Source organism: Pimelobacter sp. 30-1 (assembly GCF_018831735.1).
GTDB lineage: Bacteria > Actinomycetota > Actinomycetes > Propionibacteriales > Nocardioidaceae > Nocardioides.
In genome coordinates this window covers 1-110,477 of sequence record NZ_NHTS01000007.1, presented here as the reverse complement: position 1 = coordinate 110,477, position 110,477 = coordinate 1, and the positions used below count along the sequence as shown (strand labels likewise).

General features: G+C 72.0%; 117 protein-coding genes and 2 pseudogenes (1 of these 119 running past the window's edge). 31 read left to right on the top strand and 88 right to left on the bottom strand.

Annotation, left to right across the window (positions count from 1 at the left end):
* The 3 genes from CCO04_RS29885 to CCO04_RS29880 all read right to left on the bottom strand — a co-directional run.
* Nucleotides 1-122 carry the beginning of a cell wall metabolism sensor histidine kinase WalK gene (locus tag CCO04_RS29885; RefSeq protein ID WP_215815781.1) on the bottom strand. 1,210 nt of this gene lie to the left of the window's left edge, so 122 of the gene's 1,332 nt are visible here — the first part of the coding sequence; the start codon lies at nt 120-122; its stop codon lies beyond the left edge, outside the window.
* Nucleotide 123: 1 nt separating this feature from the next.
* Nucleotides 124-801, bottom strand: a complete 678-nt coding sequence (locus CCO04_RS19245) for a response regulator transcription factor (RefSeq protein WP_215815780.1) — start codon at nt 799-801, stop codon at nt 124-126.
* Between the two features lie 81 nt (nt 802-882).
* A complete protein-coding gene (locus CCO04_RS29880; protein ID WP_215815779.1) occupies nt 883-2,118 on the bottom strand; it encodes a cytochrome P450 in 1,236 nt (411 codons plus the stop codon).
* A 155-nt stretch (nt 2,119-2,273) separates the two neighbouring features.
* Between CCO04_RS29880 and CCO04_RS19235 the strand changes: the two genes are divergently transcribed.
* Nucleotides 2,274-3,437 (top strand): steroid 3-ketoacyl-CoA thiolase, encoded by a 1,164-nt coding sequence (locus CCO04_RS19235; RefSeq protein WP_215815778.1) that lies wholly within the window; start codon nt 2,274-2,276, stop codon nt 3,435-3,437.
* Between the two features lie 87 nt (nt 3,438-3,524).
* Here CCO04_RS19235 and CCO04_RS19230 read toward each other — a convergent pair whose 3' ends face one another.
* Nucleotides 3,525-4,409 (bottom strand): SDR family oxidoreductase, encoded by an 885-nt coding sequence (locus CCO04_RS19230; protein ID WP_215815777.1) that lies wholly within the window; start codon nt 4,407-4,409, stop codon nt 3,525-3,527.
* The gene (locus CCO04_RS19225; RefSeq protein WP_215815776.1) at nt 4,406-5,176 is read right to left on the bottom strand and encodes an SDR family oxidoreductase; all 771 of its coding nucleotides are present in this window, start codon (nt 5,174-5,176) and stop codon (nt 4,406-4,408) included. The genes CCO04_RS19230 and CCO04_RS19225 overlap by 4 nt, the downstream gene beginning before the upstream one ends.
* Nucleotides 5,177-5,216: 40 nt before the next feature.
* Between CCO04_RS19225 and CCO04_RS19220 the strand changes: the two genes are divergently transcribed.
* The 5 genes from CCO04_RS19220 (at nt 5,217) to CCO04_RS19200 (ending at nt 9,656) form a co-directional block, all read left to right on the top strand.
* The gene (locus tag CCO04_RS19220) at nt 5,217-5,975 is read left to right on the top strand and encodes an enoyl-CoA hydratase family protein (protein WP_215815775.1); all 759 of its coding nucleotides are present in this window, start codon (nt 5,217-5,219) and stop codon (nt 5,973-5,975) included.
* On the top strand, nt 5,975-6,874 hold the full coding sequence (locus CCO04_RS19215) for a CoA transferase subunit A (RefSeq protein WP_215815774.1): 900 nt from the start codon (nt 5,975-5,977) through the stop codon (nt 6,872-6,874). Before CCO04_RS19220 ends, CCO04_RS19215 begins: the two co-directional genes overlap by 1 nt.
* Nucleotides 6,871-7,626, top strand: coding sequence for a CoA-transferase subunit beta (locus tag CCO04_RS19210; RefSeq protein WP_215815773.1), 756 nt, complete (start codon nt 6,871-6,873; stop codon nt 7,624-7,626). The genes CCO04_RS19215 and CCO04_RS19210 overlap by 4 nt, the downstream gene beginning before the upstream one ends.
* The gene (locus CCO04_RS19205; protein WP_215815772.1) at nt 7,623-8,690 is read left to right on the top strand and encodes a nitronate monooxygenase family protein; all 1,068 of its coding nucleotides are present in this window, start codon (nt 7,623-7,625) and stop codon (nt 8,688-8,690) included. Before CCO04_RS19210 ends, CCO04_RS19205 begins: the two co-directional genes overlap by 4 nt.
* Nucleotides 8,691-8,777: 87 nt before the next feature.
* Nucleotides 8,778-9,656 carry a hypothetical protein gene (locus CCO04_RS19200; protein ID WP_215815771.1) on the top strand — a complete coding sequence of 293 codons (879 nt, stop codon included), beginning with the start codon at nt 8,778-8,780 and terminating at the stop codon, nt 9,654-9,656.
* Here CCO04_RS19200 and CCO04_RS19195 read toward each other — a convergent pair.
* Nucleotides 9,653-9,967 (bottom strand): hypothetical protein, encoded by a 315-nt coding sequence (locus tag CCO04_RS19195; RefSeq protein ID WP_215815770.1) that lies wholly within the window; start codon nt 9,965-9,967, stop codon nt 9,653-9,655. The two genes, CCO04_RS19200 and CCO04_RS19195, sit on opposite strands and share 4 nt — an antisense overlap.
* 89 nt (nt 9,968-10,056) lie before the next feature.
* Between CCO04_RS19195 and CCO04_RS19190 the strand changes: the two genes are divergently transcribed.
* Nucleotides 10,057-10,332, top strand: coding sequence for a hypothetical protein (locus CCO04_RS19190; RefSeq protein WP_215815769.1), 276 nt, complete (start codon nt 10,057-10,059; stop codon nt 10,330-10,332).
* On the opposite strand, the gene CCO04_RS19185 is transcribed toward CCO04_RS19190, so the two are convergent.
* Complete coding sequence (locus CCO04_RS19185; RefSeq protein WP_215815768.1) at nt 10,329-11,315, bottom strand: GNAT family N-acetyltransferase; 987 nt, start codon at nt 11,313-11,315, stop codon at nt 10,329-10,331. The genes CCO04_RS19190 and CCO04_RS19185 overlap by 4 nt on opposite strands.
* A gap of 52 nt (nt 11,316-11,367) precedes the next feature.
* Here CCO04_RS19185 and CCO04_RS19180 point away from each other — a divergent pair, with 52 nt between their 5' ends.
* Nucleotides 11,368-11,748, top strand: coding sequence for a hypothetical protein (locus tag CCO04_RS19180; protein WP_215815767.1), 381 nt, complete (start codon nt 11,368-11,370; stop codon nt 11,746-11,748).
* A 3-nt stretch (nt 11,749-11,751) separates the two neighbouring features.
* Here the strand turns inward: CCO04_RS19180 and CCO04_RS19175 are convergent, their stop codons facing one another.
* Nucleotides 11,752-12,192 (bottom strand): VOC family protein, encoded by a 441-nt coding sequence (locus tag CCO04_RS19175; protein ID WP_308281357.1) that lies wholly within the window; start codon nt 12,190-12,192, stop codon nt 11,752-11,754.
* A 50-nt stretch (nt 12,193-12,242) separates the two neighbouring features.
* Here CCO04_RS19175 and CCO04_RS19170 point away from each other — a divergent pair, with 50 nt between their 5' ends.
* The 5 genes from CCO04_RS19170 to CCO04_RS19150 all read left to right on the top strand — a co-directional run bounded on the left by CCO04_RS19170 (nt 12,243) and on the right by CCO04_RS19150 (nt 16,500).
* Entirely contained in the window at nt 12,243-12,932 is a 690-nt protein-coding gene (locus tag CCO04_RS19170) for a PilZ domain-containing protein (protein ID WP_215815766.1), read from the top strand.
* Between the two features lie 103 nt (nt 12,933-13,035).
* Entirely contained in the window at nt 13,036-13,986 is a 951-nt protein-coding gene (locus CCO04_RS19165; protein WP_215815765.1) for an ABC transporter ATP-binding protein, read from the top strand.
* A complete protein-coding gene (locus tag CCO04_RS19160; protein WP_215815764.1) occupies nt 13,983-14,759 on the top strand; it encodes an ABC transporter permease in 777 nt (258 codons plus the stop codon). The genes CCO04_RS19165 and CCO04_RS19160 overlap by 4 nt, the downstream gene beginning before the upstream one ends.
* A gap of 20 nt (nt 14,760-14,779) precedes the next feature.
* Nucleotides 14,780-15,889: a sensor histidine kinase gene (locus CCO04_RS19155; protein WP_215815763.1), complete on the top strand. Its 1,110-nt coding sequence runs from the start codon at nt 14,780-14,782 to the stop codon at nt 15,887-15,889.
* The gene (locus tag CCO04_RS19150; protein WP_215815762.1) at nt 15,886-16,500 is read left to right on the top strand and encodes a response regulator transcription factor; all 615 of its coding nucleotides are present in this window, start codon (nt 15,886-15,888) and stop codon (nt 16,498-16,500) included. Before CCO04_RS19155 ends, CCO04_RS19150 begins: the two co-directional genes overlap by 4 nt.
* Before the next feature lie 3 nt (nt 16,501-16,503).
* Here the strand turns inward: CCO04_RS19150 and CCO04_RS19145 are convergent, their stop codons facing one another.
* From CCO04_RS19145 to CCO04_RS19135, 3 genes are all read right to left on the bottom strand, one after another.
* A complete protein-coding gene (locus CCO04_RS19145) occupies nt 16,504-17,670 on the bottom strand; it encodes an acetyl-CoA C-acetyltransferase (RefSeq protein WP_215815761.1) in 1,167 nt (388 codons plus the stop codon).
* A gap of 31 nt (nt 17,671-17,701) precedes the next feature.
* Nucleotides 17,702-18,505 (bottom strand): SDR family oxidoreductase, encoded by an 804-nt coding sequence (locus CCO04_RS19140; RefSeq protein ID WP_252373562.1) that lies wholly within the window; start codon nt 18,503-18,505, stop codon nt 17,702-17,704.
* Nucleotides 18,506-18,659: 154 nt separating this feature from the next.
* The gene (locus tag CCO04_RS19135; protein ID WP_215815760.1) at nt 18,660-19,877 is read right to left on the bottom strand and encodes an acyl-CoA dehydrogenase family protein; all 1,218 of its coding nucleotides are present in this window, start codon (nt 19,875-19,877) and stop codon (nt 18,660-18,662) included.
* Between the two features lie 95 nt (nt 19,878-19,972).
* On the opposite strand from CCO04_RS19135, the gene CCO04_RS19130 reads away from it, so the two are divergent.
* The 3 genes from CCO04_RS19130 to CCO04_RS19120 are packed head-to-tail and all read left to right on the top strand — an operon-like array spanning nt 19,973 to nt 23,033.
* Complete coding sequence (locus CCO04_RS19130; RefSeq protein ID WP_215815759.1) at nt 19,973-21,133, top strand: acyl-CoA dehydrogenase family protein; 1,161 nt, start codon at nt 19,973-19,975, stop codon at nt 21,131-21,133.
* Complete coding sequence (locus tag CCO04_RS19125; protein WP_215815758.1) at nt 21,130-22,032, top strand: acyl-CoA dehydrogenase family protein; 903 nt, start codon at nt 21,130-21,132, stop codon at nt 22,030-22,032. The genes CCO04_RS19130 and CCO04_RS19125 overlap by 4 nt, the downstream gene beginning before the upstream one ends.
* Nucleotides 22,032-23,033, top strand: a complete 1,002-nt coding sequence (locus CCO04_RS19120) for an acyl-CoA dehydrogenase family protein (protein WP_215815757.1) — start codon at nt 22,032-22,034, stop codon at nt 23,031-23,033. Before CCO04_RS19125 ends, CCO04_RS19120 begins: the two co-directional genes overlap by 1 nt.
* A gap of 10 nt (nt 23,034-23,043) precedes the next feature.
* Here the strand turns inward: CCO04_RS19120 and CCO04_RS19115 are convergent, their stop codons facing one another.
* The 8 genes from CCO04_RS19115 to CCO04_RS28710 all read right to left on the bottom strand — a co-directional run bounded on the left by CCO04_RS19115 (nt 23,044) and on the right by CCO04_RS28710 (nt 30,962).
* Complete coding sequence (locus tag CCO04_RS19115) at nt 23,044-24,360, bottom strand: serine protease (RefSeq protein WP_215815756.1); 1,317 nt, start codon at nt 24,358-24,360, stop codon at nt 23,044-23,046.
* A gap of 85 nt (nt 24,361-24,445) precedes the next feature.
* The gene (locus CCO04_RS19110; protein ID WP_257751001.1) at nt 24,446-25,081 is read right to left on the bottom strand and encodes a flavin reductase family protein; all 636 of its coding nucleotides are present in this window, start codon (nt 25,079-25,081) and stop codon (nt 24,446-24,448) included.
* Between the two features lie 20 nt (nt 25,082-25,101).
* Nucleotides 25,102-25,998, bottom strand: coding sequence for an iron-dependent extradiol dioxygenase HsaC (gene hsaC / locus CCO04_RS19105; RefSeq protein ID WP_252373561.1), 897 nt, complete (start codon nt 25,996-25,998; stop codon nt 25,102-25,104).
* The gene (gene hsaD, locus CCO04_RS19100; protein WP_215815755.1) at nt 25,998-26,885 is read right to left on the bottom strand and encodes a 4,5:9,10-diseco-3-hydroxy-5,9,17-trioxoandrosta-1(10),2-diene-4-oate hydrolase; all 888 of its coding nucleotides are present in this window, start codon (nt 26,883-26,885) and stop codon (nt 25,998-26,000) included. The genes hsaC and hsaD overlap by 1 nt, the downstream gene beginning before the upstream one ends.
* Nucleotides 26,885-28,072, bottom strand: coding sequence for a 3-hydroxy-9,10-secoandrosta-1,3,5(10)-triene-9,17-dione monooxygenase oxygenase subunit (hsaA, locus tag CCO04_RS19095; RefSeq protein WP_215815754.1), 1,188 nt, complete (start codon nt 28,070-28,072; stop codon nt 26,885-26,887). Before hsaA ends, hsaD begins: the two co-directional genes overlap by 1 nt.
* A gap of 94 nt (nt 28,073-28,166) precedes the next feature.
* Entirely contained in the window at nt 28,167-29,249 is a 1,083-nt protein-coding gene (gene dmpG, locus CCO04_RS19090) for a 4-hydroxy-2-oxovalerate aldolase (protein ID WP_215815753.1), read from the bottom strand.
* A gap of 1 nt (nt 29,250) precedes the next feature.
* Nucleotides 29,251-30,153: an acetaldehyde dehydrogenase (acetylating) gene (locus CCO04_RS19085; RefSeq protein WP_215815752.1), complete on the bottom strand. Its 903-nt coding sequence runs from the start codon at nt 30,151-30,153 to the stop codon at nt 29,251-29,253.
* A gap of 2 nt (nt 30,154-30,155) precedes the next feature.
* The gene (locus tag CCO04_RS28710; protein WP_308281356.1) at nt 30,156-30,962 is read right to left on the bottom strand and encodes a fumarylacetoacetate hydrolase family protein; all 807 of its coding nucleotides are present in this window, start codon (nt 30,960-30,962) and stop codon (nt 30,156-30,158) included.
* Nucleotides 30,963-30,995: 33 nt separating this feature from the next.
* Between CCO04_RS28710 and kstD the strand changes: the two genes are divergently transcribed.
* Genes kstD through CCO04_RS19065 form a run of 3 tightly spaced genes read left to right on the top strand, consistent with a single transcriptional unit; the run spans nt 30,996 to nt 34,031 of the window.
* Nucleotides 30,996-32,657, top strand: coding sequence for a 3-oxosteroid 1-dehydrogenase (gene kstD / locus CCO04_RS19075; RefSeq protein ID WP_215815750.1), 1,662 nt, complete (start codon nt 30,996-30,998; stop codon nt 32,655-32,657).
* Nucleotides 32,657-33,544, top strand: a complete 888-nt coding sequence (locus tag CCO04_RS19070) for a MaoC/PaaZ C-terminal domain-containing protein (RefSeq protein WP_215815749.1) — start codon at nt 32,657-32,659, stop codon at nt 33,542-33,544. Before kstD ends, CCO04_RS19070 begins: the two co-directional genes overlap by 1 nt.
* A 46-nt stretch (nt 33,545-33,590) precedes the next feature.
* The gene (locus CCO04_RS19065; protein WP_215815748.1) at nt 33,591-34,031 is read left to right on the top strand and encodes an OsmC family peroxiredoxin; all 441 of its coding nucleotides are present in this window, start codon (nt 33,591-33,593) and stop codon (nt 34,029-34,031) included.
* Here CCO04_RS19065 and CCO04_RS19060 read toward each other — a convergent pair.
* Nucleotides 34,003-34,473 (bottom strand): MOSC domain-containing protein, encoded by a 471-nt coding sequence (locus tag CCO04_RS19060; RefSeq protein WP_215815747.1) that lies wholly within the window; start codon nt 34,471-34,473, stop codon nt 34,003-34,005. The genes CCO04_RS19065 and CCO04_RS19060 overlap by 29 nt on opposite strands.
* On the opposite strand from CCO04_RS19060, the gene CCO04_RS19055 reads away from it, so the two are divergent.
* On the top strand, nt 34,457-35,047 hold the full coding sequence (locus CCO04_RS19055) for a hypothetical protein (protein WP_215815746.1): 591 nt from the start codon (nt 34,457-34,459) through the stop codon (nt 35,045-35,047). The genes CCO04_RS19060 and CCO04_RS19055 overlap by 17 nt on opposite strands.
* Nucleotides 35,048-35,060: 13 nt before the next feature.
* Here CCO04_RS19055 and rpe read toward each other — a convergent pair whose 3' ends face one another.
* Together rpe and CCO04_RS19045 are read right to left on the bottom strand one after the other, a co-directional pair.
* Nucleotides 35,061-35,753: a ribulose-phosphate 3-epimerase gene (gene rpe, locus CCO04_RS19050; RefSeq protein WP_215815745.1), complete on the bottom strand. Its 693-nt coding sequence runs from the start codon at nt 35,751-35,753 to the stop codon at nt 35,061-35,063.
* Nucleotides 35,754-35,980: 227 nt separating this feature from the next.
* Entirely contained in the window at nt 35,981-36,439 is a 459-nt protein-coding gene (locus CCO04_RS19045; protein ID WP_215815744.1) for a hypothetical protein, read from the bottom strand.
* Nucleotides 36,440-36,657: 218 nt separating this feature from the next.
* Here CCO04_RS19045 and CCO04_RS19040 point away from each other — a divergent pair, with 218 nt between their 5' ends.
* The 4 genes from CCO04_RS19040 to CCO04_RS19025 all read left to right on the top strand — a co-directional run bounded on the left by CCO04_RS19040 (nt 36,658) and on the right by CCO04_RS19025 (nt 39,138).
* The gene (locus tag CCO04_RS19040) at nt 36,658-37,101 is read left to right on the top strand and encodes a DUF4440 domain-containing protein (protein WP_252373560.1); all 444 of its coding nucleotides are present in this window, start codon (nt 36,658-36,660) and stop codon (nt 37,099-37,101) included.
* 87 nt (nt 37,102-37,188) lie between these two features.
* Nucleotides 37,189-37,395, top strand: a complete 207-nt coding sequence (locus CCO04_RS19035) for a hypothetical protein (RefSeq protein ID WP_215815742.1) — start codon at nt 37,189-37,191, stop codon at nt 37,393-37,395.
* An 82-nt stretch (nt 37,396-37,477) separates the two neighbouring features.
* Nucleotides 37,478-37,987, top strand: coding sequence for a SigE family RNA polymerase sigma factor (locus tag CCO04_RS19030; protein ID WP_215815741.1), 510 nt, complete (start codon nt 37,478-37,480; stop codon nt 37,985-37,987).
* Nucleotides 37,984-39,138, top strand: coding sequence for a hypothetical protein (locus tag CCO04_RS19025; protein ID WP_215815740.1), 1,155 nt, complete (start codon nt 37,984-37,986; stop codon nt 39,136-39,138). Before CCO04_RS19030 ends, CCO04_RS19025 begins: the two co-directional genes overlap by 4 nt.
* Nucleotides 39,139-39,153: 15 nt before the next feature.
* Here CCO04_RS19025 and CCO04_RS19020 read toward each other — a convergent pair whose 3' ends face one another.
* Together CCO04_RS19020 and CCO04_RS19015 are read right to left on the bottom strand one after the other, a co-directional pair.
* Nucleotides 39,154-40,377: an aminotransferase class V-fold PLP-dependent enzyme gene (locus CCO04_RS19020; RefSeq protein WP_215815739.1), complete on the bottom strand. Its 1,224-nt coding sequence runs from the start codon at nt 40,375-40,377 to the stop codon at nt 39,154-39,156.
* Nucleotides 40,378-40,387: 10 nt separating this feature from the next.
* Nucleotides 40,388-40,648: a hypothetical protein gene (locus CCO04_RS19015; RefSeq protein ID WP_308281354.1), complete on the bottom strand. Its 261-nt coding sequence runs from the start codon at nt 40,646-40,648 to the stop codon at nt 40,388-40,390.
* A gap of 135 nt (nt 40,649-40,783) precedes the next feature.
* On the opposite strand from CCO04_RS19015, the gene CCO04_RS19010 reads away from it, so the two are divergent.
* A complete protein-coding gene (locus tag CCO04_RS19010; protein WP_215815738.1) occupies nt 40,784-42,043 on the top strand; it encodes a DUF262 domain-containing protein in 1,260 nt (419 codons plus the stop codon).
* Nucleotides 42,044-42,786: 743 nt separating this feature from the next.
* On the opposite strand, the gene ligD is transcribed toward CCO04_RS19010, so the two are convergent.
* From ligD to CCO04_RS30105, 3 genes and pseudogenes are all read right to left on the bottom strand, one after another.
* On the bottom strand, nt 42,787-43,716 hold the full coding sequence (ligD, locus tag CCO04_RS19005) for a non-homologous end-joining DNA ligase (RefSeq protein WP_215815737.1): 930 nt from the start codon (nt 43,714-43,716) through the stop codon (nt 42,787-42,789).
* Nucleotides 43,717-43,737: 21 nt separating this feature from the next.
* Nucleotides 43,738-43,887, bottom strand: coding sequence for a hypothetical protein (locus CCO04_RS28705; RefSeq protein ID WP_252373559.1), 150 nt, complete (start codon nt 43,885-43,887; stop codon nt 43,738-43,740).
* A 6-nt stretch (nt 43,888-43,893) separates the two neighbouring features.
* A pseudogene (locus CCO04_RS30105) lies at nt 43,894-44,010 on the bottom strand (NUDIX domain-containing protein); the annotation flags it as partial.
* A gap of 46 nt (nt 44,011-44,056) precedes the next feature.
* Between CCO04_RS30105 and CCO04_RS18995 the strand changes: the two are divergent.
* The 3 genes from CCO04_RS18995 (at nt 44,057) to CCO04_RS18985 (ending at nt 45,971) form a co-directional block, all read left to right on the top strand.
* Nucleotides 44,057-44,734 (top strand): AAA family ATPase, encoded by a 678-nt coding sequence (locus tag CCO04_RS18995; RefSeq protein ID WP_308281352.1) that lies wholly within the window; start codon nt 44,057-44,059, stop codon nt 44,732-44,734.
* Between the two features lie 110 nt (nt 44,735-44,844).
* Nucleotides 44,845-45,360 carry a SigE family RNA polymerase sigma factor gene (locus CCO04_RS18990; RefSeq protein ID WP_215815736.1) on the top strand — a complete coding sequence of 172 codons (516 nt, stop codon included), beginning with the start codon at nt 44,845-44,847 and terminating at the stop codon, nt 45,358-45,360.
* A complete protein-coding gene (locus CCO04_RS18985) occupies nt 45,357-45,971 on the top strand; it encodes a hypothetical protein (protein WP_215815735.1) in 615 nt (204 codons plus the stop codon). Before CCO04_RS18990 ends, CCO04_RS18985 begins: the two co-directional genes overlap by 4 nt.
* On the opposite strand, the gene CCO04_RS18980 is transcribed toward CCO04_RS18985, so the two are convergent.
* Nucleotides 45,928-47,109, bottom strand: coding sequence for an MFS transporter (locus tag CCO04_RS18980; RefSeq protein ID WP_215815734.1), 1,182 nt, complete (start codon nt 47,107-47,109; stop codon nt 45,928-45,930). The two genes, CCO04_RS18985 and CCO04_RS18980, sit on opposite strands and share 44 nt — an antisense overlap.
* A gap of 69 nt (nt 47,110-47,178) precedes the next feature.
* On the opposite strand from CCO04_RS18980, the gene CCO04_RS18975 reads away from it, so the two are divergent.
* Complete coding sequence (locus CCO04_RS18975) at nt 47,179-47,547, top strand: MerR family transcriptional regulator (protein WP_215815733.1); 369 nt, start codon at nt 47,179-47,181, stop codon at nt 47,545-47,547.
* Between the two features lie 59 nt (nt 47,548-47,606).
* Here CCO04_RS18975 and CCO04_RS18970 read toward each other — a convergent pair whose 3' ends face one another.
* From CCO04_RS18970 to CCO04_RS18875, 20 genes are all read right to left on the bottom strand, one after another.
* Nucleotides 47,607-48,626 (bottom strand): LLM class flavin-dependent oxidoreductase, encoded by a 1,020-nt coding sequence (locus CCO04_RS18970; RefSeq protein WP_215815732.1) that lies wholly within the window; start codon nt 48,624-48,626, stop codon nt 47,607-47,609.
* A gap of 27 nt (nt 48,627-48,653) precedes the next feature.
* Nucleotides 48,654-50,009 carry an RsmB/NOP family class I SAM-dependent RNA methyltransferase gene (locus CCO04_RS18965; protein ID WP_215815731.1) on the bottom strand — a complete coding sequence of 452 codons (1,356 nt, stop codon included), beginning with the start codon at nt 50,007-50,009 and terminating at the stop codon, nt 48,654-48,656.
* The gene (gene fmt, locus CCO04_RS18960; RefSeq protein WP_215815730.1) at nt 50,006-50,932 is read right to left on the bottom strand and encodes a methionyl-tRNA formyltransferase; all 927 of its coding nucleotides are present in this window, start codon (nt 50,930-50,932) and stop codon (nt 50,006-50,008) included. The genes CCO04_RS18965 and fmt overlap by 4 nt, the downstream gene beginning before the upstream one ends.
* Nucleotides 50,929-51,474, bottom strand: coding sequence for a peptide deformylase (def, locus tag CCO04_RS18955; RefSeq protein ID WP_215815729.1), 546 nt, complete (start codon nt 51,472-51,474; stop codon nt 50,929-50,931). The genes fmt and def overlap by 4 nt, the downstream gene beginning before the upstream one ends.
* Before the next feature lie 48 nt (nt 51,475-51,522).
* Nucleotides 51,523-53,571 (bottom strand): primosomal protein N', encoded by a 2,049-nt coding sequence (locus CCO04_RS18950; protein WP_215815728.1) that lies wholly within the window; start codon nt 53,569-53,571, stop codon nt 51,523-51,525.
* Between the two features lie 87 nt (nt 53,572-53,658).
* Entirely contained in the window at nt 53,659-54,858 is a 1,200-nt protein-coding gene (gene metK / locus CCO04_RS18945) for a methionine adenosyltransferase (RefSeq protein WP_215815727.1), read from the bottom strand.
* A 79-nt stretch (nt 54,859-54,937) separates the two neighbouring features.
* The gene (coaBC, locus tag CCO04_RS18940) at nt 54,938-56,173 is read right to left on the bottom strand and encodes a bifunctional phosphopantothenoylcysteine decarboxylase/phosphopantothenate--cysteine ligase CoaBC (RefSeq protein WP_215815726.1); all 1,236 of its coding nucleotides are present in this window, start codon (nt 56,171-56,173) and stop codon (nt 54,938-54,940) included.
* Between the two features lie 13 nt (nt 56,174-56,186).
* Nucleotides 56,187-56,510: a DNA-directed RNA polymerase subunit omega gene (rpoZ, locus tag CCO04_RS18935; protein ID WP_257751028.1), complete on the bottom strand. Its 324-nt coding sequence runs from the start codon at nt 56,508-56,510 to the stop codon at nt 56,187-56,189.
* Between the two features lie 8 nt (nt 56,511-56,518).
* Complete coding sequence (gene gmk / locus CCO04_RS18930) at nt 56,519-57,085, bottom strand: guanylate kinase (RefSeq protein ID WP_215815724.1); 567 nt, start codon at nt 57,083-57,085, stop codon at nt 56,519-56,521.
* Nucleotides 57,078-57,398, bottom strand: coding sequence for an integration host factor, actinobacterial type (gene mihF / locus CCO04_RS18925; protein ID WP_215815723.1), 321 nt, complete (start codon nt 57,396-57,398; stop codon nt 57,078-57,080). Before mihF ends, gmk begins: the two co-directional genes overlap by 8 nt.
* 106 nt (nt 57,399-57,504) lie before the next feature.
* Entirely contained in the window at nt 57,505-57,978 is a 474-nt protein-coding gene (locus CCO04_RS18920) for a hypothetical protein (protein WP_215815722.1), read from the bottom strand.
* Nucleotides 57,975-58,799 carry an orotidine-5'-phosphate decarboxylase gene (gene pyrF, locus CCO04_RS18915; protein WP_215815721.1) on the bottom strand — a complete coding sequence of 275 codons (825 nt, stop codon included), beginning with the start codon at nt 58,797-58,799 and terminating at the stop codon, nt 57,975-57,977. The genes CCO04_RS18920 and pyrF overlap by 4 nt, the downstream gene beginning before the upstream one ends.
* Entirely contained in the window at nt 58,799-59,956 is a 1,158-nt protein-coding gene (locus tag CCO04_RS18910; RefSeq protein ID WP_215815720.1) for an alpha-hydroxy-acid oxidizing protein, read from the bottom strand. The genes pyrF and CCO04_RS18910 overlap by 1 nt, the downstream gene beginning before the upstream one ends.
* A gap of 1 nt (nt 59,957) precedes the next feature.
* Entirely contained in the window at nt 59,958-60,977 is a 1,020-nt protein-coding gene (locus CCO04_RS18905) for a quinone-dependent dihydroorotate dehydrogenase (protein ID WP_308281349.1), read from the bottom strand.
* Nucleotides 60,974-64,279, bottom strand: coding sequence for a carbamoyl-phosphate synthase large subunit (carB, locus tag CCO04_RS18900; protein ID WP_215815719.1), 3,306 nt, complete (start codon nt 64,277-64,279; stop codon nt 60,974-60,976). Before carB ends, CCO04_RS18905 begins: the two co-directional genes overlap by 4 nt.
* Nucleotides 64,279-65,403: a glutamine-hydrolyzing carbamoyl-phosphate synthase small subunit gene (carA, locus tag CCO04_RS18895; protein ID WP_215815718.1), complete on the bottom strand. Its 1,125-nt coding sequence runs from the start codon at nt 65,401-65,403 to the stop codon at nt 64,279-64,281. Before carA ends, carB begins: the two co-directional genes overlap by 1 nt.
* Nucleotides 65,400-66,692, bottom strand: a complete 1,293-nt coding sequence (locus CCO04_RS18890; RefSeq protein ID WP_215815717.1) for a dihydroorotase — start codon at nt 66,690-66,692, stop codon at nt 65,400-65,402. The genes carA and CCO04_RS18890 overlap by 4 nt, the downstream gene beginning before the upstream one ends.
* Nucleotides 66,689-67,621, bottom strand: a complete 933-nt coding sequence (locus CCO04_RS18885) for an aspartate carbamoyltransferase catalytic subunit (RefSeq protein WP_215815716.1) — start codon at nt 67,619-67,621, stop codon at nt 66,689-66,691. Before CCO04_RS18885 ends, CCO04_RS18890 begins: the two co-directional genes overlap by 4 nt.
* Nucleotides 67,618-68,178 carry a bifunctional pyr operon transcriptional regulator/uracil phosphoribosyltransferase PyrR gene (gene pyrR, locus CCO04_RS18880; RefSeq protein WP_215815715.1) on the bottom strand — a complete coding sequence of 187 codons (561 nt, stop codon included), beginning with the start codon at nt 68,176-68,178 and terminating at the stop codon, nt 67,618-67,620. The genes CCO04_RS18885 and pyrR overlap by 4 nt, the downstream gene beginning before the upstream one ends.
* 144 nt (nt 68,179-68,322) lie before the next feature.
* The gene (locus tag CCO04_RS18875) at nt 68,323-68,493 is read right to left on the bottom strand and encodes a CsbD family protein (protein WP_215815714.1); all 171 of its coding nucleotides are present in this window, start codon (nt 68,491-68,493) and stop codon (nt 68,323-68,325) included.
* 144 nt (nt 68,494-68,637) lie between these two features.
* Between CCO04_RS18875 and CCO04_RS18870 the strand changes: the two genes are divergently transcribed.
* Complete coding sequence (locus tag CCO04_RS18870; protein WP_215815713.1) at nt 68,638-69,597, top strand: phosphatase PAP2 family protein; 960 nt, start codon at nt 68,638-68,640, stop codon at nt 69,595-69,597.
* Here the strand turns inward: CCO04_RS18870 and CCO04_RS18865 are convergent.
* The 23 genes from CCO04_RS18865 to CCO04_RS18755 all read right to left on the bottom strand — a co-directional run bounded on the left by CCO04_RS18865 (nt 69,590) and on the right by CCO04_RS18755 (nt 94,151).
* On the bottom strand, nt 69,590-70,975 hold the full coding sequence (locus tag CCO04_RS18865; RefSeq protein ID WP_215815712.1) for an NAD(P)/FAD-dependent oxidoreductase: 1,386 nt from the start codon (nt 70,973-70,975) through the stop codon (nt 69,590-69,592). The two genes, CCO04_RS18870 and CCO04_RS18865, sit on opposite strands and share 8 nt — an antisense overlap.
* Nucleotides 70,976-71,003: 28 nt before the next feature.
* Nucleotides 71,004-71,411, bottom strand: coding sequence for a transcription antitermination factor NusB (nusB, locus tag CCO04_RS18860; RefSeq protein WP_215815711.1), 408 nt, complete (start codon nt 71,409-71,411; stop codon nt 71,004-71,006).
* Between the two features lie 165 nt (nt 71,412-71,576).
* The gene (gene efp, locus CCO04_RS18855; RefSeq protein ID WP_141799056.1) at nt 71,577-72,143 is read right to left on the bottom strand and encodes an elongation factor P; all 567 of its coding nucleotides are present in this window, start codon (nt 72,141-72,143) and stop codon (nt 71,577-71,579) included.
* 62 nt (nt 72,144-72,205) lie between these two features.
* On the bottom strand, nt 72,206-72,658 hold the full coding sequence (locus CCO04_RS18850) for a type II 3-dehydroquinate dehydratase (RefSeq protein WP_215815710.1): 453 nt from the start codon (nt 72,656-72,658) through the stop codon (nt 72,206-72,208).
* Nucleotides 72,655-73,755: a 3-dehydroquinate synthase gene (aroB, locus tag CCO04_RS18845; protein ID WP_215815709.1), complete on the bottom strand. Its 1,101-nt coding sequence runs from the start codon at nt 73,753-73,755 to the stop codon at nt 72,655-72,657. Before aroB ends, CCO04_RS18850 begins: the two co-directional genes overlap by 4 nt.
* On the bottom strand, nt 73,752-74,240 hold the full coding sequence (locus CCO04_RS18840) for a shikimate kinase (protein ID WP_215816076.1): 489 nt from the start codon (nt 74,238-74,240) through the stop codon (nt 73,752-73,754). Before CCO04_RS18840 ends, aroB begins: the two co-directional genes overlap by 4 nt.
* Before the next feature lie 44 nt (nt 74,241-74,284).
* Entirely contained in the window at nt 74,285-75,463 is a 1,179-nt protein-coding gene (gene aroC / locus CCO04_RS18835) for a chorismate synthase (protein WP_215815708.1), read from the bottom strand.
* A 24-nt stretch (nt 75,464-75,487) separates the two neighbouring features.
* Nucleotides 75,488-76,186, bottom strand: a complete 699-nt coding sequence (locus CCO04_RS18830) for a prepilin peptidase (RefSeq protein ID WP_215815707.1) — start codon at nt 76,184-76,186, stop codon at nt 75,488-75,490.
* Nucleotides 76,187-76,195: 9 nt separating this feature from the next.
* Nucleotides 76,196-76,999 (bottom strand): shikimate dehydrogenase, encoded by an 804-nt coding sequence (locus CCO04_RS18825; RefSeq protein ID WP_215815706.1) that lies wholly within the window; start codon nt 76,997-76,999, stop codon nt 76,196-76,198.
* Nucleotides 76,999-78,144: an endolytic transglycosylase MltG gene (gene mltG / locus CCO04_RS18820; RefSeq protein ID WP_215815705.1), complete on the bottom strand. Its 1,146-nt coding sequence runs from the start codon at nt 78,142-78,144 to the stop codon at nt 76,999-77,001. Before mltG ends, CCO04_RS18825 begins: the two co-directional genes overlap by 1 nt.
* Nucleotides 78,137-78,607, bottom strand: coding sequence for a Holliday junction resolvase RuvX (gene ruvX / locus CCO04_RS18815; RefSeq protein WP_215815704.1), 471 nt, complete (start codon nt 78,605-78,607; stop codon nt 78,137-78,139). Before ruvX ends, mltG begins: the two co-directional genes overlap by 8 nt.
* A complete protein-coding gene (alaS, locus tag CCO04_RS18810) occupies nt 78,604-81,300 on the bottom strand; it encodes an alanine--tRNA ligase (protein ID WP_252373558.1) in 2,697 nt (898 codons plus the stop codon). The genes ruvX and alaS overlap by 4 nt, the downstream gene beginning before the upstream one ends.
* On the bottom strand, nt 81,297-81,617 hold the full coding sequence (locus CCO04_RS18805) for a DUF6167 family protein (protein ID WP_215815703.1): 321 nt from the start codon (nt 81,615-81,617) through the stop codon (nt 81,297-81,299). The genes alaS and CCO04_RS18805 overlap by 4 nt, the downstream gene beginning before the upstream one ends.
* A complete protein-coding gene (locus CCO04_RS18800; protein WP_215815702.1) occupies nt 81,614-82,156 on the bottom strand; it encodes a hypothetical protein in 543 nt (180 codons plus the stop codon). The genes CCO04_RS18805 and CCO04_RS18800 overlap by 4 nt, the downstream gene beginning before the upstream one ends.
* A 180-nt stretch (nt 82,157-82,336) precedes the next feature.
* Nucleotides 82,337-83,704 (bottom strand): replication-associated recombination protein A, encoded by a 1,368-nt coding sequence (locus CCO04_RS18795; RefSeq protein ID WP_308281346.1) that lies wholly within the window; start codon nt 83,702-83,704, stop codon nt 82,337-82,339.
* A 75-nt stretch (nt 83,705-83,779) separates the two neighbouring features.
* Nucleotides 83,780-85,021, bottom strand: a complete 1,242-nt coding sequence (locus tag CCO04_RS18790) for a dipeptide ABC transporter ATP-binding protein (RefSeq protein ID WP_215815701.1) — start codon at nt 85,019-85,021, stop codon at nt 83,780-83,782.
* Entirely contained in the window at nt 85,021-86,079 is a 1,059-nt protein-coding gene (locus tag CCO04_RS18785) for an ABC transporter ATP-binding protein (RefSeq protein ID WP_215815700.1), read from the bottom strand. Before CCO04_RS18785 ends, CCO04_RS18790 begins: the two co-directional genes overlap by 1 nt.
* Nucleotides 86,080-86,091: 12 nt before the next feature.
* The gene (locus tag CCO04_RS18780; RefSeq protein WP_215815699.1) at nt 86,092-87,141 is read right to left on the bottom strand and encodes an ABC transporter permease; all 1,050 of its coding nucleotides are present in this window, start codon (nt 87,139-87,141) and stop codon (nt 86,092-86,094) included.
* A 161-nt stretch (nt 87,142-87,302) separates the two neighbouring features.
* Entirely contained in the window at nt 87,303-89,033 is a 1,731-nt protein-coding gene (locus CCO04_RS18775; RefSeq protein ID WP_215815698.1) for an ABC transporter substrate-binding protein, read from the bottom strand.
* Between the two features lie 71 nt (nt 89,034-89,104).
* Nucleotides 89,105-90,115 (bottom strand): ABC transporter permease, encoded by a 1,011-nt coding sequence (locus tag CCO04_RS18770; protein ID WP_215815697.1) that lies wholly within the window; start codon nt 90,113-90,115, stop codon nt 89,105-89,107.
* A gap of 172 nt (nt 90,116-90,287) precedes the next feature.
* Entirely contained in the window at nt 90,288-92,054 is a 1,767-nt protein-coding gene (gene aspS, locus CCO04_RS18765) for an aspartate--tRNA ligase (RefSeq protein ID WP_215815696.1), read from the bottom strand.
* Nucleotides 92,051-93,418 (bottom strand): histidine--tRNA ligase, encoded by a 1,368-nt coding sequence (hisS, locus tag CCO04_RS18760; protein ID WP_215815695.1) that lies wholly within the window; start codon nt 93,416-93,418, stop codon nt 92,051-92,053. Before hisS ends, aspS begins: the two co-directional genes overlap by 4 nt.
* A gap of 7 nt (nt 93,419-93,425) precedes the next feature.
* The gene (locus CCO04_RS18755) at nt 93,426-94,151 is read right to left on the bottom strand and encodes an MBL fold metallo-hydrolase (RefSeq protein ID WP_215815694.1); all 726 of its coding nucleotides are present in this window, start codon (nt 94,149-94,151) and stop codon (nt 93,426-93,428) included.
* A gap of 46 nt (nt 94,152-94,197) precedes the next feature.
* On the opposite strand from CCO04_RS18755, the gene CCO04_RS18750 reads away from it, so the two are divergent.
* Nucleotides 94,198-95,436 carry a DUF349 domain-containing protein gene (locus CCO04_RS18750; RefSeq protein WP_257751051.1) on the top strand — a complete coding sequence of 413 codons (1,239 nt, stop codon included), beginning with the start codon at nt 94,198-94,200 and terminating at the stop codon, nt 95,434-95,436.
* 99 nt (nt 95,437-95,535) lie between these two features.
* On the opposite strand, the gene CCO04_RS18745 is transcribed toward CCO04_RS18750, so the two are convergent.
* The 17 genes and pseudogenes from CCO04_RS18745 to CCO04_RS18665 all read right to left on the bottom strand — a co-directional run.
* A complete protein-coding gene (locus CCO04_RS18745; RefSeq protein ID WP_215815693.1) occupies nt 95,536-97,851 on the bottom strand; it encodes a bifunctional (p)ppGpp synthetase/guanosine-3',5'-bis(diphosphate) 3'-pyrophosphohydrolase in 2,316 nt (771 codons plus the stop codon).
* A gap of 79 nt (nt 97,852-97,930) precedes the next feature.
* Nucleotides 97,931-98,413: a hypothetical protein gene (locus tag CCO04_RS18740; RefSeq protein ID WP_215815692.1), complete on the bottom strand. Its 483-nt coding sequence runs from the start codon at nt 98,411-98,413 to the stop codon at nt 97,931-97,933.
* Nucleotides 98,414-98,489: 76 nt separating this feature from the next.
* On the bottom strand, nt 98,490-99,047 hold the full coding sequence (locus CCO04_RS18735; protein ID WP_257751053.1) for an adenine phosphoribosyltransferase: 558 nt from the start codon (nt 99,045-99,047) through the stop codon (nt 98,490-98,492).
* A 4-nt stretch (nt 99,048-99,051) separates the two neighbouring features.
* Entirely contained in the window at nt 99,052-100,338 is a 1,287-nt protein-coding gene (gene secF, locus CCO04_RS18730; protein ID WP_215815691.1) for a protein translocase subunit SecF, read from the bottom strand.
* Nucleotides 100,338-102,119: a protein translocase subunit SecD gene (gene secD, locus CCO04_RS18725; RefSeq protein ID WP_215815690.1), complete on the bottom strand. Its 1,782-nt coding sequence runs from the start codon at nt 102,117-102,119 to the stop codon at nt 100,338-100,340. The genes secF and secD overlap by 1 nt, the downstream gene beginning before the upstream one ends.
* A 2-nt stretch (nt 102,120-102,121) precedes the next feature.
* Nucleotides 102,122-102,463 (bottom strand): preprotein translocase subunit YajC, encoded by a 342-nt coding sequence (yajC, locus tag CCO04_RS18720; RefSeq protein WP_215815689.1) that lies wholly within the window; start codon nt 102,461-102,463, stop codon nt 102,122-102,124.
* A 176-nt stretch (nt 102,464-102,639) separates the two neighbouring features.
* Nucleotides 102,640-103,719 (bottom strand): Holliday junction branch migration DNA helicase RuvB, encoded by a 1,080-nt coding sequence (gene ruvB, locus CCO04_RS18715; protein WP_215815688.1) that lies wholly within the window; start codon nt 103,717-103,719, stop codon nt 102,640-102,642.
* 11 nt (nt 103,720-103,730) lie between these two features.
* Entirely contained in the window at nt 103,731-104,327 is a 597-nt protein-coding gene (gene ruvA, locus CCO04_RS18710; protein ID WP_215815687.1) for a Holliday junction branch migration protein RuvA, read from the bottom strand.
* The gene (gene ruvC / locus CCO04_RS18705; RefSeq protein ID WP_215815686.1) at nt 104,324-104,869 is read right to left on the bottom strand and encodes a crossover junction endodeoxyribonuclease RuvC; all 546 of its coding nucleotides are present in this window, start codon (nt 104,867-104,869) and stop codon (nt 104,324-104,326) included. Before ruvC ends, ruvA begins: the two co-directional genes overlap by 4 nt.
* 89 nt (nt 104,870-104,958) lie before the next feature.
* On the bottom strand, nt 104,959-105,726 hold the full coding sequence (locus CCO04_RS18700; RefSeq protein WP_215815685.1) for a YebC/PmpR family DNA-binding transcriptional regulator: 768 nt from the start codon (nt 105,724-105,726) through the stop codon (nt 104,959-104,961).
* A gap of 53 nt (nt 105,727-105,779) precedes the next feature.
* On the bottom strand, nt 105,780-106,376 hold the full coding sequence (pdxT, locus tag CCO04_RS18695; protein WP_215815684.1) for a pyridoxal 5'-phosphate synthase glutaminase subunit PdxT: 597 nt from the start codon (nt 106,374-106,376) through the stop codon (nt 105,780-105,782).
* A gap of 11 nt (nt 106,377-106,387) precedes the next feature.
* Complete coding sequence (locus CCO04_RS18690; RefSeq protein ID WP_215815683.1) at nt 106,388-107,353, bottom strand: signal peptidase I; 966 nt, start codon at nt 107,351-107,353, stop codon at nt 106,388-106,390.
* Nucleotides 107,353-107,928, bottom strand: a complete 576-nt coding sequence (locus tag CCO04_RS18685; protein WP_215815682.1) for a SipW-dependent-type signal peptide-containing protein — start codon at nt 107,926-107,928, stop codon at nt 107,353-107,355. Before CCO04_RS18685 ends, CCO04_RS18690 begins: the two co-directional genes overlap by 1 nt.
* Nucleotides 107,925-108,590, bottom strand: coding sequence for a hypothetical protein (locus CCO04_RS18680; RefSeq protein WP_215815681.1), 666 nt, complete (start codon nt 108,588-108,590; stop codon nt 107,925-107,927). The genes CCO04_RS18685 and CCO04_RS18680 overlap by 4 nt, the downstream gene beginning before the upstream one ends.
* Nucleotides 108,587-109,288, bottom strand: a complete 702-nt coding sequence (locus CCO04_RS18675) for a signal peptidase I (protein ID WP_215815680.1) — start codon at nt 109,286-109,288, stop codon at nt 108,587-108,589. Before CCO04_RS18675 ends, CCO04_RS18680 begins: the two co-directional genes overlap by 4 nt.
* Before the next feature lie 15 nt (nt 109,289-109,303).
* Entirely contained in the window at nt 109,304-109,882 is a 579-nt protein-coding gene (locus CCO04_RS18670; protein WP_215815679.1) for an alternate-type signal peptide domain-containing protein, read from the bottom strand.
* A 172-nt stretch (nt 109,883-110,054) separates the two neighbouring features.
* Nucleotides 110,055-110,477: pseudogene (locus tag CCO04_RS18665) on the bottom strand (pyridoxal 5'-phosphate synthase lyase subunit PdxS); the annotation flags it as partial.

Genomic DNA, 110,477 nt, shown 5'->3' with positions numbered 1-110,477 from the left:
GTGGCCTCGGCCGCGTCGTGCAGCGAGCCGCGGACCACCAGCACGAGCGCCGCGGCGCCGATCAGCAGGGCCAGGGCCACCACGACGACGGCGCCGAGCGTGGTGCGGGTGCGCACGGCCACGTCAGCCTCCGTCGCTCGCGAGCCGGTAGCCCGCGCCGCGGACCGTCTGGATGGCGTCGCGCCCGAAGGGCCGGTCGACCTTGTTGCGCAGGTGCCGGACGTAGACCTCGACGATATTGGGGTCGCCCTCGAAGTCGCCGTCCCAGACGGCGTCGAGCACCTGGCGCTTCGAGACGACCTCGCCCGGGTGCCGGGCCAGGAAGGCGAGCACCGAGAACTCCCGCGCGGTCAGGCTGATCTCGGTGCCGCCCCGGTGCACCCGGCGGGCGGCGGGGTCGACGACGAGGTCGCCGAGCTCGAGCGCGGTCGGCCGCTCCCGGGCGCCGCGCCGGGCGACGGCACGCAGCCGGGCGACGAGGACCGGGAACGAGAACGGCTTGGTGAGGTAGTCGTCGGCCCCGGTGTCGAGGCCCTCGACCTGGTCCCACTCGCCGTCCTTGGCGGTGAGCATCAGGATCGGCGTCCAGTTCTTCTCCGCGCGCAGGGTCTCGCAGACCTTGTAGCCGTTGATGCCGGGCAGCATGAGGTCGAGCACGATCGCGTCGTACTCGTTCTCCCGAGCGAGCCACAGCCCGTCGGTGCCGTCGTGGGCCACGTCGACCGCGAAGCCCTCGGCCTCGAGCCCCAGGCGCAGCGAGCGCGCCAGCCGTCGCTCGTCGTCGACCACCAGCACCCGCACTCCGCACCTCCGGCGACAGACAGACAAAAGGACTCAGGGTGGCCCCATTCTCACGGAGCCACCCTGAACCTGCGCTGAAGGTCAGTGGTACTGGACCTGCATCTCCTTGATGGCGTTGAGCCAGCCGGAGCGGAGCCGGCGCGGCTCGCCCACGAGCTCGATGTCCGGAGCCAGGTCGGCGATCGCGTTGAAGATCAGGTTGATCTGCAGGCGGGCCAGGTTGGCGCCGAGGCAGTAGTGCGCGCCGTGGCCGCCGAAGGCAACGTGCGGGTTGTTCTCGCGCAGGATGTTGAAGGAGAACGGGTCGTCGAAGACGGTCTCGTCGAAGTTCGCGGAGGCGTAGAACATCGCCACCCGGTCGCCCTTCTTGATCGCCTGGCCGGCCAGCTCGGTGTCCTTCTTGGCGGTGCGCTGGAAGACCGTGACGGGCGTCGCCCAGCGGACGATCTCGTCGATGGCGGTCTCCGGGCGGTCCTTCTTCCACAGCTCCCACTGGTCGGGGTGCTCGAAGAAGGCGTGCATGCCGTGGGACGTCGCGTTGCGGGTCGTCTCGTTGCCCGCGACGGTCAGCAGGATCACGAAGAAGCCGAACTCGTCGTTGGTGAGCGCGCCGTGGTCGTCGTCGGCACCGACGCTGATCAGCTTGGTGACGATGTCGTCCTGCGGGTTGGCCCGGCGCTCGTTGGCGAGCTGGTCGAAGTAGACCAGGATCTCCATCGAGGCCACGGCCGGGTCGGCGCCGATGTCCGGGTCGTCGTAGCCCATCATCTGGTTGGACCACTCGAAGAGCTTCTTGCGGTCCTCCTGCGGGACGCCGAGGAAGTCGGCGATCGCCTGGAGCGGGAGCTCGGCGGCGATGTCCTCGACGAAGTCACCCGAGCCCTTGGCCACGGCGCCGGCGACGATCTCGCGCGCCCGCTCCTCGAGGACCGTCTTGAGGGCCGCGATCACGCGCGGGGTGAAGCCGCGGGACACGATGCCGCGCATCTGGGTGTGGTCCGGCGGGTCGTGGTGGATCAGCATCGCGCGCTGGACCTCGACCTGGTCGCGCGTCATGTCGGGCGCGAACCGGATGATGACGCCGTTCTCCATCGCGGACCAGTTCTCGTTGTCCTTGGAGACCTGGCGGACCTCGGCGTGCCGGGTCAGCGCCCAGTAGCCGGTGTCGAGGAAGCCGGCGCGCGCCTCGGGGATCTGCTCGATCCAGCGGATCGGCTCGCTCTCGCGCAGCGCGCGGAACTGCTCGTGCGGCACGGCCACTTCGTTGATGTCCGGATCGGTGGGATCCCAATCCGTCGGGATGAGGAGCTCGGTCACGCGCTGCGCCTTTCACTGCGGCCAATGGGGGTGGAACACGTTCTATGGACCTACCGTACAAAGCATCGCGGGATTACGAAAGGGTTTCGTGAACTCTTCTCCGCCAGCCGGGAGCACTCATAGAACGTGTTCTAGTTTGCTGCTACCGTGGCGCTATGGGCAACCCTGTGATCGTTGACGCCGTCCGTACCCCGCTGGGCAAGCGCAAGGGCTGGCTGGCCGGCCTCCACCCCGCGCAGACGCTCGGCTTCGTCCAGGCCGAGGTGCTCCGCCGGGCCGGGGTCGACCCGGCCCTGGTCGAGCAGGTCATCGGCGGCTGCGTGACCCAGGCGGGCGAGCAGTCCAACGACGCCGTGCGCCGCGCCTGGCTGTACGCCGGACTCCCCCAGGCCACCGCCGGCACGGCCCTCGACGCCCAGTGCGGCTCGGGCCAGCAGGCCACCCACCTGGTCAACGACATGGTCGCCGCCGGCACCATCGACGTCGGCATCGCCTGCGGCGTCGAGATGATGTCGCGCATCCCCCTGGGCGCGAACGTGCCCCCGGGCATGGGCGACCCGCGTCCGGCCGACTGGTCGATCGACATGCCCAACCAGTTCGAGGCCGCCGACCGGATCGCCAAGAACCGCGGCCTGACCCGGGCCGACCTCGAGGCGCTCGGCCTGGCCTCGCAGGCCAAGGCGAAGGTCGCCGTCGAGGAGGGCCGGTTCAAGCGCGAGATCGCGCCGATCGAGGCCCCGGTGCTCGACGACGAGGGCAACCCGACCGGCGAGACCCGCGTGGTCGACGCCGACCAGGGCCTGCGCGCGACCACCGCCGAGGGCCTCTCGGGCCTGCGCACCGTGCTCGAGGGCGGCCTGCACACGGCCGGCACCTCGTCGCAGATCTCCGACGGCGCCGCGGCGCTGCTCATCATGGACGAGGACAAGGCGCGCGCCCTCGGCCTCACCCCGCGGGCCCGGATCAAGGCCCAGTGCCTGGTCGGCTCCGACCCGTACTACCACCTCGACGGCCCCATCGACGCCACCCAGCGGCTGCTCGACAAGACCGGCATGGCGATCAGCGACTTCGACCTGTTCGAGGTCAACGAGGCGTTCGCCTCGGTCGTGCTGTCGTGGGCCGGCGTGCACGGCGTCGACATGGACAAGGTCAACGTCAACGGCGGTGCCATCGCGCTGGGCCACCCGGTCGGCGCCACCGGCGTCCGCCTCATCACGACCGCGCTGCACGAGCTGGAGCGCCGCGACGCCTCCACCGCGCTGATCTCCATGTGCGCCGGCGGCGCGATGGCGACCGGCACGATCATCGAGCGGATCTGACGCACCTCTCCCTCCGTACGACGAGAGGGGCTCACCGGTGATCCGGTGAGCCCCTCTCGTGCGTGACGGGGTCGATCGGCCCGCGGGTCAGGCCGTGCCGTAGACCGGCTCGGGGGCCGGGCCCTCGGCGAGCATGTCGCGTAGCGCGCCACCGACCTTCTCGGCCTCCCAGCGGGCACCCGCGTCGCGCGAGGCGCCGTGGCTCCAGCCGTTCTCGATCGTGATCACCGAGCCGTCGATCTCGATCACGCGACCGGTCACGTCGCCGGCCTCCTCGGAGGCGAGCCAGGCGACGATCGGCGAGTTGTCCTCGGGCAGCGCCATGGCGGAGGTGTCGAACGCGCCCTCGGTCATCCGGGTCTTGGCGACCGGCGCGATCGCGTTGACGGTGACGCCGTAGCGGCCCATCTCGGCGGCGGCGACCAGCGTCAGCCCGGCGATGCCGGCCTTGGCCGCGGAGTACGTCGCCTGGCCGATCGAGCCCTGCATGCCGGCGCCCGAGGAGGTGTTGATGACCCGGGCGGCGAGCTGACGGCCCTCCTTGGCCTCGGCCCGCCAGTAGGCACCCGCATGGCGCAGCGGAGCGAAGTGACCCTTGAGGTGCACCCGGATGACGGCGTCCCACTCGTCCTCGGCGGTGTTGACCAGCATCCGGTCGCGCAGGAAGCCCGCGTTGTTGACCAGGATGTCGAGCCCGCCGAAGGTGTCGATCGCCTGGCGGATCATCGCCTCGGCGGCCGCGAAGTCCGCGACGTCAGCGCCGTTGACGACCGCCCGGCCGCCCATCGCCTCGATCTCGGCGACGACCTCGTGGGCCGGCGACTCGTCGGTGCCCTCGCCGGCCGCCGAGACGCCGTAGTCGTTGACGACGACCGCGGCACCGTGGCGGGCGAGTTCGAGGGCGTGGGCGCGGCCGATACCGCGGCCGGCTCCGGTGACGATGGCCACGCGGCCGTCGAGCAGCTGGGTCACGAGTTCTCTCCTGAGTTCTGGAAGATGTGCAGGAAGACCGGCATCTCGCCGCCGCCGTGACAGGCGAGGCTCGCACCGGAGACATAGGCCGCCAGGTCGCTGGCGAGGAAGGCGGCGACATTGCCGATCTCGTCGAAGCGCGCCATCCGGCGCAGCGGGATCGTCCGCTCGATCGCGGCGACGGTCTCGTCGCCGCCGTAGTGGTCGGCGGTGTCGGCGGTGCGCACCAGGCCGACGTCGATGCAGTTGACCCGCACCTTCGGGCCCCACTCCATCGCCAGCGAGGTGGTCAGCGAGTCGACGCCCGCCTTGGCCGCGCCGTACGCCGCCGTGCCGGGCGAGGGCCGCAGCGCGGAGACGGACGAGATGTTGATGATCGCGCCGCCGTTCTCCTGGTCCTGCATGACCCGGTTGGCGGCCTGGCTGACGTGGAGCGCGGCCATCAGGTTGAGCCCGACGACCTTCTCGCTCAGCCGCGGCGAGGCGTCGGCGGCCATCACGAACGGGCCGCCGCCGGCGTTGTTGACCACGATGTCGAGCCGGCCGTGCCGGGCGACGATCGCGTCGACGAGCGCCGCGACCGAGTCGGGGTCGCGCACGTCGCAGGTCAGGTGGCTGGCGCCCGCGGGCGGCTCGGCCTCGGAGCGGCCGCAGGTGACCACGGTCGCGCCGGCGGCGATCAGCACCTCGGAGATACCGCGGCCGATGCCGCGCGCTCCGCCGGTGACGAGGGCGACCCGGCCGCCAAGGTCCACGCTGAGTGTCATGACTCCACAATACCAAGCAAATGCTTGGTAGCATGCATCTATGACAGTCACCAGCGAGTTGCGTCCGGACGGCATCCGCGTCGTCACGATGAACGCTCCCCCGGTCAACGCCCTCACCGTGCAGGGCTGGTTCGACGTGGCCGCGGCCCTCGACGAGGCCAGCGCCGACCTGGACACGAAGGTCGTCGTCCTCCGCGCGGAGGGCAAGGGCTTCAACGCCGGCGTCGACATCAAGGAGATGCAGAACACCACCGGTTTCGAGGCACTCCTGGGCGCCAACCGGGGCTGCTTCGCCGCCTTCAAGGCTGTCTACGAGTGCTCGGTTCCCGTCGTCGCCGCGGTCAACGGCTTCTGCGTCGGCGGCGGCGTCGGCCTGGTCGGCAACGCCGACGTCGTGGTCGCCAGCGACGACGCCTACTTCGGCGTCCCCGAGGTCAACCAGGGCGCCCTCGGCGCGGCCACCCACATGGCCCGCCTGGTCCCCCAGCACATGATGCGCACGCTCTACTTCACCGCGCGCACCATCAAGGCCGCCGAGCTCGTGCAGTTCGGCTCGGTGCTCGAGGTGGTCCCCCGCGACGAGCTCGACGCCGCCGCACTCAAGGTCGCCGGCGAGATCGCCGCCAAGGACACGCGCGTCATCCGCGCGGCCAAGGAGGCGCTCAACGGCATCGACCCGATCGACGTCAACAAGTCCTACCGCTGGGAGCAGGGCTTCACCTTCGAGCTCAACCTGATGGGCGTCAGCGACGAGCTGCGCGACGACTTCGCCGGCACGGCCAAGGCCAAGGGGGCCTGATGAGCACCAACCGCAAGCCCCGCGACAAGCGCATGTCGATCGACGAGGTGATCGGCAGCCTGGAGAGCGGGATGACCATCGGCATCGGCGGCTGGGGCCCGCGGCGCAAGCCGATGGCGCTGGTCCGTGCGCTCTACAACTCCGACCTCACCGACCTGACGATCGTCAGCTGGGGCGGCGCCGACGTGGGCCTGCTCGCCCGCGCCGGCAAGATCCGCCGGCTCGTCTACGCGTTCGTCTCGCTCGACACGGTCCCGCTGGAGCCGAACTTCCAGCGCGCCCGCCAGGCCGCCTCGATCCCCGAGGTCGTCGAGCTCGACGAGGGCATGTTCCAGACCGGCCTCAAGGCCGCGGCCGAGCGGCTGCCCTTCCTGCCGATGCGCGCCGGGCTCGGCTCCGACGTGCTGGTCAACAACCCGTGGATCAAGACCGTCGCCAGCCCGTACGACGAGGGCCACGGCCACGAGGAGCTCGTCGCGGTCCCCGCGCTGCGCCTCGACGCCGCGCTCGTCCACCTCAACCGTGCCGACCAGCACGGCAATGCGACGTACCTGGGGCCGGACCCGTACTTCGACGACCTCTTCGCGATGGCCGCCGACAAGACCTACGTCAGCGTCGAGCAGGTCGTCGACACCGCCGGCCTGACCGTCGACACCCCCGTGCAGCGGCTGCTGCTCAACCGGATGATGGTCAGCGGCGTCGTCGAGACCCCGCGCGGCGCGCACTTCACCACCTGCACGCCCGACTACGAGCGCGACGAGAAGTTCCAGCGTGCCTACGCCGCCGCGGCCGGCGGCACCGACGAGGAGTGGCAGGCCTTCCACGACCGCTTCCTCGCCGGCGACGAGGCGGCCTACCAGGCAGCCGTCCAGGCCTTCACCGAGGAGAACGCCCGATGAGCGACTACACCCGCGCCGACGTCTGCGCCGCCGCGATCGCGGACGCCTTCAGCGAGGACGGCGAGATCTTCGCCAGCCCGATGGGCCTGCTGCCGACCCTCGGGGTCCGGCTCGCCAAGCTGACCTCGAACCCCGACCTGGTGATCAGCGACGGCGAGTCGCTCTTCCTCGGCGGTACGCCGCCGCTGGGCGGCAAGGACGTCGTCGAGGGCTGGATCCCGTTCCGCCGCGTCTTCGACGTCGTCGCCTACGGCAAGCGCCACGTGATGATGGGCGCCACCCAGGTCGACCGGCACGGCAACCAGAACATCTCCGCGATCGGCCCGTTCGCCCAGCCCAAGCGCCAGCTCCTCGGCTCGCGCGGCGCCCCGGGCAACACGGTCAACAACCGGACGTCGTACTGGGTGCCGAAGCACTCGACCCGGGTCTTCGTCGAGGAGGTCGACATCGTCTCCGGCGTCGGCCCCGCCCGCGCGGCCGCGGCCGGCCCGGGCGCCTCGCGCTTCAACGACATCCATCGCGTCGTCAGCAACCTCGGCGTCTTCGACCTCGGCGGCGCCGGCTCGACCGTGCGTCTGGTCTCGGTGCACCCGGGTGTCACCGTCGACGAGGTCGTCGCCGCGACCGGCTTCGCGCTGGAGGTGCCGGCCGAGGTGCCGGAGACCCGCGCGCCGTCGTACGAGGAGCTGGTGATCATCCGCGAGGTCCTCGACCCCAAGGGCCTGCGCTTCAAGGAGGTGCCCGCCGAATGATCGCCCAGCAGATCCGCACGCCCTTCACCGACCTGGTCGGCGTCCCCCACCCGGTCGTGCAGACCGGCATGGGCTGGGTCTCCGGCCCGCGCCTGGTCTCCGGCACCGCCGAGGCCGGCGGCCTGGGCATCCTCGCCTCGGCGACGATGACCTTCGCCGAGCTGGAGCAGGCGATCATCGAGGTCAAGAGCCGCACCGACAAGCCGTTCGGCGTCAACCTGCGCGCCGACGCCGCCGACGCCCCCGACCGCTGCCGGCTGCTCATCGACCACGGCGTCAAGGTGGCCTCGTTCGCGCTGGCCCCCAAGCCCGAGCTGATCACCCAGCTCAAGGAGCACGGCATCGTCGTGATGCCCTCGATCGGCGCCGCCAAGCACGCAGTCAAGGTCGCCTCCTGGGGCGCCGACGCCGTGATGATCCAGGGCGGCGAGGGCGGCGGCCACACCGGCGCCGTCCCCACCACGCTGCTGCTGCCGACCGTCCTCGACGCCGTCGACATCCCGGTCATCGCCGCGGGCGGCTTCTTCGACGGACGCGGCCTCGCCGCCGCCCTGTCCTACGGCGCCGCCGGCGTCGGCATGGGCACCCGCTTCCTGCTGACCCGCGACTCCGCGGTCCCGGACGCGGTCAAGGAGCTCTACCTCTCCAAGGGCCTGGCCGACACCGTGGTCACCACCAAGGTCGACGGGATGCCCCACCGGATGCTCCGCACCGACCTCGTCGACTCGCTCGAGGAGACCTCCGCCGTACGCCGCTTCGGCCCGACGATGCGCCGCACCCTGGAGTTCAAGAAGTCCTCCGGCATGTCCTGGTCCGGCCTGCTCAAGGACGGCCGCGCCATGAAGAAGGCCCAGGGCCGCACCCTCGGCCAGATGGCCCTCGCCGCCAACACCCCGACCATGCTGCGCGCCGGCCTGGTCGAGGGCGACACCTCCGCGGGCGTGCTGGCCAGCGGCCAGGTGGTCGGCGTGATCGACGACCTGCCCTCGTGCGAGGAGCTGGTGGAGCGGATCGTCGTGCAGGCGGCTGCGGAGCTGAAGCGGGCGTCGTCGTACGTCGTGTGAGGTGAGTGGACGGAGCCCGGCTCTGTAGCGGATTACGTTGCGCTACAAAGCCGGGTTCTGTAGCATCTCGGCATGGATCTCGGTGGCATGGAAGTAGGCAGGGACGAGCTGGGCCTCCTGGGCGCGGTGACCGTCGTGGCCGTCGCGCTCTTCGGCTGCGCCCCTCGCTTCGCGGGGTACGTGGGACGGGAGTTCGCCCGGACCCACCAGGCCCACATCGACGCCGAGTTCGTCGCCGCCTTCGATCACGAGACCGTGCGCCGGACCCGGGTCCTGATCGTCCTGCTCTACCCCGCGGTCGCCTGGTTCGTCCTGCTGCCCGTCGACGTCGACACCACCACGCTCGCGCTGACGCTGAGCCCGGGCGCGCTGGCCCTCGCCGCGTCCTCCGAGGGACTGTGGCGGGTGACCCGCGCCGGACGTGAGTTCCCGGTCGCCCCCGGCCGGCCCGGCGTCGCCCGGGGCCGGCAGCCCGAGGTGCGCGACTACGTCGGTCCGGCCACCCTGGCGATGCTCGCGCTCCAGGCGCTGCTCGGCGTGGTCATGGCGGGCGGCGCTCTCCGCTGGGCCGCGGACGACGGCTGGAGCGGCGCGGCCGCCGGCCTGCTCGTCAGCGGCGTGGTGATCCTCGGCCTCTCACTCGCCGCTCCCCTGGCCTGGCGCGTCGTCGTCCGCCGGCCGCAACGGGCCGTCGATGCGGCGCACCTCTACTTCCAGGACGCGTGGCGGGCCGACGCCCTGCGCAACACCGGGATCCTCACCGTCCTCGTGCCCCTGTCCGCGGCCTACGTCTGGCCCGAGAGCAGCGACCCGGCCCGCGTCGCCCTCGTCGTGCTCGCGCTGGGGATCGGCGCGCTGGGACTGACCGACCTGGCCCCGCCGCTGCGCTTCCGCACCCGGCTGTGGCCCACCCTCGGGCCCCGGCAGGTGCTGCTCCCCGGCGAACCCGTACCGCCCGCCGCCTAGGACTCCTGCAGGCGCTGCTGGCGCCGCTCGTGCAGCCGCTGCTCCGCCTCCGCGAGGAACTCCAGGCACGGCGCCTGCTCCCCCGGGTGCTTCTCCTTCAGGTGGAAGGTCCAGCGGTCCATGGCGGCCATGAAGCCGTTGTCCTCACCCGGCCGGTAGGCCGACCAGCGGCGGTCGTTCTTGACGACGCACTCGGTGCAGCTGATCTTGTAGACGAACTGCTCCTGCGCACCGACCTCGATCCGCACCCGGGCCAGCGGGCCGGCCTGTGCGGCCGCCTTGCGCTCCCGAGCAGATCGGCTCGCCACCATGTCGTCCTCCAGACGTCGTCGGAGCCGCGAGCCTACCCGCGGCACGTTCTGTCGGACCTCTGCCCTAGCGTCAGGGGCGTGATCAACCGATGAGCAAGCTCGATGCCCTGCGGGCGATGCGCGAAGCCCGCTTCAAGCAGGACCAGGAGCGCGCCGGCAAGCCGAGCGCGCGGGTCCGTCCACCCGTCGCGCCGGCGGCCGCGACCCCGGCCGCCAAGCCGGCCCGCGCGAGCCGAGGTGCCGCGGCCACCGAAGGGGGCAGCGAGACGACCGAGGACGAGGCGCGGTGCGGGCACCGCAACATCAGCGGGCGCACGTGCACCCGTGAGCGCGGGCACGCCGCCAAGACGCACCGCTACTCCTAGCAGGGGCGCTGGTAGGTCCAGACCCGGCCCAGGACGCGGTAGGCGAGCACCTCGTTGACCTCGATCATCCGGTCGTTGGACTCGGCGTTCCAGGTGTTGATCGTGGCCAGGTCGGGGGCGGCCTCGCGCAGCCAGCGCAGCATGTCCGTCTTGAGCAGCAGGCCGAGCCGGTGGCCGCGGTGGTCGCGGGTGACCGAGGTGTCGTGCTGGTCGCCCCAGGCCGGCTCGTCGCGGGCGACCGCGACGACCGTCTGGGCGGCGAAGGCGCCGGTCGGGACGTGCCGGGCGACGACCCGGTACAGGTCCTCGCCGTGGGCCTCGACTGCGGTCTCGTAGGCGCGCATCCGCTCGGCCGGGTAGACCTCGTCCTCGTAGTCGAGGTCGTCGATGGGCGCGTCGTTGATCGCCTCGGCCATCACGCCCAGGGCGGCGAGCTCGTCGTCAGGGGTCGGGGCGAGGCGGCGCTCGAGGACGTAGTCGGCGGCGTGCGGGAGCGCCTCGTCGTAGCGCTGGTCGAGGGCGGCCCAGTCGATCTCGGCGAGCACCTGGCGCCGGTTGATCTCGGCGGACTTGGGCTCCAGGCGGTGGGCCCGGGCGAAGGCGTCGGCGGCCGGCGACTCCCAGGCGCTGATGGCGATGCTGGTCCGGCCGCGCCGGCGCGCCTCGGCCTCGAGCGCCGCGATGAGCGCCGAGCCGTGGCCGCGGCGCCGGTGGTCGGGGTGGACGCCGAGCTCGAGCCAGGCCAGGTGCCGGTTGTCGTACTCGCTGGTGCCGATCGAGGACCAGCCGACGACCTGGTCCCCCACCCGCGCCAGGTACGGCGTACCGGGCTCGCCGTCCCAGCCGTGGCGCCACTGGGCCGCGGCCCGGGCGGGCGTCATCCGGCGCTCCCAGGGCGCGTCGGCGTCGAGGGTCGCGTTGAACACGTCGGTCCAGGCGGCGAGCGCCGCGGTGTCGTCGGGGCCGAACGGGTGGATCTCCATGGGAGCAGCATGCGGTGCCGGACCGGCCGGTTCCACTGGATATCCTGGCCGGGTGACCCAGACGCCGCCGACCGGCCCCGGCAGCTCCAGCGGCGCCGGGACCTCGCGCCGGCGCCACCTGATGGACCCCAACGCGCCCCGCAAGGCGCCCGACCCGCGCGACATCGAGCGCCTGCAGCGCGTCCAGCGCCGGGTGGTCTCGGTGCTGATCGTCACCACGATCCTGCACCTGTCGGCGGGCTTCGTGATCGCCGCCGACCACGTCGACGCCGCTCGGACCGACGCCCGGGTGGGACTCAACGTGATCGCGGCCGCGTTCATGGTCGGCGGGATCGCGGCGACCCTGGTGATCAACGGCCGCTCCTGGAAGTCGCCCTGGCTGCTGCTCGGCCTGGTGCCGCTGGCCGTCGGCCTGTGGTGGACGGTGCTCTGAGGCTCAGCCCGCGGCGACGTAGGTGTGGGTGACGGCCTCGACGTTGTTGCCGTCGAGGTCGCGCACGAAGACGCCGTAGTAGCCGGGGTGGTACTCCGGCCACGGCCGCGGCGCGTGGAGCACCTCGGCACCGGCCGCGACGGCGGCCTCGTGGAAGGCGTGCACGGCGTCGGCGTCGGCTGCCTTGAAGGCGACGTGGACCTCGCGCTGGGCGGCCGGCTGGTCGTCGTAGCTGCTCAGCCAGAAGGCGGGGTCGCCCTCGACGCCGTAGCCGCAGGCGACGCCGAAGTCCATCACGCGGGAGAAGCCGAGCGAGCCGAGGACCTGGTCGTAGAAGGCCTTGGCCGCATCGAGGTCGGCACAGTTGATTCCGAGGTGGTCGATCATGACGCCCATCGAAGCAGCAGGCGCCGACAGCGCACCCGCGATCATCGGCAATCCCACCCGAACCACCTCAACCGGACTGGACCGCTGCCGATCAGCAGGTCATGGTCATGGCACCGCCCGAGCTCCACCCTGCCGTGCTGCAGAACGTCGCCCTGACGGTCCGGCCGACGACCGGGTCCGCGCTCGCGCTGGAGACGAAGGTCCTCGACCTGGAGCCGCAGTCCGACGGCTCGACGACACTGGTCGTGGCGCCGCCGCCGGGTCTGGACCCGCGCGAGCACCACTTCGACGCGACGCTGGCCTGGACCTATCCGCTGGGCCGGATGGAGTGCACGGTGCGGACTCGCCCGGCCCGCCGGGCGTACGGCGACGTGTGGCTCCTGTGCCCCAGCGCGCCCGCGACGCGGCTGCAGGAGCGCGCCTACTTCCGGGCGCGGATCGCGGTCCCGGTGCTGTTGACCCGGACCGACCCCGACGCCGAGCGGGAGCCGGAGCAGGACCCCGACGTGCAGCCGGAGCCGATCGACCTCGCCGGCGTCGTGGTCGACCTCAGCGAGGGCGGCCTGCTGGCGACGGTCCCCCGCGGGAGCCGGGCACCCGCGGTCGGTACCCGGCTCGAGGCGACGGTCCGCGTCGACGACGAGGACCTGGCGCAGCCGGCGACGGTGGTGCGCCACGTGCGGTTCGCGAGCGGTGGCATCGGCGTGGCGGTCGCCTTCGCCGAGCCGCGCCGGCACGGTGACCGGCTGCGCGCGGTCGTGTTCGCGGTCGAGCGGCGGCGCCGCAGCCGGACCTGACCCGGGCCGCTCCCGGCCGCCCCGGGCCTACATGACAGATGTCACCGGGAACCGGTGACACCGCGGCCTGCCGCCGGCCCCGGACCGGCGGCACCGTGGAGCCATGACCTCTCCTGCGATCCAGGTCCGCGGACTGCGCCGGTCCTACGGCAGCGGTGCCCGCGCGTACGAGGCGGTGCGCGGCGTCGACCTCGACGTGGCGACGGGCACGGTGACCGCCCTGCTCGGCACCAACGGCGCCGGCAAGACCTCCACGATGGAGGTGATCGAGGGGCTCTGCTCCCCCGGTGCCGGCGAGGTCCGGGTGCTCGGGCTGGACCCGGTCGCCGCCCGTGACCAGGTACGGCGCCGCACCGGCACGCTGCTCCAGACCAGCGGCTTCTCCGGCGACCTGACGGTCAGCGAGACGCTGCGGATGTGGGCCGGGACGCTGACCGCGCCGCGCCCGCTGGGCGAGGTGGTCGCGATGCTCCGGCTGAGCCACCGGCTCGACGTACCGGTCCGGGCGCTGTCGGGTGGCGAGCACCGCCGCCTCGACCTCGCCTGCGCGCTGACCGGGCGTCCAGAGGTGCTGCTCCTCGACGAGCCGACGACCGGGCTCGACCCCGAGAGCCGCCGCGACGTGTGGGACCTGGTCCGGTCGCTGCGCGACGCCGGGACGACGGTGCTGCTGACCACCCACTACCTCGATGAAGCCGAGGCGCTGGCCGACCGGCTGGAGATCATGCACGCCGGCCGCATCGTCCGCTCCGGTACGGCGGCCGAGGTCGTCGCCGGGCATCCCTCCTTCGTCCGCATCCGTACGACGAGCGCCCCGCCCTGGCTCGCCGGTCTCCCCGCGGTGCGGACCGTCGCCACCACCGGCGACCGGACCGCCCTGGAGACCAGCGACCTGCAGGAGACGCTCACCGCGCTCCTGGCCCGGGCCGGGGACGAGGGTCTGCGGCTCGCCGACCTGGAGGCCCGCCCGGCCAGCCTGGAGTCGGTCTTCCTCGCGATCGCCGACGGCTCCGCGACCACCCCCACCCCCGAGCCCGAGGCGGCCCTGCGATGACCACGCTCTCCCTCTCCCTGCCCCGCACCCTCCGCCTCGCCCGCTGGAACGCCGTCCTGCTCACCCGCAACCGGCTCGCGCTGACCTACGGGACCGTGCTGCCGCTGCTCCCGCTGGCTCTCCTGCTCGGCGGCGACCGCGGCGACGAGGCGCTCGGCGCGGCGACGATCGCGACGGTGCTGACCATGGCGTTCGTGTTCCCGGTGTTCTACAACGTGCTCTCCCAGTTCGTGACCCGGCGCGACGAGCTGGTCCTCAAGCGGCTGCGGACCGGCGAGGCGCGCGATGCCGAGCTGCTCACCGCCCTCGTCCTGCCGGGCGCGGTGATCGCGCTGGCGGTGGCGCTGCTCGCCGTCCCGGTGGCGGCCGCGTTCGGCCAGGACCTCCCCCGCAACCCCCTGCTGTACGCCGTCGGCGCGCTCGCCTGCGTCGCGCTCTACGCGGCCTTCGCCTTCTGGACCGCGGCCTGGACCCGCAACGCCGAGGCGGCCCAGCTCACGAGCCTGCCCGTCATCCTCCTCGCGATCGGCGGCCAGATCAGCCTCGCGCTCCCCGACGCCGCCCAGCGCTGGGCCGAGCTGACCCCCGGGGCGGCACTGACCGGCCTGGTCCGGGTCACCTGGTTCGGCATGGCCGACGGCAGGACGAGCAGCACCCTCGACCTCGCCGCGACCTGGGGTGCGGCCGCCCCGCACCTCGCCGTACTGGTCGCGTGGACCGCGGTGGCGTGCTGGCTCGCGGCCCGCTCGCTGCACTGGGAGCCCCGGGTGTGACACCGCCTAGGCTCGACCTCATGCGCCGCTGGACGGAGCTCGACCAGGTCGAGCGGGTCGACCTCTACACCCGGCAGTCGCTCTACCTCCTGCTGTGGTTCTTCGTCGGCACCCTGACCATCTCCGCGATCGCGCAGGAGCCCGACCACCGCACGGCCTTCGCGGTCGCGGGCGCCGGCATCCTCGTGCTCACGGTGGTCGCGACGAGCGTGCTCCGCGCGGTGCTCGACCAGCGGCGTCCGTGGCGCCGGATCGCCCTGCTCCTCGTGCTCTCAGCGATCGCAGTCGCGGTCGCGCTGCCCCACCCCGTGTGGGAGGTGGTGGTCGTCGCGGTCTTCGTCAACGTGGTCTGGTCGTTGAGCGGGCTGCGCGACCAGTGGCTCACCGTGACGCTCGTCGTCGGGCTGGGCGTCTTCATGGGCGCGACGACCGGCAGCCTGGCCCTGCTGGCCGGCGGGATGTTCATGGCGGCCTTCTGCATCTTCACCGTGCGCGCCTCGCTGTGGCTGCTCGGTGTCGTCACCGAGCTCGACCAGGCGCGGTCCGCCCAGGCCGCGCTGGCGGTCGCCGAGGAGCGGCTCCGGTTCTCGCGCGACGTCCACGACGTGATGGGACGCCGGCTCTCGGCGATCGCGGTCCAGGCCGAGCTCGCCGCGTCCCTGGCCGACCGCGCCGACCCGCGCGCCGCCGCGCAGATGCTCGCCGTGCGCGGGGTCGCCCACGACGCCCTGCGCGAGGCTCGCGAGCTGGCCCGCGGCTACCGCCCGACCGACCTGCACCAGGAGCTGGAGGGCGCCCGTGCGCTGCTGCGCTCGGCCGGGATCGAGGTCCGCCTCGACGTCGCGGAGGTGCCCGCGCCCTGGCAGGAGCCGGCGGCCTGGATCGTGCGCGAGGCGGTCACCAACGTGCTGCGCCACTCCGCCGCCACCCAGGTCGCCATCACCTTCCGGGCGCCGGAGCTCTGCGTCACCAACGACGGCGTCGCGAGCGCCGAGCCGGGCACGGGTCTCGGTCTCGACGGCCTGCGTGAGCGGCTCGCTCCGCTGGGCGCGACGGTGACCACCGCGGCCGACGTACCGGACTTCCGTCTCACCGCCCGCTTCCCCGACCTCGTGCAGGAGCCCGCATGACTGCGCCGATCCGCGTCCTCCTCGCCGATGACGAGCACCTGATCCGCACCGCCCTCGTGCAGCTGCTGGGGCTGGAGCCCGACCTGGAGGTGGTGGCCGAGGCGGCCACCGGCGACGAGGCGCTGGCGATGGCGGTCAAGCACGCCGTGGACGTCGCGGTGCTCGACCTGCAGATGCCCGGCCCCGACGGCATCGCCGTCGCCGAACGGCTCGCCGAGGTGCTGCCGGGCTGCGGCGTCGTGATCGTGACCGGCCACGGGCGTCCCGGACACCTCAAACGGGCCCTGGGGACGGGCGTGCGCGGCTTCCTGCCGAAGACGACCTCGGCGGTCACGCTCGCCGAGGTCGTCCGCAAGGTCCACGCCGGCGGACGCCACGTCGACCCCGAGCTCGCCGCCGAGGCGATCGCCGCGGGCGACAGCCCCCTGACGCCGCGTGAGGCGGACGTCCTCGAGCTCGCCGCGGACGGCGCCCCGGTCGACGAGATCGCCGACCGGGCCGCGCTCTCGCCGGGGACCGTGCGCAACTACCTGTCGAGCGCGGTCATCAAGCTGGGCGCCGCCAACCGGCACGACGCCGCCGCGACGGCGCGCCGGATGGGGTGGATCTGAGGCTCAGCCCAGGCGCTCGATGATGGTGACGTTGGCCTGGCCGCCGCCCTCGCACATGGTCTGCAGGCCGTAGCGGCCGCCGGTGCGCTCGAGCTCGTTGAGCAGCGTGGTCATCAGCCGGGCGCCGGTGGCGCCGATGGGGTGACCGAGGGCGATGCCGCCGCCGTTGACGTTGAGCTTGTCGTGGGGGACGCCGGTCTCCTTCATCCAGGCCAGCACGACCGAGGCGAAGGCCTCGTTGCACTCGAACAGGTCGATGTCGTCGATCGACATCCCGCTCTTGGCCAGCGCGTGCTTGGTCGCCGGGATGGGGCCGGTGAGCATCCAGACCGGGTCGTCACCGCGCACCGAGAGGTGCACGATCCGGGCGCGCGGGGTCAGGCCGTGGTCCTTGACCGCCTGCTCCGAGGCGATCAGCAGCGCGGCGGAGCCGTCGCAGATCTGCGAGGCGACCGCGGCGGTGATCCGGCCGCCGGGGGCGAGCGGGTCGAGACCGGCCATCTTCTCCAGCGAGGTCTCGCGGGGGCACTGGTCGGTGTCGAAGACCGTCCCGTCCTCCAGCGTGTAGGGCGCGATCTCGCTGCGGAAGCGGCCGGCGTCGATCGCGGCCCGGGCCCGCTCGTGCGAGGCGAGGGCGTAGCGCTCCATGTCCTCGCGGCTGACGTCCCACTTCTCCGCGATCATCTCGGCGGAGCGGAACTGGCTGACCTCCTGGTCGCCGTAGCGCTTGAGCCAGCCCGGCGACTCGGCGAAGGGCGTCGAGAAGCCGTACTGCTGACCGGCCAGCATCGCCGCCGAGATCGGGATGGCGCTCATGTTCTGCACGCCGCCGGCCACGACGAGGTCCTGGGTGCCGGACATGACCGCCTGGGCGGCGAAGTGCACGGCCTGCTGCGACGAGCCGCACTGGCGGTCGATCGTGACACCGGGGACGTGGTCGGGCAGGCCCGCGACGAGCCACGCCGTACGGGCGATGTCGCCGGCCTGCGAGCCGAGCGTGTCGCAGCAGCCCAGGATGACGTCGTCCACGGCGCCCGGGTCGACCCCGGTGCGCTCGACGAGCGCACCGATCGAGTGCGCGCCGAGGTCGGCGGAGTGGACGCCGGCAAGTGCGCCGCCGCGCTTGCCGACCGCGGTGCGGACGGCGTCGACGATGTAGGCCTCAGCCATGGCAGGTCTCCTTGCGTTGGGGTGGGAACGATCAGGCGTGCTGGCTGCTGACGGAGATGACCTCGCCCGTCAGGTACGACGAGTAGTCGCTGGCGAGGAAGACCATCACGTTGGCGACCTCCCAGGGGGCGGCCGCGCGGCCGAAGGCCTCGCGCTGCTTGAGCTCGACGAGCAGCTCGGGCGAGGTGACCTTCTCGAGGAACGGGTGCATCGCCAGCGAGGGCGAGACCGCGTTGACGCGGATGCCGTGCGGCGCGAGGTCGAGCGCCGAGCAGCGGGTCAGCGCCATCACCCCGGCCTTGGCGGCGGCGTAGTGGGCCTGGCCCTCCTGGGCGCGCCAGCCGATGACGGAGGCGTTGTTGACGATGACGCCCTTCTTGCCGGCCGCCACGAAGCGCTGCCCGACCGCGCGGGTGGCGCGCATCGTGCCGGTCAGGGTGATGTCGATGACCCGGTTCCAGGTCTCGTCGGTGACCTCGAGGATCGAGTCGGTACCGCCCAGGCCCGCGTTGTTGATCATGATGTCGACGCCGCCGAAGTCGTCGGCCGCGTCGAGCAGGGCGGCGACGTCCTCCTCCTTGGTCACGTCGCACACCAGCTGGCGCACGCGCTCGGCGCCGAACTCGGCGGCCAGCGCCTCCTCGGCCTCGGCCAGCCGACGGGCGTGGGTGTCGCTGAACACGACCGCCTTGGCGCCCTCCTCGAGCGCCCGTCGTACGACGGCCGCGCCGATGCCCGCGCCGGCCGCCGCGGTCACGACGACCACCTTGCCGGCGAGCAGGTCGTGGCCCGGGACGTAGTCGGGGGTGGGCTGCTCGGGTCGCATCGCAGTCATGGGTCAGGCTCCCTTGAGGTGGTTCGGGTGGGTGACGCCGTCGCGAGCGTCGCGAGGCGCGTGCGCTGGCAAGGCGCCGGAGTGAGACGGTCCGGGTGACCGGTGATCGACGGCAACGCCGCCAGGGTGCGCGGATCGCGGCGCGCAGCAGGCGTCAGCCACCCGAACCACCTCGCGGTTCGCGGGGAAGGCCGAGCACGCGCTCGGCGAGGATGTTCTTCTGGATCTCGTCGCTGCCGCCGTAGATGGTGTCGGCACGCGAGAAGAGGAAGAGCCGCTGGTGGTCGTCCAGGTCGTACGACGACCCCGACTCCCGCGCGAGCAGCCCGTCGCGCCCGGCGACGTCCATCGCCACCTCACCGAGGGTGCGGTGCCAGGTCGCCCAGGCGAGCTTGAAGATGGAGCCCGCTCCCCCGCCGGCGGCGGAGTCCTGACCGCCCTCGACGAGGGCGAGCGCGCGCAGCGCGTAGCTGCGGATGACGGCGAGCTCGACCTTGAGCTCGGCGAGGCGGTCGCGCACGACGGGGTCGTCGATGGAGCCGTTGTCCTTGGCCCGGGCGACGACGCTGTCGAGCTCGCGGGCGAAGCCGACGGTCTGGCCCAGCGTGGACACGCCGCGCTCGAAGCCGAGCAGGCCCATCGCCACGCCCCAGCCGCGGCCCGGCTCGCCGACGACCAGGTCGCCGGAGGTGCGGGCGCCGGTGAAGAAGACCTCGTTGAACTCCGAGCCGCTGGTGAGCTGCTCGATGGGGCGGATCTCGACGCCCTCCTGGTCGAGCGGCACGAGCAGGAAGGACAGGCCCTGGTGGCGCGAGGAGCCCGCCTCGGTGCGCGCGATGACGAAGCACCAGTCGGACAGGTGCGCCAGCGAGGTCCAGACCTTCTGGCCGTCGATGACCCACTCGCCGGTGGACTCGTCGCGGCGGGCGCGGGTCTGGACGTTGGCGAGGTCGGAGCCGGCGCCGGGCTCGGAGTAGCCCTGGGCCCACAGCTCGCGCACGGCGACGATCTCGGGCAGGAAGCGCTGCTGCTGCTCGGGCGTGCCGAAGGCGATGAGCGTCGGGCCGAGCAGCTGCTCGCCGAGGTGGTTGACGCCGGCGGGTGCCGCGGAGCGGGCGTACTCCTCGTGGAAGATCACCTGCTGCCACAGCGACAGCCCGCGGCCGCCGTGCTCGGTGGGCCAGCCGACGGCGGTCCAGCCGTGCTCGGCGAGGTGCCGGTTCCAGGCCAGGCGCTCGTCGTGGGCCTCGTGCTCGCGGCCGGGACCGCCCAGCCCGCGCAGCGCCGCCCACTCGCCGGTGAGGTGGTCGCCCAGCCACTGCCGGATCTCGGCGCGGAAAGCGCGGTCCTCAGCGCCCTCGGTCAGGTTCATGGCTGGTACTCTACCAAGCAAATGCTTGGTTCAAGGAAGGACCGGGCCTAGATTCTCTCCTACAACGGTCCCGACGGGATGAGGAACACGAACTGATGGATCTTGAGCTGAGCGCGTCCGAGCTGGCCTTCCAGGCCGAGGCCCGGGCCTGGCTGGCGGCCCACGTGCCCGCCGAGCCGCTGCCGTCCCTGGACACCGCCGAGGGCTTCGTCCTGCACCAGCAGTGGGAGGCCAAGCTCGCGGCCGACCGCTGGTCGGTCGTGTCGTGGCCCACGGAGTACCACGGCCGCGAGGCCTCCCTCCTGGAGTGGGTGATCTTCGAGGAGGAGTACTACCGCGCCGGCGCGCCGCTGCGCGTGTCGCAGAACGGCATCTTCCTGCTCGCGCCGATCATCTTCGAGCACGGCACGCCCGAGCAGCAGGACCGGTTCCTGCCCTCGATGGCGACCGGCGAGCGGGTCTGGGCGCAGTGCTGGAGCGAGCCCGAGGCCGGCTCCGACCTCGCCTCCCTCAAGTCCACCGCCCGTCGTGACGACGAGCGCGGCGGCTGGGTGCTCAACGGCCAGAAGATCTGGTGCTCGCGCGCCGCGCTGGCCCAGTGGGGCTTCGGTCTCTTCCGCAGCGACCCGGAGGCCCAGAAGCACGCGGGGCTGACCTACTTCCTCTTCCCGCTCGACGCCGACGGCGTCACGGTCCGCCCGATCGCCCAGCTCGACGGCGAGGCGGGCTTCGCCGAGGTGTTCTTCGACGACGTCTTCGTCCCGGACGCCGACGTGCTCGGCGCGCCCGGCGACGGCTGGCGGGTGGCGATGAGCACCGCCGGCAACGAGCGCGGCCTCTCGCTGCGCTCCCCCGGCCGGTTCACCGCGGCCGCCGACCGCCTCCTGGCCCTGTACGGCGAGACGCCGGGGGGCCCCGACCGGGCCGCGGCCACCCAGGGCGTCGTCGACGCCTGGATCAAGGCCGAGGCCTACCGCCTCTACACCTGGGGCACCGTCACCCAGCTCAAGAACGGCGGCGACGTCGGCGCGGCCGGCTCGGTCAACAAGGTCTGGTGGAGCGAGCTCGACGTGGCACTGCACGAGACCGCCCTCGACCTGCTCGGCCCCGACGCCGAGGCCGAGTCGCGGTGGCTCGACGGCTACACCTTCTCGCTGTCCGGACCGATCTACGCCGGCACCAACGAGATCCAGCGCAACATCATCGCGGAGCGGATCCTCGGACTCCCCCGCGAGCCGAAGGGAGTCCAGAAGTGAGGTTCGAGCTCACCACCGACCAGCGGGACTTCGCCGCGTCGCTCGACGCCCTGCTGTCCGCCGCCGACACCGTCGCCGCCGCCCGCTCCTGGGCCGCGGGCGACCACGCCCCGGGCCTCGCGCTCTGGGAGCGCCTCGCCGAGCAGGGCCTGACCATGCTCGCCACCGAGGCGACGCCGGTCGAGCTGTGCGTGGCCTTCGAGGCGCTGGGCCGCCACGCCGTGCCCGGACCGTGGGTCGAGGCGGCCGCCTACCTGCCCGTCGCGCTCGGCCGCGAGGTCGAGGGCGTCGCCACCGTCGCCGCCCCCGGTACGACGACCGCGCTCGACGCCGACGTCGCCGCCGAGGTCTACGCGGCCGACGGCTCCGCGCTGCGCTCCGCGACCGCCGGCGCCGTCGAGGCCTCCGTCGACCGCGCACGCCACCTCGTCGAGGTCACCCCCGGCGACCCGGTCGAGGCGGGTGGCGACCTCGCCGCGGCGTACGACCTGGCGGTGCTGGCCACCGCCGCGCAGCTGCTCGGTGCCGGTGAGCGGGTGCTCGCCGACGCGGTCACCTACGTCAAGCAGCGCAAGCAGTTCGGCCGCGAGATCGGCTCGTACCAGGCGATCAAGCACAAGCTGGCCGACATCCGGATCGCGCTCGACTTCGCGCGTCCCCTCGTCTACGGCGCCGCCCTCGACCCGACGCCGCGCTCGGTGTCCGCGGCCAAGGTCGCCTGCGCGGACGCCGCCTACCTCGCCTCGCGCACCGGCCTGCAGGTGCACGGCGCGATCGGCTACACCCAGGAGTTCGACCTGAGCGTGTGGATCACCAAGATCCGCGCCCTGGTCACCGCCTGGGGCACGCCGGCCGCCCACCGCGCCCGCATCCTCGACTCCCTGGTCGGGAGCGCCTGATGCACTTCGACCTCAGCGAGGAGCAGGCCGAGCTGGCCGCCACGGTGCGCGGACTGCTCGACAAGCGCGCCGACTCGGCCGCGGTCCGGGCCGCGTCGGTCTCCGAGACCGGCTACGACGAGGCGCTCTGGGCGACCCTGTGCGAGCAGATCGGCGTGGCCGCGCTCGCCGTCCCCGAGCAGTACGACGGCGTCGGCGTGACCTTCTTCGAGACCTCCGTGGTGCTCGAGGAGCTCGGTCGCACGATCGCCCCGAGCCCCCTGCTGGCCACCACCGTGGCGACCGAGGCGCTGCTCGCCGGCGGCACCGACGAGGCCAAGGCCCGGCTCCTGCCGCGCCTCGCAGCGGGCGAGATCGCGACCATCGCGCTCGACGAGGCCGCCGCGCCCGTCGTGCTCGACGGCGACCGCGCGGCCGTCGTGCTGGCGGTCCGCGGCGACGACCTGGTCGAGGTCACCGGCGCCACGGCCACCTGGGTCGAGGCGATGGACCAGAGCGTCCGGCTCGCCCGGCTCGACCTGTCCGGCGCCGAGCTCACCGTGATCGGCGAGGGCGTCGCCGCGCGCGAGCGGGCCGAGCTGGTCGGTGCGGCCTCGGTGGCCGCGCTCGCGGTCGGCCTGGCCGACCGCGCGCTGCGGATGACGGTCGACTACAGCAAGGAGCGCGTGCAGTTCGGGCGCGCCATCGGCTCCTTCCAGGCGCTCAAGCACCGGATGGCCGACGTCCTCGCGCGGGTCGAGATGGCGCGCTCGGCGACCTGGGCGGCGTCCTACGCGCTGAGCGACCCCGAGACCGACCCGGCCGAGGCGGCCTTCCAGGCGCACGCCGCGGCGTCGTACGCGCTCGAGACGGCGAGCCTCGCCGCGAGCGAGTGCGTGCAGCTCCACGGCGGCATCGCGATCACCTGGGAGCACGACGCGCACCTGGTCTTCAAGCGGGCGCACGCGCTCGGTCAGCTGTTCGGCGCGCCGCACCGGCACCGGGCGGCCGTCGCGCTCTAGGAGCAGGCGCCTAGGCCGTGGGGCTGGTGCAGCCGGTGGCCGCCACCACGGCCCCGCTCCGGTCGGCCGGCAGCGGGCAGGCGCGGACGACGACCTTGGTCTTCTTGCCGACGCGCTTGCCCTGCTTGAGCCGGAACCACGCCGGCCCGACCGGGGTCGCCGGGCGGGTCAGCTCGACCACGCCGGAGGCCGGGATCCGGACCGCCCCGAGCCGCGCCCACCGCGCGGACGCCGAGCGCCGGACCTGGACGACGACCTTGGTGCCCGGCCGGGCCCGCAGCCGCAGCCGGTAGGGCTGGCCGCGGCCGGTGACGGCCGGCACGGCGGCGACCGCGAGCGGTCCGCGCCCACGGGCACTCACCGCAGGCTGCGCGGGACGGGCGGCCCGGGCGGCCGGCGACCGGACCGCGGCGAGCAGGGTCAGGATCGTGCGGTCGAGCGGCCAGGCGAGCAGGATCGGCGGCCCCTCGGTGGTACGCCGCGAGGTCACCGCCCAGATGAACCCGACGTCCGCGCTCGTCATGGTGAGGAACCACGGCCCGCCGCTGGCTCCGCCGTTGAGTGGGCACGCCAGGTGGGCGTCGCCGGTCTCGGGGAACGCCGAGGTCGAGCCGGTGCACTGCTGGGCGCTCTCGCCGTCGTACGGCGCCTCGGCGGGCCAGCCGATCACCCGCACGCCGTCCTCGCGCTGCGGGTAGCCCCAGGCGACCGCATTGCCGCCGACCACGTCGACCAGCCGGCGTCCGCCCAGCGGGGCGACCGTGAGCACGGCCTGGTCGTGGGAGTAGTTGCCGCACTGGTTGACCCAGTCGGGCTGGGCCAGCGCGGTGACACCGGTCCAGGCGCCGTAGGGCCGCGCACCCCCGGCATAGCCCGGCACGAACAGGAAGCGCGTGAAGTAGCGCCCCGGCCGGCAGCCCAGCAGCCCGCGGGTCGCCCCGCTGTTGACGCAGTGACCGGCGGTGAGCACGACATTGCGCTCAGGGGTGTTGACCGCCGCGCCGGAGCACACGTAGTCCGACGCCCCGTCGGAGAAGAAGAGCTTGCCGGTGCTGCGCGGCGCCACCACGGCCCGGGCCCGTGCGCCCGCTGTCGTCCGGCGGGCTGTCGGGCCCGCGCCGGTCGCGCCGTCGGCCGAGCGGTCGACCGGCTCGGCGTCGCGCATGCGCTGCGGCGTCCAGTACGAGCGGACGTCGCCGGAGTCCCCGGTCGCACTCGGCCGCGGGGCCACCGTGGGGGTGGCTCCGGCTCCGGGCGCCGCCGTGAGCAGGCCCGCCGGCAGCAGCCACGCCAGCACCGCTGCCGCGACCGCGTGTCGCTTCGTCACCATCGATCCCCCCAGACCGGCCGGTTCACGTCGTTCGGGGAACAACGCCCGAGCGGCCCGGGAGGCTACGAGGGGCTACGAGGGTCTAGCCGTCGGTGGTGCGGTAGCGGCCCTTGAAGTAGAGCAGCGGCTCGGTGACCGCCGCCTGCGGGTCGTGCGCCTCGAGGTGCTCGACCCGGCCCACCACGATGTAGTGGTCCCCGCCCTCGTAGACCGCGTGGATCGTGCAGTCGAGGTGGGCGAGCGTCCCGGCGATCACCGGCGAGCCGGTCGCCGCGGCGGGCGTCCAGTCGAGGCCGGCGAACTTGTCGATGCCCTTGGTCGCCATCTGACCGGAGACGTGCTCCTGGTCGGCGGCGAGGATGTTGACGCAGAACCGGCCGGCCCGCTGCATCAGCGGCCACGCCCGCGAGGAGCGCGCGGGGATGAACGTGATCAGCGGCGGGTCGAGCGAGACGCTCGAGAACGACTGGCAGGTCAACCCGATCGGCTCGTCGCCGCTCATCGCGGTGACGACCGCGATGCCCGAGGCGAAGCACCCGAGCACGTCGCGGAACTGCCGCGCCGCGGCCTGGGCCTCGGGGTCGTCATGGACGGCGACCGCCTCGCCCGGGCGCAGCTCGAAGTCGACGTCGGCGTCACCGAGCCACGACTGGATCAGCTCGGGGTGCGGCCAGGTCTCCCGCGCGTCGGAACTGATGCCGTCGGGGATCTCGCTCACGTCGCTCACGTTAGCCGCGCTCATTGCCCGCCGAAGACGTGGCCCCAGTAGGACACCGCGGTCGACTCGCGCGCGACCCAGCGGGCGTCGTCCACGGTCATGCCCTCGGTACCGAACTCGATGTCGAAGCCACCGGGCGACTTCACGTAGAACGAGATCATCTCGTCGTTCATGTGACGCCCGAGCGTCGCCGAGAGCGGCGCCTTGTGCTTGCGGACCCGCTCCAGCGCGCGGCCGACGTGGTCGAGCTTGTCGACCTCGAGCATCACGTGCACGCACTTGCTGGCGTTCGGCATCGGCAGGAACGCGAGCGAGTGGTGGCGCGGGTTGACGCCGAGGAACCGCAGCCAGACCTTGCTGCCGGGCTCCTTGCCGACGAACTCACCGGGCATGCTCATCGAGTCGCGCAGCCGGAAGCCGAGCACCTCGGTGTAGAAGCGCAGCGCCTCGACGTCGTCGAGCACCGGGACGACGATGTGGCCCATGCCCTGCTCGGCGGTCACGAACGTCGCGGCGTACGGCGTGACGACGGGCCGCGCCTCGTAGGTGATGCCGTGGAAGAGCTCGAAGACGTTGTCCCACGGGTCGCGGAAGCGGACGAGCTCCTGGACCCGGCGCTCGGCGAGCTCCTCGGCGGTGCCCTCCTCGAACTCGACGCCGGCCTTCTGCAGGTGCTCGCGCGCGGCCTGGAGCGCCTGGTGGTCGGCGAGCTCCCAGCCGGTGCAGTCGAGCTGGTCGACGTCACTGGGGAAGACGACGATGCGCGCGGAGACCTCGTCGATGCGCCAGTACTGGTGCTCCGGGTTCGGCCCGCGCCCCTCGGCGAGGCCGAGGACCTTGCCGGCGAAGGTCTTCCAGGCGTCCAGGTCGGTGCTCGCGACCCGGATGTAGCCCATGGACTTGATGTCGATGGACATCAGGCGCGCTCCTTGTGGCGGTTGAGGAAGTTGACGGTGATCTCGCGGAACTCGTCGGCGGCCTCGATCTGGGCCCAGTGGCCGCAGTTCGGGAAGACGTGCAGCTGGGCCTTGGGGATCAGCTTGAGCGCAGCGAACGCGCCGTCGAGCGGGTTGACCCGGTCCTCGCGGCCCCAGGTCAGCAGGGTGTGCTTGCGCAGGCGGTGCGCCTCGCGCCAGAGCATCCCGTCCTCGGCGGTCTCGGGGTTCCAGAACGACATGCCCATCGAGCGCATCGCGGCCTGCGCACCGGGCGCGGTGGCGTCGGCGAAGCGCTCCTCGACGAGCTCGTCGGTGACCAGGCCCTGGTTGACGACCATCGTCGAGATGAAGGCGCGCAGCGACTCACGACTGGGGTTGGCGCCGAAGTCCATCAGCCGCTGCACGCCCTCGGTCGGGTCGGCGTGGAAGAGGTTGAGCGAGAGCCCGCCGGGGCCCATGAGGACCAGCCGCCCCACCCGGTCCGGGTAGGTCAGCGCGAGCCGCATCGCCGTACCGCCGCCGAGGCTGTTGCCGAGCACATGGACCTTGTCCAGACCCAGCTCGTCGAGCAGCGCGACGACCGCGTCGGCCGCGAACCGGTAGTAGTTGCCCACCACCGGCGGCTTGTCGGAGCCGCCGAAGCCCGGCTGGTCGACGAGGATCGTCCGGTACTCCTGGGCGAAGCCCTCCAGCGCCGGCCCGAAGTTCGACCACGACGACGCGCCCGGCCCGCCGCCGTGCAGCATGACCAGCGGCAGCCGGCCCTCGCCGGTGCCCGCCTCGTAGTAGTTGAGCGTGATCTCGCCGGCCGCCTCGGTCTTGACCTGGGCGGTACGACGGGTCGCGTCCTTGGAGAAGTCGCTCATCAGTACATCCCCGGGTCGACCTTGTGGCCGAACTGCTGGGCGCCGTACATCTGCAGGGCGCGCTCGGGGTCGTTGGCCGCGTGCACCCGGCCCGCGTGGGCGTCGCGCCAGGCACGCTGCAGGTAGGTGCCCTCGGCGAGCGCCCGGCCGCCCGACGCCTCGAACAGCGCGTCGATGGCGTCGATCGAGCGCGCGGTGCCGAGCACCTGGTCGCGCCGCACGCGCAGCCGCAGCTCGAGCGGGATCTGCTCGCCGCGCGCGACGTGCGCCTGCTCCTCGCGGATGTTGCTCATCAGGAGCGCCCAGGCCGCGTCGATCTCGGACGACGAGCGCGCGATGCGGACGGCTGCGAACGGGTCGAGCGACGCCTTCTCCCCCAGGTACGCCGCACGGACGCGCTTCTGCTGCATCTCGACGTGCTCGGCGTAGGCACCCTTGGCCATGCCGATGATCGGCGTGGCGATGGTGCTGGTGAAGATCGAGTGGAACGGCAGCTTGTAGAGGTCGCTGGTGTTGACCGCCTGGCCCGGACCCCGGCACTGGCCGGTCTCCCCCATCGAGAGCGTGAACTCCTCGGGGATGAAGGTCTCCTCGACGACGATGTCGTTCGAGCCGGTGCCGCGCAGACCGACGACATTCCAGACGTCGACGACCTGGTACTTCTCGCGCGGGACCATGAAGGTCCGGAAGTCCACGACCTGGCCCTCGGCGTTGAACACCAGGCCGCCGAGCAGCACCCAGGCGCAGTGGTCGGACCCGGAGGAGAAGCTCCACTTGCCCGAGAGCGTGAAGCCGCCCTCGGTGACGACGGCCTTGCCCGTCGGGGCGTACGACGACGAGAGCCGCACGCTCTGGTCGTCGCCCCACACGGCCTGCTGGGCCTTGTCGTCGAAGAGCGCCACCTGCCACGGGTGGACGCCGACCACGCTGGAGACCCAGCCGGTCGAGCCGTCGGCCGAGGCGATGTCGCGCACGGCGGTGTAGAAGGCGACGGGGTCGGCCTCCAGGCCGCCGTACCGCTTCGGCTGGAGGAGGCGGAAGAAGCCGGTCTCCTCGAGCTCCTTGATGGAGGCGTCCGGGATGACCCGGAGGCGGTCGCCCTCCTCGGCCCGCTCGCGGAAGGTGGGCAGCAGGTCGCGCACGCCCGCGAGGACGGCGTCTACCTCGGGAGTGAAGTCCTGGTTCATGGGAGCTCCTGTGTCTGCGACAGAGTGTGTGTCCAATAGTAGAACACGTTCTAGTTTTGGCAAGTCGGGATCGCCGCTGAGCGGGATCCGGCGCTCAGACGCCCGCGGTCTCGCGGGCCTTGAGCTGCAGCGCGATGTCGATCAGCTGGTCCTCCTGGCCGCCGATCAGCTTGCGCCGGCCGGCCTCCAGCAGGATCTGGGCGCCGGAGACGCCGTACCGCTCGGCCGCGTTGCCGGCGTGCTTGAGGAAGGACGAGTAGACGCCGGCGTAGCCCATCATCAGCGTCATCCGGTCGAGCCGGCACTCCTCGGGCATCGCCGGCTTGATGACGTCCTCGGAGGCGTCGACGATCTTGAGGAAGTCCACGCCGGTGGTCCAGCCCAGCTTGTCGCAGACGCCGATGAACGCCTCCAGGGGCGTGTTGCCGGCGCCCGCGCCGAAGCGGCGTACGGAGCCGTCGATCTGGGTCGCGCCCGCCCGGGCGGCGATGACCGTGTTGGCGACGCCGAGGCCGAGGTTCTCGTGACCGTGGAAGCCGACGTCGGCCTGGTGCCCGATCTCGGCGACGACGGCGGCGACCCGGTCGGCGGTCTGCTCCATGATGAGCGCTCCGGCCGAGTCGACCACGTAGACGCACTGGCAGCCGGCGTCGACCATGATCCGGGCCTGCTGCGCGAGCACCTCGGGCGGCTGGGTGTGGCTCATCATCAGGAAGCCGACGGTCTCCAGGCCGAGCTCGCGGGCCAGGCCGAAGTGCTGGATCGAGACGTCGGCCTCGGTGCAGTGCGTCGCGATCCGGCAGATCTGGCCGCCGTTGTCCTGCGCGGCGCGGATGTCGTCCTTGGTGCCGACGCCCGGGAGCATCAGGAACGCGATCTTGGCGCGCTTCGCGGTCTCCGCCGCGATCCGGATGAGCTCCTGCTCGGGCGTGCGCGAGAAGCCGTAGTTGAAGCTGCTCCCGCCGAGGCCGTCGCCGTGGGTCACCTCGATGACCGGGATGCCCGACTCGTCGAGCGCGCGAACGATGTCCTCGACCTCCTGGCCGGTGAACTGGTGCCGCTTGTGGTGCGAGCCGTCGCGCAGGCAGGTGTCGGTCAGGCGCAGGTCGAGGTGGCCGAACGGCTCGTCGCCGTGGGTGCCCGACCAGGTGCGGGTGAGCGTGTTGGTGCCGGTCATGTCAGTTGCCCTTCTCGATCAGGTGCCGGGCGATGTTCTCGCCGACCTGCGCGGCCGCGGCGGTCATGATGTCGAGGTTCCCGGAGTACGGCGGGAGGTAGTCCCCCGCGCCCTCGACCTCGACGAAGATCGAGACCCGGCGCATCCCGCGGGTGAAGTCCGAGGGACCGTCGAACTGGGGCTCCTGGAGCAGCCGGTAGCCCGGCACGTACTGCTGGACGGCCTGCTCCATGAGGTGCACGGACTCGGCGATCGCGTCGGTGTCGGCGTCCGGGTCGACGGCGCAGAAGATCGTGTCGCGCATGATCATCGGCGGGTCGGCCGGGTTGAGGATGATGATCGCCTTGCCCTTCTCGGCGCCGCCGATCGTCTCGACGCCCGCCGCGGTGGTCCGCGTGAACTCGTCGATGTTGGCGCGCGTGCCCGGTCCGGCGCTGACGCTGGAGACCGAGGCGACGATCTCGGCGTACGGCACCGGGGTGACCCGGGAGACCGCGTTGACCATGGGGATCGTGGCCTGGCCGCCGCAGGTGATCATGTTGACGTTGAGCGCGCCGACGTGCTCGGTGCCGTTGACCGGCGGGATCACCGCGGGCCCGACGGCGGCGGGCGTCAGGTCGATCGCGCGGATGCCCGCCTCGGCGTAGCGCGGCGCGTACTCGCGGTGCACGTAGGCGGAGGTCGCCTCGAAGAGCAGGTCGGGCAGCTCGTCCTGCTTGAGCAGCCAGTCGACGCCCTCGTGGCTCACCGCGAGCCCCTCGTCGGCGGCGATGCGCAGGCCCTCGCTCGACGGGTCCACGCCGATCATCCAGCGCGGCTCGATGACCTCGCTGCGCTTGAGCTTGTAGAGCAGGTCGGTGCCGATGTTGCCGGGCCCGACGATGGCAGCGGTCAGCTTGCCCATCTTCACTCCTCGAAGGTGACGGTCAGGGGCGCGAAGCCGCTGATGGACGCCGTGACGCGGTCGCCCGCGGCGAACGGCACGAACGGGCCGAGGGCCCCGGACAGGATCAGGTGGCCCGCGCGCAGCGGGTCTCCGAAGCGGTAGGCCTGCACCGCGAGCCAGCGCAGCGCCTCGAGCGGGTCGCCGAGGCACGCCGCACCGGTGCCGGCCGAACGCTCCTCGCCGTCGATCGTGAGCGACATGACGACGTCACGGGGCTCGATCTCGCTGAGCGAGAGTCCGTCGCGGCCGACCACGAAGAGCCCGCTGGAGGCGTTGTCGGCGACCGTGTCGGTGAAGGTGATGTCCCAGCGCTCGATGCGCGAGTCGACGATCTCCAGCGCCGGGAGCGCGACGTCGACGGCGGCCCGGACCAGGTCGAGCGTGATCTCGTCCTCGCTCGCCGGAGCGATGTCGGCCCCGAGCCGGAAGGCGACCTCGGCCTCGACCCGCGGCTGCACGAGCGTGCGCATCGAGATCGGCGCGCCGTCCGCCCCGTCGCTCACGTCCATGTCGCTCAGGAGGTAGCCGAAGTCGGGCTGGTCCACGCCGAGCTGGTTCTGCACGGCCTCGGAGGTGGCGCCGATCTTGCGGCCCACGACGCTCACGCCGCCGGCGATCCGGGCCCGCACGAGACCCTGCTGGACGGCGTACGCCGCGGGCAGGTCGTCGGTGCCGATGAGGTCGCGGACGGCGGCGCACGGAACCCGTGTCGCCTGGGCCGTGGCGAGGCGGTCGACCGCGGCCGCGACGGCGTCTGGAGGGGTCACACGCACATACTAGAACCTGTTACAGTTTTTCGCATGAAGGACTCCTACGACGTCGTCGTGGTCGGCGCCGGCGGTGCCGGCATGTCGGCCGCGCTCGCCGCCTCCGCCCAGGGCCTCGACACCGTCCTGGTCGAGAAGAGCGGCTACTTCGGTGGCTCGACCGCGCGCTCCGGCGGCGGCGTGTGGATCCCGGGCAACTATGCCCTGGAGGCGGCCGGCCAGGTCGACCCGGGCGACCGCGAGGCCGCCAAGACCTACCTCGACTCGATCGTGGGCGACGTGGTCCCCAAGGAGCGCCGCGACACCTACCTCGACCGCGGCCCCGAGGTGCTCGACTTCCTGCGCGAGAAGACGCCCCTGCGCTTCACCTGGGTCCCCGAGTACGCCGACTACCTGCCCGAGCAGCCCGGCGGCCGCCCGCGCGGGCGCAGCGTCGAGCCGGTGCCGCTGGACGCGCGCTTCCTGGGCGATGAGCTCGACCGGCTGCACCCGCCGTACACGAAGGCGCCGGCGAACCTCATCGTCACCCAGGCCGACTTCCGCAAGATCAGCCTCGGCCTGCGCACGATCCGCGGCCCGCTGACCATGATCAAGGTGATGCTCAAGCGCCTGCTGGCGATCGTCACCGGCAAGAAGATGTTCGCGATGGGCAACGCCATCGCGATCGGCCTGCGCAAGGGCCTGACCGACGCCGGCGTCCCGGTGGAGTACGACACCGCGCTGCTCGACCTGCTCGTCGAGGACGGCCGTGTGGTCGGCGTCGTCGTCGAGTCCGGCGGCGAGCGCCGCGAGATCCGGGCCCGGCGCGGCGTGATCCTCGGCTCGGGCGGCTTCGAGCACAGCCAGGAGCTGCGCGAGAAGTTCCTGCCCCAGCCGACCTCCGCGACGTGGTCGACCGGTGCGCCCGCCAACACCGGCGGCGGTCTGCTCGCCGGTACCGCGGCCGGCGCCGCGACCGACCTGCTCGACGACGCGTGGTGGGGCCCGACCATCCCGCTGCCCGGCCGGGCGTGGTTCTGCCTGGCCGAGCGCAACCTGCCCGGCTCGATCATCGTCAACTCCGCGGGCGCGCGCTACATGAACGAGGCGCTGCCGTACGTCGAGGCGACCCACGAGATCTACAAGGGTCAGGCCACGGGCGTGGACCACGTGCCGTCGTACATGGTGTTCGACCAGACCTACCGCAACCGCTACCTGTTCGCCGGCGTCGCGGGCCGCCAGCCGTTCCCCGGCCGCTGGTACAAGGAGGGCGTCGTCGTGCGCGCCGACTCGCTCGAGGAGCTGGCCACGAAAGTCGGCCTGCCGTCGGGCTCGCTCGACACGACCGTCGAGCGCTTCAACGGGTTCGCCCGCTCGGGCACCGACGAGGACTTCCACCGCGGCGAGTCGGCCTACGACAAGTACTACTCCGACCCGACGGTCAAGCCGAACTGCTCGCTCGCGCCCATCGAGAAGGGCCCGTTCTACGCGGTCAAGATCGTCCCCGGCGACCTCGGGACCAAGGGCGGCCTCGTCACCGACGAGCGCGCCCGGGTGCTGCGCGAGGACGGCTCGGTCATCCCGGGCCTCTACGCCGCGGGCAACGTCTCGGCTGCCGTCATGGGCAACACCTACCCCGGTCCGGGTGGCACGATCGGGCCTGCCATCGTCTTCGGGTATCTCGCCGCGGAAGACCTCGCCAAGGAGCACAGCTGATGCCGATCGACCCGTCCGTCGCGATCGGGGCCGACCTCGGCTCCCGCACCTTCTCGTGGACCGAGTCCGACGTCCTGCTCTACCACCTCGGCATCGGCGCCGGCTCCCGCGCGGGCGACAACCTGTCCGCCGACGCGCTCCGCTACACCCTCGACGACGCCGCGCTCCAGGTGCTGCCGTCGTTCGGCGTCGTCGTGCCGACCTTCCACGAGACCGACCCGCCACCGCTCGACCTGCCCGGCTGCGACATCAACCTCGCCCAGGTCGTCCACGGCGCCCAGTCGATCTCGGTCTCCGGACCGCTGCCGACCTCGGGCACCGCGACCGTGCGCACCACGCTCACCGACGTGTGGGACAAGGGCAAGGCCGCCGTCATCTGGCAGGAGGCCGTCGCCACCGCCGGTGCCGACGGCACCGGCGAGGAGCTCTGGCGAACCCGCTCCTCGATCTTCGTGCGCGGCGAGGGCGGCTGGGGCGGCGACCGGGGCTCGTCCACCGCGGTCGAGGTGCCGGAGCGCGACGCGGACCACGTGTCGTCGTACCTAGTGACGCCGCAGCAGGCCCTGCTCTACCGCCTGTGCGGCGACCGCAACCCGCTCCACGCCGACCCGGGCTTCGCCAAGGCGGCCGGCTTCCCGGCGCCGATCCTGCACGGCCTGTGCTCCTACGGCATCGTCCTGCGCGAGCTCACCGACGGCCTGCTCGGCGGCGACGCCACCCAGGTCGGCGGCTTCGCCGGCCGCTTCGCAGGCGTCGTCTTCCCGGGCGAGACCATCCGGGTGGCCGGCTGGCGCGAGGGCTCGTCGATCATCGGCTCCGCCACGATCGAGGGCGGCGACCGGGACGGCTCCCCCGTCCTCGCGGACTGCGTCCTGTCGCTCACGTAGGCCGCGGCGCTACGTTGGGGATCGTCCCCGACGAAAGGTGTCCCCGATGCCCACGCGCACTTCCCGCACCGCCTGGAACGGCGGCCTCCAGGACGGCTCCGGCCAGGTCGAGCTGACCTCCTCCGGCGCCGGGACCTTCGACGTCTCCTTCCCCAAGCGGGCCGCCGACGACGCCGACGGAACCACCAGCCCCGAAGAGCTCATCGCCGCGGCCCACTCGGCCTGCTACGCGATGTCGCTGTCCAACGAAGTCGCCAGGGCCGGCGGCACGCCGCAGGCGCTCGACGTCGCCGCCGACGTCACCCTCGGCCCGGACCCGGCCGGCGGCTTCCGGATCACCGGCATCAAGATCACCGTCCGCGGCGAGGTCGACGGCCTCGACGAGGCCGGCTTCCTCGCCGCCGCCGAGTCGGCCAAGGCCGGCTGCCCGGTGAGCAAGGCCCTCACCGGCACCGAGATCACGCTCGACGCGGCGCTGGAGAGCTGAGCTCGACCGGGTCCCCCACCCGGATCGTCCCGCCCTCCAGGACCCGGAACACGGTCCCCGCCCGGCGCCGGAGCGCTTCCTGCGCTCCGGCGCCGATCGTGTCGTCCAGCAGCTTGCACGGCGCCGCCACCCGCACCACCTCGAGCAGCACCTCCCCCACCCGGATCCGCTGCCCCGGTTCGCGCGGCACCACCCCGGCGCTGATCGTCAGGTTGCGCCGGGTCAGGTGGCTCGGCACCTCGCGCCCGAAGACCCGCGCCGCCTCGTCCAGCGTCTCCCGGCTCTGCACCGTCACGTGCCGGTGCCGGGTGCCGTGGTAGCGGTCGCCGACGATGCCGCGGCCGGCCTCGACCTCGACCTGGTCCTTGGCCTGCATGGGCAGACGGGACGCCTTGGCGAGATGGATCGCCTGGACGACGGGGTTGGTGGGCTGGTCGGGCACGCGATCGAGCGTAGCCAGCGAAGCGGCGTGGCTCGTGCTCGCGTGCGGCATCTTCGTCGTCGCGCTCGACAGCCTGCTGGCTCTCGGCATCATCCCGTCAGGGACCAGCGGGACGAAGCACATCCCCTTGGTGCTCATCGGGGTCGTGGCCGCGACCATCGGCGGACGACGCTCCATCGCGACGCGGGGCCTCCTTCACCGTGACGTGGTGCTCCGGCTCGACGCCGAAGGCGTGGCGATGCGTTGCGGCATGGTGCGCGACGTGACCTGGGCGCGGCTCGCCTGGTCCGACCTCGACTCCGTCGAGGTCCGCAAGCGCCGGATCGGCCCGCCCGTGTACCGCGACAACCTCGACGCGACGGTCCTGCGCTTCGTCGCCCGCGACGACAGCGCGGTCCGGATCGACGAGCTGACGCCGTTCGACCGGGCCAAGGCGGCCGTGCTGGACCTGAGCCCGGCCGCCGGGACCCTTGCCATGGTGCTGGCAGCGGCCACCCACGAGCGGGTCGAGCAAGTGCGCGCCTGGCTGGCTGAGCAGCAGCCGGACGTACCGTTCGATCGGCAGCCGGCCTGAGCCCTCGCCGGGCTCAGGCGCGTGCGGCGTCGGCGGACGCCCGCAGCGCGGCGACCATCGCGTCCGGGTCCTCGGCGGAGTAGACCGCCGAGCCCGCGACGAACACGTCCGCACCCGCCTCGGCGCACCGCTCGATCGTCTCGAGCGAGACGCCGCCGTCGACCTGGAGCCAGGTCTCGATGCCGTGCTTGTCCATCATCGCGCGCGCCCGCCGGATCTTGGGCAGGCACAGGTCGAGGAACTTCTGGCCGCCGAAGCCGGGCTCGACGGTCATGATGAGCAGCATGTCGAGCTCGGGCAGCAGGTCCTCGTAGGGCTCGATCGGCGTCGCGGGCTTGAGCGCCATCGACGCCCGGGCGCCGGCCGCCCGGATCTCGCGCGCGAGCCGGACGGGCGCCTTGGCCGCCTCGACGTGGAAGGTCACCGACCCGCACCCCGCCTCGACGTACGCCGGGGCGTTGCGGTCGGCGTCCTCGATCATGAGGTGGGCGTCGAGCGGGACCGGGCTGACCCGGGCGAGCGCCTCGACCATGGTCGGCCCGAACGTCAGGTTCGGCACGAAGTGGTTGTCCATGACGTCGACATGGATCCAGTCGGCGCCCGGGATCCGGGCGACCTCCTCACCGAGCCTGGCGAAGTCGGAGTTGAGGATCGACGGCGTGATCTGGATGTGCTGTCCACCACGGGGACCAGGAGAAGCGCTCATGACCGGGACAGGCTATCGGGCGAGAGGACCTCGGATGCCTGCACCCGGATCTCACGCCCGGATCTCCTGGATGCGAACGACGAGCGCACGGCGACCGCCTCCATGCCGACAACGATCCCGGCTAGTGGCGCGGGCTGTCAGCCCCTTCGCGAGGATCTAATGCACGGATCCTCGCGAAGGCCAACTGTCCAGCATTCAGCTCCGCGCCACTAGGTCAGGTGTCTGCCTCAGTAGTTGGCCGTGCCGAAAGTGCACTTGATCCCGACGTAGCACGACCACGACTTGCCGTTGTCCCACACGGCTGTGACCGGAACGTCGCCCGCGACGACGCCACCCCAGTACTTCTGCGTTCCGCTCTTGTCGGGGTGCGTGACCGTCGCAAAGCACGTGCTCCGGTTCTTGCAGTTGACAACGTCGCTGTAGCGGGCGGCTTCCCCGCGGGTGAGGAACGCCTGGACACGGATCTGGTCGACGGCCCGGTCGCAGCTCACCCACGCCTCCAGCTGGACGTAGTTTCCAGGCTTGGTGATGCTGCGGGCATAGCCTTTGCACGCAGGGGCGCTCGCCGCAGCCATGGACATGCTCGCCGATGAACGGTGCGGTTGGGTGCTGGCCGAGGCGGAGGAGAGCGGCAGCATCAAGATGGAAATCGCAGCGAACAGAATCGCTGCCCTGAGAGTTTTCATCTGGACTCCTGAGTTCCGTTGCAGGGGACAGTGAGTATGGCCACCCTTATGCCAGAGCGCAAGGATCCATAGACAAAGAGTCCACGCGCGTTGATGCTCGGATTTGTCCCTTCTGGACAATCGTCCCGCGCTCGCTCGTGGAAGATTCAGGCAGTGATCGACGCCCTGGGAGTCGCGGCCGACGGACGGTCCGTCCACGGTCGGGCATGATCGGTCCCGTGCCCGAGGTCCCCACGCACGCCGTCGCCGACGACCACGCCGCTGTGGAGGCGGTCGTCGCCCGCTTCTTCGCCGCTTTCGTCAGCGGCCCGGACGCGGCCGAGCACGCCGCGGACCTGCGTGCGGTGCTGCTCCCCCAGGCCCTCGTCGTCCGGACCGACCCGACCGATCCCGCCGCCCCCACGACGTACGACGTCGAGGGTTTCATCGCCCCGCGGGTCGCGCTCCTGGCCGCGGGCACGATGACCGGCTTCCGCGAGTGGGTCGTCACCGGCCGTACCGACCTGGCCGGCGACATCGCGCAGCACTGGTGCACCTATGCCAAGGCGTGGCGCCAGGACGGCACCGAGCACACCGGCTCCGGCACCAAGTCGATCCAGCTCGTCCGCACCGGCGCCGGCTGGCGGATCAGCGCCGTCGCGTGGACCGACGATCCCGCCTGAGATCGGCGATTCTCCTCCGAATCGGCATACGGCGGCCGATCATGGGAGGACGAGTCACCGTCGACTCTCGTGGGGAGGCAAACCGCCATGCCGATGATGAACAGCGAGGCCCGCAAGCGGGCCGCCGACGCCGCCGATCGCGCCGCCGGCCAGGCCGAGGTGCACCGGCTCGCCGATGCGTGGGACCGCGAGGCCGCCCTGGAGGAGGCCTCGGGCAACGGGTTCGCCGCGGTGATCCTGCATGCGCACGCGCGCGAGCTGCGCGCGGTGCTGGAGCGTCCGCTCAGCGCCTGACCCGGACCGACCGGATCCGCGTCGGGCAGCGAGGCAACCTTCTGCGGTGCTGGTGCGTCCTCGGGGCGTGGAGCCTGTGCTGATGGACCCCTTACCGGGCGATCGCGACGATGCAGCGTTCGACGCCTTCGTCGCGGCCCGGCTGCCGCACCTGCTCAAGCTCGGCCGCGCCCTGAGCGGCGACGAGCAGCGCGGCGCCGACCTCGTCCAGGACGCGCTGGAGCGGGTCCTGCCCCGCTGGCGCAAGCTCGACGACCCCGAGGGCTTCGTCCGCCGGGCGATGGTCAACCGCAGCATCTCGGTGTGGCGCAAGGTCCGCCGCGAACGGCCCCTGCCCGAGACCGGCGACTCCCCCACGGGTGCGTCCCACCGCGACCGGCCGCACGACCACGAGCTGTTCGCCGCAGTACGACGGCTCCCCCCGCGCCAGCGCGCCGTGATCGCGCTGCGCTACTACGAGGACCTCACCGAGGCCCAGACCGCCGACGTGCTCGGTTGCTCGGTCGGCACCGTGAAGAGCCAGGCCCACCGGGCACTGGCGGTTCTGCGCGACCAGCTGCCGACCTTCGCCGACCTGGAGGAGACGTCATGACCCGCCTCGAGGACGCTCTGCGCGCGACGTTGGCCGCCGACACCGACCCGGACGGCGACCCCGCCCCCGACCTCGAGCGCTGGTTGCCCGGCATCCGCCAGGGCGCCCGGCGCCGGCGTACCGCGCGGCAGGTCATCGCTGCGGGAGTCGCCGCGACCGTGGCGCTCGGCGCGATGGTCGGCTACGCCCTGACCCGGAGTGACGACGCTCCCCCCGCGCCCACCGAGCGCCACCTGGGCACACCGTCGCCGCCGCCGTGGTCTCCCCGCAGCTTGGACGTGGTCGGTGACGCACTCTTCGTGCTCGACACCGACGTCAGATGTCAGTGCACCCGCATCCTGCGCACCACGGGCACGCAGTGGACCGTCGTCGGCGAGATCCCGGTCTGGGGCCTCTTCAGCCTCGACTTCACCTCCGACGGCAGCACCGGTTGGGTCGCTGACAGAGATCAGGTCTGGGTCAGCCATGACCAAGGACGGAGCTGGTCAGCCGTCCCGCTCCCCGGCCAGGCACAGGACCCGGAAGATGGTCTTGCCACCGAGGTCAGCGTGCTCGCGGACGACGTGTGGACGACCGACGGCGACGTGTGGCGGCTTCCGGCCGCCACCGATCGCCCCGAGCGGGTCGACATCGACGGCATCACGGTCGCCACGTCCGTCCAGGCCGTCGGTGGCAGCCTGCTCGTCACGGGCTCCTCCGAGGCGACCAGCGCCGACCTGGCCTCGTCTGACGTCCTGCGGGTCAGTGACGACGGAGGCACCGGGTGGACCCCGTTGGCAGCGCCGTGCACCTCGGCCCAGCTCACCGCGGCCGCCGGTGCCGCGTTCGCCGTGTGCCAGGACGCCACCGGGGACCGAGCCACGGTCCACCGCTGGACGCCCGGCCAGGACCGTTTCGAGGAGTACGCCACCACCGTCCTCAGCGAGGGTGGGATCCTGCTCGCCCTGGACGACGAGCGTCTGGCGATCACCGACGACGCGGACGAGCGCATCCTCACCGCCAGCACGGACATCCCCACCGACTTCGCCCAGAGTGACGACACGCCGCTCATCGACTCTGCCGTGCTCGGCGAGCGGCTCTACGTGGTCAGCCTGGCCGGGATGAGCATGTCCGAGGACGGCGGCCGCACCTGGAGCCAGATCAGCCAGTGAGGCGCCGCCGCACCCTCACCGGGTGCCGTCGTCGAGCGCCGTCCGGATCGCGGCCACCCCGGCCTCGACCTCGGCGAACGACGTCGACAGCGGCGACAGCCCGAGCCGCAGCCCGTCGGGCATCCGGAAGTCCGGGATCACGTCCCGCTCCCACAGCACCGCCGTCACCTCCCGCATCCGCGGGTGGGCCAGCGTGACATGCCCGCCGCGGACAGCGGGGTCGCGCGGCGACGCCAGGCGTACGCCGGGCAGGTCGCGGTCGACCAGCGCGACGGCGTACTCGGTGAGGGCGATGGACTTGGCGCGCACGGCCTCGATGCCGGCCTCGGCGACCAGCTCGACCATGTCGGCCAGCCCGAGCATGCCGACGATCGGCGGGGTGCCGCTCAGCAGGCGGCGGATCCCCGTCGCCGGGGCGTACGACGGCCCCATGGTGAACGAGTCCGCTGCCCCCATCCAGCCCTGCACCGGCTGGGCGAAGGAGCCGTCGGCGAGGTGGCGCGCGGCGACATACCCGAACGCCGGGGCGCCGGGGCCGCCGTTGAGGTACTTGTAGGTGCAGCCGACCGCGAGGTCGATCTCCCACGCGTCGAGGGCGAGGGGCACCGAGCCGACCGAGTGGCACAGGTCGACGAGGACCCAGGCGCCCGCGTCGTGGGCGAGGCGGGTGAGGGCGGCGACGTCGGCGAGGTAGCCGGACTTGTAGGCGACGTGGGTGACCACGACCAGCGCGGTGTCGGGGCCCACGACGGTAGCCAGGTCGTCGACGGTGAGGCCGCCGTCGGGGTCGGCCTCGACCCAGCGGACGGTGAGGCCGCACTCCTGGGCGACGCCCTCGACGACGTACCGGTCGGTGGGGAAGTTGTCGCGGTCGATGACGATCTCGCGCCGCCCCGGCCGCGCGGCGACCGCGGCGCGCACCATCTTGTAGAGCAGCACCGTCGTCGAGTCCCCGATCGCGGTCTGCCCCGGCGCGGCACCGAGCGCGACCTCCGCGAGCCGGTCCCCCAGCGTCAGCGGCTGGTCGAACCAGCGCTCGTCCCACCCACGGATGAGGCGGCCACCCCACTCCTCCTCGACGAACGCGGCCATCCGCGTGGCGGTCGCCCGCAGCGGCCGGCCCAGGGAGTTGCCGTCGAGGTAGACCACAGGTCCGGCCGCGCCGACGAAGAGGTCGCGGTGGGCGGCGAGCGGGTCGGCGGCGTCGAGCGCCGCTGCATCGAGCGAGGTCAGCGTCACCCTCCGCAACCTACTCCTCGTCGTCGCCCTCGTCGGGCAGGTCGTCACGGTCCGCCCACGCCACCAGCGGCGCGATGTCGAAGACGTGGTCGTCGATGTCGTGGTGCAGGTCCCCAAGCTCGGCGAACCGCGCCGGCACCGTGCGGATCGTGAAGTCCCGCGGATCCGCGTCGTCGATCTCGTCCCACCGGACCGGCGTCGAGACCCGGGCGTCCGGCAGCCCCCGCACCGAGTACGCCGCCGCGATCGTGTGGTCCCTTGCGTTCCTCAAACGTTGCACTGGACGAGACTTCAGCGATCAGAACGCGTGCCGCCAAGCGTTCTGATCGCGGGTTGGAGGGGCAGCCACTTCGACCTGTTCGTACGAGTCGGCCCGCTCGCCTCCAGGGCTCGCTAATCTGGCGCCGTGTCCGAGTCTGAGTCGACGTCAGCAGTACGGTTTCCAGAGGACGAGTCCTCCGATGAGGTCGGATCGATCGACGAGTCAGTCGGAGCGGAGACAGAAGCCGATGCGGGGCCGATCTCACCTGAGTCACTCCGCGATGCGTTTGTCACCGGAAGCGATTGGACCACCGCCACGGTCGTCGATCAGATGCGTCGGGGGAACATTGACCTCAATCCTCGGTTTCAGCGACGCGAGGTATGGCAGCCACAGCGCAAGAGCCGATTCATTGAGTCACTTCTGCTGAACTTGCCAATTCCTCAGGTCGTCTTGGCAGAGAAGCGAGGCGAACGCGGAAGATACGTCGTCCTCGACGGGAAGCAAAGGCTTCTGACCCTGCGGCAGTTCTGCGCCGAACCGGGCGAGCACGAGGAAGACGTACCCTTTCAACAGTTGTCGTTGACAAAGCTTCAACTCCGTTCAGATCTCGATGGAAAGTCGTACAAGGACCTCCGCGAAGAGCCCGGATATGCCGATGACCGAGACGCTTTCGACAACAGTACAATTAGGACTGTAGTCGTTCGCAACTGGCCTACCGACGACTACCTGTTCCTAGTGTTTCTGAGACTCAACACCGAATCAGTTGCGCTGTCCCCTCAAGAATTGAGGCAAGCACTCAAGCCCGGGCGATTCACTGACTTCGTCGATGAGCGTGCGGTTGCTAGCGACGTTCTAAAGTCCGCGTTGAACCAGTCTGGCGCCGATTTCCGTATGCGCGACACCGAGATCCTGCTCCGCGCGCTAGCCTTCCAATTGCGGCCAGAGAGTTACGCCGGAAATCTCAAGGCCTTCCTCGACGACACCTGCGAGCATTTCAACAATACTTGGCAGTCAGATGCCGCTATCATCTCGACAACGGTCGACAATGTGGAGCGCGCAATCGCGGCGGCCATCTCAATCTTCGGCGAACGCGTCGCTTTCAGTCGATACACCAACGGGATACCCGAACGACGCTTCAACCGTGCCATCTTCGACGTCATGGTCCACAGTCTGTCGCAGCCCCGCGTGATGGACGCTGCCTTGAGCAACCCATCATCCGTCGTTGAGTGCCTGCAAGAACTGTGCGAAGGCGATTCAGAATTCGTGACTGCGATTACGTCCACTACGAAGAGCATAACCGCGACGGCCCGGCGGTTCGTTCAGTGGGCCGACGCACTTGAAGGCGCGCTGATGGTTCCCGTTGACGTTCCAGCGGACTACGCCAGTCGCGTGCGCGCATCGTAGCTCGGACGCCAGCATTCAATGAGAAAGGTCACCTGGCCACCGCCCGTCGGGCAACAGTTCACTATCTCAGAACTGCGTAAGGCCGCACGAATCGCCAACCGCCCATCGCCCGGACGTACATCTCACCGCTTGGTGAGCACGCTTGAACATCTCGCGGACCTCCGCCGACAGTTCATCGTTGTTCGCCAGCCGCCAGTGTATTCGGGAGCCGAGCATAACCGCGCAAAGGCATTTGTGATCCTGAGCCACGCGGCCTTGGAGGACTATCTAGAGGGAATCGTCCTCGAGGTGGTCGATTCATGCCTCCGATCCTTCTCCCGCGACTTCATACCCAGAACTAGCCTCCTGGCCCTACTGACATATGCAGCTGTTGCTGATCCTCCAGAGGCGTTCCCAGGCGGCCCTTGGGGCATCAGGGGTCATCTTCAAGACAGTCGCCAATCCCTTCGCCACTGGACCGAGAAGAACAACGGACTAAAGGCAAAAGACGTTCTTCGGCTAATGCTTCCCGTTGGCATAAAGGAGTCCGATTTGGGTTCGACTTGGCTTCAGCATATGGACGAACTGGGCGAACTCAGAGGGCGAATGGCCCATAAAGCGAATCTCCCGGGTGCGCAAGCTCCGCTCGACCCTCAGGACGCCCTCGAAGCGGTCTCACGTGTATTGCCGAACTTGTGCAGAATAGATGCCAAGTTGTGCGCGCTCCGCGACGAGTAGCGCCCAGGAAGCGGCCCTTCTCGCGGTCAGGACGGCAGGCCGTCGCGGTCCGCCCACCCGAGAAGCGGCTCGATGTCGAAGACGTGCTCATCGATGTCGTGGTGCAGGTCGCCGAGTTGGGCGAAGCGTGCCGGAACAGTACGGATAGTGAAGTCACGCGGGTCTGCATCCCAGATTTCGTCCCACCGCATGGGTGTCGAGACCCTAGCGTCAGGGACTCCACGGACCGAGTAACTTGAAACGACCGTGTGATCGCGGGCGTTCTGGTTGTAGTCGACGAAGACCGTCGCAGGGTCACGGTCCTTCTTCCACCAGGTGGTGGTGACCAGCCCGGACGCCCGGCGCTCGACCTCGCGGGCGAAGGCGAGCGCGGCCCGTCGTACACCCTTGTGGTCGAGCTCGGGCTTGATCCGCACGTAGATGTGGAGGCCCTTGCTGCCGCTGGTCTTGGGGTACCCGACCGCGCCGAGCTCGTCGAGCACCTCGTGGGCCACGTGGGCGACGCGCCGGATGTCGTCGTACGTCGACTCGGGGCCGGGATCGAGGTCGATCCGCCACTCGTCGGGCTGCTCGGTCGCCCCGCGTCGGCTGTTCCACGGGTGGAACTCGACGGTCGACATCTGCACCGCCCAGATCACCGACGCCAGCTCGGTCACGCAGAGCTCGTCGGCCGTCCGCTTCCACCGCGGGAAGAACAGCTGCACCGTCTCCACCCAGTCGGGCGCGCCCGCGGGGAGCCGCTTCTGGTGCACCTTGTCGCCGTCGAGCCCCTTGGGGAAGCGGTGCAGCATGCACGGGCGCTCCCACAGCGCGTTGACGATACCGTCGCCGACCGCGAGGTAGTACTCGACGAGGTCGAGCTTGGTCGCACCGATCTCCGGGAAGTAGATCCGGTCCGGGTTGCTCACCCGCACGACACGGCTCTCGACCTCGATCTCGACCGCCGGGGACGCCATGGCGCGACAGTACCGAAAGGGTCAGGTCAGACGGCCCGACGCCACGAGCGGCAGGAGGATCGCGGCGCGGCTGGAGGCATCCGCCGCGTGCTTCGCACCGCCGGCGTACGTCAGGTCGCGCGCGAGGTAGACCGTCTCCGGCGCGTCGGCGACGCCGATGAGCGCGCCCATCCGTCCGATCTCCTGCCAGTACGCCGCGACGAGGCCGGTTTCCTCGCGGAGCTCGCGCTGCGCGGCGACGAGCGGGTCCTCGCCGTCGGTGAGCGCGACGACGAAAGACGGTCGGGTGCGGATCTCGACGACGCCGACCTACGTCGGACCCCACGGCTACCGTGACCGCGTGGACTTCGACCAACCGCCCGTCGTGCGCGTCGACGCCGAGCAGCGCCTCGACCCCGACGCGTGGCCGATGACCGTGCCGGCGGTGGCCCAGGTGGTGCGCGAGGGTCTGGTGCTGCCCAAGGGGGTCACCTTCTTGGTCGGCGAGAACGGCTCGGGCAAGTCGACGCTCGTCGAGGCGATCGCGGTGGCGTTCGGCCTGTCTCCCGAGGGCGGTACGGCGCAGGGGCGGCACAGCACGCGCGAGACGGAGTCGCCGTTGCACACGGCGCTGCGGCTCCAGCGCGGGATCGGGGCGCCGCGGTGGGGGTTCTTCCTGCGGGCCGAGACGATGCACGGCTGGTACAGCTTCCTCGAGGACCACCCGAACCCGTGGGCCAGGCAGCCCGACAGTCCCTACCACGAGATGAGCCACGGCGAGTCGTTCCTCGAGGTGCTGCGGACCCGGTTCGACTCACCCGGCTTCTACTGCCTCGACGAGCCCGAGGCGGCGCTGTCGTTCTCCTCGACGCTCGGGTTGATCTCCGTGCTCGACCGGGTGGTGCGCGAGGGCGGCCAGGTGCTGTGCGCGACCCACTCGCCGGTGCTGGCGGCGATGCCGGGGGCGACGATCCTCGAGGTCAGCGACGCCGGCCTGCACCGTACGACGTGGGCCGAGCTCGAGCTGGTCCAGCACTGACGGCGCTACCTCGACGACCCCCACCGCTACCTGCGCCACGTCCTCGACTGAGACCGGCGAGCAACGTCCATGAGATCGCCTGTCACGCAACGACCCGGTCGGGGCGTCAGATGGGTGTGAAGGCAGACCGGCAGGCCGAGGAGTTCACCGCGTTCGTGCGCTCCAGCGGCACCCAGCTCCACCAGGCGGCGATGCTGCTCACCGGCGACCACCACCTCGCCGAGGACCTGACCCAGGCGACCTACGCCAAGGTGTTCGTGCACTGGCGGCGGGTGCAGACCGCGGACAGCCCGCTGGCCTATGCCCGGACGACGCTGCTCAACACGTTCCTGTCCCACCGGCGGCTGCGGCGCAACAGCGAGCGGCCCAGCGACCTCACCGACGCCGACCTCAGCCCACCGCCGGGCGCCGACCCGGGGACGCGCGTCGACCTGCTCGCCGCGCTCGCCGGACTGCCTCCGCTCGACCGTGCCGTCGTGGTCCTCCGCTACTGGGAGGACCGCAGCGTCGCCGACACCGCGACCCATCTCAGGATCAGCGAGTCCGCCGTGCGGACCCGCGCGCGCCGCGCCCTGCTGCGGCTGCGCCCCCTGATCGACCCCGTCTCCGAGAGGACCCACCCGTGAACGACCTCGACCCGAACCTCACCACCGCCCTGCGCGAGCGGCTCCGCGACGAGCGCCCCGACCTCGAGCACCTCGCCCAGTCCTCGCTCCGTGCGGGCGTCCGGATCCGGCGCCGGCGCCGGATCGGTGCCGCTGCCGGAGGCGTCCTCGCGGTGACGGCCATCGCGCTGAGCGCGTCCGCCCTCGCCGGAGGCAGTACGACGGCCCGCAACGCCGCCGTCGCGACCACACCGACCCCCTCGGCCGCCGCGACCGTCACCGCCCCGCCGGGCGAGCAGGACGGCCTCGAACCCGGTGCGCTGGGCGAGCCGGTGCTGCCCTTCACGCTCGACCTGCCCGGCTGGACCTGCGAGTACTTCCCCGTCGACGACAAGGCCTGGTGCACCACCGCGGGCCAGAACGGCGTCACCGTGGTCGCCCGCCCGGCCGCCGAGCACGCCGACTGGGCCGGCCAGCCCGACAAGGGCGCCGACGCGTCGACCCTGTGGACCAGCCCGGTGCACGGCAACTACTTCGTGACGGTCCAGGGCAGCCGTGCGGACCTCGGCGCGACCCCGGTCGCGACCTTCATCGACGGGCTGCGGCTCGCGCCGCGCTGGGACCGCCCCTGAGCGTCGCTGCCGCCAGGCCGGCCGCCGCCACCGCGACCAGGACCGCGGCGGGGAGCCCGAGCCCGGCGACGCCGTACCGGGCGACGATGCCGGAGGCGAGGGCCGCACCGACCGCGATGCCGCCGTTGAACAGCACCGGGATCAACGCTCCGGCCAGCCCGCGGTGGGCCGGTCCGGCCAGCCGCAGCACCAGTGTCTGGGCGAGCGGCGGAAGGGCTCCGGAGGCCACGCCCCACAGGACCACGAGGGCGAGGCTGCCGGTGCCGGCGACGGCGAAGATGGCCGCGGCGGTGACCGCGGTCGCGACGACGAGCGCCGGTCCGGTCCGCTCCGCGCGGCCGGCGACCACCACGCCGACGGCGGAGGCCAGGCCGAAGACCAGCAGCACCAGCGCGGGCGGTCCGGCCAGGCGGGTGATGAACGTGTAGGCGCCGTAGTGCCCGACGAGCACCAGCGCAACCAGCAGCGTGATCACGACCATCGGGCGCAGCGACGAGCCGCCCGCGCCGCCCGCCGCGCTCGTGGGGCCGGCGGGCGGCGCGCCGGGCACCACCCGCAGCACCAGGAGCGCCATCACCAGGCTCGCCACAGCGAGCACGGCGAAGGACGCGCGCCAGCCGGCGAGGTCCGCGACGATCCGGCCGGCCGGCGTACCGAGCACGAGGCCGAGCGTCGCTCCCCCGAGCACGACCGACGTGGCCCGCCCGAGCAGCCGGTCCGGGACCAGGTCCGCGACGTGCGCGTTGACCGTCGACCAGAGCAGGCCCACCGACGCGGCACCCAGGGTCCGCGCCCCCAGCACCACCCCGTACGACGGCGCGAGGGCGGTCAGCCCGGCCGCCAGCGCGAACGCCACCAGGCTGCCCGCGACGACCAGCGCCCGCGGGTACCGCCGGGTCAGCCGGACCAGCGGGAAGCTCGCCACGACCACGACGGCCGCCCACAGGCTGACCAGGAGCCCGGTGGCGGACTCGGCGACGCCGAGCCCCCGGCTCATCGGGCCGAGGACCGCGGTCGGCAGCATCTCGCCGGTGACCATCACCAGCGTGGCGCCGCCGAGGACGAGTAGGGCCGGCCACGGCAGCCCCGCGGCAGGAGGAGCGGCAGGGGCGGGTGGCGGGGTGCTGGTGAGCGTCATGCTTCGACGCTAGAGTTTGACACTGATGTCAATGTCAAGGTCTCTTCACGCGAAGGTGAGGCAGCAGACATGAAGATCGGCGAGCTGGCCGCGCGGACCGGGGTCGCGCCCCGGCTGATCCGGTACTACGAGCAGCAGGAGCTGCTCAGTGCCGACCGGCAGCCCAACGGCTACCGGGACTACGGCGAGGCCCACGTCGAGCGGGTCGAGCGGGTGGCCGGCCTGGTCCAGGCCGGCATCCCGACGCGCCTGGTCAAGGTGCTCCTGGACGCCGAGGACGCCTGCGCCCGCGAGGAGCCGACCTGTCCGGCCGAGGTGGCCGCGCTGCTGGCGGCCGAGCTCGACGGGCTGGAGAAGCGGATCGCGTGCCTGAGCCGCAGCCGGGACACGATCCACCGCTTCCTCGACCAGACCCGGGCCCAGGTCGCGCCGGCCTGACCGGCCCGGCGCGACCACCCTGGCGCGACCACCCTGGCCAGCGCGCGGCCGGGCGCCCCTCAGCGCCAGCCGAGCGCGGGCGCCACGTGGGTGAGCACCGACTCCAGCACGTGGGCGTTGTAGTCGACGCCCAGCTGGTTCGGGACCGTCAGGAGCAGGGTGTCGGCCTCGGCGATCGCCTCGTCCTCGCGCAGCTGCTCGACGAGCTGGTCCGGCTCGGCGGCGTACGTCCGGCCGAAGATCGCGCGCATGTTGTCGATCTGGCCGACCTGGTCGGACTCCTCGCGGCCGGTGCCGAAGTAGGCCCGGTCCTCGTCGGTGACGAGCGGGAAGAGCGAGCGGCTCACCGAGACCCGCGGCGTGCGGTCGTGGCCCGCCTCGGCCCAGGCAGCCCGGAACTCCCGGATCTGGTCGGCCTGCTGGACGTGGAACGGCTGGCCGCTCTCGTCCTCCTTGAGCGTCGAGCTCATCAGGTTCATGCCGAGACCGGCGGCCCAGCGGGCGGTGCCGTTGGACGCCGCTCCCCACCAGAGCCGGTCGCGCAGGCCCTCGGAGTGGGGCTCGAGACGCAGCAGGCCGGGCGGGTTGGCGAACATCGGGCGCGGGTTCGGCTGGGCGAAGCCCTCACCCTGGAGGACGCCGAGCAGCACCTCGGTGTGCTTGCGGGCCATGTCCGCCTCGGTCTCGCCCTCCGCGGGCGCGTAGCCGAAGTAGCGCCAGCCGTCGACGACCTGCTCCGGCGACCCGCGCGAGATGCCGAGCTGGAGCCTGCCCTCGGAGATGAGGTCGGCCGCGCCGGCGTCCTCGGCGAAGTACAGCGGGTTCTCGTAGCGCATGTCGATGACGCCGGTGCCGATCTCGATCCGGCTGGTCCGGGCGCCGATCGCGGCGAGCAGCGGGAAGGGGCTGGCGAGCTGGCGGGCGAAGTGGTGCACCCGGAAGTACGCGCCGTCGGCGCCGAGCTCCTCCGCCGCGACGGCGAGGTCGATCGACTGCAGCAGCGCGTCGGAGGCCGTCTGCACCTGGGAGTGCGGGCTGGGCGTCCAGTGGCCGAAGGACAGGAATCCGATCTTCTTCACGCTGGTTGAACCGTCAACTATCTCTCGTCATTCCCGGCGGAGCAGGGCGAGGAACATCGCGTCGGTGCCGTGCCGGTGCGGCCAGAGCTGGACGGTGCCGGGCAGCGGCCCCGCCGCGTCCGGTACGGCGGGCAGGTGCGCCGCCACGTCGTCGAGGCGCAGCCCCGGGGTGCCGGCGAGCGCGGCGGAGACGACCTCGGCGGTCTCGGCCAGCACCGGCGAGCAGGTCGCGTAGAGCAGCGCTCCCCCGGGCCGCAGCACCCGCACGGCCTCGGCGAGCACGGCGCGCTGGAGGGCGACGAGCGCGACCAGGTCGTCCGGCGTACGCCGCCAGCGGGCCTCGGGCCGCCGGCGCAGCGCGCCGAGGCCGGTGCAGGGCGCGTCGAGGAGGATCCGGTCGGCGCTCGCGTCGGCGAACGGCGCCCGGGTCGCGTCGGCCTGGACGACACCGGCCAGACCGGGTCCCGCGGCGGCCGCGCGGGCGACCAGGCGGGCCCGGTGGTGGTGCAGCTCGACCCCGGTCAGGGCGGCGCCGCGCTCGGCGGCGAGCGCGGCGAGCAGGGCCGCCTTGCCGCCGGGACCGGCGCACAGGTCGAGCCAGCGCTCGTCGCGGCCCTCGACCGGGGCGGCGGCGAGCGCGAGGGCGACGAGCTGGGAGCCCTCGTCCTGGACGCCGGCCCGGCCCTGGGCGACCGCGGGCACGCCGGCCGGGTCGCCGCCGTCGAGGGTGACACCGAAGGGCGAGTACGGCGTGGGCGCGCCCGGGAGCTCGTCGCGGGTGGCGCGTCCGGGGCGGGCGACCAGGGTCACCCGCGGCGGGACGTTGTCGGCGGCCAGGAGCGCGGCGACCTCGTCCTCGCCGACCGCCTCGGCGAGCGCGTCGACCACCCAGCGGGGGTGGCTCTCGGCGACCGCGAGGTGGCCGTGCGGGTCGCTCGCGGCGTCGGGCGCCACGTCGGCCAGCCAGGCGTCGAGGTCGCGCGCGGAGACCTTGCGCAGCACGGCGTTGGCGAAGCCGCCCGCGCCGTGGCTGACCTGGGCGCGCACCAGGTCGACCGTGGTGCTGATCGCGGCGTGGGCCGGGACCCGCATCGCGAGCAGCTGGTGGGTGCCGAGTCGCAGTGCGTCGAGGACGGCGGACTCGACCTTGCGCAGCGGACGGTCGATGCAGGCGGCCAGGACGGCGTCGTAGGTCGCCTGACGGCGTACGGTGCCGGCCGCGAGCTCGGTGACGAAGGCGGCGTCGCGCCCGCTCAGCCCGTGCTGGGCGAGGACGGCGGGCAGCACCAGGTTGGTGTAGCCGTCCTCGACCCGGACCGCGCGAAGGACCTCGAGCGCCGCGACCCGCGCCGGGTCCACCCGCCGCCGGCCGCGGGTGCTCACTCGAAGCTCGCGGTCTCGGGCAGTCGCACCCCGCGCGCCCAGTCGGCCGCGCCCATCTGCTTCTTGCCGAAGGCCTTGACCTCGGTCAGCCGTACCGTGCCGGAGGCGGTGCCGACGAGGACCTCGTTCTTGCCGACCTGGATCGCGCCCGGCGCGAGGTCCGGGCCTTCGGCGACGATCTCGACCCGGCCGAGCTTGACCCGCTCGCCGTCGAGCGTCGTCCAGGCGCCGGGACCGGGCGTGCAGGCACGGATCCGGCGGTCGACGCCGACCGCGGGCTCGGACCAGTCGACGCGGGCGTCGTCCACGGTGATCTTGGGGGCCAGGCTGACCCCCTCGGCGGGCTGCTCGCGCGCCTCGAGCGAGCCGTCGGCGATGCCGTCGAGGGTCGCCACGAGCAGGCCGGAGCCGCCCTCGGCGAGCCGGGCGAGCAGGTCGCCGGCGGTGTCGGTGGGCCGGATCCGCTCGGTCATCACGCCGAACGTCGGACCGGCGTCGAGCGCCTTGACGATCCGGAAGGTGGTGGCGCCGGTGTACTCGTCGCCGCCCCAGATCGAGTGCTGGACCGGGGCCGCGCCGCGCCACGCGGGCAGCACCGAGAAGTGCAGGTTGACCCAGCCGTGCTCGGGGATGTCGAGCGCGCTCTGCGGGATCAGGGCGCCGTAGGCCACGACCGGGCAGCAGTCGGGACGCAGTGCGCGCAGCGCCTCCTGGAACTCAGGGTCGCGCGGGTGGTCCGGCTTGAGCACCGGTACGCCGAGCTCCTCGGCCCGCTGGGCGACCGGGCTCGGGGTGAGCTTGCGGCCGCGGCCGGCGGGCGCGTCGGGACGGGTGACCACGCCGACCAGCTCGTGCGGGGACGCGGCGATCGCGTCGAGTGCGGGGACGGCGACCTCGGGGGTCCCGGCGAAGACGACCCTCATCGGCCGAAGCCTCCCGTCGCGTGGGGCGAGACCCGGATGGTCGGCTTCTCCAGCCCGAACCACTCCGACTGGCGGATCTCGCGCATCGCGGCCTTGCGGCCGGCGTCGTCGAGCCGGTCGATGAACAAGATGCCGTCGAGGTGGTCGGTCTCGTGCTGGATCGCGCGGGCCAGGTAGCCGCTGCCGTCGATGGTGACGGGGTCACCGTGCATGTTGAAGCCGGTCGCGATCACCGAGAGGGCCCGCAGGCAGTCGTAGGTGAGCTCGGGCAGGGACAGGCAGCCCTCGGGACCGTCCTGGGTCTCGTCGGACAGGCTCAGCTGGGGGTTGACCAGGTGGCCGACCTCGCCCTCGACGTTCCAGGTGAACACGCGCAGGCCGACGCCGATCTGGGGCGCGGCCAGGCCGGCCCCGGGCGCCTCGAGCATCGTGTCGGTCAGGTCGGTGACCAGCTGGCGCAGCTCGGCGTCGAAGTGGACGACCTCGAGCGCCGGCTTGCGCAGGATCGGGTCGCCGAAGAGGCGGATGGGTCGGATAGCCACCGGCCAAGCCTAGCGAGCACCCGCTGCACCGCTGCGGGGCGGCCGGGCTCAGTCGAGCTCGGCGGGGTCGACCTGGATCCGGACCGGATCGAGCTTGCGCGCCGAGCGCAGCCGCTGGGCCTCGGCGAGCGCGCGGGCCAGGTCGGCCCCCTGGCTGCGCGGCACCCGGACGACGACCCGCTCGACCTCGTCGTCGCGGGTCGGGACCGGGCCCAGCACCTCGCCCGGCGCGGGCAGGTCGAGCAGGGTCAGGACGTCGTCGAGCGCGCCGGGTGCGCCCCGGATCGTGGCGACCCGGGCCGCCGGCGGCAGCCGTGCCTCGCGCCGCTCCTCGGCCTCGCGGGCCGCGAAGCCCGCCGGGTCCCAGCGGACCAGCGCCTGGAGCGCCGGGACCGCCGGGTCGCCGACCGCCAGCGCGCGCCCGCCCGCGCCGAGCAGGCCGACGGCATTGCACCAGCGGCGCAGGGCCTCCTCCGAGGCGCGCATGCTGTCGCGGCCCAGCGCCCACCACGTGTCGAGCAGGACGACGACGGCGTAGCCGTCCTCGGCGACGGGTTCGGCGCCCGGGGTGGCCACGACGATGCGCGGCTCCGGGCCGACCCGGGCGCGGATCTGGTCGCCCGAGGAGGAGACCACCGGCACCTTGGGGAAGCTGCGGCCGAGCTCGTCGGCGGTCCGGGCGTCGCCGACGATCGGGGCGCGAAGGCCGGCGGCGCCGCACTCGGGGCACGACCAGGCCGGTGCCTCGGTCGCGCACCAGCGACAGCGCGGCGGCGTGGTCGGCCCGGTGAGCTGGAGCGGGCCGGCGCAGGCGGCGCAGCGGGCCGGCGTACGGCAGCGCTCGCAGGCCAGGCGCAGGACGTAGCCCGCCCGTGGGGTCTGGACGAGCACGGGACCGCGCTCCAGCCCCCAGCGCAACGCGTCATGGGCCTCGCGCGGCACCCGGGCCCCACCCCCGCTGGGATCGCGCAGCAGGGCGACGTCGCTGGCCCCGCTGACGCCGATCAGCGCGCGCTCGCGCACCGCGGCGCGCGGCAGCGCGATCTCGCGGGCCCAGCCGGTCTGGAGCAGGTGCTGGGCCTCGACCGTTCGGCTGAAGCCGCCGATCAGGGCGGCCGTGCCCTCGTGCTCGGCACGCAGCAGCAGCACCTCGCGGGTGTGGGGGTACGGCGCGCGCGGCTCGGCGTGGAGCTCGTCGCCGTCGTCCCAGATGACGACGAGGCCCAGGTCGTGGACCGGCGCGAAGGCGGCGGAGCGGGTGCCGACCACGATCCCCCGGTCCCCCCGGCTGACCGCGAGGAACTCGCGGTAGCGCTGGGCCGGACCGGGCTCGGCGTGCAGCGCGACGTGGTGGCCCTCGCCGAGCAGCTCGGTCAGCGCCGCGTCGAGGCGCGCGACGTCGCGGTGGTCGGGCAGGCACAGGAGCGCGCCCCGCCCGGCCGCGCGCGCCGAGGCGGCGAGCTGGGCGAGCATCGCCGGCCAGTCGTCGCCGGGGGCCGCCCCCCACACGGCACGCGGGGCGTGCCCCTCGCGCACGTGGGCCAGGAAGGGCGCGGCCGCGGGGTAGTCCGCCCAGGCGCGGTCGGCGGTCGCCGGGTCGTGCACCAGCACCGGCTCGGCCGGCGTGGGCTCGCGCTCGACGGTGGCGTGGCGCGGCGGCACCGCGAGCCGTCGTACGTCGGCGCTGACGCCGGCATAGCGCTCGGCCACCCGCCGGCACAGCGCCTCGACCGCCGGGCTCAGCACCGGCTCGGGACTGACCAGCCGGCGCAGCGGGACGAGCGTCCCGTCGTGGTCGGAGGCCGCCGCGCGCTCGATGACGTAGCCGTCGGCCTCCTGGCCCGCGAACCGGACCTTGACCCGGGCGCCGGGGCGGGCGCCGTCGGCCATCGCGACCGGGACGGCGTAGTCGAAGACCCGGTCGAGGTGGGCCAGCGGCAGGTCGAGCACGACCCGGGCCACCGGCTCGTGCTCGGCGATGACGGCCCCCGCGACCTTGCGGGCCCGGGTCGCCGCGGCCTTGGCCCGGCCCTCCTTGACCCGGTCGCGGACGAGACCGGGCAGCTCGAGGGCCGGCTCGTCGGGGGTGGGGGTCATGGCGGCAGTTCTACCAGTGCCCCACGACGGAACACGCCCGCCGTCCCTGGGGGACGACGGGCGTGCGACGCGCGGATGTGCGGTGGATCAGGCGCCCACGGCGGCCTTGAGCGCCTCGGCGCGGTCGGTCCGCTCCCAGGTGAACTCGGGCAGCTCGCGGCCGAAGTGACCGTAGGCGGCCGTCTTGGCGTAGATCGGGCGGCGCAGGTCGAGGTCGCGCAGGATCGCGGCCGGGCGCAGGTCGAAGACCTCGAGAACGGCGGCCTGGATCTTCTCGTCCGGCACGATGCCGGTGCCGAAGGTCTCGACGAAGACGCCGACGGGCTTGGCGACACCGATCGCGTAGGCGACCTGGACCTCGGCGCGACGGGCCAGGCCCGCGGCGACGATGTTCTTGGCGACCCAGCGCATCGCGTAGGCAGCGGAGCGGTCGACCTTGGACGGGTCCTTGCCGGAGAACGCGCCGCCACCGTGGCGGGCCATGCCGCCGTAGGTGTCGACGATGATCTTGCGGCCGGTCAGGCCGGCGTCACCCATCGGGCCGCCGACGACGAACTTGCCGGTCGGGTTGATGTGGAGCTTGTAGCCGTCGAAGGGGACGCTGGTCTTGAACTGCTCCAGCACCGGCTCGATCACGTGGGCCGTGATGTCGGCGGCGATCTGCTCCTGGGTGACGTCCTCGGCGTGCTGCGTGGACAGCACGACGGTGTCGACGCGCACGGCGCGGTCGTCCTCGTCGTACTCGATGGTGACCTGGGTCTTGCCGTCGGGGCGCAGGTAGTCGAGCGTGCCGTTCTTGCGGACCTCGGTGAGGCGCTCGGCCAGCGTCTGGGCGATCTTGATCGGCAGCGGGAACAGCTCGGGGGTGTCGTCGCAGGCGTAGCCGAACATCAGGCCCTGGTCGCCCGCGCCCTGCTTGTCCAGCTCGTCGGCGGAGCCGCCCAGGCGCACGTCCTCGGCGGTGTCGACGCCCTGGGCGATGTCGGGCGACTGGGCGCCGATCGCGACCTGGACGCCGCAGGAGTTGCCGTCGAAGCCCTTGGCGGAGGAGTCGTAGCCGATCTCCAGGATCTTGTCGCGCACCAGCTGGGCCACGGGCGCGTAGGCCTCGGTGGTCACCTCACCGGCAACCACGACGAGACCGGTGGTCAGCAGCGTCTCGACGGCGACCCGGCTCTTGGGGTCGTGCTCGAGGAGGTAGTCGAGGACGGTGTCGCTGATCTGGTCCGCGATCTTGTCCGGGTGACCCTCGGTCACCGACTCCGACGTGAACAGACGTCCGGTCATGGTGGTGGGAACTCCTGGTTGGGGGCTGGATGGGCGGTGGTCCAACGATACGGACGGCACGAGGTGATGCCCGAGAGTCTCAGGAAAGTCGGGCGACGACCTGGTCCCAGATGAGGTGCGCGAGCGCCGACTTCGAGCCGTGCGGTACGTCGACCGCGGACCCGTCGGAGCCCAGGATCACCGCCTCGTTGTCGGTGCTGCCGAAGACCGCGCCGCCGCTGACGTCGTTGACGACCAGCAGGTCGCAGCCCTTGCGGGCCAGCTTGGCCCGGGCCAGGTCGAGCACGCTGCCGGTCGCGTCACCGGTCTCGGCGGCGAACCCGACGATCACGGCCTCCGGGCGGGCCCGGTGGGTCGAGATCTCCTTGAGGATGTCGGGATTCTGTTGCAGCGTGATCGCCGGGGCCGATCCGTCGTCGGCCTTCTTGATCTTGACCTCGGAGGTGCTCACCGGCCGGAAGTCGGCCGGCGCGGCGGCCATCACCACCGCGTCGGCGCCCGCGGCCGCCGACAGCACGGCGTCGCGCAGCTCGGCGGTGGACTCGACGCGGACCACCTTGACGCCGGCCGGGTCGGTCAGCGCGACGTTGGCCGCGATCAGGGTGACCTCGGCGCCCCGGGCGGCCGCGGCCCGGGCCAGGGCGTAGCCCTGGCGTCCCGAGGAGCGGTTGCCCAGGAAGCGGACCGGGTCGAGGCGCTCGCGGGTGCCCCCCGCGGAGACGACGACGTGGCGCCCGGCCAGGTCGTGGATCCCGGCCGCCGGGGCCGCGGCGGACTGGGAGCGGGCCAGGATGTCGCGGGCGACCTCGAAGATCTCCTCGGGGTCGGGCAGCCGGCCCTTGCCGGTGTCGGCGCCGGTCAGCCGGCCCTCGGCCGGCTCGATGACGATCACGCCGCGCGAGCGCAGCGTGGCGACGTTGGCCGTGGTCGCCGCGTGCTCCCACATCTCGGTGTGCATGGCCGGGGCTAGGACCACCGGGCAGCGCGCCGTGAGGAGCGTGTTGGTGAGCAGGTCGTCGGCGAGCCCATGGGCCGCCTTGGCCATCAGGTCGGCCGTGGCCGGCGCGACGACGACCAGGTCGGCGCCCTGCCCGAGGCGGACGTGCGGCACCTCGTGCACGCCGTCCCACACCTCGGCCGACACCGGCTTGCCCGACAGTGCGGCCCAGGTGGGCGCACCGACGAACTCCAGGGCGGCCGCGGTGGGGACCACGGTCACGTCGTGGCCGGACTCGGTGAAGCGACGCAGCAGCTCGCAGGCCTTGTAGGCCGCGATGCCACCGGAGACGCCGAGCACCACGCGGGGCCGGGACATGGGCGCCGTCAGATCACTCGGCGTCGGCCGCGGGAGCCTCGGCAGCCGCAGCGGCGGCCGGCTCGACGAGCTCGGACGGGTCGATGTCCTCGCAGGTCAGGAGGTCCTGGTTGATCTCGCGCAGCGCGATCGAGAGGGGCTTCTCCTGGACGTGGGTCTCGACCAGCGGGCCGACGTACTCGAGCAGGCCCTCGCCCAGCTGCGAGTAGTAGGCGTTGATCTGCCGCGCGCGCTTGGCGCTGTAGAGGACCAGCTTGTACTTGCTGTCGGTCTTGGACAGCAGGTCGTCGATGGGAGGGTTGGTGACACCCTCAGCGGCGATGTTCGGGGCAGACACAGAGGTCCTCACTGATCGTGGACGGAATCAACCATCAAGGCTATCAACTCATCGACGGCAGCGTTAACTTCGCGGTTGACGATGGTCACGTCGAACTCGGCCTCGGCGGCCAGCTCGTCGCGTGCGGTGGCCAGTCGGCGCTCGCGTTCCTCCTCGGTCTCGGTCCCCCGGCCGACCAGCCGGCGGACCAGCTCGTCCCACGACGGGGGCTTGAGGAAGACGAAGACGGCGTCCGGCGCGGTCTCGCGGACCTGGCGCGCACCCTGGAGATCGATCTCGAGCAGGGCCGGGCGCCCGGCCGCCACCGCGGCCTCGACCGGACCGCGCGGGGTGCCGTAGCGGTGCACACCGTGGACGATCGCCCACTCCAGCATCTGGCCCTCAGCGATGAGCCGGTCGAACTCGGCGTCGTCGACGAAGTGGTAGTGCACGCCGTCGACCTCGCCCGGGCGCGGGGCGCGGGTGGTCGCGGAGACCGACAGGTAGACCTCGGGGTGCTCCTCGCGGACGGCAGCGGCGACCGTGCCCTTGCCGACCGCGGTGGGCCCGGCGAGGACGAAGAGACGGCTACTCACCGGCGGCGAACTCGCGCTCCAGCGCGGCGACCTGCTTGGCGCCGAGACCGCGCACGCGCCGGGACTCGGCGATGCCCAGCCGCTCCATGACCTGGCGGGCCCGGACCTTGCCCAGACCGGGCACCGACTGGAGCAGGTCGAGGACCTTCATCTTGCCGATGACCTCGTTGACCTGACCCTGCGCGAGCACGTCGCTGATCGAGGCACCCGAGTTCTTGAGCCGGTTCTTCACCTCGGCCCGCTCGCGGCGAGCGGCCGCCGCCTTCTCCAGGGCGGCCTGGCGCTGTTCGGGGGTCAGGGGAGGCAGAGCCACGGGTGAGGGGTCCTTCGGTCAGTGGTCGCGGGGCGGTCGCGCCGCCGTCGGCCAATCTAGCCAGAAGGGCTCGGCGGCGGCAACGCGGGTGACGATCAGGTGACGATCAGAGGCTGAGCGGTGTCTTGCAGACGTCGCGGGCCTGCTGCTGGACCCGGGAGAGCGCCGCGGCGGTCTCCCGCGAGCCCAGCCGGACGGCGGCGGTGTCGATCGCCTGGCGGTCCTCGGCCGACACCGAGGCGGGCGGGTCCGCACGGTCGTAGGTCGCGGCGTCGACGCCGGCCGCGCTGAGCGCGTCGTCGAGGTCGCTGACCCGGGCGACGACGAGCTGCCAGTCCGCCCGGATGTCCTGGGGGGCCTTGGCCGCGAGCGCCTCGAAGCTCGGCAGCGCGCGGATCAGGCCGACCTGGGGGCCCGCGGACAGCGCGGCGCCGACCTGCTCGCGGCGGCTCTCCACCTCCGAGCAGTACGACGCGAAGGGGTCCTCGTCGTCACTCCCCCGCAGCCACAGGAAGCCCCCCACGAGCGCCACCGCCACGACGACGGCAGCGCCGGCGAGCCACCGGCCGCGCCGGCTCACCCGAGCAGCTCGCGCAGCTCGTCGTTGCCGCGCCGCACGGCACCGGACAGGGCGGCCGGGTCCGGGCCGAGGCGCAGCACGCCGCGGGAGGAGGTGGCCAGGACGTTGCCGACACCGGCACCGAAGATCCGGCGCAGGTCGGCGACGGTGCCGCCCTGCTCGCCGTACCCGGGGGCGAGGATGGGGCCGTTGAAGGCCAGGTCCAGGCCGCGGTCGTCCTCGAGCGTGGCGCCGACGACGGCGCCGTAGGAGCCGAGGGGGCTCGCGCCCTCGTTGAGCCGGCGCAGGTGGTCGAGGACGGTCGCCGAGACGGTCCGGCCGTCGGTGAGCGCCTCCTGGACCTCGGGGCCCTCCTTGTTGGAGGTGGCAGCGAGCACGAACAGGCCCGCGTCGAACCGGGCAGCGGTGTCGACGAACGGCTGGAGCGAGCCGAAGCCGAGGTAGGGGCTGACCGTGACCGCGTCGCAGGCCAGCGGCGAGGCGGGGTCGAGGTAGGCGTCGGCGTAGGCCTGGGAGGTGGAGCCGATGTCGCCGCGCTTGATGTCGAGCAGGACCAGGGCCCCGGCCGCGCGGCCCGCCGCGATGACCTGCTCCAGGACGGCGACGCCGCGGCTGCCGAAGCGCTCGTAGAACGCCGACTGGGGCTTGATCACGCTGCAGTGGGGGGCGACGGCCTCGACCGCGGCGAGCGCGAACCGCTCGAGCCCGGCGACGTCGTCGTCGTACCCCCAGGCGTGGAGGAGCGCCGCGTGCGGGTCGATGCCGACGCAGAACGGTCCGCGGTCGGCGACGGCGGCGACGAGTCGGGCACCGAAGGTCATCAGGAGGTCCTCCGCAGGGCGTCGGGGCCGAGGTCGGCCAGGGTCGGGTAGCCGTCGACGGCCATGATCAGGTCGGCCTCGGCGAGCATCGAGCGGACCTGGTGGACCGCGCCGGGCACACCGCCGAGGGCGAGGGCGTAGGCGTAGGGACGCCCGATCGCGACCGCGTCGGCGCCGAGGGCGACCGCCTTGACCACGTCGGCGCCGGTGCGGACCCCGGAGTCGAAGACGACCGGCGCCCGCCCGTCGACCGCAGCGACCACGTCGGGCAGCCAGTCGAGCGCCGCTCCCCCGCCGTTGGCCTGGCGGCCGCCGTGGTTGGAGCAGTAGATCCCGTCGACGCCGGCGTCGAGCGCCTGGCGCGCGTCGTCGGGGTGGCAGATGCCCTTGACCACGATCGGCAGGTCGGTCAGCGAGCGCAGCCAGGGCAGGTCGTCCCAGGTGACCGGGTGGCCGAACGTGCCGGCCCAGGTCATCACGACGGTGCCGAGGTCGGGGTTCGGCCCGGTCATCTCCTGGAAGACGGGATCGGAGGTGTAGTTGGCGAGCGCCTTGCCGCGCAGCTGCGGGAAGTTGCCCGAGGCCAGGTCGCGCGGGCGCCAGCCGGGCACCCAGGTGTCGAGGGTGACCACGATCGCCTCGTAGCCGGCCGCCTCGGCCCGGCGTACGAAGCTCTCGGCCAGCTCGCGGTTCTTGGGCGTGTAGAGCTGGAACCACTTCGGCGCCTCGCCGGCCGCCGCCGAGACCACCTCGAGCGGGTCGCTCATCAGCGTGGAGCCGATGAACGGGATGCCGGTCGCCGCGGCCACCTCGGCCGCGTGGACGTCGCCGTGCTGGTCGGGCGTGCAGATGCCGATCACGCCGACCGGCGCCAGCACGAGCGGGCTCGTCAGGGTGCGCCCGAACAGCTCGACCGAGAGGTCGCGCTCGGCGGGCGCCCGCAGCATCCGCGGGACGACGGCGTAGCGCTCGAACGCCGCGACGTTGGCGCGCTGGGTCGACTCGTCACCCGCGCCGCCCGCGACGTAGGTGCGCAGCTCGGGCGGCAGTGCCGCCAGCGCCCGCGCCTCGAGGTCGGCGTAGTCGAACGGGTGGGCGGGCAGGACGCCGCCGAGGGCGCCGAGGTAGAGCTCCAGCTGGTAGTCGCCGAAGCTCATGTCACAGCGCCTTGAGGATCTGTCGTGGCCACATCGGGCCACCGTAGATCAGAGCGCTGTAGGCCTGCACCAGGTCCGCGCCCGCGGCGACCCGCTCGGCAGCCTGCTCCGGGGTGCTGATCCCGCCGACGCCGATCAGGGTGAGCCGGTCGCCGACCCGGCCGCGCAGCAGCCTCATGACCTCGGTGGAGCGCTCGGTGAGGGGCGCACCGGACAGTCCCCCGGCGCCGACCTCGTCGACCTTGGCGGCCGGCGTGCGCAGGCCCTCGCGCGAGATCGTCGTGTTGGTCGCGATCACCCCGGCCAGGCCGAGGTCGAGCGCCATGTCGGCCACCGCGAGGACGTCGTCGTCGGAGAGGTCGGGCGCGATCTTGACCAGCAGCGGGATGGGCGCGGCCGTGACCTCGTCCGCCGTACGGCGCACGTGGCGCAGCAGGGGGGCGAGCTTCTCGACGGCCTGAAGGTTGCGCAGGCCCGGGGTGTTGGGCGAGCTCACGTTGACCACGAGATAGTCCGCGTGGGGGGCGAGCCGGCGGGTCGAGGTCTCGTAGTCGGTCTCGACGGCGGCCTGGTCGTCGTCGGGGACGACCTTCGACTTGCCGATGTTGACGCCGAGGACCAGGTCGCCGCGCCGGCGCTTGGCCAGGCGCGCGGCGACGACCGCGGAGCCGTCGTTGTTGAAGCCCATCCGGTTGACGATGGCCCGGTCCTCGGGCAGCCGGAACAGCCGAGGCTTGGGGTTGCCGGGCTGGGCGAGCGCGGTGACGGTGCCGATCTCGACGTGGCCGAAGCCGAACGCACCCATCCGGTCGTAGACCCGGGCGTTCTTGTCGAAGCCGGGCGCGAGACCGAGTCGGTTGGGGAAGGTCAGCCCCATCGCCTCGACCGGCGCGCGGCCGGGGATCGGGGCCCGGGAGAGCACCGGTCCCCCGGCCCGCAGCGCGTCGTAGGTCAGGTGGTGCGCCTTCTCGGCGTCCATCTTGACCAGGAGGTGCGCGAAGACCTTGTCGTAGAGCGTCACCGGGCGGCCTCGGCGGCGGCGTTCCACTCCTGGAGCGAGCGGACGCCGACCGAGCCGGCGCGGATCGCGGCGATGCCCTGGACGGCGGCGGCCAGGCCCTGGACCGTCGTGATGCACGGGGTGCCGGTGAGGACCGCCGACGAGCGGATCTCGTAGCCGTCGACCCGCGAGTCGCCCCCGCCGGTCGAGCCGTGCGGGGTGTTGACGATCAGGTCGATCTCGCCGTCGAGGATCATCTGCACGACCGTGGGCTCGCCGTCGGGGCCGGGGCCCTCGAAGTGCTTGCGGACGACGGTCGCCTGGATGCCGTTGCGGCGCAGCACCTCGGCGGTGCCCTGGGTCGCGAGGATCTCGAAGCCGTAGTCGACCAGCACCCGGGCCGGGAAGACCATCGTGCGCTTGTCGCGGTTGGCGATCGAGATGAAGACCTTGCCCGAGGTCGGCAGGGGGCCGTAGGCGGCCGCCTGGGACTTGCTGAACGCCGTACCGAAGTCGGCGTCGAAGCCCATCACCTCACCGGTCGACTTCATCTCCGGGCCGAGCACGGTGTCGACGAACTGGCCGTCCTTGGTGCGGAACCGGTTGAACGGCAGCACCGCCTCCTTGACCGCGATCGGCGCACCGGCGGGCAGCGAGCCGCCGTCGCCCTCGGCCGGGAGCCCGCCGTTGGCGCGCAGCTCGGCGATGGACTCTCCGAGCATCACCCGGGCCGCGGCCTTGGCGAGCTGGGTGCCGGTCGCCTTGGACACGAAGGGCACCGTGCGCGAGGCGCGGGGGTTGGCCTCGATCACGTAGAGCACGTCGGCGCCCAGCGCGAACTGGATGTTGATCAGGCCGCGCACGCCCACGCCCTTGGCGATCGCCTCGGTGGCCGCACGGATCCGGTCGATCTCGGCGTCGCCGAGGGTGATCGGCGGCAGCGCGCAGGAGGAGTCACCGGAGTGGATGCCGGCCTCCTCGATGTGCTCCATGACGCCGCCGAGGAAGAGGTCGGTGCCGTCGTAGAGCGCGTCGACGTCGATCTCGACGGCGTCGTCGATGAACCGGTCGACCAGGACCGGGCGGTCCGGGCTGATCTCGGTGGCCGCGTTGATGTAGGCCTCGAGCGCCTGGTCGCTGTAGACGATCTGCATGCCCCGCCCACCCAGCACGTACGACGGACGCACGAGCACCGGGTAGCCGATCGAGTGCGCGATCGCCTGGGCGTCCTCGTAGGACACCGCCGTGCCGTGCTTGGGCGCGACCAGACCGGCCTCGGCGAGCACCCGCCCGAAGGCACCGCGCTCCTCGGCCAGGTCGATCGCCTCGGGGCTGGTGCCGACGATCGGGACGCCGGCGTCCTGCAGGCCCTGCGCCAGGCCGAGCGGGGTCTGGCCGCCGAGGGTCGCGATGACGCCGGCGATCGGGCCGGCGGCCTTCTCGGCCTCGTAGATCTCGAGCACGTCCTCCAGCGTGAGCGGCTCGAAGTAGAGCCGGTCGGAGGTGTCGTAGTCGGTCGAGACGGTCTCGGGGTTGCAGTTGACCATGATCGTCTCGTAGCCGGCCTCGGCCAGCGCGAGGCTGGCGTGGACGCACGAGTAGTCGAACTCGATGCCCTGACCGATCCGGTTGGGCCCGGAGCCCAGGATGATCACGGCCTCCTTGCCCTCGGCGCGCGGCAGGACCTCGGTCTCCTCGTCGTAGGAGGAGTAGTAGTACGGCGTGGCCGCCGCGAACTCGGCCGCACAGGTGTCGACGGTCTTGAAGACCGGCCGGACACCGGTCGCGTGGCGCGCCGCGCGCACCTCGGCCTCGGTGACGCCGCGGATCTGGGCGACCTGGAGGTCGGAGAGCCCGTGCCGCTTGGCCAGGCGCAGCGTGCCGGCGTCGAGGTTCTCGGCGGCGGCGACCTTCTGGGCGATCTCGTCGATCAGGAACAGCTGGTCGACGAACCACGGGTCGATCTTGGTCGCGTCGTGGACCTCCTCCTGGGTCGCGCCGGCGCGGATCGCCTGCATGACCTCCTGGAGCCGGCCGTCGTGCGGGACCCGGGTGCCCTCGAGGAGCGCGGCCTTGTCGCCGAGCGGGGCGGACCAGTCGAACGGTGCGTGCTTGTTCTCGAGCGAGCGCAGCGCCTTGTTGAGCGACTCGCTGAAGCTGCGGCCGATCGCCATCGCCTCGCCCACGGACTTCATGTGGGTGGTCAGCGTCGGGTCGGCGGTCGGGAACTTCTCGAACGCGAACCGCGGGACCTTGACGACGACGTAGTCGAGGCTCGGCTCGAACGACGCCGGGGTCTCCTCGGTGATGTCGTTGGGGATCTCGTCGAGGGTGTAGCCGACCGCAACCTTGGCGGCGATCTTGGCGATCGGGAAGCCGGTCGCCTTGGAGGCCAGCGCCGAGGAGCGCGAGACGCGCGGGTTCATCTCGATGACGATGACCCGGCCGTCGGCGGGGTTCACGGCGTACTGGATGTTGCAGCCGCCGGTGTCGACGCCGACCTCGCGGATGATGCCGATGGCCAGGTCGCGCAGGTGCTGGTACTCACGGTCCGTCAGCGTCATCGCCGGGGCGACGGTGATCGAGTCGCCGGTGTGGACGCCCATCGGGTCGAAGTTCTCGATCGAGCAGATGATGACGACGTTGTCGGCCTTGTCGCGCATCACCTCCAGCTCGTACTCCTTCCAGCCGATGATCGACTCCTCGATCAGCACCTCGGTGGTGGGGCTGGCGGACAGGCCGGCGCCGGCGATGCGCTGGAGGTCGGCGGCGTCGTAGGCGATCCCGGAGCCGAGGCCGCCCATGGTGAACGACGGGCGGACCACGACCGGGAAGCCGAGCTCGCCGGCGGCCTTCTCGACCTCGTCCATCGAGTGGCACACGAACGAGCGGGCGACCTCGCCGCCGACCTTGTGCACGATGGCGTTGAACAGCTCGCGGTTCTCGCCGCGGTGGATCGCCTCGAAGCTGGCGCCGATCATCTCGACGTCGTACTTGGCCAGGACACCGCTCTCGTGCGCGGCGATCGCGGCGTTGAGCGCGGTCTGGCCGCCCAGCGTCGGCAGGATCGCGTCGGGGCGCTCCTTGGCGATGACCTTCTCGACGAACTCGGGGGTGATCGGCTCGACGTAGGTGGCGTCGGCGAACTCCGGGTCGGTCATGATCGTGGCCGGGTTGGAGTTGATGAGGATGACCCGCAGGCCCTCCTCCTTGAGCACCCGGCACGCCTGGGTGCCGGAGTAGTCGAACTCGCAGGCCTGGCCGATGACGATCGGGCCGGAGCCGATGACCAGGACGGACTTGATGTCTTCGCGCTTCGGCATCAGGCGTTCTCCTCCAGGAGCGTGGTGAAGCGGTCGAAGAGGTACGCCGCGTCGTGCGGGCCGGCAGCGGCCTCGGGGTGGTACTGGACGGAGAACGCCTTGAGCCTGCCGTCGGCATGCAGCTCGAGACCCTCGACGACGTCGTCGTTGAGGCAGACGTGGCTGACCGTGGCGGTGCCGTAGGGCGTCTCGGTGGGGGTGTCGCGCGGCGCGTCGACGGCGAACCCGTGGTTGTGCGCGGTGACCTCGACCTTGCGGGTGGTCAGGTCCATCACCGGCTGGTTGATGCCGCGGTGGCCGTACTTCAGCTTGTAGGTGCCGAAGCCGAGCGCCCGGCCGAAGAGCTGGTTGCCGAAGCAGATGCCGAAGTAGGGCAGCCCGCGCTCCAGCGCCTGCTGGAGCAGCGCGACCTGGCCGGTCGTGGCAGCCGGGTCGCCGGGGCCGTTGGAGAAGAACAGCCCGTCCGGCTGCACCGCGAGCACCTCGTCGATGCTCGCCGTGGCGGGCAGGACGTGCACCTCGATGCCGCGCTCGCTCATCCGCTGCGGGGTCATGTCCTTGATGCCGAGGTCGAGGGCGGCCACGGTGAACCGCTTCTCCCCCTGGGCCGGCACGACGTACGCCTCGCTGGTGGAGACCGCCTCGGACAGGTTCGCGCCGGCCATCTCGGCGGACGCCTTGACCTTGGCGAGCAGCACCTCGGGGTCGGTCTCGACCGTGGAGATGCCCACCCGCATGGCGCCGCGCTCGCGCAGGTGCCGGGTCAGCGCGCGGGTGTCGATGCCGGAGATGCCGACCACGCCCTGCGTCTTGAGCTCGTCGTCGAGCGAGCGGCGCGAGCGCCAGTTGCTGGGGATGCGGGCGGGCTCGCGCACGACGTACCCGGCGACCCAGATGCGCTTCGACTCCGGGTCCTCGTCGTTGACGCCGGTGTTGCCGATGTGCGGAGCGGTCATCACGACCACCTGGCGGTGGTACGACGGGTCGGTCAGCGTCTCCTGGTAGCCGGTCATGCCGGTGTTGAAGACGGCCTCGCCGAAGGTCTCCCCCTCGGCGCCGTAGGCCTCGCCGTGGAAGGTGCGGCCGTCCTCGAGGACGAGCAGCGCGGGCTGGGACAGGGTCATGCGAGGGCTCCTTCGAGCACCGTGGGCGCGCCCCGCAGCAGCGTGGCGACCACCCTTCCGGTGAGCTTGCGGTCGTGCCAGGGGTTGTTGCGGCTCAGCGAGACGCTGGCGGCGCGGTCGACGACGACCTGGGCGGCCGGGTCGACGAGGGTCAGGTTGGCGGGCTCGCCGACGGCGATCGGGCGGCCGTGGACGTCGTCCAGACCGGCGATCCGGGCCGGGTTGACGCTCATCACGCGGGCCAGGCCGGCCCAGTCGAGCAGGCCGTTCTCGACCATCACCGTGGTGACGACGGGCAGCGCCGTCTCGAGCCCGAGCATGCCGAACGCCGCGTCGACGAAGGCGTGCTCCTTGTCGTGGCGCGCGTGCGGCGCGTGGTCGGTGGCGACGGCGTCGATCGTGCCGTCGGCCAGGGCCGCGCGCAGCGCCTGGACGTCCTCGTCGGGGCGCAGCGGCGGGTTGACCTTGAACGTCGGGTCGTAGCCGGTGAGCAGGTCGGTGGTGAGCAGCAGGTGGTGCGGCGTGACCTCGGCGGTCACGTCGATCCCCTGGGCCTTGGCCCAGCGGATGACCTCGACGCTGCCGGCGGTGGAGACGTGCGCGACGTGGACCCGGCTGCCGGTGTGGCGGGCCAGCATCACGTCGCGGGCGACGATGATCTCCTCGGCGACGCCGGGCCAGCCGGGCAGGCCGAGCTGACCGGAGAGCTCGCCCTCGTGGCAGCACGCGGTGGGGCCGGCCAGCGACGGGTCCTGGCTGTGCTGGCTGACCACGCCGCCGAACGCCTTGACGTACTCCAGCGCCCGGCGCATCACGCGCGGGTCGTGGACGCACTTGCCGTCGTCGGAGAACACCCGCACCTTGGCCCGGCTGCGGGCCATCAGGCCGAGCTCGGCGAGCTCCTCGCCCGCGAGGCCCTTGGTGACCGCGCCGACCGGCTGGACGTCGACCAGGCCCGCGGCGCGGCCCAGGTCGTAGACCCGCTCGGCGGCCTCGGCGGTGTCGGTCACCGGGTGGGTGTTGGCCATGGCGAGGACGGCGGTGTAGCCGCCGACCGCGGCGGCGCGCGAGCCGGTGAGCACCGTCTCGGCGTCCTCGCGGCCGGGCTCGCGCAGGTGGGTGTGCAGGTCGACGAGGCCGGGCAGCAGGCGCAGTCCGCCGGCGTCGATGGTGCGGTCGGCCGCGGCCGTCACCGAGCCCAGCTCGGCGATGGTGCCGTCCTGGACCAGCACGTCGGTCGTGGTGCCGTCGGGCAGGGTGGCACCCTTGATCAGGGTCGAGGCGGTCACTTGGTCTCCTCCCCCGCCAGCAGGTGGTAGAGCACGGACATGCGGACGGCGACGCCGGCGGAGACCTGGTCGAGGACGACCGAGTCGAGCGCGTCGGCGGCGTCCGCGGAGATCTCCAGGCCACGGTTCATCGGGCCCGGGTGCAGGATCGGCGTCCCCGGCTTCAGCACGGCGAGGCGGTCGCGGGTCAGGCCGTAGCCGACCGTGTACTCGCGCGCGGTCGGGAAGAACCCGCCGCTCATCCGCTCGCGCTGGACGCGCAGCATCATCACCGCGTCGGCGTTGGGCAGCACCTCGTCCAGGTCGTACGACGTCGCGAAGCCCGCCGCCTTGGACCAGTCGCCCACGCCGGCCGGCATGAGCGTCGGCGGCGCGACCGCGGTGACGGTGGCGCCGAGCTTGGCCAGGCACTTGATGTTGCTGCGGAAGACCCGGCTGTGGGTCAGGTCGCCCACGATCGCGACGTGCTTGCCCTCGAGCGTGCCGAGCTTGCGGGTCAGCGTGTAGCCGTCGAGCAGCGCCTGCGTCGGGTGCTCGTGGGTGCCGTCGCCGGCGTTGATCACCGGGACGTCGATCCAGCGGCTGATCTGCTCGGCCGCACCGCTCGCGCCGTGGCGCACGACGAGACCGTCGATGCCCATCGCGGTGACGGTCAGCACGGTGTCGCGCAGGGACTCGCCCTTGCTCGCGCTGCTGCCCTTGGCGGACAGGTTGATGACGTCGGCGGAGAGCCACTTGCCGGCGATCTCGAAGCTCGACCGGGTGCGGGTGGAGTCCTCGAAGAACAGGTTGATCACGGTGCGCCCGCGCAGCGCGGGGAGCTTCTTGACCTCGCGCCGCTGCACGTCGTGCATCTCGGCGGCGGTGGTGAAGAGCTGCTCGATGTCGCCCGCGGCGAGGTCGTCGATGCTGAGGAGGTGGCGGTTCACTGGATGCGCACCTCGTCCTCGCCGTCGATCTCGACCAGCCCGAGGCTGACCCGCTCGCTGCGCGCCGTGGGCAGGTTCTTGCCCACGTGGTCGGCGCGGATCGGCAGCTCGCGGTGGCCGCGGTCGACCAGCACCGCGAGCCGGACGACGGCCGGGCGGCCCAGGTCCGAGAGCGCGTCGAGCGCGGCCCGGATCGTGCGGCCCGAGTAGAGCACGTCGTCGACCAGCACGACGGTCTTGCCGTCGACACCCCCGGCCGGCACCTGCGTGCGGTGCGGCGTACGGGTGGGGTGGGAGCGGAGGTCGTCGCGGTACATCGTGACGTCGAGCTCGCCGGTGGCGACCGTCGTCCCCTCGACCTCGGCGATGTTCGCCGCGATCCGGTGGGCCAGCGGCACGCCCCGGGTGTGGAGCCCGAGAAGCAAGAGATCCTCGGCGCCCTTGTTGCGCTCGAGGATCTCGTGGGAAATGCGGATCAGCGCCCGGTGGATGTCGCCGGCGTCGAGGACGACGCGGCCGGTGCTCGCGGGCTTCTCCGGAGTCTGCTGTGCAGGCAAGACTGACGGAACCTCCTTCTCCGCCTCACAGGACGGCTCGTTAAAGGATGTTGCTGCGGAGCACTCTACCGACTCCGGCCCCGCCGCTGGGAACCGGGACCGGCGTGGCTCGCGCCACGCCGGAGCCCGGCCCTCAGGCGTCGCTCACTTGAAGGCGTCCTTCACCTTCTCGCCGGCCTGCTTGAGGCTGCCCTTGAGCTTGTCGGCCTTGCCCTCGGCCTCGAGGTCCTCGTCGCCGGTGGCCTTGCCGAGCGCCTCCTTGGCCTTGCCGGTCGTCTCCTCGGCCTGGTTCTTGATCTTGTCGTCGAGACCCATGGTGGTCCGCTCCTTCGGTATCGGGTGGGCGATGCCGCGGCGTGCGCGGCCGTCTCCCCCAGGTACCCCGCACCCGCGCCCCGATCCGGGCCCGTCGCCATCGGTGAGCGAGGTCACCGGCTAACCTCCCTCCCGGAGGTCATGATGACGGGCGGTGAAGCGGAGGCGGTTCGCACGGACCTGCCGCGCCTCGACCTCGTCCGCGTGCTGGGCGCCCTCGCGTTCGTCGCGGGCCTGGTCGTCTACATGCAGGTCAACGGCCTGCCTCGGCAGGGCTACCAGGTGGTGGTCATCCTGTGGCTGGCCACGGTCGCCTGGGACGTACGGCGCCCGGTGCGCGAGCACCTCGCGTTCCTCCGCGACTGGTGGCCGCCGTTCGTGGTGCTGCTGTTCTACCTCTACAGCCGCGGCGTCTCCGACGACCTCGGCATCTTCAGCGTGCACTTCACCGAGCCGATCGAGGCCGACCGCTGGCTCTTCGGCGGGACGCTGCCGACGCAGTTCCTCCAGGAGCACCTGTGCGGCGTACCGTGCCGCCAGTCGCTGCCCCCGCGCTGGTACGACGTCGTGCTCACCACCGTCTACTACTCCCACTTCTTCGCCGCGCTCGCCATCGGCGCGGTGCTGTGGAAGCGCAAGCGCGACGAGTGGATCTACTTCATGAGGCGCTACCTCGTGATCATCTCGCTGTCGGTGGTCTGCTACGTCCTCTACCCGATGGCGCCGCCGTGGATGGCTGCCCGCGACGGCTACCTCACCGACGACGTCGCCCGGATCACCGGCCGCGGCTGGTTCGACCTGACCGCGTCGGCGGGCAGCACGACCACCGCGCACCAGAACGTCTCCAGCATCGGCAACCAGGTCGCGGCGATGCCCTCGCTGCACTCCGCGCTGGCGATCTTCATCGCCTGCTGGGTGATCGCGCGCTACCGCCACCCCTGGCGCTGGACGGTGCTGCTCTACCCCGTCCTCATGCTGTTCTCGCTCGTCTACTACGCCGAGCACTACGTCATCGACGAGATCGCCGGCGCCCTGCTCGTCGTCGCCGTGATGGCCGGCTGGGCCTGGTGGGACCGGCGGCGCAAGCGCACCTCGGTCAGCTGAGGTCGCCGAGCGCCGTCTCGATCGCGCGGTGGAACGTCGGGTAGGCGAAGTGCATCCCGCGCAGCGTCGCCAGCGGCACCTGCGCGTGGATCGCGGTGACGAGCATCCCGATGACCTCCCCGCCGGACGGCCCGACCGCGGTGGCACCGACGAGGATCTCGCGGTCGAGGTCGGCGACGACCTTGATGATGCCGTCGTTGCCGACCTTGTGGATCCAGCCGCGGCTCGACTCGGGCAGCGGCGCGAGCCCCACCCCGACCCGGAGCCCCGCGTCACGGGCCTGCTGCTCGGTCATGCCGACCGAGCCGACCTCGGGGTCGGTGAAGGTCGCGCGCGAGACGGCGCGGTAGTCGGCGCGTGGCTTGCCGTCGTCGGTGAGCACGCGGATGACGATGCCGGCCTGGTACATCGACATGTGCGTGAAGGCGCCCTTGCCGGTGATGTCGCCGATCGCCCAGAGCCCCTGGGTGCCCTTGACCCGCATCCGCTTGGTGACCTCGAGGACCCGCGCCGCGGGGTCGAGGCCGACGGTGTCGAGGCCCACGTCGCCGAGGTTGGTACGACGGCCCGCGGCCACCAGCAGCGCGTCGGCACCGACCGACGTACCGTCGGCGAGGCCGATGCTGAAGGCGCCCTCGTGGGCGACCGCGGTGACCCCGACGCCGGTGCGGACGGTGACGCCCTCGGCCTCCAGCGCCGCCCGCACGACCGCGCTGGCCTCGGGCTCCTCGGGCCCCAGGATCCGGTCGAACGCCTCGATCACGCTCACCTCGACGCCGAACCGGGCGAACGCCTGGGCAAGCTCGCAGCCGATCGCCCCACCGCCGAGCACGGCCAGGCTGGCGGGCAGCTCGCGCACGCGCACGGCGTCCCGGTTGGTCCAGTACGGCGTGTCCGCCAGCCCCGGGATCGGCGGCACCGCCGGCTCGGTGCCGGTGTTGAGCACGACGCCGCGCCGCGCGGTGAGCGCGACCTCGCCGTCGGCGGTGGTGACCACGACCCGCCCGGGACCGGCCAGCCGCCCGTGCCCGCGCACGAACCGGGCACCGGCGCTCTCGAGCCGCTCGACCGCGACCTGGTCGTCCCAGTCGTCGGTGGCCTCGTCCCGGATCCGGTCGGCGACCGTCGTCCAGTCCGCGGAGACCTCGGTGGCGCCGCCGAGCGCCGGGACCCGCCGGGCCTCGGCGAGCGCGTCGGCCGCCCGGATCATCATCTTCGACGGGATGCACCCGAAGTAGGGGCACTCCCCGCCGACGAGGCGCCGGTCGACGCCGACCACCTCGAGTCCGGCGCGGGCGAGCGAGGCGGCGACGTGCTCGCCGCCCGGCCCGAGCCCGATGACGACGACGTCGACCTCAACCTCAGTGGTGTCCGGCATGCCGTTCAGCCTGGCACGCCCGGGCGCCTCAGACCAGGGACGACTTCTTGCGCTGGATCGCGCCGAGCACGCCGTTGACGAACGCCGGCGACTCGTCGGTCGACAGCTCGCGCACGAGCGTCATCGCCTCGGTGACCGCGACCGTGTCGGGCACGTCATCGGCCCAGAGCAGCTCCCAGACACCGATCCGGAGCACGTTGCGGTCGACCGCGGGCATCCGGGTCAGGCTCCAGTCGGTGGAGAACTCCTCGAGCACCTCGTCGATGCGCGCCTGGTGCTCGGAGACACCGCGCACGAGCACGGCGGTGTAGGGGTTCGCGGGGGCCTCGCCCTCCGCGGTGACGCGCGCGAGCGCCTCGACGCCCGACTCGCCGCGCAGGTCCGCGGCGTAGAGGACGTCGAGGGCGCGCTTGCGGGCCTTGGTCCGGGCTCCCATCAGTGGTCACCTCCGATCGCACGGTGAGGGTGGCCCGTGCCTCGGGTGCGTGCATCGCAAGGCGGCGGCGCGACGGCGTGCCGGACGGCACGTCGAACGTCGCCAACGCAGCGAGGTGCGTGCCCGAGGTGCGGGCCACGCGCCGTGCGGTCGGAGGTGACCACTTCAGCCCTTCACACGGCTCAGGTAGGAGCCACCCTCGCGGGTGTCGACCTTGATCTTCTCGCCCTGCTCGATGAAGAGCGGCACCTGGATCTCGGCGCCGGTCTCGAGGGTGGCGGGCTTGGTCCGGCCGGTGGCCGAGTCGCCCACGACGCCGGGCTCGGTGTAGGAGACGAGCAGCTCGACCGAGGCGGGCATCTCGATGAAGAGGACGCGGCCCTCGTTGGTGGCCAGGATGACCTCCTGGTTCTCCAGGAGGAAGCCCGCGGCGGTGCCGACGATGGCCGGGTCGACCTCGAGCTGGTCGTAGTCCTGGACGTCCATGAAGACGAAGTTGGTGCCGTCGTTGTAGAGGTACTGGAACGAGCGGCGGTCGACCGTGGCGGTCTCGACCTTGGTGCCGGCGTTGAAGGTCTTGTCGACGTTCTTGCCCGACTCCACGTGCTTGAGCTTGGTGCGGACGAACGCGGGACCCTTGCCGGGCTTCACGTGCTGGAACTCGACCACCTGCCAGAGCTGGCCCTCCAGGTTCAGCACCATGCCGTTCTTGAGGTCGTTCGTCGTTGCCATGCGTCAGCCTTCTGTTGAGGTGTCCAAGAGCGTGAGGCCCACACCGGGGCCGACGGACAATCCTACTGGGCAGGGGCGGCCGCGATGAATTCCAGCGCCTGCCGGTAGCCGTCGATGCCCTCGCCCTCGATCACCTTGGCCGCGTGCGGGGTGACCACGGAGGTGTGCCGGAACTCCTCGGGACGCTTCGACGGGGCGCTGATGTGGACCTCGACGAGGGGCGCCGTGAGCTGGGCGCAGGCGTCGTAGAGGGCGTAGGAGTAGTGGGTCCACGCGGCGGCGTTGAGCACGACCGGCCAGCCGAGGTCGGCCGCGTCGTTGAGCCAGTCGAGCAGCTCGCCCTCGTGGTTGGTCTGCTGGAAGCGCACCGCGAGGCCGCGCTCGTGGCCCCAGCCGACGCACAGCCGGCCGAGCTCGGCGAGCGTGGTGGTGCCGTAGATCTCGGGCTGGCGCTTGCCGAGGCGGTTGAGGTTGGGGCCGTTGAGGACGAAGACGTCCCGGGGCGCGCCGCTCACGCCGCACCGCCCGAGATCGCGGCGTACGCCGCGCGCAGGTCGTCCTCGGAGGGTCCGGCCAGGACGACCGGCTCGGCCAGGTCGGCCAGGACCACGAAGCGCAGCTGGTTGCCGCGGGACTTCTTGTCCACCCGCATGGTCGCCAGCAGGGTCTCGAAGTCGGCGCCGTCCCACGAGGTCGGCAGCCCGACCCGCCCGAAGGCCGCGCGGTGGCGCGCGACGAGCTCGGCGGGCAGCGAGCCGGCGCGGGCGGCGAGCTCGGCGACGTAGACGCAGCCGATCGCCACGGCCTCGCCGTGCCGGATGGAGTAGTCGGTCGCCTTCTCGATGGCGTGGGCCAGGGTGTGGCCGTAGTTGAGCGCCTCACGGCCCGGGTGCCCGCCCGCGCCGCCGGTCTCGCGCAGGTCGCCGGCCACGACGTCGGCCTTGACCTGGATCGCGCGCTCGACGAGCTCGCGCAGCACCGGGGAGTCGGCGGTGAGCGCGGCCGGGTCGGCGGTCTCGACGAGCTCGAGGATGCGGGGGTCGGCGATGAAGCCGCACTTGACGACCTCGCCGAGGCCCGCGACCAGCTCCGCCCGCGGGAGCGTGGCGAGCAGGGCCAGGTCGCACAGGACGCCGGCCGGCTCGTGGAAGGAGCCGACCAGGTTCTTGCCGGCCGGGGTGTTGATGCCGGTCTTGCCGCCGACGGCGGCGTCGACCATGGCGAGCAGCGTCGTCGGCACGTGGACGACGGCCACCCCGCGCAGCCAGGTGGCCGCGACGAAGCCGCCGAGGTCGGTGGTGGCCCCGCCGCCGAGCGTGACGACGGCGTCGGAGCGGGTGAACCCGTCCTCGCCGAGCGCCTCCCAGCACGCGGCGGCGACCTCCCAGTTCTTCGCCTCCTCGCCGTCGGGGACCTGGAGGACGACGACGTCGAGACCCTCCAGCAGCTCGGCGAAGGGCTCCAGGAGGTCCTCGAGCGACTCGGGGCAGATGATCGCGACGCGCTGGACGCCGTCGGGCAGCAGCCCGCGCAGGCGGTCGAGCACGCCGTGGCCCACCACGACGTCGTACGGCGACGCGGTGGCGACGTGGAGGACGGTGGGTGCGGTCACGAGGGCTCTCCCTGGGTCGCGATGGCGGTGACGATCTCGGCGGCGACCTCGGCGGGTCCGCGGCCGTCGGTCTCGACGGTGAACCGGGCGACGCCCTCGTAGACGGGCGTGCGCTCGTCGAGGAGCTGCTTGACCCGGGCCCGGACGTTGCCGAGCAGCAGCGGGCGCCCGGTGCCGAGCCCGACCCGCTTGACCGCGTCGCTCAGGCCGACGCGGAGGAAGACGACGGGGTGCGCGGCCAGCAGCGCCCGGGTGCCGGGGTCGAGGACCGCTCCCCCGCCCAGCGACAGCACGCCGTCGTGGTCGGTCAGGGCCGCGGCCACGGCCTCGCGCTCCAGTGCCCGGAACGCCGCCTCGCCGTCCTCGACGAAGATGTCCTGCACGCACTTGCCGGCGCGCTCCTCGACGATCGCGTCGCTGTCGGCGAAGCCGACGCCGAGGCGCTCGGCCACGATCCGGCCCACGGTGGTCTTGCCGGCGCCCATGGTGCCGACCAGGACCACCCGCGGACCCTGCGCGCCGGGACCGGTCACTTGAACCGGAGCGTGTCGAGGTAGGACTGCACGTTGCGGCGGGTCTCCTGCACGGAGTCGCCGCCGAACTTCTCCAGCACCGCGTCGGCCAGCACGAGCGCCACCATCGCCTCGGCGACGATGCCGGCGGCCGGGACCGCGCAGACGTCGGAGCGCTGGTGGTGCGCGACGGCCTCCTCGCCGGTGGCGAGGTCGACGGTGCGCAGCGCGCGCGGGACGGTCGCGATCGGCTTCATCGCCGCACGGACGCGGAGGATCTCACCGGTCGTCATGCCACCCTCGGTGCCGCCGGAGCGACCCGAGACCCGGCGCAGGCCGTCCTCGGTCGTGACGATCTCGTCGTGCGCGAGCGAGCCCGGGGTCGCGGCGAGCTCGAAGCCGTCGCCGACCTCGACGCCCTTGATCGCCTGGATGCCCATGAGCGCACCGGCCAGGCGCGCGTCGAGGCGCCGGTCCCAGTGCACGTGGGAGCCCAGGCCCGGCGGGAGGCCGTGGACGACGACCTCGACGACGCCGCCGAGGGTGTCGCCGTCCTTGTGGGCCTGGTCGATCCGCTCGACCATCTGCTTCGAGCCGTCGGCGTCGAGGCACCGGACCGGGTCGGCGTCGAGGCGCGCGACGTCGTCCGGGGTGGGGAGGTCGCGGGACGGCGTGCGGACGCCGCCGATCTCGAGGACATGGCTGACGATGCGCGCACCGGTGGCCTGCTCCAGGAAGTTGCTGGCCACCCGGCCGAGCGCGACACGGGCCGCCGTCTCGCGCGCGGAAGCGCGCTCGAGGATCGGGCGGGCGTCGTCGAAGTCGTACTTCTGCATGCCGGCCAGGTCGGCGTGCCCCGGACGCGGCCGGGTCAGCGGCGCGTTGCGCGCCTGCTTGTCGAGCACCTCGGCGTCGACCGGGTCGGCGGCCATGACCGTCTCCCACTTGGGCCACTCGGTGTTGCCGACCTGGATCGCGACCGGACCGCCCTGCGAGCGCCCGTGCCGGATGCCACCGGTGACGGTGACCTCGTCGGCCTCGAACTTCATCCGCGCGCCGCGGCCGTAGCCGAGACGACGGCGGGCCAGGGCATCGGAGATGTCGTCGGTCGTGACCTCGACGTGGGCCGGCAGGCCCTCGAGGATCGCGACCAGGGAGGGGCCGTGGGACTCCCCCGCGGTCAGCCAGCGCAACATGGGAGCAAGTCTCCCATGCGTCACTCAGGCACTCAGGACCTGTCCCACCACGACCGCCAGCAGGGCGCCGAGCACGAGGAACGGGCCGTACGGCACCCGGCGCCGGATCATCGTGCCGCTGCGGCGCATCGGCACCATCCCCAGCACGCCCAGCACCGCGGCGGCGAGCACCGACACGAGCAGGACGCCCGGGCCGAAGGGGCCGAGCGCGAGGCCGAGGAGCGCGCCGAGGCGGACGTCGCCGCCGGCCATCGCCCGCGGGCTGAGCAGCCGCATCAGGCCGTAGTAGCCGCCGAGCGCGACCAGGCCGCCGCCCGCCCACAGCACCACGCCGATGTCGGTCACCGCAGCGCTGGCCACGGCGACGAGCACCGCGACGACCAGCCCGGCCGCCCGGATCAGCCGGGTCGGCAGGTACCAGGTCACGTAGTCGATCACCGTCAGCGCGCAGCAGACCGGCACCAGCGGTAGCAGCCAGAGCAGGGCCCAGCTCCAGCCGAGGACGAGCCCCAGGACGCCTCCGGCGACGGCACAGGCCGCCGCCGAGCGGACCGCGAGCCCGGGCCGGGCCGCGAGCTCGGCGAACGGCACGTGGTCGGGGTAGTCCTCGGGGTTCTCGGCCGGGTCGTGCTCGGGCTCGGGGCACCACGCGACCAGCCGCGGGACGACGAGGCCGCCGAGCGCGCCGACGAGGGCGCAGACCAGCGCCGGGAGCAGCTCCATGCGGGGAACCTACCGGGCGGCGAGCGCCTGCTCGCCCGCCGAACGCATGGCGTCGAGTGGTCCGTCGTGACCAGTGTACATCGCGAACTGCAGCACCGCCTGGTGCACGAGCAGGTCGAGCCCGGTGACGAGCGGCTGGCCGCGCTGGGCCGCGGCGGCGGCCAGCGGCGTGGGCCACGGGTCGTAGACGACCTCGAAGACGACCGCGGCGGCGGCCGTGGCGGCCACCAGGACCTCGCTCTGGGCGGCGGCGGGCACGGTCGAGACGACGACCTCGCCGATGATCCCGCCCCCCTCGATCGGTACGACGTCCACCTCGAGGCCCGGGTGCCGCTCCAGCGCCGCGACGGTCTCGGCCGCCCGGGCCCGGTCGCGGGCCAGGAGCCGGACCGTGCAGGCCCCGAGCTCGGCGAGCGCGAGGCCCGTGGAGGCCGCGGTCGCGCCGGCGCCGACGATGGTCGCGGCGCCGACCGGGCCGTCGTACCGCTCGCGGATGGCGGCCATCGCGCCCGGTAGGTCGGTGTTGTCGGCCGCCCAGCCGGCCTCGGTGCGCACCAGCGTGTTGGCGCCGCCCGCCAGCTCGGCCCGGGCGCTGACCGTGTCGGCGAGGTCGAGCGCCTCGCGCTTGAGCGGCGCGGTCACCGACAGGCCGCGCCACTCCGGTCCGAGCCCGGCGACGAACCCGGCCAGCCCACCCGCCGGGACCTGGACGGCGTCGTAGGACGCGTCCAGGCCGAGCGCGGCGTACCCCGCCCGGTGCAGGACCGGGGACAGGGAGTGGGCGATCGGGTCACCGACGACGGCGCAGCGCATCAGCAGGCGTCGGAGGTCCGGCAGTACTCGCGCAGCCGCTCGGTCGCCGCGTTGTGCTCGGCGAGGGTCGTCGAGAACACCGTCTCGCCGGTCTTGAGGTTGACCACGACCCAGAACAGCCACGGCCCGTCGGCCGGGTGCAGCGCCGCGTTCATCGTCTCCTCGCCCGGGTTGCCGATCGGTCCCGGGGGCAGGCCCTCGTGGGCGTAGGTGTTGTACGGCGAGTCGATGTCGCGCTGCTGGGAGGTGGTCCAGACCTCGCCGGAGAGCCCGTTCGCGTAGGCGACCGTCGCGTCCGACTGCAGGCGCATGCCGTCGTCGAGGCGGTTGTAGATCGCGCGCGCCACCTTGGGGTAGTCCTGGGTCCGGTTGGCCTCGAACTCCAGGATGCTCGCCACCGTGAGCACCTCGTGCGCGGTGAGCCCGAGCTTCTGGGCCTGGGCGTCGAGGTCGAGGCTGGAGGCGGTCGTCTTCCACTTCTCGACCATGCCCGCCAGGATCGTCTGGGGCGTGTCGACCGGTGTCACGACGTAGGTCGCCGGGAACAGGTAGCCCTCGGGGTTGCCACCGGCGGACTCGGGCAGGCCGAGCGCCGCGGGGTCGGCGAGGACCTTGCGGTACTGCTTCGCGGTGAACTCGGTGTTCTTGGCGAGGATCTTGACGATGTCGTCGAGGCGCTTGCCCTCGGGGATCGTCACCGTCTCGCGGGCCATCTTGGACGGGTCGACGAGGATCTCGACGACGTCGGAGGCCTTCATCTTCTTCTTGAGCAGGTAGGTGCCGGCCTGGATGGCGGTGGAGCGGTCGTTGTCGGCCGCGGCGTCGACGAAGGCGTCGGCCGAGGCGACCACGTCGAGCTTCTCCAGCTCGTCGCCCATCGAGCGCACCGACTGACCGGGGTCGATGACGAGGATGACCTCGCCGGTGCCGGGGCCGGAGTAGTCGTCGGGCCCGGCGAGCAGGTTCTTGACGTCGGCGATCGCGCCGCGGGCGAACCAGGCGATGATCGCGCAGAAGAGCACCACGACCAGGAGCATCGGAAGGCAGCCCGAGCGCCGCTTCTTGGCGCGGCGGCGGCCACCCGGCGCCGTCGAGACCGGACCGTCGCCCTCGGGGGTCATGTCCGGCAGGACCGACTCAGTCATGCGTCTCCTCGTCCATCGGGGTCACGAGCTCCCCGGGGGGTGTCCCCGTGGCACGCTCGGCGTCCAGCGCCTGCTGCAGGATGACGACGGCCGCGACCTGGTCGACCACGGCACGACGCTTCGCACCCTTGCGCTGGTCGCGCAGCATAGCCTCCGCGGTCACCGTGGTGAGGCGCTCGTCGACCAGGCGCACCGGCACCGGGGCGATCCGGCGCGCCAGCCGCTGGGCGAAGTCACGGGTCTTCGCGGCGGCCGGGCCCTCGCCCCCGGACAGGGAGCGGGGCAGTCCCATCACCACCTCGAACGCGTTCTCCTCGGTGAGGAGCCGGTGGATCCGGCGCAGGTCGCCCTGGCCGCGCCGCACCGTCTCGACGGGGGTGGCGAGGACGCCGGACGGGTCGCTGCGCGCGACACCGATCCGGGCGTCCCCGGGGTCCACGCCGAGGCGGACGCCGTGCCTCACGCCGATGCGACCGCCGCGGTCACGGCGGCGAGCGCCTCGTCGATGCGGGACACGTCGGTGCCGCCGCCCTGGGCCAGGTCGGCCTTGCCGCCGCCCTTGCCGTCGAGGAAGGGCGCCGCCGCGCGGACCAGGTCGCCGGCCGCGAGGCCGCGGGCCTGGGCCGCGTCGTTGAGCGCGGCCACCACGGCGGCCTTGCCGTCGGCCGCGCCGATCAGGACGACGGCCGCGGGCGTGTCGGCGCCGAGCCGGGCCCGGACGTCGGTGGCCAGCGTGCGCACGTCGCCGCCGGCCGCCCCGTCGAGGCGCTGGGCGACGAGCCGGATGCCGTTGACGTCGACGGCACCGCCGGCGAGCCCCGCACCGCCGGCGAGCAGCTGCTGGAGACGGATCTTCTCGATCTCCTTCTCCGACTGCTTGAGCCGCTCGACCAGGTCGCCGACCCGCCCGACGAGGTCGTCGGGCTGGGTCTTGAGGAGCGTGGAGAGCTGGCCCACCACGTCGCGCTCGCGGGCGAGGTAGGAGAAGCCCTCGACGCCGGTGAGCGCCTCGATGCGGCGGTTGCCGGAGCCGACCGACGCCTCGCCGGTGACCACGATCGTGCCGACCTGGCTGGAGTGCTCGACGTGCGTGCCTCCGCACAGCTCGCGCGACCACGGGCCGCCGATCTCGACGACGCGGACCTTCTGGTCGTCGTACGTCTCGCCGAAGAGGGCGAGCGCACCCCAGTCCTTGGCCTCACCGAGGGTCATGTACTCCCAGCCGACGGGCAGGTCCGCGCGCAGCGCGTTGTTGGCGACCTGCTCGATGTCGTGGACCTGCTCGGGCGAGAGGGCGTTGAGCCAGCCGAAGTCGAGGCGCAGGTAGCCGGGGCGGTTGTAGGAGCCCGACTGCAGCGCCGTGGGCCCGAGCACCTCGCGCAGCGCCGCGTGGATGATGTGCGTGCCCGAGTGGGCCTGGCGCGCGCCGGTACGCCACTGCGGGTCGACCTGGGCGTGCAGCTCGCGCGCGTCGGCGGGCAGCTCGCCCTCGACCACGCGGACCTGGTGGACGACGAGGCCGCGCACCGGGCGCTGGACGTCGAGCACCTCGAGCTTGCCGCCGGCGAACTCGATGATGCCGGCGTCGGCTACCTGACCACCGGACTCGGCGTAGAACGGCGTCCGGTCGAGGACCAGCTCGCCGATCTCACCGGTCGCCAGCGATCCGACCGCCGCACCCTCGCGCAGCAGCGCGAGCGGACGCGACTCGGTCTCGAGCGTCTCGTACGCCAGCCACTCGGTGGGGCCGTTGGCGTCGAGGATGTCGCGGTAGACGCCCGTGTCGGCGTGGTGGCCCTTCTTGGACTTGGCGTCGGCCTTGGCCCGCGCCCGCTGCTCGCTCATCAGCTCGCGGAAGCCGGGCTCGTCGACGCTGAGGCCGGCCTCGGAGGCCATCTCGAGCGTGAGGTCGATCGGGAAGCCGTAGGTGTCGTGCAGCGCGAACGCCTTGTCGCCGGAGATCGTGGTGGCGCCGGCCTTCTTCACCTCGCCCGCGGCCAGGTCGAAGATCTGGGTGCCGGCCTGGAGCGTCTTGCGGAACGCGTCCTCCTCGGCGTAGGCGACCTGGGCGATCCGGTCCCAGCCGGAGACCAGCTCGGGGTAGCTCTCCCCCATCTTGTCGCGCGAGATCGGCAGCAGCTCGGGCAGCGCCCGGTCCTGGTAGCCGAGCAGGCGCATGTTGCGCACCGCGCGGCGCAGCAGCCGGCGCAGGACGTAGCCGCGGCCCTCGTTGCCGGGGGTGACGCCGTCGCCGATGAGCATGAGCGAGCTGCGCACGTGGTCGGCGACCACGCGGAAGCGCACGTCGTCGAGGTGGGCGTCGGCGCCGGTGGCGCCGTACTTCTTGCCGGAGAGCTCCATGGCCTTCTCGATGACCGGGAAGACGGAGTCGATCTCGTAGAGGTTCTGCTTGCCCTGGAGCAGGTAGGCGACGCGCTCGAGGCCCATGCCGGTGTCGATGTTCTTGCTCGGCAGGGGCCCGGCGATGTCGAAGTCGTCCTTGGCCCGGACGGCGCTGAGTTCCTCCTGCATGAAGACCAGGTTCCAGATCTCGAGGAACCGGTCCTCGTCGGCGTCGGGCCCGCCGTCGGGGCCGTACTCGGGGCCGCGGTCGATGTAGATCTCGCTGCAGGGACCGCCGGGACCGGGCACGCCCATGTTCCAGTAGTTGTCCTTGAGCCCGCGGGGCTGGATCCGCTCGTCGGGCAGACCGGCGATGCTCTTCCAGAGCTGGCGCGCCTCGTCGTCCTCGGGCAGCACCGTCACCCAGATCTTGTCCGGCTCGAAGCCGAGGCCGCCGGAGGCCTGGTCGCCCGTGATGAGCTCCCAGGCGTACTGGATGGCGCCTTCCTTGAAGTAGTCGCCGAAGGAGAAGTTGCCGTTCATCTGGAAGAACGTGCCGTGCCGGGTGGTCTTGCCGACCTCCTCGATGTCGAGGGTCCGCACGCACTTCTGCACGCTGGTGGCGCGCTGGTAGGGCGGGGTCTCCTGGCCGAGGAAGTAGGGCTTGAACGGCACCATGCCGGCGTTGACGAAGAGCAGGTTCGGGTCGTCCAGCAGCAGCGAGGCCGACGGTACGACGGTGTGGCCGCGCCCCTCGAAGTGGGCGAGGAACCGGTTGCGGATCTCCGCGCTGCTCAAGTACCGGTCGCTCATCGGGTGCCTTCCGTGTCGGGGGCGGCCGGGTCGGCCGTCGTGGTGGTGCGGGTTGCGAGCTGACGGCGGGTGCCGTCCTCGGGTGCGGAGAGCCGGGCTGGGCCGGCGTCCGCGGCGTCGAAGCGCTGACGCAGGTGGATCTCGGCCTCGGCCTGGCCGCGGGCGACCTCCTCGCGGAACATGCGCGCGCCGACGAAGGCCGCGCCGATCCGGTCGCGCATGCCGTCGGGGGTGAACGCCTCGGCGAGCCGCCGCACGCGGACCACGCCGTAGACACCGGCCGCGGCGCCCACGGTGAACCAGAGACCCGACTTCACGAGGGCACCTCCACGCTCGCGCGCTGGCGGGCCTCGAGGTCGCGGCGGGCCTGCTTGAGCAGGGTGCGGCGCTCCTTGCGGGAGCGCTTGACCTCACGCTTCATCTCGAACCGGATCCGGTTGCGGACCTCGGGCGAGAGCGCCCGGCGCAGGCCGGCGGCCAGCGCGGCGGTCTTGATGACGCTCTCGCGCAGCACGATGTCGGCGAACATCGGCGCCGGGACGACGCGCGCGGGGACCCGCGGGCCGTGCTCGGTGCCGAGGTCGGTGATGACGTACTCGCGGTCGTCGACGACCGCCACGGGGCTGCGCTCGCGGCGGCTGGTCGCCGCCTGCTGGGCGCGCAGCTCGTCCTCGATGCCGCTGAGCTGCTCGCGCAGCGCCTCGGCGTCGTGGGCGGCGGCGGCGAGCAGCGCGTCGGTGTGGCTCCGCGCTCGTCGTACGGACCGGACGAGGGTCGCCACGACCACCACGAGGGCCAGCAGGCCCACGAGGGTCACGACGGCCATCCAGGCCGGGACGGCGAGCTCGTTGGTCACGACGTGCAAGCCTAGTGGTTGCGTCCATAAGTTGTTCGTCGGCGACCCGTGCTCGGGGTGCGTGCCTGGCAAGGCGGCGGTGCGGAGTCGTACCGGATCGTCCGCCGAGCGCCGCCAACGCCGCCAGGTGCGTGCCCCGGGCGCGGGGCGCTCGAAGAACTTGTGGACGCGACCACCGGGCTACTTCCCACGGATGATCCGGCGTACCCGCTCCCACCGCTGCTTGACCGCCGCCTCGGCGCCGAGCTCGGTCGGGCGGTAGTAGCGGGCGTCGAGGACGACGTCCGGCGCGTACTGCTGCTCGGCGACGCCGAACGGCGCGTCGTGGCTGTAGATGTAGCCGACCCCGTGGCCCAGGTCGCGGGCACCCGAGTAGTGCGCGTCGCGCAGGTGGGGCGGCACCGCGCCGATCTTGCCGGCCCGCACGTCCGAGGTCGCCTCGCCGATGGCCGTGGTCACGGCGTTGGACTTGGGCGCGACGGCCAGCGCGATCGTCGCGTGGGCCAGCGTGAGCCGCCCCTCGGGCAGCCCGATCATCTGCACGACCTGGGCCGCGGCCGCCGCGGTCTGGATCGCCGTGGGATCGGCGAGCCCGATGTCCTCGCTGGCGCTGATCATCAGCCGCCGCGCGATGAACCGCGGGTCCTCCCCCGCCTCGAGCATCCGCGCCAGGTAGTGCAGCGCCGCATCGGCGTCCGAGCCCCGGATCGACTTGATGAACGCGCTCACCACGTCGTAGTGCTGGTCGCCGTCGCGGTCGTAGCGCACCGCCGCCTGGTCGGCCGCCGTCTCGGCCGTCGCCACGTCGATGACGTCGGAGCCCTGGGACGTCGCCGCCCCCGCCGCCGCCTCGAGGTAGGTCAGCGAGCGCCGCGCGTCTCCCCCGGCCAGCCGCACGATGTGCGCCCGCGCCTCCTCGTCGAGCGTCAGCTCGCCCCCGAGCCCCCGCTCGTCGGCCACCGCCCGGTCGAGCACCTCGGCGATGTCGTCGTCGGTCAGCGGCTGGAGCCGCAGCAGCAGGCTGCGCGAGAGCAGCGGCGAGATCACGCTGAACGACGGGTTCTCGGTGGTCGCCGCCACCAGCGTCACCCACCGGTTCTCGACCCCCGGCAGCAGCGCGTCCTGCTGCGCCTTGCTGAACCGGTGCACCTCGTCGACGAAGAGGACGGTCTCCTCCCCCGTCGCGACCAGCTCGCGGCGCGCCTGGTCGATCGCCGCCCGCACCTCCTTGACCCCCGCCGAGACCGCCGAGACCTCGACGAACCGCCGCCCCGTCTGCTGGCTCACGATCGAGGCGATCGTCGTCTTGCCCGTCCCCGGCGGCCCCCACAGCAGCAAGGACAGCGACTTGTCACCGTCGACGAGCTGACGCAACGGCGACCCGGGCGCCCGCAGCTGGGACTGCCCCACGAGCTCGTCGAGCCCCCGCGGCCGCATCCGGACCGCCAGCGGCGCCGCGGCGTGGGTGGAGTCGCTCAGCGAGCCTCCGGTCCGCCCCGAGGGCGCGCCGGAGCCCGGGGTGTCGAAGAGCTGGGGGTCGTCGTCCACGGAAATGACTCTAGGCCGTGCCGCCGACGCCTCCGGACGGGGGCGAGGTGGGCGGCACGGCCCAGATCAGGTCGCTCAGGCGCGACCGATCGACTTGTTGTCGAGGTCGAACCACGTGTCGGCGTACCCGGGCTGCTCGACCAGGTCCGTGCTCGGGCTGGCGCCCGGGTCGGGGCGGCCCTCGGCGTCGACGCCGAGCAGGCCCGAGGTGAACGGCTCGCGGGGCGCCTCGCCGAGGCGGCCCGGGAAGTGGCAGGCGACCTTGTGCTGGCGGCCGATCTGGAGCAGCGGCGGCTCGTGCCGGGCGCAGATCTCCTGGGCGATCGGGCAGCGGGTGCGGAACCGGCAGCCCGAGGGCGGGTCGATCGGGCTCGGTACGTCGCCCTGGAGCCGGATCCGCTCGCGCCGGCCCCCGGTCGCCGCCTGCTTCACGTCCGGTACGGCGGACAGCAGGGCCTGCGTGTAGGGGTGGTGCGCGTTGTTGTAGATCGACTCCCGGTCACCGATCTCGACGATCTTGCCGAGGTACATCACCGCGACCTCGGGGCAGAAGTGCCGGACGATCGCGAGGTCGTGGGCGATGAAGAGGAACGCCACGCCGAACTCGTTCTGGATGTCCTGGAGCAGGTTGATGACCTGGGCCTGGATCGAGACGTCGAGCGCGGAGACCGGCTCGTCGGCGACGAGCAGCTTGGGCTGCAGGGTCAGCGCGCGGGCGATGCCGATGCGCTGGCGCTGGCCGCCGGAGAACTCGTGCGGGTAGCGGTTGTAGTGCTCTGGGTTGAGCCCGACGATCTCGAGCAGCTCCTGGACCCGGGGCAGGATCTTGTCCTTGGGCACGATCTTGTGGATCGCCAGCGGGGCGCCGACGATCGAGCCGACCGTGTGCCGCGGGTTCAGCGAGGTGTAGGGGTCCTGGAAGATCATCTGGATCTCCCGGCGCAGGTCCTTCAACCCGTTGGGCTTGGTCTTCGCGATGTCCTTGCCCTCGAACCGGATCGCGCCCGAGGTCGGGTTGTAGAGCCGGGTGATCAGGCGACCGGTGGTCGACTTGCCGCAGCCGGACTCGCCCACGAGGCCCAGCGAGCTGCGGGCGCCGACCTGGAACGAGACGCCGTCGACGGCCTGGACGTGCCCGACGGTACGGCGGAACAGGCCCGGCGTGCGCACCGGGAAGTGCATGCGCAGCTGGTCGACCTCGAGGATCGGCTTCGCGTCCTTCGGGGCGACGGCGGCCGCGTGGCCGACCGGCTGCACCACGACGCTCTCGTCGGCAGGGCCCTCGGTCACGGCCTCGGCGCCGGTGTCGTTGCTCATCACAGCTCCTTGGCCAGGTCCGGCGCGATCTCCGGCAGCACCTCGACCTGGTAGATCGAGTCCGGGTCGGGCAGGTGGCAGCGCTTGAGGTGGTGCTCGCCCCGGACACCGGGCACGAGCTCGGGAAGGACCGTCCGGCACAGGTCGCCGGGGACCTTGTCGCGGTGCGGGCAGCGCGGGTGGAAGGCGCAGCCGGACGGCGGGTTGAGCAGGCTGGGCGGGCTGCCCGGGATCGGCACGAGGCGCGCCTCGGTGTCACCCGCGACGTCCGGCACGCTGGACAGGAGGCCCCAGGTGTAGGGCATCTCCGGGTGCGTGAGGATCTCCTTGCACTGGCCGTACTCGACCGCGCGGCCGGCGTACATCACCAGGACGTCGTCGGCCATCTCGGCGACGACACCCAGGTCGTGGGTGATGATGATGATCGCCGAGTTGAACTCGCGCTGGAGGTCCTGGAGCAGGTCGAGGATCTGCGCCTGGACGGTGACGTCGAGGGCCGTCGTCGGCTCGTCGGCGATGAGCAGACCGGGGTCGTTGATCAGGCCCATCGCGATCATCGCGCGCTGCCGCATGCCGCCCGAGAACTGGTGCGGGTAGTCGCTGACGCGCTTGTCCGGGTTGGGGATGCCGACCCGGTCGAGCATCTCGACGGCACGGGCGAGCGCGACCTTCTTCGACACCTTGTGGTGCACCCGGTAGGCCTCCATCAGCTGGTTGCCCACCGTGTAGTACGGGTGCATCGCCGACAGCGGGTCCTGGAAGATCATCGAGACCTCGCGGCCGCGCATCTTCCGCATCTCCTCGTGGCTGAGGTCGAGCAGGTTGGTGCCGCCCAGGAGGATCTCGCCGCTGACCTTGGCGTTGGTGCCGCGGTGCAGGCCGAGGATCGCCGAGCTCGACACGGACTTGCCCGAGCCGGACTCACCGACGATGCCGATGGTCTTGCCCTGCTCGAGGTCGAACGTCAGGCCGTCGGTGGCCTTGACGATGCCGTCGCTCGTCGGGAAGTGCACCTTCAGGTCGCGGACCGACAGGTACGGGGTGGACTCAGTGCTCACGGGTGGCCTCTCCTAGCCGACCCGCACACGCGGGTCGATGAAGGCGTAGAGGATGTCGACGATGATGTTCGCGGTGATCACGAAGGCACCGGCGATCAGGACGATCGCGATCAGCACGGGCAGGTCGTAGTTGGTGTTGGCCGAGACCGCCAGCTTGCCGAGACCGTTGAAGTTGAAGATCGTCTCGGTGATGATCGCGCCACCGAGGACGCTGGCGAAGTCGAGACCGACCATCGTCACCAGCGGGGTCAGCGCGGATCGCAGCGAGTGCTTGAACAGGATCTTCGGTGTCTTGAGTCCCTTGGCACGGGCCGTGCGGATGTAGTCCTCCGACTGCGACTCGAGCACGAAGGCTCGCGTCATCCGGACGTAGCTGGCCATGTAGAGCAGGGCCAGGGTGATCGCGGGCAGCATCAGGTTGGAGGCCCACTTCCCGACGCCCCCGTCCGCGATCGACGTGTACGACGGCACCGGGTACAGGTCCCACTTGATCGAGATGTAGCGCAGCAGGAACGTGCCGATGAAGAACGCCGGGAAGGCGTACAGGAACAGCGACGTGCCGACGATGCCGCGATCGAGGAAGGATCCCTTGGTCACTGCGGCGAGCACGCCGATCAGCACCCCGAAGAAGACCCACAGGATGACCGCGGCGAGCGCGATCGAGAACGTGATGGGGAGCGCCTCGGTGACCATCGAGTTGACGGTCCGGACGCTGTAGGTGGAGTAGCCCAGGCAGGGCGCCGCGCAGTCGACGACATTGGCCGGCGCGGCCTTGCGGAGCTCCTCGTCGGCCGGGAACTGGCGGCCCGCCACGAGGCCCTTGGTGAAGTCGGCCCACATCTTGGCGGGGCCCTTGATGTTGCTCTCCCAGACGCCCTTGTTGCGCTCGGGGTAGCCGAGCGACTTGCGCGCCTGCTCCCGCTGCACGGGCGAGCAGTTCTTGCCACACGCGAACTGGGCAGGATCGACCGGCGAGGAGAAGAACAGGATGAACGTCACCAGGCTCATCGCGAGCAGCATCACGACGCCGACGAAGACGCGGCGGATGATGTAGGCCAGCATGCAGGAATCACCTCGATGGTCGGAAGCGACGGGAGGGGTGCGAGGCACCGGCTCCCGACGGCCGGGTGGACGCCGTGTCGGCGGCCACCCGGCCGGGGGTTGATGTCCGAGTCCGGACGGTGGTCAGCGACGGGGCCCGAGCCCCACGCTCACCGGTTGGTTCACTTGACGCTGATCAGACCCAGGTCGGGGAACCCGTTGGAGGCCGGCGTGGTCGCGAACGTGCCGACCTTGGAGCCGTGCACCCAGTTGAACAGCGACTGCTCGAGCGGGATGTAGGCGTAGTCCTTGCCGAGGACCTCGTCGGCCTTCTGCAGAGCAGCGGTCTGCTCCTCGACGGTGCCGGCGGCCTGCGCCTCGTCGACGAGCTTGTTGAACTCGTCGCTCTTGTAGTTGCCGTAGTCCTGGTTGTTCGACGACGGGGTCAGGTTGATCCGGCTGTCGAACAGCGGAGCGGTGACGGTCAGCGCCGACGGCCAGTCAGCACCCCAGCCGGCCCAGGTCAGGTCGGAGTCGGAGTTGGGGTCCTGGATGGTCGGGTAGTAGGCGTCGGTCAGCGGGTTGAGCGTGACGTCGAAGCCCGACTTGTCCCAGGTGTCCTTGAGCGCCGCGGCCTGCTTCTTCGCGGTCTCGGTGGCACCGTCGAACGTGAACTTGATCTTGTAGGGCATCTTGACGCCGGCGTCCGTGAGGATCTTCTTCGCGGCGTCGGGGTCACCGCCGCCCACGTTCTCGAACTGCGGGAGCGACTTGTAGCCGGGAACCGACGGGTTCACGATCGACGAGGCCGGCTTGTAGAACTTGTCGCCACCGCCGGCGGTGATCCAGCCGTCGATGTTGGCCGAGACGGCCAGCGCGTTGCGGACCTCGAGCGAGAGGCGCTTGGTGTTCGGGACGAGGTAGTCGACGTAGGGCGACTCGACGTTGTCGTAGCGGTCACCGAGGGCCGAGGCCTGGGCGATGTACTGCGGCAGGATCCGGTTGCCGGAGACGGCGGTCTGCGCCTCGGGGCTGTCCTGGATCAGCAGGTCGTTGATCGTCTCGGGCGTGCTGCCGATCTTGAAGACGATCTCCTCCGGGTAGGCACCCCGGCTGTCGGTCTCGTCCGAGGCGGCGGTGTACTCCGGGTTGCGGACGAACGTGCCGCCCGTGTTCTCCTCCCAGGTGCCCTTCAGCATGTAGGGGCCGTTGGAGAAGATCTGGAAGTTGGAGCCGTCGCCCTTGTCCATGTCCTTGCGGTACGGGTCCATCATGTGGAGCGCCGCGACGGCGAGCGGGAAGTCCGGCCACGCCTTCTTGAAGCGGTAGGTGATCTTCTGGCCGTCGCAGGTGATGGCCTTGTCGAAGTCCGCCTGGCCCTTGCCCGTGTAGGGGCCCTTGTAGCTCGGCGAGCCGTCGGGGTCGCTGGGGACGTCGAGGTAGCTCAGGATGTAGTTCGGGCCACCGGTGATGACGTCGTTGGCGAACGCACGCGAGGCGCCGTACTTGAAGTCCTCACACGTGATCGGCTTGCCGTCCTGCCACTTCACGTCGTCGCGGACGGTGAACTCCCAGACCTTGCCGCCCTCGGTGGAGGTACCCGTGTCGGTGGCCAGGTCGGCGACCGGGGTGTTGGCGGTCTCGAGGTCCGAGGAGGTGCCGAACGTCACCAGCTGGCGGTAGACCGTGCGGGAGAGGTTGCTGATGTCGCGACCGACGTAGACGCGCTGCGGGTCGGTGTGACCGAGCGGGCTGGCGAGCAGGTACGTGAGCGTACCGCCCTTCTTGGCGGTGGCGCCGTCGCCGGACGGGCCGTCGCCGTTGTCGTCGTTACCGCTACCGCAGGCGGCGAGCGTGACCACCAAGGCAGTCGCAGCGGACGCCGCGAGCAGCCGCTTTCGAGTGTTGGCCATTACTTCTCCTTCGGTGTGTGCGCCTGCCGGCGGCACGATCGACGGCGCCCTGCCGTCGAAGCTTGGGGGGTTCAGCGGTTCGACTTGGGGTCCAGGGCGTCCCGGAGCCCGTCGCCGAGCAGGTTGAAGCAGACGACGATGACGGCGATGGCGAAAGCCGGCGAGAAGAAGTACACGAAGTCGAACTGCGCGTAGTTCAGCGAGTCCCGCAGCACGTTGCCCAGGGTCGGCGTCGGCGGCTTGATGCTCACGCCGAGGTAGCTCAGCGCGGCCTCGGCCGAGATGTAGGCCGGCAGCAGCAGGGTGAACGAGACCAGCAGCGGCGCCCACAGGTTCGGCAGGATCTCCTTGAAGTAGATCCGGCGGCGCGAGGCGCCGAGCAGGGTCGCGGCGTGCACGAACTCCCGCTCCCGGATCGACAGCACCTGGCCGCGGATCAGTCGCGCCACCGGCGGCCAGCCGAAGAGCGCCAGGAAGACCACCACGTAGGTCGCCCAGCCGAGGTCGCCCTCGGGGACGTGCCCGTACTTGGTGATCAGGATGTACATCGGCGCGGAGAGCGCCAGCAGCATCAGCGTCGAGGGGAACGACAGCGTGAGGTCGATCAGCCGGCCGATGACGCCGTCGGTGAAGCCGCCGGAGAAGCCGGCGATGATGCCGAGGATCGTGCCGACGATCATCGCGAGCAGGCTCGCGGTCAGCGCGATCACCAGCGAGAGCGTGGTGCCCAGCCAGACCCGGGAGAGCACGTCGCGGCCGGTGCCGGGCTCGACACCCAGCGGGTGGTCCCAGCTGATGCCGCCCCAGCTGCCCTTGGGCAGCGTGAACTCGTTGAGCAGGTCCTGGTGGAACGCGCCCGGGTTCAGCACACCGAACTTCACCAGGAACGGCGCCGCGATGCCCGCCACGATGTAGAGCGCCACGACGACGAAGGACACCATCGACAGCTTGTCCTTGCGGAACCGCTCCAGCGCGAGCTTGGTCGGCGTCTTGCCGGCGACCTTGGAAAGCGCCTCCTCGTCGGGGTGGCCGGTGGGATCCGGCAGGTGCTCACCCTCGAGGTTGCTCACCGTGGTGGTCATGTCACCTCATGTCCGTCGCGCGACTCGCCGGACCGGCCGCAGGAGGGCCGTCCCAGCGGCGCCGGGGTCCCCGGCGCCGCTGCGACTCTAGGTCACATCAGGCGTACGAAACGAGCACTGTGCGGTAACGGTTTGGTCTCGACCACCGGCAAACCATCCGGTGAGGATGCCCTCAGGACTTGGTTTCGTCCTCCGGACGGGCGTCCACACCGGCTTCCTTCCGCTGCTCGGCGCTGATCGGCGCCGGAGCGGCGGTCAGCGGGTCGTAGCCGCCGCCGGTCTTGGGGAAGGCGATGACGTCGCGGATCGAGTCCGTGCCGGCGAGCAGCGCGGTGACCCGGTCCCAGCCGAAGGCGATGCCGCCGTGCGGGGGCGCGCCGTACTTGAACGCCTCGAGCAGGAAGCCGAACTTCTCCTCGGCCTCGTCCTGGCCGATGCCCATCACCTCGAAGACGCGCTTCTGGATGTCCTCGCGGTGGATACGGACCGAGCCGCCGCCGATCTCGTTGCCGTTGCAGACGATGTCGTAGGCCCAGGCCAGGGCGTTGCCGGGGTCGGTGTCGAACGTGTCGAGGTCCTGGGGGCTGGTGAAAGCGTGGTGGACCGCGGTCCACGCTCCCCCGCCGACGGCGACGTCGCCGGCCGCGGTGGCCTCGTCGGCCGGCTCGAAGAGCGGGGCGTCGACGACCCAGAGGAAGCTCCAGGCGTCCTCGTCCAGCAGTCCGGTACGACGGCCGATCTCGAGGCGGGCCGCGCCCAGCAGGGCCCGGCTGCTCTTGACCGCGCCGGCCGCGAAGAAGACGCAGTCCCCCGGCTTCGCGCCGACGTGGGCGGCCAGACCGGCCTTCTCCTCGTCGGAGAGGTTCTTGGCGACCGGCCCGCCGAGCTCGCCGTCCTCCTGGACCAACACGTAGGCCAGGCCGCGCGCGCCGCGCTGCTTGGCCCAGTCCTGCCAGGCGTCGAGCTGCTTGCGGGGCTGGCCGGCACCGCCGGGCATGACCACCGCGCCGACGTACGGCGCCTGGAAGACGCGGAAGGGCGTGTCCTTGAAGTAGTCGGTGCACTCGACGAGCTCGAGGCCCATGCGCAGGTCGGGCTTGTCCGAGCCGTAGCGGGCCATCGCCTCGGCGTAGGTCATCCGCGGCAGCGGCAGCGGGATGTCGACGCCGATGAGCTTCCAGAGCGCGACGACGATCTCCTCGCCCAGGGCGATCACGTCGTCCTGGGTCACGAAGCTCATCTCGATGTCGAGCTGGGTGAACTCGGGCTGCCGGTCGGAGCGGAAGTCCTCGTCGCGGTAGCAGCGCGCGATCTGGTAGTAGCGCTCCAGACCACCGACCATGAGCAGCTGCTTGAACAGCTGGGGGCTCTGGGGCAGGGCGTACCAGCTGCCGGGCGCCAGGCGCGCGGGGACCAGGAAGTCGCGCGCGCCCTCGGGCGTGCTGCGGGTCAGCGTGGGCGTCTCGACCTCGACGAAGTCGTGGCCGGCCAGCACGTCACGCGCGGCCTTGTTGACCCGGCTGCGCAGCCGGATGGCCTGGGCCGGGCCGCTGCGGCGCAGGTCGAGGTAGCGGTGCTTGAGGCGCACCTCCTCGCCGACGTCGACGTGGTCGCTGATCGGGAAGGGCAGCGGCGCGGCGGCGCTGAGCACCTCGACCTCGCTGGCGACGACCTCGATCGCGCCGGTGGGCAGGTTGGGGTTCTCCCGGCCCTCACCGCGTGCGATGACCTCGCCGGTCACCTTGAGGCAGTACTCCGAGCGCAGGCTGTGGGCGACGGCCTCGTCGCGGATGACGACCTGGACCACGCCGCTGGCCTCGCGCAGGTCGATGAAGGCCACACCGCCGTGATCGCGCCGATTGGCCACCCACCCGGTGAGGGTGACGGTCTGGCCGACGTTCTCGGCGCGGAGGGCGCCGGCGTCATGGGTGCGGATCACGAGGATTCCCCTTCAGAGGTGGTGGTGGTGACGACCTGCGGTCGCAGGTCCTGGGTAGGAGGCTGCCAGGTCGCGGGGTCCGCCGCGACCTGGTTCCCGGTGCGGATGTCCTTGACCTCGCCCTGGTCCGGGAACCAGACGTAGGGGATGCCGCGCCGCTCGGCGTGCCGGATCTGCTTGCCGAACTTGGCCGCGCTGGGCGCGACCTCGCACGGGATGCCGCGCGCGCGCAGCGCGGTGGCGACGGCGTCGGCCTCGGCGCGGGTCTCCTCGGCGGTGACCGCGACGACCACGACGCTCGGCACCGAGCGGTCCGCGGTGAGCACGCCGCGCTGGACGAGCGGGACGAGCAGGCGGCTCAGGCCGAGCGAGATGCCCACGCCGGGGTACGTCGTACGGCCGTCGGAGGCGAGGGCGTCGTACCGGCCGCCGGAGCAGATCGAGCCGAGCGACTCGAAGCCGTCGAGGCGGGTCTCGAAGACCGTGCCGGTGTAGTAGTCCAGACCGCGCGCGATCGACAGGTCGGCAACGATGCGGGTGCGCTCGGTGACGAGCGGCGCGCAGGCGCGGACCAGCGTGGCGAGCTCGTCGAGGCCCTCGTCGAGCAGCTCGCTGGTGACGCCCAGCGCGCGCACCTGGGCGACGAAGGAGTCGTCGCTCGCCCGGATGGTCGCGAGGGCGAGCGCCTTGTCGGCCTGGTCCTCGGTGACACCGGCCTCGGTGAGCAGCAGCTCGCGCACCTTGGCCGGGTCGAGCTTGTCGAGCTTGTCGACCAGGCGCATGACCTCGTCGATGCCGTGCTCGTCGAGCCCCAGGCCGGCGTAGAAGCCCTGGATCAGCTTGCGGTTGTTGACCTGGAGCCGGAAGCCGGGCAGGAACGCGAGGCGGCTCAGCGCCTCGAGCATCACCCGGGCGACCTCGACGTCGTGGTGGAAGGCCAGCGTGTCGCGCCCGACGATGTCGATGTCGGCCTGGGTGAACTCGCGGAACCGGCCCTCCTGGGGCCGCTCGCCGCGCCAGACCTTCTGGATCTGGTAACGGCGGAAGGGGAACTCCAGCTTGCCGGCGTTCTCGAGCACGTAGCGCGCGAACGGGACGGTCAGGTCGAAGTGGAGACCGATCCCCTTGTCGCGATCACTCGCGCTGCCGTCCTCGGCCGCCTGCAACCGGCGCAGGACGTAGACCTCCTTGGAGGTGTCGCCCTTGCGCAGGAGCTGGTCGAGCGGCTCGACGGCGCGGGTCTCGACGTTGCCGAAGCCGTGCAGCTCGAAGGTACGCGCGAGCGTCGCGACGACCTCCTGCTCCACGAAGCGCTGGGCAGGCAGGAACTCGGGGTATCCGCTGAGCGGAGTGGGCTTGGCCATGCGGTCGTCACAGTCCTCGGGTGACTCGTCCGGCGGTCCCGCCGCCGGTCTCGATCAGGTCGAGCAGGAAGGGGTTGGTCGCGCGCTCGCGGCCGATGGACGTCTGCTCGCCGTGCCCGGGCAGGACGACGACGTCGTCGGCGAGCGGCAGCACCTTGGCGCTGAGCGAGCGGAGCATCGCCGCATGGTCGCCGCCGGGCAGGTCGGTCCGGCCGATCGAGCCCTGGAAGAGCAGGTCGCCCGAGAACATCACCTCGGAGATCGGCGGGCCGTCGGGCTGGTCCCACGGCGTGCGGAAGGTGACCGAGCCGGCGGTGTGCCCCGGCGTGTGGTCGACCACGAAGCTCAGCCCGGCCAGCTCGAGCGCCGCGCCGTCGGCGAGCTCGGCCACGTCGTCGGGCTCGGTGAACTCGTAGTCGCCGCCGAGCAGCATGCTGGCCGACTCCGGCGAGATCCCGGCCATCGGGTCGGTGAGCAGGTGCCGGTCGCCGGGATGGATCCACGCGGTGGCGTCGTACGCGCCCGCGACGGGGGTGACCGACCACATGTGGTCGATGTGCCCATGGGTCAGCAGCACCGCGACGGGCTTCAGCCGGTGCTCGCGGACCACCTCGGCGACACCTGCGGCGGCGTCCTTGCCGGGGTCGATCACGACGCACTCAGCGCCCGGTGCCGTGGCCGCGACATAGCAATTGGTGCCCCATGGTCCAGCGGGGAAAGCGGCGATCAGCACCGGCCCAGCCTATCGACTGGGTCGGCTTTGATTAGCATGGGCCACTGTGACTACCTCCGACTGGGGCCGCGTCGGCGACGACGGCACCGTCTACGTGAAGACGACCGACGGCGAAAGGGCGGTCGGGCAGATGCCCGACGCACCGCCCGAGGAGGCTTTGGCCTTCTACACCAAGCGGTACGACAACCTCGCTCTCGAGGTGGACCTGCTCCACCAGAGGGTGCTGACCGGAGTGCTCTCCCCCGAGGAAGCACAGTCATCGGTCAAGGTCGTCCGCGAGCAGCTCGCCGACATCCACGCGGTCGGCGACCTCGCCGCCCTCGGGCGCAAGCTCGACGAGCTCGGCCCGGTGATCGCCACGCAGCGGGATGCCCGCAAGGCCGCCAAGGCCCAGCGCGTCGCCGACGCCCGCGCGGAGAAGGAGCGACTCGCCGCCGAGGCGGAGAAGATCGCCGGCGGCCGCGACTGGCGCAACGGCGCCAACCGTCTGCGCGAGCTCCTGGAGGAGTGGAAGCAGCTCCCCCGCATCGACAAGGCCGCCGACGACGAGCTGTGGAAGCGGTTCTCCTCGGCGCGCTCGTCGTACACGAAGGCGCGCAAGGCGCACTTCGCCGAGCAGGACGAGAAGCGCGAGGGCGCGCGGATCGTGAAGGAGCGCCTGGTCAAGGAGGCCGAGGCGCTGGCCGACTCCACCGAGTGGGGTCCCACCTCGGGCCGCTACCGCGACCTGATGCGCGACTGGAAGGCCGCGGGCCCCGCCCCCAAGGCCGTCGACGACGAGCTCTGGCGCCGCTTCCGCGGTGCCCAGGACACCTTCTTCGGCAACCGCGACGCCGCCAACGCCGCCCTCGACTCGGAGTTCGCCGCGAACGCCGAGGTCAAGGAGGGCCTCCTCGTCGAGGCCGAGGCGATCCTGCCCGAGCTGCAGTCCTCCGGCGACCTCGCCGCCGCGAAGGCCGCCTTCCGCCTCGTCGCGGACAAGTGGGACGAGGCCGGCAAGGTCCCCCGCGACCGGATCAAGGACCTCGAGGGCCGCATGCGCGCCGTCGAGAACACCATCCGCCGCGCCGAGGACGACCAGTGGAAGCGCAGCGACCCGGAGAAGTCGGCCCGCGCCGACGACATGGTCTCCAAGCTCGAGGCCGCCATCACCGAGGCCGAGGCCAAGCTCGACGCCGCACGGGCGCGCGGTGACGAGAAGAAGGTCCGCGAGCTCGAGGAGAACCTCGAGGGCCGCCGGTCCTTCCTGGAGATGGCCAAGAAGGCCTCCGCCGAGTTCAGCTGATCTTCCGGCCCCACGAAGTGCGGGGGTTGCGGGTGCGAGGTGCGGGGGTTGCTGCGGCAACCGGCGCACGTCGGGCCGGCAACCCCCGCACTTCGCGCGTTACTGGGTGACCCGGTAGGCGTCGAAGACGCCGGGGACCGTGCGCACGGCCTTGAGCACCGTGTCGAGGTGCTTGGCGTCCGCCATCTCGAACGTGAACCGCGACTTCGCCGTACGGTCGCGCGAGGTGGTCAGGTTGGCCGACAGGATGTTCACGTGGGCGTCCGAGAGCGCCATCGTGATGTCCGAGAGCAGCCGGGAGCGGTCGAGCGCCTCGACCTGGATGTTGACCAGGAAGGTCGACTGGCCGGTGGGCGCCCACTCGACGTCGACGAGCTTCTCGGGCTGGGCCAGGAGGCTGGCGGCGTTGGTGCAGTCCTTGCGGTGCACCGAGACTCCCCCGCCCTTGGTGACGAAGCCGAGGATGGCGTCGGGCGGGACCGGGGTGCAGCACTTGGCGAGCTTGACCCAGACGTCGGGCGAGCCGGTGACGATGACGCCGGCGTCACCCCCGGTGGGCCGGTGGGGGCGGCCGCGGCGGCCGGTGATGGTGACGGCCTCGGCGAGGTCCTCCTGGGCACCCTGGTCGCCGCCGTGCATCTCGATGACCTTGCGTACGACGGCCTGGGCGCTGAGGTTGCTCTCGCCGACGGAGGCGTAGAGCGCGGTGACATCGGCCAGGCGGAAGGCGTCGGCGACCAGCGAGAGCGAGTCGTGGGAGAGCAGGCGCTTGAGGGGCAGGCCCTCCTTGCGCATCAGCTTGGCGATCTCGTCCTTGCCGCGCTCGATGGCCTCCTCGCGGCGCTCCTTGGTGAACCACTGGCGGATCTTGGAGCGGGCGCGCGGCGACTTCACGAAGTTCAGCCAGTCGCGCGAGGGTCCCGCGCCCTCGGCCTTGGAGGTGAAGACCTCGACCACGTCGCCGTTCTCGAGGGTCGACTCGAGCGGGACGAGGCGGCCGTTGACGCGGGCGCCGATGGTGCGGTTGCCGACCTCGGTGTGGACGGCGTACGCGAAGTCGACCGGGGTGGAGCCCGACGGCAGCGCGATGACGTCGCCGCGCGGGGTGAAGACGTAGGTCTCGGCCTGGTTGATCTCGAAGCGCAGCGACTCCAGGAACTCGCCCGGGTCCTCGACCTCGCTCTGCCAGTCGAGGAGCTGGCGCACCCAGCTCATGTCGTCGAGGTCGCCGGGGCGGTCGGTGTCGTTGCCGGCGCGCCCGTCCTCCTTGTACTTCCAGTGCGCCGCGACGCCGTACTCGGCGCGGCGGTGCATCGCGAAGGTCCGGATCTGCATCTCGACCGGCTTGCCCTGCGGGCCGATCACGGTGGTGTGCAGCGACTGGTACATGTTGAACTTCGGCATCGCGACGTAGTCCTTGAACCGGCCCAGGACCGGGTTCCAGCGCGAGTGCAGGACGCCGAGGACGCCGTAGCAGTCGCGGTCCTCCTCGACGAGGATGCGGATGCCAACCAGGTCGTAGATGTCGGAGAAGTCGCGGCCCCCGACGATCATCTTCTGGTAGATCGAGTAGTAGTGCTTCGGGCGGCCGGTGACCGTCGCCTTGATCTTGGCCTCGCGCAGGTCCTTCTCGACCTGGCTGATCACCTCGGCCAGGAACGAGTCGCGCGAGGGCGCCCGCTCGGCCACGAGACGCACGATCTCGTCGTAGATCTTGGGGTGCAGCGTCGCGAACGCGAGGTCCTCGAGCTCCCACTTGATGGTGTTCATGCCCAGCCGGTGGGCCAGCGGGGCGTAGATGTCGAGGGTCTCGCGCGCCTTGCGCTCCTGCGTGGACTGCTTGACGAAGCGCAGCGTGCGCATGTTGTGCAGGCGGTCGGCCAGCTTGATGACCAGGACCCGGATGTCACGCGACATCGCCACGATCATCTTGCGGATCGTCTCGGCGTTGGCCGAGTCGCCGTAGACGACCTTGTCGAGCTTGGTCACGCCGTCGACGAGCAGCGCGACCTCGTCACCGAAGTCGCGACGACACTCCTCCAGCGTGTACGGCGTGTCCTCGACCGTGTCGTGCAGCAGCGCCGCCACCAGCGTCGGCTCGGTCATGCCGATGCCCGCGAGGATCGTGGTCACCGCGAGCGGATGGGTGATGTAGGGATCGCCGCTCTTGCGCTTCTGCTCGGCGTGGAGCCGCTCGGCGGTGACGTACGCGCGCTCCAGCAGCGCCAGGTCCGCCTTGGGGTGGTTGGCGCGCACCGCGCGGAACAGCGGCTCGAGGACGGGGTTCGAGACCTGGCCCCGGCTGCCCATCCGGGCCAGGCGGGCGCGGACGCTGCGACCCGCCGGCGGCTCGGCGCCGGCCGGCGCGGGCGAGGTCCCCGCCACCCTCAACCTGCCGTCGGCACCCTCGTCCATGAGGAGAGTCTAGTTGGGACGGCGTCCTGAGGTGCACCGGGCGGCCGGCCCGCGTGGGACGGCCGCCCGGCGGCGGACCTCAGTCCTTCCACATGCAGATCATCTCGTCCGAGCCGCGGATGCAGTAGCCGGGCGTCCAGCCCGTCGTGTGCTGGTAGAGCGGGGTGCAGTGCGGGTCGCAGTGGTAGTTCACGTAGCGCGTCTTGTGGACGTACTTGCGGGGCGCGACGATCCGGTACTTCTTGCCGGTCTTCTGCGTCGCCGTCTTCTTGCACAGCGTGTACTGGTCGTAGCGGTTGTAGGAGTTCTTCACGTAGACGCGGGTCTGGAGCTCACCGGTCGTCGAGCCGGTCGTCTCGGTGTAGAACCAGCTCTTGGTGTCGCTCTCGGACGGCGTCCGGGTCGCGTTGGTCTTCTCCTGCTTGATGAACCCGGCCTTGGTGCAGGTGCCGAGATAGGTCTCCTTCTGCAGCGGGAGACCGACCGAGTCCGCCTGGGCCTGCGGCGTGGCGAACAGCGAGAGTGCGACGACGAGCGCGCACAGCAACGAGAACCTCTTCATGACGAAGGACCTCCAGAGGGAGCAGTGTGGGGGGAGCCTCACCCAACTGTCGCCCTCGGGGCCCTGTCAAGGAGATCTAGACCAGGCTCAGCGCCGTCACCGGTACGTCGGTGAGCTGCTCGCGCCCGGAGAGGAACCCGAGCTCCATCAGCACCGCGAACGCCACCGGCTCCGCGCCGCAGCGCCGGACCAGCTCGCAGGTCGCCCGGGCGGTGCCGCCGGTGGCGAGCACGTCGTCGATGACCAGGACCCGCTCCCCCGGCGCGAAGGCGTCCTGGTGCAGCTCGAGCACGGCCTCGCCGTACTCGAGGGCGTAGGCGACCTGGTGGGTCTCGTGGGGCAGCTTGCCGGCCTTGCGGACCGGGACGAAGCCGACGCCGAGCGCCACCGCGACCGGCGCGGCCAGGATGAACCCGCGCGCCTCCATGCCGACGACCTTGTCGACCACCGGCCGGCCCGCGTCGTCGCGGCCGAGGTCGGCGAGCGCCGCGACGACGGCCGCGAAGCCCGGTCCGTCGGCCAGGAGCGGCGCGATGTCCTTGAACAGCACGCCCGGCTCCGGGAAGTCGGGGACGTCCCGGACCAGCCGGGTCAGCGCGTCGACCGCGCGGACCCGGCTGTCGTGGTCGGTCACGCGGCTACTTCTTGCCGCGCTTGGAGCGCGCCTGGCGCACCGGCTGCTTGCGTCCCGAGCTGCCGCTGTCGGTGACCGGACGCGCGGCGGTGGGGACGTTGCGTCCCTTGCCGAGCGGGTCGGTCGACGCGACGGGGCCGGAGCCGCCACCGCGCCGCTGGGGAGCCGACTCCTCGTCGACGAGCTCGTCGTCGTCCTCGAGCAGCTCGTCGGGAACCTCCAGGTCGTCGCCGCCACCCCGGCGGCTGACCACGGGGCCCTCGTCGACGCCGACCGGGACCGAGGCGTAGCGGTCGGCGAGCGCCCGCTGCTTGGCCTTGGCCCGGCGGGCCTGGATCTGGACCTCGGACTCCTGCATCTTGAGCTGGACCAGGACGCGCGGGGCGAGCATGACCGAGGAGTAGACACCGACACCCATGCCGACGAACTGCGCGAGCGCGAGGTCCTGCAGCGAGCTGGCACCCAGCTGGACGGCGCTGACGTAGAGGATCGCGCCGATCGGGATGAGCGCGACGATCGAGGTGTTGATCGAGCGCACCAGCGTCTGGTTGACCGCGAGGTTGGCCGCGTCGGCGTAGGTCTGGGTGTTCTTGCGCAGGTGGCCGGTGTTCTCCTTGACCTTGTCGAAGACGACCACCGTGTCGTACAGCGAGAAGCCGAGGATCGCGAGCAGACCGGTGACCGCGGCCGGCGTGACCTGGAAGCCCGACAGCGCATAGACGCCGACGGTCAGCATCACGTCGTGGATCAGCGCGACCAGCGCCGCGACCGACATCCGCCACTCGCGGAAGTAGGCCCAGATGAAGATGACGACCAGGATCAGGAAGATCAGGACGCCGGTGGCTGCGCGCTTGGCGACCTCCTGGCCCCAGCTCGGGCCGATCTCCTGGATCGAGATCTCGTTCTGCGTGACGTCGGGGAAGACGCCCTGGATCACCTTGGTGATCTCGTCGCGCTCGCCCTGGTTCAGGTTCTCGACCTGCGCGGTGAGCGAGGAGTTGCCCTCGGTCGTGACGATCGGGTTCTTGGCCGGCTCGATGCCAGCGTTCGAGATCTCCTCGCGGAGGTCGTCGGCGTTCTTCTGGGTCGCGTTGCCGCTGCCGACCTCGATCGACAGCGAGGAGCCGCCGGTGAACTCGACGCCCATGTTGAGCGGCTTGATGAACAGGACGAGCACGGAGAGCGCGACCACGACACCGGAGACGGCGTACCAGAGCCACGGCTTGCCGACGAAGTCGATCGACTTGCGACCCTGGTACAGGTCGTTGCCGAGACGGGACATCTTGCCCATCAGGCGTCACCTCCCGCAGCGGCGGTCCGTCGCGGCGCGGGAACGTCCATGCCGAGGGTCTCCTTGCTGAGGCCGGACAGCTTGTGCCCGGAGTTGAACGCCTTGAACTGCGCGAGCCACGACACCATCGGCTTGGTGAACCAGAAGAGCACCGCGAGGTCGATCAGCGTGGTCAGGCCGAGCGCGAAGCCGAAGCCCTTGACCGCGCCGGTGGCGAAGATGTAGAGCACCACTGCCGAGAGGATCTGGACCGTGTTGGCCGCGACGCGCGTGACGCGCGCCCGGGCCCAGCCGGTCTCGACCGCGACGCGCATGGACTTGCCCTCACGCATCTCGTCGCGGATACGTTCGAAGAAGATGACGAACGAGTCCGCGGTGACACCCACCGCGATGATCAGTCCCGCGATGCCGGGCAGGGTCAGCGTGAAGCCGGCCGTCTTGCTCAGCAGCAGCACGAGCGCGTAGGTGATGCCGGCCGCCACGAAGAGCGAGCTGACCACCACCAGGCCGAGGCCGCGGTAGTAGAAGAGGCAGTAGAGCATGACCAGCGCGAGACCGATCGCGCCGGCGGTGATGCCCGCCTTGAGCTGGTTGCCCGCGAGGGAGGGCCCGATCTCCTCGACCGAGGTGTTCTTGTCGCTGAACTTGATCGGCAGCGCACCGAACTTGAGGCTGTTGGCCAGGTCGAGCGCGGTCACCTCGGTGAAGTTGCCCTCGATCTGCGAACGGCCGTCGGTGATGATGCCGGTCATCCTCGGGTTGGTCAGCACCTGACCGTCGAGGACGACGGCGAACTGCTTGTCCGTGTTGATCAGCGCGCGCGACACTGCCTCGAAGTCGGTCGCGGCACCGCTGGTGCCCTTGGGGAACGCCTTGTCCTTGGAGTTGCCCATCCGGAGCGCCACGACCCACTTGACCTGACCCTGGGGCACCTGGGCGCTCGCGTCGGTCAGCTCCGTGCCCTCGATCACCGAGGCGCTCATTAGGAACTTGAAGGTGGCGCCGTCCTCGGGCTTGGAGCAGGCGACCAGCGGCTTGGCCGGGTCGTCCGGCAGGTCCGCGGCCTTGCCCTGGGCGTCGACCAGGATGCCCTCGGGGTTGCAGGTGAAGCTGTTGTACTGCGCGATGGCGGCCTGGTCCGGGGCGTCGATCCACGCGAGGGCGGACTTGACGCTGGTCGCCTTGGCGACGTCCTCGGCGGGCTGCTCGGCGCCCGGCGTGCCGCTGGCACCGTCGGTCGGGGTGCCGCTGGGCGCATCGCTCGGCGTGCCGGACGCGCTGTCGGAGGGCGCGGGCGTCTTGTCGTCGTCGGCGGCCAGGTCGAGCGGCGCGCGGCCCAGGCCCTGGGCCATGCCGGCGGTCGGGTCGGCCGCGGCGCACGGGCCGGGAGCCTGGTCGGAGCAGGCGACGAGGCGGAAGCGCAGCTGCGCCTGGCGCCGGACCGTCTCCTCGAGCTGGTCGCGGTCGGCGGTCTTGCCGGGCACCTCGACGACGATGTTCCGGCCGCCCTGGGTGGCGACGGAGGCCTCGGCGACACCGGAGCCGTTGACGCGCTGGTCGATGATCCGGCGGGCCTCGTCGAGGTTCTCCTTCGACGGGCTGCCGTCGGCGGAGAGCGTGATCCGGATACCGCCCTGGAGGTCGAGACCCAGCGCGGGCTTCCACGCGGTCTCCCCCTTGTCCACGCTGGCCTGGGAGAGCGCGGTCAGGCCGTAGAGGATGGCGACCCCGATGAAGAAGACGACCAGGTGACGTCCGGGGTGCGGACGGCGAGACGCCATGCTCAGCGCTCCTCGTTGTTGTCGTTGTTGTCGTGGGCGACGGCGTCGTCGCCGTCGGTGGCCTCGGCGGCCGGTCCCTCGTCCTCGGTACGGCGCACGGACGCGACGGCGCCGCGGACCACGCGGGTGACCACGCCCGGGGCGATCTCGACCTCGAAGTGGTCGTCGGCGAGGCCGACGATCGTGCCGAAGATGCCGGAGGTCAGCATGACGTCGTCACCGACGGACAGGCGCGCCTGGAGGGCGACGGCCTCCTTGCGCTGACGGGAGGCCGGGCGGACGATGAGCAGCCAGAAGATGGCCGCGATCGCCACGATCGGCAGCAGGGACAGCGCGTCTTTCACGAGGAACCTTCGGTTGAGGGGCGTGGTGGCACTCCGCTCCACGCGGGAGCGGTCGGACCGCGGCAAAGTGTAGCCACGGACCCCCGAGCCCGGAGGATCGGCGGCCGGATCTGTCGCAAACAGTCGCAAACCGTGGCAAGCCCACGGTCCTCACCCCCGCGGGGAGGGCGCGCGGCTCACTCGTCGAACAGCGTGGCCGCGGCGTCGTCGTACGGCAGGGGCGGCGGGGTCAGGCCCAGGTGGGTCCACGCCGTGGGGGTGGCGATCCGCCCGCGCGGCGTCCGGGCGAGGAAGCCGTTGCGGACCAGGAACGGCTCGGCGACCTCCTCGACCGTCTCGCGCTCCTCGCCGACGGCGACCGCGAGCGTGGAGACGCCCACCGGTCCCCCGCCGAACCGGCGGCAGAGCGCGTCGAGCACGGCCCGGTCGAGCCGGTCGAGCCCGAGGGCGTCGACCTCGTAGAGGTCGAGCGCGGCCTGGGCGACGCCGCGGGTGACCACGCCGTCGGCGCGCACCTGGGCGTAGTCGCGGACCCGGCGCAGCAGCCGGTTGGCGATCCGCGGCGTCCCGCGCGAGCGGCTCGCGATCTCGGCAGAGCCCTCGTCGGTCAGGTCGACGCCCAGCAGGCCGGCGGAGCGGTGCACGATGAGGTCGAGCTCGTGCGGCTCGTAGAACTCCAGGTGCGCGGTGAACCCGAACCGGTCGCGCAGCGGCCCCGGGAGCAGGCCCGCGCGGGTGGTGGCCCCGACCAGGGTGAACGGCGGGATGTCGAGCGGGATCGCCGTGGCGCCGGGCCCCTTGCCGATGACGACGTCGACCCGGAAGTCCTCCATGGCCAGGTAGAGCATCTCCTCGGCCGGGCGCGACATCCGGTGGATCTCGTCGACGAAGAGCACCTCGCCCTCGTTGAGCCCCGAGAGGATCGCGGCGAGGTCGCCCGCGTGGGTGATCGCCGGCCCGCTGGTGACCCGCAGGGGCGCACTCATCTCGTGGGAGATGATCATCGCCAGGGTCGTCTTGCCCAGACCCGGCGGACCGGAGAGCAGCACGTGGTCGGGCGCCCTCCCCCGCCGGCGGGCGGCCTCGAGCACGAGGCCGAGCTGGTCGCGCACCCGGCCCTGGCCGACGACCTCGTCGAGGCTGCGCGGGCGCAGTGCCGCCTCGACCGCCCGCTCGTCACCCTCCGCCTCGGCGGCGGTCAGCGAGCGGAGGTGGACCTCCTCGGCCTCGGCGAGCTCGTCCTCGTGGAAGGGCATGGCTCAGCCTCTCAGGCCTTGGAGAGGCTGCGCAGCGCGGCACGCAGCAGGGCGCCCACGTCGGGCGCGTCGCCGGCGTCGGGCGCGACGGCGTCGACCGCCTTGTCGGCGTCCTTGGCGTTGTAGCCGAGACCGACCAGGCCCTGGTGCACCTGGTCGCGCCAGGCGTCGGCCGACGGCCGGGCGCCGGCGACCGGGGCGCCGGTGGGCGCGCCGATGCGGTCCTTGAGCTCGAGGATGATCCGCTGCGCGCCCTTCTGGCCGATGCCGGGGACCTTGGTGAGGGTCTTGACGTCGTCGCCGGCGATCGCCGTACGGACGCCGTCGGGCGAGAGCACGGCGAGGATCGCCTGGGCCAGCTTGGGACCGACGCCGGACGCGGTCTGGACGAGCTCGAAGAGGACCTTCTCGTCCTCGTCGGCGAAGCCGTAGAGCGTCAGGGAGTCCTCGCGGACGATCATGGACGTCGGCAGCGTCGCCTGGGCGCCGGTGCGCAGCTGGGCGAGCGTGCCCGGCGTACACATGAGCTCGAGGCCGACACCGCCGACCTCGACGACGGCGCTGGTCAGGCTGAGTGCGGCCACCTGGCCACGCACGAAGGCGATCATCGGGCTCCTCCGGGGATGCGAGAGCGGGTCGGTCGGGCGGCGGCGAGCGCGGCGGCGATGCGCGCCTGGCTGCCACCGCGCCAGATGTGGGTGATGGCGAGCGCGAGCGCGTCGGCCGCGTCGGCCGGCTTGGGCATCGCGTCGAGGCGCAGGATCCGGGTGACCATCATGCCGACCTGGGCCTTGTCGGCGCGGCCGTTGCCGGAGACCGCGGCCTTGACCTCGCTCGGCGTGTGGAGCGCGACCGGCAGGCCGCGCCGGGCCGCGCACACCATGGCGATGCCGGCGGCCTGGGCGGTGCCCATGATCGTGCTGACGTCGGAGCGGGCGAAGATCCGCTCGATGGCCACCGCGTCGGGGCGGTACTCGTCGAGCCGGGCGTCGATGCCCTTCTCGATGGTGACCAGGCGCTCGGGGACGGCGAGGTCGGACGACGTCCGCACGACGCTCACGTCGACGAGGCTCAGCGGCCGCCCGATCGAGCCCTCGACCACGCCGAGGCCGCAGCGGGTCAGCCCCGGGTCGATCCCGAGCACGCGCACGTCAGCACCTTTCGTCCGAACATGTGTTCGGAACGAAACTACTACCCCTCCGCGCGAGAGCCGACGCCGACACGCGACGCACCGGGCACTCAGTCCTCGATCTGGTCGAGCACCTCGTCCGGGATGTCGGCGTTGGAGAAGACGTTCTGCACGTCGTCGAGGTCGTCGACCGCGTCGACCAGCTTGAACACCTTGCCGGCCGCGACCGGGTCGGCGACGGGGATGTCCATGGAGGCGACGAACTGCACCTCGGCGGAGTCGTAGTCGATGCCGGCCTGCTGGAGGGCGGTACGGACGGCGACGACGTCGGTGGCCTCGGACTGGACCTCGAAGCTGTCGCCGTGGTCGTTGACCTCCTCGGCTCCGGCGTCGAGGGTGGCCTCGAGGACGTCGTCCTCGGAGACGTCCTTGCCGTCCTGGGCCTTGGCGACCATGACCACGCCCTTGCGGGTGAACAGGCGCGAGACCGAGCCGGGGTCGGCCATGGTGCCGCCGTTGCGGGTGACCGCGGTGCGGACCTCCATCGCGGCGCGGTTGCGGTTGTCGGTGAGGCACTCGACGAGAAGTGCGACGCCCTGGGGGCCGTAGACCTCGTACATGATCGTCTCGTAGTCGACGCCGCCGCCCTCGAGGCCACCGCCGCGCTTGACCGCGGAGTCGATGTTCTTGTTGGGGACCGACTGCTTCTTGGCCTTCTGGATGGCGTCGTAGAGGGTCGGGTTGCCCGTCGGGTCGGGGCCGCCCATCTTGGCCGCGATCTCGATGTTCTTGATCAGCTTCGCGAAGAGCTTGCCTCGCTTGGCGTCGATCGCGGCCTTCTTGTGCTTGGTGGTCGCCCACTTGGAGTGGCCAGACATCAGTCCCTCTTCTACGTCGACAGTCCACGGCTGCTCGAAACAGCCGATGCAGTCTATCCCTGCGCCCGAACCCCGCTGCTCGCCACCATGTCCACGAACAGCCGGTGCACCCGGCCGTCGCCCTCGACCTCGGGGTGGAAGGACGTCGCCATCAAGTGCCCCTGCCGTACGGCGACCGGGTGCCCCTGCGCCCGGGCGAGCACCTCGACCGACGGGCCGGTCGCCTCCACCCACGGTGCCCGGATGAAGACCGCGTGCACCGGCGCGTCGAGCCCCTCGAAGGGCAGGTCGGCCTCGAACGAGTCGACCTGGCGGCCGAAGGCGTTGCGGCGGACGGTGACGTCGAGGCCGCCGATCGTCTCCTGGTCGGCGGTACCGCCCTCGATCCGGTCGGCGAGCAGGATCATCCCGGCGCAGGTGCCGAAGGTCGGCATCCCGCCCGAGATCCGCTCGCGCAGCGGCTCGAGGAGCTCGAAGGTCCGCGCCAGCTTGGACATCGTCGTCGACTCGCCGCCGGGCAGCACGAGGCCGTCGCAGCGGGCGAGCTCGGCGGGCCGTCGTACCGGGAAGGCGTCGGCGCCGAGGGCGGTCAGGGTCTGCAGGTGTTCACGGACGTCGCCCTGGAGGGCGAAGACACCGATGGCGGGCACGGCGCAGAACGTTACGGCACGACCGTGCAGGTCTTGCTACCGCCGTTCCCCTGGTAGTTCGCCTGGTTGGAGACGGCCGACTGGACGCCGTTGACGATGGCGACGAGCTTGAAGTTGCCGGCCTCGTTGTTGATCGCGACCGTGGCGCCGGAACGGGCGGTGCCGGGGAACGTCGTGACCCGGGTGCCGCCGGGGTTGACGCTGTAGACGACCGCGAACGAGTCCGGGTTGCCGGGGCCCCAGGTCCAGCTCAGGTTGTAGGGGCTGCTGCCGTTGCTGGTGGTGCACGGCGCGACGAGGACGGGCGCGGCGGGCGGCGCCACCGTGGCCCGGCTCGCGGTCGCGGTGGCGGAGGCCGAGTCGGTCCAGTACGCCGACGTGAAGGCCCACGGCACCTGACCCGAGACGCCGAGCGCCCCACCGAGCGCGAGTGCGGTCGCGACGCCGGCCGGCGCCACGAGCCGGGAGCCGCGCGAGCGCGCCGGACGGTCACCGCCCCCGGGGCGCGGCCCGAAGCCCAGCCAGAGCAGGCCGAGGACGCCGAGGCCGGTGACGGCCAGGCCGAACGGGCTGGCCGCGAGGTCGAGGACGTAGCCCGCGTGGGGCACGCCGGCGACGACACGGTCGGCGGAGGCCACGGTGTAGGTCTGGGCGTCGGTGACGTCGTTGGCGTCGCCCCGCAGGGTCAGCACGCTCCGCTCGCCCCGGTGCTCGACGGCGAGCACCCGGTGGGTGACCCGGTCGCCGCGGGCGTCGCGGACGCTGACGACGTCGCCGACCGCGATGTCGGCGGCCGGGACCTCGTGGGCGATGCCGAGCGCGCCCGCGTCGTAGGTGGGGCTCATCGAGCCGGACGTGAACACCAGCGGTGTCACGTCGAGCAGCCGCCCGGCGAGGAGGGCGAGCAGGCAGAGGGCGCCGAGCACCCCGCCGGTCCACAGGAGCGCTTCGCGGCCGATCCGCAGGGTCTTGGTCATCACGGCACCTGCGTCGCGGGGAAGGTGAGGGTCAGGTTGGCCTGCGCGCCGGAGGTCACGCTGGCCCCCGACGGCAACCGCACCTCGACGCACATGCTGTGCGCCTGGGTGGGAGCCAGGGTCGCCCCGGCCGGCTGGTCGAAGCCGTCGAGCGTGGCGTTGGCACCGCCGACGAGCGTGCCGCCGGAGCAGGTCGTGCCGTCGGAGGTACCGCCGCGGCGCACGGTGACCTGGAGCGCGGCGGCGAGGTTGCCGCCACCGACGTCGGTCGCGGCCATCTGGATGCGATAGGAGAAGGACGCCGCACCCGCGCTGTTGTTGGTGACCGGGAGCGTCGCCGAGCGGGACGTCCCGGGCACGATCGCGTTGAGCGGGAACGAGGACCAGGTGTAGGTCTCGGGCTTCACCCGGACGTTGGCCGCCAGGTCGATGTGCAGCGCGCCGGTGCTGAAGCTGACCCCGGGCACACTCCCCTGGTCCCGCCAGTACGCCGACGTGGTCACGGCCCCGACCCCGACGAGCAGGCCCGCGGAGAGCAGGGCACGGGTGCGGCCGCGTCCGAACCAGCCGGTCATCGCGCCTCACCCCCGCTGGTGCGGCCACGGCGGACCAGCGCCAGGCCGGCGCCGACCAGACCGGCCGCGAGCCAGACCAGTCCGGAGGTCACGCCGGCACCCGTGCCGGGCAGGCCCTCGCTCTCGCCACCGACCGCTCCCCCGTCACCGGGACCACCGGCACCCTCGTCGACACCGCCGACGTCGCCGTCCTCGGAGAGCCGGAGCCGGACCCGGAAGGGCACGTCGGAGAGCTGCTGTGACGTCGACTCCGCGGCGAACCGGGCGCGGACGCTGACCTTGGTCCGGGCTCCACGGGCGACCTCGAGGGCCGTCGCCGCGCGGGTCCGGCCGATGCCGACCGGTACCCAGGAACCGCCGCCCACCCGGGCCTCGACGGTGAGCGCGTCGGAGGCGAGCAGCGCATCGGGGTCGCCGGCCACGACGTTCACCGTCAGCACGCCGGCGGAGGGTCCGTCGTTGCGGACCAGGAAGGAGCGGGTCTCGACGTCGCCGGGGACCAGTCGGAGGCCGGGCTCGAACAGCGGTGCGCCGAGGTCTGCGCTCCAGGAGACGCCGTCGCGGCTGAGCCCGAGCTCGTCGTCGGCGTGCGCCGGCGCGGCGGGCACCACCACCGCCACCGCCGCGACGGCGGCGGCGACCGGGGCGAGGCGTCGGATCACGAGGAGGCTCCTGGAGGCGAGGGGCGGAGGAGGTCGAGCAGGACGATGAGGAGCAGGAGGCCGACGAGGACGCCGCCGGCGGGCAGTGGCGGGGCGGACCCGGTGGTCGCTGCCCCGGACACGGGCACCCGCACCTCTGGGACGAGCGGCCGGACCTCGGCCTCGTCCGCGGGACGCCGCTTGCGGCGGCGATCGCGGACGGCGCCGACGAACATGAAGACCGCGTAGCCCACCAGGGCCCCCGAGACGACCAGCACGGCGGTCTGCCGCTGGCGTCCGGTGAGCACGTTGTTGACGTAGCCGAGGTACGGCACGGCGTACCAGAGCCGACCCCGGACCTGGACCTCGCGCACCGGCGCGGGGTCCGCGGCGCCGTTGGCATCGCCCCGGGTGGTGAACACCTTCTCGCCGTCGAGCCGGTTGCCGATCGCCGTGACCCGGTGGGTCACGACGGTCGAGCGACCGGACTCGCGCTGGTAGGTGATCACGTCACCGGCGCGGATGTCGTCGGTCGCGACCGGCTTGACCACCACCAGGGTCCCTGGGGGGAAGTCCGGTCGCATCGAGCCGGTCATCACCGTGTACGGCGTCGACCCGCTCACCCGCGGCACCACGACGGCGAGCGCCAGCACGCCCGCGACGAGCAGGATCACCGACCAGGCCAGGACCTGGGTGACCCACCCGAGCGCGGAACGCATGACGCTCGCGCCGGATCAGTGGTTGTTGTTCTGGGTCAGGGTGACCGTGACGTTGTCGAGCGTGGCGGACTTGAGCTGCGTGTCGTTGCCGTTGACGCTCGTCGTGCCGTAGGGGAAGTCGATCTTGATCGTGGCGACCAGGTACTTCCCGTTCTGACCCGTGTTCACGGTGCCCGGGACGGCGACCGGGTTGGTCGCGCCGGCGGCGTCGTCGGCCACGACGTACGTCGCGCTGACCGGGACGGACTCGGTCGTCGAGACCGACTCGAGCGTGCCGGTGAGCGCCAGCGAGGTCGGCGTGGTCAGCGTCGCCTCGAGGTGGGCGCCGCTCGCGGAGATCTGGAACGAGCAGACCCGGGTCAGGCTGTCACCGGGGACCAGGAGCTGGCTGCCGTAGGCGGCCTCCTTGCCGGAGACGCCCTTGTCGAGGATCCAGCCACCGCAGTTGTCGTTCTCGAGCGACAGGTTGCCGGTCGAGATCGACGTGCCACCGACGGTGCCGGTGTCGGTCCAGTAGGCCAGCGTGCCCGCGCCGCCCATGAGGAGCACGGCTGCGGCACCGGCCGCGAGCGCACCCTTCGTCGACTTCTTCATGTGTGCCACCTTCGGATCGGTGGTCCCGAGCGACCGGAGGAGCCGGTGGCTCCAGGCCGCCGGCGGTACACACGACCAATGACCGAAAGGTGCTGCAGTTACGGAAGGGGTGAGGATCCGGGTGAAGTTTTACTTTCCGCGGCCGGCCCGGGTGAGGACCGGCCGCGGCAGGTCACCAGCCGCGCTCGGCGAACTGGATCGAGCGGGCGGGCTCGTCGACGTTGATCCCGACCATCGCCTCACCCAGACCACGCGAGACCTTCGCGACCACATCAGGATCGTCGTGGAAGGTCGTGGCCTTCACGATCGCCTCGGCCCGCTGGGCCGGGTTGCCCGACTTGAAGATCCCCGAGCCGACGAAGACACCCTCGGCGCCGAGCTGCATCATCATCGCCGCGTCCGCCGGGGTCGCGATGCCGCCGGCGGTGAACAGCACCACCGGGAGCTTGCCGGTGCGGGCGACCTCGACCACCAGGTCATAGGGCGCCTGGAGCTCCTTGGCCGCGACGTACAGCTCGTCCTCGGCCAGTGCCCCGAGGCGGCGGATCTCGGCGCGGATGGTGCGCATGTGGGTCACCGCGTTGGAAACGTCACC

Excerpts from the sequence above, each read along its gene's own strand:
- CCO04_RS19155 (WP_215815763.1), top strand. The coding sequence starts at position 14,780 with ATGCGCCGCTGGACGGAGCTCGACCAGGTCGAGCGGGTCGACCTCTAC.
- hsaA (WP_215815754.1), bottom strand. The coding sequence starts at position 28,072 with ATGAACCAGGACTTCACTCCCGAGGTAGACGCCGTCCTCGCGGGCGTG.
- CCO04_RS18675 (WP_215815680.1), bottom strand. The coding sequence starts at position 109,288 with ATGCGTTCCGCGCTCGGGTGGGTCACCCAGGTCCTGGCCTGGTCGGTG.
- rpe (WP_215815745.1), bottom strand. The coding sequence starts at position 35,753 with ATGAGCGCTTCTCCTGGTCCCCGTGGTGGACAGCACATCCAGATCACG.
- hsaC (WP_252373561.1), bottom strand. The coding sequence starts at position 25,998 with ATGTCCATCGACATCAAGTCCATGGGCTACATCCGGGTCGCGAGCACC.
- CCO04_RS18840 (WP_215816076.1), bottom strand. The coding sequence starts at position 74,240 with ATGGGCGCCGGCAAGACCACCGTGGGCCGGATCGTGGCCGAGCGCCTC.
- CCO04_RS18685 (WP_215815682.1), bottom strand. The coding sequence starts at position 107,928 with ATGACCGGCTGGTTCGGACGCGGCCGCACCCGTGCCCTGCTCTCCGCG.
- CCO04_RS19070 (WP_215815749.1), top strand. The coding sequence starts at position 32,657 with ATGCCGATCGACCCGTCCGTCGCGATCGGGGCCGACCTCGGCTCCCGC.
- carB (WP_215815719.1), bottom strand. The coding sequence starts at position 64,279 with ATGCCGAAGCGCGAAGACATCAAGTCCGTCCTGGTCATCGGCTCCGGC.
- ruvA (WP_215815687.1), bottom strand. The coding sequence starts at position 104,327 with ATGATCGCCTTCGTGCGTGGCCAGGTGGCCGCACTCAGCCTGACCAGC.
- CCO04_RS28705 (WP_252373559.1), bottom strand. The coding sequence starts at position 43,887 with ATGGGCGCGCTCATCGGCGTCGCCGACGCGCCGGAGACGGTCTACCTC.
- CCO04_RS19225 (WP_215815776.1), bottom strand. The coding sequence starts at position 5,176 with ATGACACTCAGCGTGGACCTTGGCGGCCGGGTCGCCCTCGTCACCGGC.
- CCO04_RS18950 (WP_215815728.1), bottom strand. The coding sequence starts at position 53,571 with ATGACCCCCACCCCCGACGAGCCGGCCCTCGAGCTGCCCGGTCTCGTC.
- CCO04_RS18690 (WP_215815683.1), bottom strand. The coding sequence starts at position 107,353 with ATGACCAAGACCCTGCGGATCGGCCGCGAAGCGCTCCTGTGGACCGGC.
- CCO04_RS19140 (WP_252373562.1), bottom strand. The coding sequence starts at position 18,505 with ATGACTGCGATGCGACCCGAGCAGCCCACCCCCGACTACGTCCCGGGC.
- CCO04_RS19190 (WP_215815769.1), top strand. The coding sequence starts at position 10,057 with ATGAGCAAGCTCGATGCCCTGCGGGCGATGCGCGAAGCCCGCTTCAAG.
- CCO04_RS19150 (WP_215815762.1), top strand. The coding sequence starts at position 15,886 with ATGACTGCGCCGATCCGCGTCCTCCTCGCCGATGACGAGCACCTGATC.
- CCO04_RS18865 (WP_215815712.1), bottom strand. The coding sequence starts at position 70,975 with ATGCCGGACACCACTGAGGTTGAGGTCGACGTCGTCGTCATCGGGCTC.
- mltG (WP_215815705.1), bottom strand. The coding sequence starts at position 78,144 with ATGACTGAGTCGGTCCTGCCGGACATGACCCCCGAGGGCGACGGTCCG.
- CCO04_RS18745 (WP_215815693.1), bottom strand. The coding sequence starts at position 97,851 with ATGGACGAGGGTGCCGACGGCAGGTTGAGGGTGGCGGGGACCTCGCCC.
- alaS (WP_252373558.1), bottom strand. The coding sequence starts at position 81,300 with ATGAGCGACCGGTACTTGAGCAGCGCGGAGATCCGCAACCGGTTCCTC.
- CCO04_RS18825 (WP_215815706.1), bottom strand. The coding sequence starts at position 76,999 with ATGCGCTGCGCCGTCGTCGGTGACCCGATCGCCCACTCCCTGTCCCCG.
- CCO04_RS19195 (WP_215815770.1), bottom strand. The coding sequence starts at position 9,967 with ATGGTGGCGAGCCGATCTGCTCGGGAGCGCAAGGCGGCCGCACAGGCC.
- CCO04_RS19205 (WP_215815772.1), top strand. The coding sequence starts at position 7,623 with ATGATCGCCCAGCAGATCCGCACGCCCTTCACCGACCTGGTCGGCGTC.
- secD (WP_215815690.1), bottom strand. The coding sequence starts at position 102,119 with ATGGCGTCTCGCCGTCCGCACCCCGGACGTCACCTGGTCGTCTTCTTC.
- hisS (WP_215815695.1), bottom strand. The coding sequence starts at position 93,418 with ATGGCCAAGCCCACTCCGCTCAGCGGATACCCCGAGTTCCTGCCTGCC.
- dmpG (WP_215815753.1), bottom strand. The coding sequence starts at position 29,249 with ATGACCGGCACCAACACGCTCACCCGCACCTGGTCGGGCACCCACGGC.
- aroC (WP_215815708.1), bottom strand. The coding sequence starts at position 75,463 with ATGTTGCGCTGGCTGACCGCGGGGGAGTCCCACGGCCCCTCCCTGGTC.
- CCO04_RS19120 (WP_215815757.1), top strand. The coding sequence starts at position 22,032 with ATGCACTTCGACCTCAGCGAGGAGCAGGCCGAGCTGGCCGCCACGGTG.
- efp (WP_141799056.1), bottom strand. The coding sequence starts at position 72,143 with ATGGCAACGACGAACGACCTCAAGAACGGCATGGTGCTGAACCTGGAG.
- kstD (WP_215815750.1), top strand. The coding sequence starts at position 30,996 with ATGAAGGACTCCTACGACGTCGTCGTGGTCGGCGCCGGCGGTGCCGGC.
- CCO04_RS19215 (WP_215815774.1), top strand. The coding sequence starts at position 5,975 with ATGAGCACCAACCGCAAGCCCCGCGACAAGCGCATGTCGATCGACGAG.
- pyrF (WP_215815721.1), bottom strand. The coding sequence starts at position 58,799 with ATGACCTTCGGTGCCCGACTCGTCGCCGCCGTCGCCGACCGCGGACCG.
- CCO04_RS19135 (WP_215815760.1), bottom strand. The coding sequence starts at position 19,877 with ATGAACCTGACCGAGGGCGCTGAGGACCGCGCTTTCCGCGCCGAGATC.
- CCO04_RS19045 (WP_215815744.1), bottom strand. The coding sequence starts at position 36,439 with ATGAAAACTCTCAGGGCAGCGATTCTGTTCGCTGCGATTTCCATCTTG.
- carA (WP_215815718.1), bottom strand. The coding sequence starts at position 65,403 with ATGACCCTGTCCCAGCCCGCGCTGCTCGTCCTCGAGGACGGCCGCACC.
- CCO04_RS19160 (WP_215815764.1), top strand. The coding sequence starts at position 13,983 with ATGACCACGCTCTCCCTCTCCCTGCCCCGCACCCTCCGCCTCGCCCGC.
- CCO04_RS18870 (WP_215815713.1), top strand. The coding sequence starts at position 68,638 with ATGACGGGCGGTGAAGCGGAGGCGGTTCGCACGGACCTGCCGCGCCTC.
- CCO04_RS18780 (WP_215815699.1), bottom strand. The coding sequence starts at position 87,141 with ATGCTGGCCTACATCATCCGCCGCGTCTTCGTCGGCGTCGTGATGCTG.
- CCO04_RS19030 (WP_215815741.1), top strand. The coding sequence starts at position 37,478 with ATGGACCCCTTACCGGGCGATCGCGACGATGCAGCGTTCGACGCCTTC.
- CCO04_RS19085 (WP_215815752.1), bottom strand. The coding sequence starts at position 30,153 with ATGGGCAAGCTGACCGCTGCCATCGTCGGGCCCGGCAACATCGGCACC.
- metK (WP_215815727.1), bottom strand. The coding sequence starts at position 54,858 with ATGACCGGACGTCTGTTCACGTCGGAGTCGGTGACCGAGGGTCACCCG.
- CCO04_RS19185 (WP_215815768.1), bottom strand. The coding sequence starts at position 11,315 with ATGGAGATCCACCCGTTCGGCCCCGACGACACCGCGGCGCTCGCCGCC.
- CCO04_RS18790 (WP_215815701.1), bottom strand. The coding sequence starts at position 85,021 with ATGAGCAACGACACCGGCGCCGAGGCCGTGACCGAGGGCCCTGCCGAC.
- hsaD (WP_215815755.1), bottom strand. The coding sequence starts at position 26,885 with ATGAGCGACTTCTCCAAGGACGCGACCCGTCGTACCGCCCAGGTCAAG.
- coaBC (WP_215815726.1), bottom strand. The coding sequence starts at position 56,173 with ATGTCCCGGCCCCGCGTGGTGCTCGGCGTCTCCGGTGGCATCGCGGCC.
- ligD (WP_215815737.1), bottom strand. The coding sequence starts at position 43,716 with ATGGCGTCCCCGGCGGTCGAGATCGAGGTCGAGAGCCGTGTCGTGCGG.
- CCO04_RS18975 (WP_215815733.1), top strand. The coding sequence starts at position 47,179 with ATGAAGATCGGCGAGCTGGCCGCGCGGACCGGGGTCGCGCCCCGGCTG.
- ruvB (WP_215815688.1), bottom strand. The coding sequence starts at position 103,719 with ATGCCCTTCCACGAGGACGAGCTCGCCGAGGCCGAGGAGGTCCACCTC.
- CCO04_RS19130 (WP_215815759.1), top strand. The coding sequence starts at position 19,973 with ATGGATCTTGAGCTGAGCGCGTCCGAGCTGGCCTTCCAGGCCGAGGCC.
- CCO04_RS19065 (WP_215815748.1), top strand. The coding sequence starts at position 33,591 with ATGCCCACGCGCACTTCCCGCACCGCCTGGAACGGCGGCCTCCAGGAC.
- CCO04_RS19035 (WP_215815742.1), top strand. The coding sequence starts at position 37,189 with ATGCCGATGATGAACAGCGAGGCCCGCAAGCGGGCCGCCGACGCCGCC.
- CCO04_RS19170 (WP_215815766.1), top strand. The coding sequence starts at position 12,243 with ATGGCACCGCCCGAGCTCCACCCTGCCGTGCTGCAGAACGTCGCCCTG.
- CCO04_RS18775 (WP_215815698.1), bottom strand. The coding sequence starts at position 89,033 with ATGGCCAACACTCGAAAGCGGCTGCTCGCGGCGTCCGCTGCGACTGCC.
- CCO04_RS18830 (WP_215815707.1), bottom strand. The coding sequence starts at position 76,186 with ATGGAGCTGCTCCCGGCGCTGGTCTGCGCCCTCGTCGGCGCGCTCGGC.
- CCO04_RS19025 (WP_215815740.1), top strand. The coding sequence starts at position 37,984 with ATGACCCGCCTCGAGGACGCTCTGCGCGCGACGTTGGCCGCCGACACC.
- CCO04_RS18980 (WP_215815734.1), bottom strand. The coding sequence starts at position 47,109 with ATGACGCTCACCAGCACCCCGCCACCCGCCCCTGCCGCTCCTCCTGCC.
- CCO04_RS19165 (WP_215815765.1), top strand. The coding sequence starts at position 13,036 with ATGACCTCTCCTGCGATCCAGGTCCGCGGACTGCGCCGGTCCTACGGC.
- CCO04_RS18700 (WP_215815685.1), bottom strand. The coding sequence starts at position 105,726 with ATGTCTGGCCACTCCAAGTGGGCGACCACCAAGCACAAGAAGGCCGCG.
- CCO04_RS18910 (WP_215815720.1), bottom strand. The coding sequence starts at position 59,956 with ATGAGCTTCGGCGACTACCAGCTGGAGCTCTACCTCGGCGCCCTCGGC.
- CCO04_RS19145 (WP_215815761.1), bottom strand. The coding sequence starts at position 17,670 with ATGGCTGAGGCCTACATCGTCGACGCCGTCCGCACCGCGGTCGGCAAG.
- CCO04_RS18990 (WP_215815736.1), top strand. The coding sequence starts at position 44,845 with ATGGGTGTGAAGGCAGACCGGCAGGCCGAGGAGTTCACCGCGTTCGTG.
- CCO04_RS19220 (WP_215815775.1), top strand. The coding sequence starts at position 5,217 with ATGACAGTCACCAGCGAGTTGCGTCCGGACGGCATCCGCGTCGTCACG.
- CCO04_RS18670 (WP_215815679.1), bottom strand. The coding sequence starts at position 109,882 with ATGAAGAAGTCGACGAAGGGTGCGCTCGCGGCCGGTGCCGCAGCCGTG.
- nusB (WP_215815711.1), bottom strand. The coding sequence starts at position 71,411 with ATGGGAGCCCGGACCAAGGCCCGCAAGCGCGCCCTCGACGTCCTCTAC.
- CCO04_RS19210 (WP_215815773.1), top strand. The coding sequence starts at position 6,871 with ATGAGCGACTACACCCGCGCCGACGTCTGCGCCGCCGCGATCGCGGAC.
- CCO04_RS18770 (WP_215815697.1), bottom strand. The coding sequence starts at position 90,115 with ATGACCACCACGGTGAGCAACCTCGAGGGTGAGCACCTGCCGGATCCC.
- CCO04_RS19235 (WP_215815778.1), top strand. The coding sequence starts at position 2,274 with ATGGGCAACCCTGTGATCGTTGACGCCGTCCGTACCCCGCTGGGCAAG.
- CCO04_RS19200 (WP_215815771.1), top strand. The coding sequence starts at position 8,778 with ATGGAAGTAGGCAGGGACGAGCTGGGCCTCCTGGGCGCGGTGACCGTC.
- CCO04_RS18875 (WP_215815714.1), bottom strand. The coding sequence starts at position 68,493 with ATGGGTCTCGACGACAAGATCAAGAACCAGGCCGAGGAGACGACCGGC.
- CCO04_RS18740 (WP_215815692.1), bottom strand. The coding sequence starts at position 98,413 with ATGAAGAGGTTCTCGTTGCTGTGCGCGCTCGTCGTCGCACTCTCGCTG.
- secF (WP_215815691.1), bottom strand. The coding sequence starts at position 100,338 with ATGGGCAAGATGTCCCGTCTCGGCAACGACCTGTACCAGGGTCGCAAG.
- fmt (WP_215815730.1), bottom strand. The coding sequence starts at position 50,932 with ATGAGGGTCGTCTTCGCCGGGACCCCCGAGGTCGCCGTCCCCGCACTC.